Consider the following 113,653-nt stretch of genomic DNA (forward strand, 5'->3'; position numbering starts at 1 on the left):
ATTTCCTAATCACCTCTTATTAACTTTATAATATCATAATTTTGCAGTACACTTCATTTCTCGTTATACTTATGCGTAGTATATTTCGTTTAAAGGGGTTCTACAAATGATTGATATGTATTTATATGATGATGAAGAACAAAGCCAAGTTCAATTTGTTGGATTTGTTGGTGAACATAGTCGATATGACTTAATGCTCGTTCAAACAGACCGACATTATGGTAAAACTTTGGTATTGAATATGCAAACTAATAAATTTGGTATTATTGGATCTGATGATATTGAAGAAGAAGGTTATATCGCTCATATTTTAGGTGTATCTGAAGAAGAAGGCGATGAAATCATTGAATACCTTAATGAAGTGATTCAATAATAATTTTGATATAAATAAAAAGTAAATCTCCCTCCATGTACGTTAATGTATTTGAAGGGAGATTTTTTATATTTGTTATTATAAATTAAAATTGATAAATCACTTTTCAGTATCTTGGATAGTTGGTTGTATTTTGACATCATGTAATTTATCATCTTGATCAATAACGGTTAAGTCTTCTGCTTGTTGTTTCACTTCATTTTCTGATAAATGTTTAACTACAAAATAGGGACATCCAAAATTACAATATTCTAATAAATAATCTTGTATACTAGAGAATCTTTTACTAATTTCTGCTTTTTTATTAGTATCCTTAAAGAAACCTTTTAATCTTAATTGGTCATAACCAAAATCTCCTACTACATAGTCATATTTATCTAAAATATCAGAGTATCTATTTGCGAATATTTCTTCATCGAAACAATCTCTATAATCTTCTATTAATTCAAAATACTGTTGCTCTACTTTTATCATAATTTCACCTAATCTATTTCACGATATATTATATCGCTATTTTAACAACACTATATATTTTCATTTAAATCTTTAAACTATTTAGTAAAAACAAGAACCACTTTATTTATTTTCATAAAAAAGTGGCTCTACAGATTGTATATTATTAACTATTTAATTGCTCTTCACCTTGACGTTGTCTTTCTTTGGCAGCTTCGTTAACTTGTTCATCTGCATGGTAAGAACTACGTACTAACGGTCCAGATTGACAATGTTTGAAGCCTTTATCCATAGCTACTTTTCTCATTTTACCGAATTCTAATGGCGTGTAGTATTTTTCAACTTTTAAATGTTTACGAGATGGTTGTAAATATTGACCAATTGTTAAAATATCTACATCATTGGCACGTAAATCATCCATTGTTTCATAAATTTCTTCCATTGTTTCCCCTAAGCCAACCATTAAACTTGATTTTGTAGGAATATCTGGCTGTAATTCTTTAGAACGACGTAAGAATTCTAATGTTCTATCATAAGTTGCACGAGCACGAACTCTTGGTGTCAAACGACGAACTGTTTCAATATTATGATTTAAGATATCAGGTTTAGAAGCCATTAATGTTTCTAATGCTTCATAATCCCCACCCATGTCTGAAGGTAAAATTTCAATTGTAGTGAATGGGTTTCTTGCTCTAACTTTTCTAACTGTTTCAGCATAAACGTTTGAACCTGCATCACGTAAATCATCACGTGCAACTGCTGTAATAACAACGTGTTTTAAATTCATTAATTCAACTGATTCTGCTACACGTTCTGGTTCATTTAAATCTAATTCATTAGGTAAACCAGTTTTAACTGCACAGAAACGACATGCACGTGTACATACAGCACCTAAAATCATAAATGTAGCTGTACGTCTTTCTCCCCAACACTCATGTATATTTGGACACTTTGCTTCTTCGCAAACAGTGTGTAAATTCTTTTCACGCATCATTTTCTTAAGGCCAGTATAATTCTCGTTCGTGTTCAGCTTAATTTTCAACCAATCCGGTTTTCGTAGTATTTCCTCATTTTTAGTAGCCATAACAACGCATACCCTCCTGTTTAATCTCTCTTTATGTTATTATAACGAAATTAATCATAAATTAAAATCTAATCTACAGTTATTTTAAAATTGTAGTAACTTTTGTTCGAATATATCTCTTAAAAATTCTGGCATTATATATTCTGTTGGAAGCCCTTTTAACATTGGAAAATATCTACCAAACGTGTACATATCAACTGTACCTAATACATATGATTGATTATCTTGAATTTCTTTTCCATTTATAAAGTAGCGACCTTCTGATTCAATAAAACCTATATTATATAATACATATCCTCCAAAGATATCCCCTCGGAATCCAAGTCCCTGTGCATGTTCATGCATGTACTCTTGTTTCTGACTTTTAATAATTACTTTTTTTAATTCTTCACCTGTTAATTTAACTCTAACCACATTAATAGGATGAGGTAACATTTGATGAATATCAAATTCGGTAATTTCGTCAGAATCTAGTCCTTTAACTATTAAACCAGCATTTATAATTGTACAATCTGCATTCGTAAATTCATAGACACTTTCAGCTAATAAATAAGACGTTTTTGTGATAACATCTGTTTTATTTTCTAATTTGATAGGATGGTTGACTACTGGTTTACTCATTAATGCTTTGCCTTCACTATCAAAATCTGTTTCAATATGGGGCAATTGTTCTAATGGATGCAAACAAGCCGTCTTACTAGTTACCTTTTTATCTTCAATATCTAAATTTACTTCACCTAAAAAATGTCCATATTTACCTGCTGCAGCCATTAATACTCCATTATTCATTTCTCCATGTTCAAAATAGTGATGCGTGTGACTTCCAAGTATTAAATCTATTTCAGGTATTTCCTGACATAATTTTTCATCAAAGAACACACCAACATGGCTCATCACTATCAAAATATCATATTGATCTTTATGATCATTAATTTCATCTTTAATAGCTTCTAATGGATCAGTTACTACCCAATCTAATGCTCTATAAAACGGCGTAAATGGAGCTGTAGCAGCAACAAATAAAATTCGTACTCCGTTGATTTCCTTTATATAAGATGAAGACATGTGGTTAGGTAAATGTCCTTCTTCATCAAATAAATTTGCACAAATTACTTTAAATTGAGCATCGGTATATAAATTTTGTAAGGCTTCATGCGAAATAGTCATGCCTTCGTTGTTTCCAATTGTCGCAATATCACATTGCGCCTCATTAAGAAGTTCTATATTCTTTTTACCTAATGTAGCTTGGGTAATCGGTGCTGATAAATCAACATGATCACCTATATCTAAATATAGTGAGGGATGTTGAAGTTGGGAGCGATGATCTGCAATATAAGATTGAATACGTGCATATTCATTAAGATGACTATGAATATCATTTGTATGATAAATAGTTAACTTCACAGTACTTCCCCCTTTTCTATTTGTTTTGATAAGTCTTTACGTAATGTATCGAGTAATAACTTTTATAGTAGATTATGCTATTAACAATTAATTTAAATAATTGATTTGATGATTAAGTAAGCACCTATTAATAACATCACTGTACGTAATAATGTTACCACTGTATCAGACTTGATTGAATGATTTACTTTAACACCTATTTTAGCACCTATATAACTTGAAATAATTAATACTATTGAATAATCCCAAGCAACATGTCCTTGTATAATATGTCCGATTGAACTCATGACACTTGAGAAAAATATCATCATCATACTTGTACCAACAGCAACATGTGGTGGAAATCTAAAAACAATTAACATTAACGGAGTCATTAATGCACCACCACCAATACCAAATAGTCCAGTAAGGATACCTATGAATAAAGTTGCGACAAATGCTATTAAAGGTGGAACACTATAATGATAGGTTTTACCTTCTGCATCAATATAGGTCTTTTCATATTGTGGCTTATTAAAAACTTTAAAAGGTTTAATTTTGTTTCTTACTATTAATAAAATAGCAACCAAAATCATAAATATCCCAAAATAAAGGTTAAATGATTTTAATGTTAAAAACTGACTCAAAAAAGAACCTAATAATGAACCTGGTAATAAACCAAATAAAAAAATAGAGCCATTTTTAATATCTACTTGTTTAGTTTTTAAATAGCCTAAAGAAGATGATAAACCTGTAACAATAAGTATAACCGAAGAAGTACCTATTGCTATTTGAGTAGTAATACCGTGTAAAATATTATGATCTACTCCTAAATAGACAAGTGTAGGAACAATAATGATTCCGCCACCAATACCTACAATTGAACCAATAATAGCAGATAGACCACCAATAATAATTAATAAAATAATTGTCAATAACATACTTGTTTCGCCTCTTAAAATAGTTTTAATTGTTGTGGTGCTAAACCTTCATAGTCAATGTCAAGCATATCTTGATATGTTTTTGCATTTTGTGCGGCATGACCACCTGAATTGTTATTAAAAACAACATAAACCTTTTTAGCTTTTTGTTCTAAAATTTTAACCTTTTGTGCTAAGTCATATAATTCTTGGTCATTATAATTATATAAGTATCTTACATCTCGCCATTCTTGATCTGTCATATCTTTTTTAGTCCAACCATGTACGTTCCTACCATGATATCTTACAAAAGCAATATCGCTAGTTATTCTATTTACTAATGGGATACTTCCATCTTTGACTTGTGGTTCATCAACAACAGCATGAATAATTTGATGTTCAGTCAAAAATGTTAATGTCTCTTCTTTAAATCTTTCATTAAACCAAGATTGATGTCTAAATTCAACACATATAGGAAAATCTTTTAACTGTTGTTTCACATATAAAATATATTTAATGTTTTGACTTGAACAATCGAACCAAGGTGGAAATTGCACCAAAACCATAGCTAATTTTTCATTTTCTTGTAATGGCTTTAACATTTCTTTAAACTTATCAAACAATTCTTGACGTGTTTCTGCAAAATCTCTAAAATCTGCATGCAATGTTAATGCTTGATGAATTTTAACTACAAATTGAAATCGTTTTGGTGTTTCATTTATCCATTTTTGAATATTTCTTTCTGGTTGAATTGCATAATAAGATGCATCTAGTTCAACTATTGGAAAGTGACTTGCATATGTTTTAAGTTTATCGGTTTTTCTCTCTAAATCTTCGTATAACGTATCATGATCTCCCCAACCAGTTAGACCTATATTTATCATTTATATCACCAAACTTATGATACCACAGAATAAATTCGCAATTCACTTTATCAATACGAAATTTACAGATTCTTATTAATTGGTGTACCATAATAAAATTACAATCGAAAATTAAATAGCCTGCGACAATGATGTATGTCTCAGGCTATAATCGGTAGAACAACCTAGCTTAACTTAACGTGTATATGTCACTAGACTTATAAAATCGTAGTGATATTTTATTTTAAGTTCTTTGCTATTAGGTTTATTTGATTAATTATACGATCCATTAATTCTTCTGCTTTTTGTTTTTTAGCTAGACGTGGTGATTGTCCACTCCATATATGAGTTAATTCACTTTCGCCTTGCTGTACTGCAGTTTTACGAATTTGATTTGTCAGTTGATTTTGTATTGGATATTCAGGAATTTCACCTTGATATTGACTCATTTCTTTAACGAATTGATTATTAATACCACGTGCATTTTTACCGCTAAACACATTGGTTACGATGGTATCTGTTTCTTTACTATTTAATATGGCTTCTTTTAGTAAATCATTAGCTCCGCTTTCATTAGAAGTTAAGAAGGCCGTACCCATTTGTGCACCTTGAGCACCTAACATAATACTTGCTAATAGACCTCTTTCATCCATTATACCTCCTGCAGCAACTACAGGTATCGACACGTGATCAACAACTTGAGGTACCAATGACATCGTTCCAATCATTGGCTCTTCACTATCCCCTAAACGTAAAAATGATCCTCGATGTCCTCCCGCTTCACTACCTTGGGCTATAACAATATCCATACCAGCTTTTTCATTTTCTATAGCTTCTTCTACTGTTGTAGCTGTACCAATTAATATTACATTATTTTCTTTTAGTTTCTCGATAATTTGATGATCAGGAATTCCAAAGGTAAAGCTACATACTGGAACTTTATATTCAATAACTTTATTTACAGCATCTTTAAATTTTTGGCTTTCCTCAATATTAACCACAGGTTCTTCTAAATGAAACGCTCTTCTATATGGTTTCAACCATGCATTCATATGTTCAATTTGGTCTGGGTTGACACCTGTGTTTTCTTTAGGTACAAATAGATTCACACCAAATGGTTGTTTTGTTAATGATTTAACTGTTTGAATTTCACTTTCTAACTTTTCAATACTAAAATAACCCGCACCAATCGTTCCTAATCCACCTTTTTCACTAACAGTTGCTACTAAAGATGGGGTCGTACTACCTGCCATACCAGCTTGAATAATAGGATATTGAATCTGTAATGTTCTCGTTAATTGATTATTATTCCACATTTGATTCACCAACTCTTACTAATTATTTTCTATTTCTATTTGGAAATGTTTGTTTCTTTAACTTTTCTTCTTCCTCTTTATCTAACTCATCTTCTATTTCCATACCTAGCAATGTCTCTATTAAATCTTCATGAGATACTATGCCATCAGTACCACCAAATTCATCTAATACTATAGCTAAATGCTTTCTTGATACTGTCATTTTTCTAAGTACCCATTCAGCTTTATTATGTTCATTCACGAATAATGGTTTTGATGAAAATTTTGTGATTGATTCATATTTTTTCTTACTCCATGCTAATAAGTACTTAGAATGGAATACGCCTACAATATCATCTATATCTTCATCATATATTGGATACCTTGTATATGGTTCATTCATTACCGTTTCATATGCCTCATCAAATGACGTAGTTTTGGGAAATGCAACGACATTCACTCTAGGTGTCGTATCAACATCTTTGACCTTTAAGTTTTCGAAATCTAGTACACCTTTGAGTCGATTTTGTTCTGTTTCATTGAATGCACCCTCACGTCCTGCAATCATTAACATTGTTCTTATTTCTTCTTTAGAATACTTACTTTGTTCCTTTTGTCCTTTTGACAATAATTTATTAATACTATCTGTAATAGCATTTAATATTTTAGTTATTGGTTTAAGTATAATAACTAAAATATTAATAACTGGATAAACCAATCTTGATATTTTATCTGGAAATGTTGCTGCGATTGATTTAGGAATAACTTCAGATACCAAAATAATGACAACAGTAATTACAGCAGATGCTATACCCACATTGACGCCAATGTTAATTGCTAAAATCGTTACTAATGTAGGTAAAATGATATTTGCAACATTATTACCTATCAATATAGTAGTAATAAATTCAGTTGGTTTATCTAATAGTCGGGATAATCCCTGTGATTTTTTATCTCCATTTTTGGCTTCAGCTTGAAATTTTGTTCTATTTGCTGCAGTTAATGCAGTTTCACTTCCTGAAAAGAAAAATGATAATAAAATTAAAAATATGATAGCTATAATCATGAAGCATGCTCCCCGTTCATAATAGTTATATAAATATTGAATTATAAATTTATTCCCCTGAACAAACTTTTGTAAACTATTACAATATGCTGCTTTAATTAATATAATATTCAACTTCTGTGAGTAACCATGAATCATAAAAAGTGGACAATAAATAGAGTTTAGTCAATTTATTATCCACTTCTATTTGCTATTTAATTTCATACTAAATTTAAACAAATCATAAATTAGTAACTAAAAAAACACCAAGCTATTATACCTATACGTAAAATAGCTTGATGTTAGTAGAGGAAGTTAGCCGATACTGCCTTCCATTTCGAATTTAATTAATCTATTCATTTCTACCGCATATTCCATTGGTAGTTCTTTAGTGAATGGTTCAATGAATCCCATAACAATCATTTCAGTCGCTTCTTCTTCTGAGATACCACGACTCATTAAGTAGAATAATTGTTCTTCTGAAACTTTAGATACTTTAGCTTCGTGCTCTAATGAAATATTGTCGTTAAATACTTCATTATAAGGGATTGTATCTGAAGTTGATTCATTATCTAAAATTAATGTGTCACATTCAATGTTTGAACGTGCACCTTTAGCTTTACGTCCAAAATGAACAATACCACGATAGATTACTTTACCACCGTTTTTAGATATAGATTTAGAAACAATTGTTGAAGACGTATTTGGTGCTTTATGAATCATTTTAGCTCCAGCGTCTTGTACTTGTCCTTTACCAGCAAATGCGATAGATAATGTACTACCTTTTGCACCTTCACCTAATAATACACAGTTAGGGTATTTCATAGTTAATTTAGAACCTAAGTTACCATCAACCCATTCCATATTACCATTCTCATGAACAAATGTACGTTTAGTAACTAAGTTATAAACATTGTTTGCCCAGTTTTGAATTGTAGTATAACGGACGTGTGCATCTTTATGGACAATAATTTCAACTACAGCTGAGTGTAATGAACTTGTTGTATAAACTGGTGCAGTACAACCTTCAACGTAGTTTACTGAAGCACCTTCATCAGCAATGATTAAAGTACGTTCGAATTGACCCATATTTTCAGAGTTAATACGGAAGTATGCTTGTAATGGTGTATCTAATTTAACGTTTTTAGGAACGTAAATGAATGATCCACCTGACCATACAGCTGAGTTTAACGCCGCAAATTTATTATCTGCAGCTGGAATAACAGAAGCAAAGTATTCACGGAATAAGTCTTCGTTTTCACGTAATGCACTGTCAGTATCTTTGAAGATAATTCCTTTTTCTTCTAATTCTTTTTCCATATTATGGTAAACAACTTCTGATTCATATTGTGCAGAAACACCTGCTAAATATTTTTGCTCAGCTTCAGGAATACCTAATTTATCAAATGTACGTTTGATTTCTTCAGGTACTTCATCCCATGAACGCTCAGTGTGTTCTGATGGTTTTACATAATAAGTAATATCATCAAAGTTTAATTCTGATAAGTCGCCACCCCATTGAGGCATTGGCATTTTATAGAATAATTTTAAAGCTTTCAGACGGAAATCTAACATCCATTCTGGTTCATCTTTCATTTTAGAAATTTCTCTAACTATATTTTCAGTTAGACCTCGTTCTGATCTGAAAATGGAAACATCTTCGTCGTGGAAACCATATTTATAATCCCCAACATCAGGTGCTTTTTTAGCCATTTCAATCACTCCTTATATATATTTAAACGTCATGCGCGAGATTTTTAATTACAAGTATAAAATTGTCATCATATTATAACAATGATTATCGAAAGTAAAAAGCCAACATCATTGATATCTAGTTATTGTTTACCCGTTATGTCATTAAGAAACATAACTATTAATCTTCTGTTGTCCCTTCTGTCTTACCTTCTTTTTCGACTGTTCCTTTTTCGAGTGCTTTCCAAGCTAAAGTGGCACATTTTATTCTTGCAGGGAATTGAGAAACACCTTGTAATGCTTCAATGTCTCCCATTTCTTCAGTAATTTCGTAATCTTCATCTAGCATCATCTTAGTAAATTCTTGACTCATTTGCATAGCTTCAGCTAACGTATGACCTTTTACTGCTTCAGTCATCATAGAAGCACTAGACATAGAAATTGAACAACCTTCGCCTTCAAATTTAGCATCATTTATAACGCCATCTTCTATATCAAATGTAAGTCGAATACGATCACCACAAGTAGGGTTATTCATATCAACAGTCATCGAGCCATTATCTAATACGCCTTTGTTTCTAGGATTTTTATAATGATCCATAATTACAGATCGATAAAGTTGATCTAAATTATTAAAATTCATATGAGAAAAACTCCTTCGTTTGTTTCAATGCATATACTAATTGGTCGATGTCTTGCTTATTATTATAAATATAAAAACTTGCTCTAGCTGTAGAAGAAACGCCTAACCATTTCATTAATGGTTGTGCACAATGATGTCCAGCTCTCACTGCTACACCTTCAGTATCAACTGCTGTTGCTACATCGTGTGGGTGAATGTCTGTTAGATTAAACGTAATGACACCTGCACGTCGATCTTTAGGTGGCCCATAAATATCTAAGCTTTCAATATTAGACATTTGTTCGTAGGCGTATTCTGTTAATTCTTTTTCATGTTGATGAATTGCTTCGAATCCTAATTGTTGAATATAACGAATTGCTTCAGCTAAACCAATTGCTTGTGCAATTAATGGTGTACCAGCTTCAAATTTTGTTGGTAAATCAGCCCAAGTAGCATCATATTTACTTACAAAATCAATCATATCTCCACCAAACTCGACGGGTTCCATATCTTTTAATAAATCACGTTTGCCATATAAAACACCGATACCTGTAGGCCCTAACATTTTATGCCCACTAAAGCTATAAAAGTCAGCGTCAATATCTTGCATATCTAGAGCCATGTGAGGAGCTGCTTGAGCACCATCTACACTAATCACCGCACCATGTTGGTGAGCAATTTCGGCTATGGTTTTTACATCATTGATTGTACCTAGAACGTTAGATACATGGGCAATAGCTACAATTTTAGTTTTGTCGTTAATTGTGGCTTTAATGTCCTCGATATTTAATTCACCTTGTTCTGTCATAGGGATGAATTTTAATGATGCGTTTTTACGTTTAGCTAACTGTTGCCATGGAACAATATTAGCGTGATGTTCCATCTCAGTAACAACAATTTCATCGCCTTCATCGACATTAGCATCACCATAACTATGTGCAACAATATTAATAGAAGCCGTAGTTCCTCTTGTAAAAATGATTTCCTCAAAATATTTAGCATTAATAAAACGTCTAACTGTTTCACGTGCACTTTCATAACCGTCAGTTGCTAATGAACCCAACGTATGAACACCTCTATGAACGTTAGAGTTATAGCGTTTATAGTAATCATCTAACACATTTAAAACTTGTACTGGTGTTTGGCTTGTCGCTGTTGAATCAAGATATGCTAAACGTTTGCCATTAACTTGTTGTTCTAAAATCGGAAAATCTTTGATTATTTCATTAACGTCAAATGAATGTTCGGCCACTTTATTCACGACCCTTCTTTAATTAAAAATCTCTTACTTTAAATCTATTTAGAAACTTTAAGTTCGATAACTTCTCTTAATTGACGTTTTACGTCTTCAATTGGTAATTCTCTTACTACTGGATCTAAGAAACCATGTATAACTAAACGTTCAGCTTCTCTTCTAGAAATACCACGGCTCATTAAATAGTAAAGTTGTTCTGGATCAACACGTCCAACAGATGCTGCGTGACCTGCTTCTACGTCGTCTTCATCGATTAGTAAAATAGGGTTCGCATCTCCACGAGCATTTTCTGATAACATTAATACACGAGACTCTTGGTTAGCAATTGATTTAGTACCACCATGTTTGATATGACCGATACCATTAAATACTGATGATGCATTTTCTTTCATTACACCATGTTTTAAAATATAACCATCTGTTTCTTTACCATATTGAACAATTTTAGAAGTTAAGTTGATTTTTTGATCACCTGTACCGACTACAACTGATTTTAATTCACTTGTAGAACGATCACCTATTAAGTTAGTTGTATTATCAATAATTTGGCTACCTTCGTTCATTAAACCTAATGCCCAATTGATGGCAGCGTCTGCTTCAGTAGTACCTCTTCTAATGATATGTCCAGTGAAACCTTTATCTAAATAATCTACAGAACCATATGTGATATTAGAATTTGCCCCAGCAATTACTTCTGAAACAATATTAATTTGATTTCCTTCACCACTTGCATTAGATAAATAGTTTTCTACATAAGTTACTTCAGCACTTTGTTCAGTGGCAATAATAACATGATTATAAAAACTTGCATTTTCATCGTCATGTAAAACAACATATTGAACTGGATGTTCAACTACGACATTTTTAGGAACGTATACAAATACGCCACCATTCATTAATGCAGTGTGTAATGCTGTAATACGATGTTCATCTACATTTACAGCATCTTTCATATAATATTTTTGTACTAATTCACTATGATTAACAAGTGCTTCTGATAAACCTTCAATGATGACACCATCATTTTTGGCTTGTTCAGAAACTTGTGTGTATGCTAAATCATTATTATGTTGAATAATTAAATTCTCAGTGTTTTCAACATCGATAATTTTTTTAACTGATTCTGGTAATTCTGATAAACTTTGATAAACATTACCTTCTGTGTGATGTTGTTTAAACGTATCAAAGTCCCATTTTCTTAATTTAGTTTTGTCAGGTTTTGGCATTTCTAAAGTTTCTGTTAATTTCAACGCTTCTTTACGTAGTTCAGTCATCCAAGAAGGTTCATTGTGCGCTTTTGAATAATCAACAAGTTGTTCTTCAGAAATGTTCAAAGTTTCAGTTGTCATAACTCTTATCCTCCCACTTGATGAAATAGTATTAATAATTCAATGTTCAGTTTCATCATTTATACGAACATCTCAACGAGCTTTAAATCGATAGATTAATCTCGACTATTCAGTAGCACCAAATTCTTCTTTAACCCATTCATAACCTTCTTCTTCAAGGCGTTTTGCTAATTCTGGTCCACCAGATTTAACAACTTTACCACCATACATAACATGTACTTTGTCAGGTGTGATGTAGTTTAGTAAACGTTGATAGTGCGTAATCATTAATGCACCGAAGTCTTCTCCGCGCATTTGATTGATACCTTTAGACACTACTTTTAAAGCGTCAATATCTAAACCTGAGTCAATTTCATCTAAAATAGCAAATTTAGGTTCTAACATCATTAATTGTAAGATTTCATTACGTTTTTTCTCTCCGCCTGAGAAACCTTCATTTAAGTAACGTTGAGCCATGTCTTGATCAATGTCTAAGAAATCCATTTCTTTATCTAATTTTTTGATGAATTGCATTAAGTTAATTTCTTGACCTTCTTCACGTTTTGCATTAATTGCTGAACGCATGAAATCGGCGTTTGTTACACCAGTGATTTCTGAAGGATATTGCATTGCTAGGAATAATCCAGCTTTTGCTCTTTCATCAACTTCAAGTTCTAAAATATTAACACCATCAAGTAACACTTCACCTTTTGTTACTTCATAGCTTGGATGACCCATAATTGCAGATGATAATGTTGATTTACCTGTACCATTTGGTCCCATAATGGCATGAATTTCCCCAGTATTAATTGTTAAATTAACGCCTTTTAAAATTTCTTTATCTTCAATAGACACGTGTAGGTCTTTAATTTCTAATGTTGATGACATTTATATTCCCTCCATAAAATATAAAGTTTTCTTAACTAGTTTATAATAATTTTAATCTATAGTCAAAAAGCCTTTGGAATTTTTAATCTACTATATTATAACGTACTTACAGGTTAATATAAACTTTTTAAACCGATAAATTAGAGTAATTCTTTTAAAAAAATTATTTTTATCTATAGTTTAATGTTATTTCAAATGATAACGAAAACCGTTAATTTCTCAATAGCCATTTTTTAGACAAATAGTAGATTTATTTAACTTTAAATCAATAATTATGATATGATTCACTTTAACCTTACAGGTTAAGAAAGGAGTCATTAATGAAAAACTTCAAATGGATAAATTTGATTAAAGGATTTGGCATGGGTACAAGTGATTTAGTGCCAGGAGTCAGTGGTGGAACGATTGCACTTTTGCTAGGTATTTATGATGGCTTTATCAGTTCAATAAGTGGTTTATTTTCGAAAAGATTTTGGCCTAGCTTTAAATTTTTATTACCTATTGTAATTGGTATGCTATTAGCTATAGGTATTTTAAGTAATTTATTCAACTACCTTTTAAGTGCGCACGAAGTTCCTACTATGTTCTTTTTTACTGGTTTAATTATTGGCATCATTCCCTACCTTCTTAAAGTGTCACATTTCAAAACAACTTTTAAAACGAAACATTATATTGTCGTTTTAATAGGCATCGCATTACTAGTCATCATGACCTTATTAAATAGTGGAGACAAACACGCAGGAGAGACATTATCTTTAAATACTAGTCTTATTATTAAATATTATATTGCAGGTATATGTGCTTCTAGTGCAATGCTTCTTCCAGGTATATCAGGGTCATTTATGTTACTTATTTTCGGAGCATACGGGACGGTTATGTTTGCTATATCAGAACTAGTAAAATTTAATTTCGATGCTTTACCAATACTTTTAATAGTAGGTTTAGGTATATTGTCTGGATTTTTAATTTCTAGTAAACTCATCCAGTATTTATTACATCATCATACAACCGTAACATTCGCATTAATAATTGGATTTGTTATCGGATCAATTTATGCTGTATTTCCTGGAATACCAACATCATTGGTAACATGGATAATCTCTATACTAACGTTAATTATAGGTTTTATCGTTAGTTACATTCTTGGTCAGATAACTGCTAAAAACGAAGAAAGTATATAGGCAAAAAAGTATTAAAACAAAAAAGGCTCTCAAACACATCATGTGTAAGAGAGCCTTAATATTATCTATTTATCTTCTTTATTACCTTTAACTTTATCAATAACGTTGTTAACTGTTTCTTTCACTTTACCAGAAGCTTTATCTTCTTTACCTTCTTTTTCAAGGTTTTCATTGTCAGTAACGTTACCTACAGTTTCTTTTACATTACCTTTTGCTTGTTCGAATTTATCTTCAGCCATTTTGAATTCCTCCTTGAAATATTTATCAATTGTTATGATTATTAAATACCACGACCTATAAAAATTAAACATACTTTTATTTTTTATCAACTTATTATATGAGTATATTAAATATATAGTTATGTTACGCTATTGGCGAGGAGGTATCTGTAGTGTTTTCTATTTTCATTTATGGTATTAGTGTTATTTTAATTTTGATCGCTATTATTTTAATTATTAGAGCCCAACTATCTCGCCACTCCAAAAACAAAAGTACATTCGTACCTTCTATTTTATTATTAATTGCTTCATTAATTCTGCTTATCAATGGCTTAATGCGTTTATAGTAAATAAGAGTTTAGGTCTATCTTTAAATTCTTATTCACACAAAAATCCTCAAGTCAAAGTGACTTGAGGATTTATTATTATGCTAATTATTTTGCTGGTACAACCGCACCATCGTACTCTTTATTAATGTAATCTCTAATTTCTTTAGATTGTAATACTTCCATTAAAGCTTTGATTTTCTTATCGTCTTTATGTCCATCTTTAACTGCAATTAAGTTAGCATATGGATTGTCTTTTGCTTTTTCATATGCGATTGAATCCTTTTTAGGATTTAATTTTTGATCAAGTGCATAGTTTGAATTGATGATAACAGCGTCAGCATCTTGTTTTTGATAAATTTTAGGTAAAAATTCTGCTGATTGTTTGTTATTAAATTTAATATCTTTTTTATTTTCAGTTATGTCACTAAATTTAGCATCTTCAATTTTAACGCCTTTTTTAATTTTGATTAAACCTTCATCTACGAAGAATTTTAAGAAACGTCCTTGTTCTGCTGGGTTGTTAGAAACGTAAACTGTTGCCCCTTTTGGTAAATCTTTTAAGCTTTTATATTTTTTAGAATAAACAGCCATTGGTTCTAACTCAACGTTACCTGCTGATTCAATTTTATAGCCTTTTTCTTTACTTTCAGTTTTAAGGTAAGGCGTGTGTTGGAAGAAGTTGGCATCTAATTCGCCTTTATCTAATAATTTGTTTGGAGTTGTATAATCGTTAATTGTTTTGATATCTAATTTATACCCTTTTTTCTCTAATAATGGTTTAGCTTTTTCTAGAATCTCAGCATGTGGTGCTGGTGAAGCTCCAACTTTAATTGTTTTATCGCTTCCTTTTCCACCACAAGCTGCAAGTGCTACAGTCAACGTTAATAATAATAAAATACCTAAGATTTTCTTCATTGATTTCTCCCCTTTTTTAGCGTTTATCTATTTTATTTGTAATCCAATCACCAATAAATTGAATGATGAATACAATAATTAAAATGAATACTGTTGAAACTAAGATGACATCATTTTGATTTCGAGTAAAACCAGTTAAATAAGCTAAGTTACCTAAACCTCCTGCGCCAATTACACCTGCAATTGCAGTAGATCCTACTAAAGCAATCGCTGTGACAGTAAGTCCAGATACTAATGCTGGCATCGCTTCTGGAAGTAATACCTTTCTAACCACAGTCCAAGTATTTGCCCCCATTGACCAAGCCGCTTCAATAACCCCTTTGTCTATTTCTTTGAAAGCTATTTCTACTAATCTTGCATAGAATGGTGCTGAACCAATTATTAATGCAGGTAATGCACCCGTTGGTCCACTAATAGTTCCTAGTACTACACTTGTAAATGGTATTAATAACAAGATTAAGATGATAAATGGAATTGCTCTAAATAAGTTCACTATGAATGAAACAATTGAATAAAAGACTCTTGCTGTTTTAGATTCGCTCTTAGCTGATAAAAATAGTAATACACCTAAAATTAATCCAAAAATAAATGCGAAAATAGTTGATACTACAGTCATATAAAGTGTTTCAACTATGGCTTGCCAAACATCTGGCCATTGCACATTAGGCATTGTGACCATTTCTTTTAAAATATCACTAAATGAATTATCCATGTCTTAACACCTCCACATTTACATGTTGTTCACCAAGATTAGATTTAAAATCTTCGAAATTTTCAGAACTTATATGCGGTATGTGGACGACTAAGAAACCTAAAGTACCATTTCTTGTGTTTTTGATATCAGCTTCTAAAATATTCAAATCTACATTATGTTTTTTAGTAATATATGAAACAATCGGTTGTGTTGTATTCTCGCCATTGAAGTTCAATCTAACTATGTAAGAATCTTCACTAAGTGGTTCTAAATCATCCAATGATTCTTCAAAATCATCGTTTAAATCATCTTTAACAAAACGTTTAGTAACTTCATGTTGTGGGTTTTCAAACACTTGACTTACTTGGCCTTGCTCGATAACACGTCCGTTTTCCATTACTGCAACTTCATCACAAATACGTCGTATTACATGCATTTCATGTGTGATTAAGACGATAGTTAAATTTTGTCGTTCTCGTATTTTTAATAATAAATCAAGTATCTCATCTGTTGTTTGAGGGTCCAATGCACTTGTAGCCTCATCACAAAGTAAAACAGTTGGATCGTTTGCTAATGCTCTAGCGATACCTACTCTTTGCTTTTGACCTCCAGATAATTCAGAAGGATATGCATTTTCTCGGCCTTTTAAACCTACAAGTTCAATAAGTTCGTTAGCCTTCCTTTTTGCTTCGCCTTTTGAAACGCCAGCAATTTCTAAAGGAAATGTGATATTTTTTAGTACGGTTCTTGACCATAATAAATTAAAGTGTTGGAAAATCATGCTCACTTTTTGACGCTTTTTACGTAAATCTGATTTAGTTAATTTACTAATACTGTCGCCATCGATAATAACATCACCTGAGGTTGGAGTTTCTAAATTATTAAACATTCTAATCAATGTACTTTTTCCTGCTCCAGAAAAACCGACAACGCCAAATATCGAACCAGATTCAATATTTAAATCAACGTGATCTACAGCAAGTACGTCTTTGTTTTTCGTATGATATTGTTTAACTAATTGTTTTAACTCAATCACGTTAATGCCTCCTTGTTTAACTTCTACCAATTAAAAAATGCTTTCTCTAAACTTTAAGGTGTTAGAGAAAGCATTGAAAAATATCTTTCCCTCATCTTCTAAAGTTTGACTTTATGTGAATTGGCACCATTTCTATATTAGACGGTTGCCGGGCTTCGTAGGGCACATCCCTCCACCTCTCTCGATAAGAGTGTAAGCATTATTTAATTTGATTTAATCCTACCATCCAGGTAGAAATTCGTCAATCATTATTTTAAATTTTCTAACAAATAAGGAACTGATCTAAAAGCATATATTCTTTTCGATTCTTTATCCTTATTCATTAACATTAATACTGGTACTGACATAATTTGGTGGTCTTCACTAAATTTCGGATGAAAATTCAAATCGATTTTTTTAACTGGAAGATTTAATATTTCATTAGCGATATCCAGAATTCTTTCTGATACTTTACAAGTTCCACAAGTTGGAGTATACCCAAATATCAAATGTTTTTCCTCACCAAAATTTTCAGTTACATCATCTACTTCTATTGTTTTATTCATTTACTAAAACTAACCTTTCAGTTTTTAAATTAGACATGAGGGGCTTTTCTTTTTTACAGTTAAAACCATGTTTAGTAAGTACATTTGCTAAATAATTTTTAGGACAATTAGCTACTTCACAATAGGTTTTATCTACAAATATATGTTCACACTCACTCAAGTATCGCTTAAACCATTTTCTAATACGATCACCTTCATCATCGGAATCGGCTAAAACGAAAACTTGCTTGCCATAAAGTGACTCTATCATATCATCAATTTTATCAATACTCATAGTACCATGCGTACAAATAATGTTAACTGGTTCTGCAATGACTTGTTGTAATCTTTTCTTATCTGATTTACCTTCAACAATAATTACCTTATTCACAATAGTCATAATGATTCACCCTTTGAAAAATCAATAATTAGCTATCACTATATATTTCCACTGTAGTGTTATTTATCAAACATATATCATTAAACTTTAATTTCTCTTAATATTTTCCTTACATAATTAAAACTAACTTTATGTATTACTGTGTTATTAGTTTTTAATTAAGTAACACTTTTACTTTATTTCAAGTTTTAATTTATAGGCATAGATACCAATCATTATTGGGTAGCACTAGTTTTCTCTAGTGCATAAGTGCTTCTAAAATCTAAAGATTTTTCTTTTTTCGGTTCGCACTAGCTTTTGCTAGTGCATAAGTTCCACTAATCTAATTGAAAATTAGAAGTGGAATGCGGGTCGCCCTAGCTTTTGCTAGTGCATAAGTGCTTCTAAAATCTAAAGATTTTTCTTTTTTCGGTTCGCACTAGCTTTTGCTAGTGCATAAGTTCCACTAATCTAATTGAAAATTAGAAGTGGAACTAAAAAAACTCCTTGATACGAGATCGAGGAGTTCATTGTTATTATTCACCAATCATTTCTGAGTATTGGTCTGCTGATAATAATTCATCAAGTTGACTTTCGTCGCTGATTTCAACTTTAACCATCCATGCTTTTTCGTATGGTGATTCATTTACAAATTCAGGACTGTCTTCTAATTCTTCATTTACTTCTAATACTTTACCATTAATTGGAGCGTATAATTCAGATACAGTTTTTACAGATTCAACACTACCGAAAGTGTCGCCTTCATTTAATTCATCATCAGTTTCAGGTAATTCAACGAATACGATATCGCCTAATTCGTTTTGTGCATATTCAGTAATACCGATTGTTGCAACGTTTCCTTCAACTTTAACCCATTCATGTTCTTTAGAGTATTTAAATTCGTTTGGTACTGCCACGATAAATCCCCTCCTAATTTTTAAGTACATTTTAATGATGCCATACCCACTATTATCAATCAACTATTATATAAAAATTTTAAACCTTTTAAAATTCGGCTTTAAATATGTAATTAATATTTTTTAGTCTTTGATAATTATGGATGTTCACTTTCTATAAACTTCAAAAAAGTGTTACAACCAAGTGTTTTTATATTCTTCTTCTTTAAAACCTAATGTGATTTTATTTCCAGATATAGCTAATGGACGTTTAACTAACATACCGTCTGATGAAAGTAATTCAAAACGTTCATCATCTGTTAGGTCGTCTAATTTATTTTTTAAATCTAATTCACGGTATTTAGCACCATGTGTATTAAATAATTTTTTAGTATCAACACCTGTTTTTTCAACAATTTCTTTAAACTCGTTTTTTGTAGGTGTATGTTGAACGATATCGATTGGTTCATAACTAACACCATACTCATCTAAGAATTTTGCTGCTTTTTTACAAGTAGTACAATTTGCATATTGATAAAATTTAATCATAGAGTTTTGCCTCCTTTATCTCTTATCACAAATATATCATGTTATTTTATAAAACGCTCTACTTTTTAAGCTTATTTTTTTATTTAAGAAATTTCATCCGTTATAATAAATTTACTAATTAAATGAAAAGGGGCTTTTGTAATGGAAAGTATTAATACTACAGAACAATTTAATAACACAGTTCAAAATGACAAACCTGTCATCGTTAAATTCGAAGCTGGTTGGTGTCCAGATTGTAAAGCTATGGATATGTGGATTGACCCAATCGTCGAAAAATTTAAAGATTATGATTGGTATACAGTTAACCGTGATGAATTAGAAGACGTTACTGCTGAAAATGACGTAATGGGAATTCCAAGTATTTTAGTATTTAAAAATGGTGATAAATTAGCACATTTACATTCAGCTAATGCTAAATCACCAGAACAAGTTGAATCATTTTTAGACGAAACATTTAGCAAATAATATTAAAAGGTCGAGATACAAGTAAAGAAATTTGAGTACCATTCAATGGCTTATTTCTTATTTGTTACCTCGACCTTATTTAATATCTTTCATTTTGTGATTAATTATTTAGTATTCTGAGATAAGATGTCTATTCTTACGTTTGGCTTTTGTCATTGGCTCTTCTAAATCAGTTAAATATAAGAAACCTGCTAAAATTTCATCATCTTCAATGTTTAAAGCTTTTCGTATTTTAGGTTCAAAAATATATGCTGGAGATTTCCAACATGAACCTATACCTGCTTCATATAATAACAACATTAAATTTTGCGCGAATGCGCCAAATGCAAAGTAATTTTCTCTATTTTGACGTTGTCTTGGATCAGCTTTTAAAACTAATACTAACATGCCACCTAGTTTAGTAACTTTATCATAATGATCTGCTCGCTTTTCAGGACTATCTGGAAAAGCAAATCGTGTAATATCTTCGCTCATATTTCCTAATCTATCTTTAGCAACATGGACAACTCTCCATGGTTCTCTCATGCCATGGTTAGGAGCATCTGTAGCTTTTTCAATAGCTTCATATAAAGCTTTATCATCAATTGTCATATCGTGCTTAAACTTTTTAACACTTCTTCTATTCGAGATTGCTTCTTGTAGTTCCAATCCTATCGCTCCCTTTATTATTCGTTGATAATCTTTATCAATTATAAGACACAATCTACTATTGTTCAAACCTTCTAATCATTTCTCATAAAAGTCAATTTGCTTTTTTAATTCTTCGACATGAATTTGACCAGGTGCTTGGGGTTCACCTAAACATCCATAAGATACTACACCACCAAAAACACTTTGTGCCGTGCGACTAATGACCCCTATTTTAGACATCGAAATTCCAATCACTTTTTGATTTAATGAATTAGCTGATTCATTCATTGCTTCTAATAAATGCAATACATCTTTTATATCATGGGGCATAACTGCTAGCTTTATATAATTCGAGTTAAATTGACTCATTTTATAATAAGTGAATTTCATTTCTTCAAACGTAGGTGTTTCATCAAAATTGTGATGTGATAATACTACTTCTAATCCTTTTTGTTGAGCTAAATTGATTAAATTTAAATAATCATCTTTATTCTTTTGCTCATCCCATTCAATATCTAACATATTATATCCGTCTGTATTAATTAGATGTTCCATCACATTCATATATTCGGATTCATTCACATTACGTTTACCACCTTGAGAAGCAGATCGAAATGTAATTAAAATTTTAAAATCAAACGTTAACTGATTTAATTCTTCAATGACTTGATTGAGTCTATCTAATTTATCCCACTGATCTACTCTAAGCTCTATAATATCAATACTATCTTGATAGAACTCTATGTCTTTAAATAAATCATCTGCTATCGTGTTTTCAGGTGCAATCGTAACAGCTATATTTACATTTGACATACTATCCCTCTTTCCTGTCTCTATTTAAACTATATACGTGTATATTTTCTTTTATTTTAAACTAAAATATACATTACTACCAATCGCCTTTATTGAATCAATAGCCAAAAAATTATTATGAATGATTGAACTAAAAATTTACGGGTACACTTTATATATATGATTAATTAGGAGGTAATAATTATGGCAGTTCAATATGAAACTAAAGCGACAAACGTAGGTGGACGTAAAGGACACGTTCAAACTGACGATAAAGCAATCAATGTAGATGTATTACCACCACAACAAGCGGACGGAAATGCTACTAATCCTGAACAATTATTCGCAGCAGGATATGCTTCATGTTTTAATGGTGCATTTGATTTAATTTTAAAACAAAACAAAGTTAGAGATGCTGAACCAGAAGTAACTTTAACAGTACGTCTTGAAGATGATCCAGACGCTGAAAGTCCAAAATTAAGCGTAGATATCGATGCTAAAGTGAAAAATGTATTATCTCAAGAAGACGCTGAAAAATATTTACAAGATGCACATGACTTCTGTCCATACTCTAAAGCAACTAGAGGAAACATTGATGTTAAATTAAATGTTGAAGTTGTTGACTAAGTTATAAATACAATATTATATATTTATATGACCCATTCTCTATTGAATGGGTCTCTTTTTTTGTTCACATAATTACCTCATATTTCCGACCTTTAAAATCGAGTTTCTGTTATAATGTATATGAAGAGTTATTATATACATACAATTAAATATATATTTTAACTATTTTTTCAAAAACGTTTTTGCTTATTCTTAAATAATCATTGATTATTTTTATTAAATATTTTAATATGTATTTACCCAGCAACGACACACATTTAATGATTTGAATTAGGAGGTCACTATGAACAACATCCGTTTATTAACTCTAGATGATTTAGAAATTTACAAATCACTATTATCAGGGGAACATCATACTTATTCGTGGGATCGTTATTATTTAGACCACGTTTCTGATGACATTTTGACAAAACTTTTATCTTCCGAATTCCCTTTCATCAATGTATATGGTGCCTTTGAAAATGACGTTCTAGTAGCTACTGCAACCTTAAGTCAAATGAGACAAGTAGGTAAACAACATAAAGCTGTCATCAACAATAACTTTGTTAAAGATAATGATGAAGTGATAAATCGTGAATTAATCAATTATATTATTGAAATTGCTAGCCAGAAAGATTTAGAAACCATTCTCACTTCTGTCACTTCAAATAATATTAGTGCAAAAGTATTCTTCACTTCTCTAGGTTTTGAAAATCTAGGTTTCGAGAAAAATGCTACTAAAATCGGTGAAGATTATTTTGATGAACATTGGTTAACTTATAATTTAAAAAATTAAGTTATTATCATATTTAAGTTAGACAAAAAATGGATTAAGATTACATCCAAAGTAATTTTATATATTTCATTAACATCTGACCTCTAATTCAATTTAACGATAAAGCTAATATAATGATAAAAGCTCAACCTTGTATTTATAGCAAGGTTGAGCTTTCTTTTACATAGGGTCAATTAATTCTATGAAAGTAAATTTCCCTTTGTCGTAACTAAATTTTAGTATATTACAATTTCCAATATTAAATGTACTACCCTCTTCATAGCCTAAGCAGTATCTAATAAATAAACCAATTGTACTTCCATGGCTTACAGCTAGTGTTGTATGACGACTATAATTTTCCATAATATCAGTTAATGTTTCTACCATTCTATTTTCTACATCTTCACGTGATTCTCCCCCAAAAGGTACAACATAATCACCGTAAAGCGTTTTAGGTTGTTTAATTTGTTTAAGTAATTCAATACTTTCGCCTTCAAACAAACCAAAACGCCACTCTTTTAATCCTTTTGAGCGAATATATCTATTTTGATGGTTTGGTACTGCATTTTCTAGAGTATCACACGCTCTTTCTTGAGAAGAAGAAAACAAACTATCAAATTCAATTTGATTATGTTCAAAATATCGAGCTGCAGCTTTTGCTTGTTCTACACCTAATAATGTTAAAGGCGAATCACTAGCGCCCTGAATTTTGCCTTTTAAATTAAAAACTGTTTGTCCGTGTCTCATTAAATATAAAGTTTTTGCCATATTTCCACCTCTATTACTTATATAAAGCTCATAACTAACATTAAATCATTAGACATAGTAATAGTAAATCAACAAATCAATGAAAAATAATATAAACAGATGATTAATATATTGTCTTAGTGGGTATAACTTAACACTAAGTTTACATTTGTTAAAGGAGTGTTAATCAATATGGAATCTCATGATCACAGTTATGTGAATCCGAATAATGTAACACTTGAATGGGAATGCTTTGTTGTAAGTAAAAGCGATATGTTATTAGATGGCGTACCAAATGAGTTAATCAATACTTGGTTAGACAAAGATATTATAAAGCCATTTAGTGTTAAAAATAATGATATTAATTTTAGAACAAAAGATGTATGGTATGCGTTGAATCAACAAAATTGGTACTAACTAAGTTAGTTGATATAAACTAATGGCTCTATTGGCACTTTCAATGAGTTGAGAATCATCATAATTCGATAAAACATAAGTACGAATTACAAACTTATTCTTTTCATTTTTTGGGAATTTATGATCTTTATTGATGTAATTAGCTAAATTTCCAAACGGTGTATCGTCATTTATAAAACCTATTATAAAATCATAAAATGTCATCACAATATTCCCCTTATATTTTATCTTTATTTAAGTTGTAATTAATCTTATCAGAAAACTCGAGATTGTAAATGTGCAAAGTGTAAATTTTGCACATTTTTATTGTATTTTTTTAAATTTATTCACAATTTTATTTACTTATTCAAAAAAATGGGATGTTCGCTTAAAATGTCGTTTCTTTTTATTCACAATTTATAGCTATATACTTCTATTTAATTATTTACCAAGTGATAATAAATGATATGATATACATAAGGATTTTTTTACTAAAGAAGCATTTTCCAGAGGTGAATCACCTATGAAATTATATTTTCTACACGTAATTAATATTTTATTAACGATATTGTTTGTAATTTTTAATATCGTCATTACAAATAACACCAACCTAGATGACACCTTATGGTTAGTGCCCGGATTAATAGTATGTGGTTTGATTATTATTATAAGCTTATTTATAGCTATTTCTAATAAGGATTTATTAAGTGAAATTCTCTTTTTTATTAATATCATTCTTACCCTATATTACATTTATCCAATTTTTTACGATTTTCTTTAAAAGATGGGAGGTTAAAAAATGAGCTTACATTTCACTATTCTTTTTTGGTTATCAATTATATTTTTAATTGCAGGTACAATCGTTCTTGTTACTATGCTTAAAACTAAAAAAGAATCTAAAAAAGAATCTTATCTTGGCTTCACAATTGTATTCTTTATATTTGGTTTAGCCATGTTAATTTATACATTAATATTCGGTTTGTAACACATCACAAATACGTTCAGTTGCTTTAGTAGCTGAACGTTTTATTTTAATACTTATATTTATGCTTCTTACATTATTTAAAGGAGTTTTTGATAATTGCGTAAAATTTTATTATACATATTAATAACTATTATGTTCTTTATGATAAGTACTTGTATATTCCCTCCCAACCATTTAAACGCAGAGTCACAGGAACATACATATTCAGCATCTAATAAAGATTTCCAATTACAACCTGGAGATATCATTATTACGAAAGGACCAGTTTTATATGGTTTTTTTGGTCATTCTAGTATTGCCATTGATCATAATACTGTTTTACAAATTGAAGGACCTGGTGATAAACCAATCACAGAATCATTTGAATCATTCAAATCACGATTTGGAGAAGGCCAAGATGACTGGATTAAAATTTATCGCTGCGTAAAACCAGGAGCTGGTAAAAAGGCCGCACAGTGGACAAAAGAAAACTATGAAAATACAGACAATAGATATTTAGTGACTTTAAACTTAAAAAGTAAACGATTTACATACTGTACTAAAATTATCTACCAAGCATATAAGGAAGGCGTAAGCAACAATGCTGTAAGCGACCATGGATTATATATTATTTCACCTTATGCATTGAAAGATAATTTCACAAATGAATACCGTTTAAAACTTATCAAAACTTATTAAACGCCCTACTTCATATAAGTCATATTTAATATGAATAGTAAGGCGTTTTTTAAATTTAATTATACTTCTTTAAAATAATTGATGTACTGATCGTTCTTATCTAATAGATCAAGGTAACTAATCGCATTAAACGGAATGATTCTTGTGCTATTTTTCATAGGATAAATAATAACTTCGTGTTCATAATCAACATAGATATCACTTTCTAAAATAATACGTTTATTCCCAAAAATTACCCCTACTGCTTTAAAACCATCGTCATTTAAATATTTTCTTAATAATTCTTTATCCATATCATTACATCCCTTTAATTACATTTTACCAAAGTAATGTTAAGGAATTGTTAATTTGTAATATTTAAAGTGATTTTCTACTTTTTATTTATACTCATCTTTTCAATCTAACCAAAACTTTTCATTTATTACTTATAATATTTTAAATTAATATACTAAATAAAAGGGAAATGCTTGTTGATAGTATTAATAAATTGATATGATTTATAGATAAAAAAACTTTTAGGAGAATATATGAAAAAGCATACAAGTCTGTATACAAAATTATATTATTTTTCAATTCTATTAATTGTTATCGCCATCATCATTGTGGCTTTAATTTTTTATAATATAAGAAAAAATATGAATCATTCAAATGACCGATATAATAATTTTCAAGAACTTAAAACAAATACCAAAGAAAATAAAGATTGGCGTGTTATTACAAAAAATCGTAATCACCATGATATTTTAGTAACAGCAATTCATGGCGGAGGTATTGAACCTGGCACGACTGAACTTGCTCGCCGTATTTCAAATATTGGAAAATATGATTTTTACACTTTTGAAGGTTTACGCTCCAAAAACAATGATCAACTTCACATTACATCTACCAATTACGATGAACCAAAGTTGCGTAATATGCTTAAAACAACGAAAAAAACTATTTCAATTCATGGTTTTTCAGGTGATGATCCTATTGTCTTTGTCGGAGGTAAAGATAAAAAAATGTCAAAATCAATTGCTAAATCGCTACGTCGAAAAGGCTTTTCCGTTAAAGAAAGCCCAACAGAAATTGATGCTAAATCATCAAAAAACTTTGTTAATGATAACGAAAGCGACTCAGGGGTGCAGTTGGAACTAACTACGCGATTGAGAAAACAATTTTTTAAAGGACGCCAATTTAATCAAAAAATCCGCTCAAATCCAGATAATTATACGAAAACATTCTATAAATTTGCTAAAGCTGTACAAGAAGGTGTGAAAAATACTCAAAAGTCATAGTTTTGTCAGTAATTACTCTAATAAATTGTTTTGCAATTTAAAAATAAAGGGTAATACATATGTAATGTGAATTAGGGAGGAAAGTAAGATGGACGAATTAACTAAAGAACAAAAATATACCGTTGCTAAATTTTACAAATTATATATGGAAAGATCTAATGAAGGTCAATCAGAACAAGAAGCGAATGATTTCAAAGATTCTGTTACTACACAAGATGACTATTTTTGTGATCGTGAGTACGATGACTTTTTAGAAAATTTGAAAGTACTGATTAATAATGATTATATTAACGGTGATATTGAAGATGACAAAGTTAATCATATTAAATTAACTACTAAAGCATTTACAGAAATTGAAAAAAGCTTTGGTTAGAAATGATGAGCAATACCTTAAAACATTCCCCTTATATAGGCATGAATGTATTTAGCGCTTGGGAGGATTATTAATTATGGAAGATTGGAAAATCAATAATCATTCAAATCGTCACTTTGCTATACAACGTAATGCTAATGAAATTTCAATAGTTGAACCACAAAAAAATGGAAGTTTTAAAATACTAGCTGAACTAGACATTCAAAATAATAATTCAGAAGTATTCGATGATGATTTATATATTTCTTTTGATGCAAATAATAAAGAATTAAATATCTTTGATAGATTATAACTTTTCAAAACCTTATGCTACTATAGATTGTCATTTAAAATACTTGATATAGCGAATTATAAAGTATTTCAGCATTAAATGTTTTAAACTATTATATTTTTCATAACCAAAATTCTTGTTTATTTATTTTTCTTTCAACTATAAAAATAATTTAACTTAAACTTTAATTTTCATTTGCTAATTATCAATATAATAAAGTGGTAAAAAACTTAACTTTGTGGTACTCTGAATTTGTTAAACTTTGTGAGTGTTTAACATTACTTCTTGTTAGCGTCAACTTAACTTTAATTTTCGTCATTATTAAAGTTAATGTTGGCGCTTTTTTAATATCCCCTCTTTTTACTTTTAACTACTTTTCTTTTTAAATTACTTTTACTTATTAATATTAATAAAAATATTCACAATTTTTAAAAAGAAATAGATGTAAAATAACATTTATATGTAGTAAACTTAAGATAATGACATATCTTAGGAGAGATAGAATGAAAAAAGTATTTTGGTTGATCTTATCTAGCTTTTTAGTTTTAGGTGCTTGTAGTCATAGTAGTAACGATTCAAAACAAAATGACAGTAAATCAACGCAAAAAGATTCTAAGAGTAATGACAATAAAACTGTCAAAAAAGTAAAAAATAGTGCTAAAAAGAAAGACAATCCTAAGTCACAAGATGACAAAGGAAATAAAGAACGTGTTGACGGCGACAAAGCCAATAAGTAATAAATAATGATTAACAGCTTAGATGTTTCTTACATTTAAGCTGTTTTTTCAAACAGTTAAGCAATGTTCAACAAAATTTCGCTCAATTATATTAAACTCTATTTAATATCAAATTTGCAAACTGATAGATAGACAATTGATATTTTGCGTTAACCATATTGCAACATCTTATTGATAACATTTTTATTTATATACATATCAAATGAAAGGATGTGTGAAACATGAAAAACACAAAATTTAACGAAGAAGAATTAGAAACAATCAAACAATTTTATAATTCAAGAAGACGTTCTGTTTGTTGTTCAAACCCAAAACTAACATTCTTAGAAGATATCGTTCATATTCCAACAGCTGGAAATGAAACAAACGATCTTGAAGGTTTTGCTACTGTTTGTGAGAACTGTGGTCAAACTAAAGTGTTTAATTTAAATGTAATGCAAAACGCAAAATTTTAGTATCAATGTCTATTAGACAGTATTAATTTTTGATAGATTTATGTTTTATATACTAAATATTATATTGATATTGCACTTACGGATTCATATTGAATCTGTAAGTGCTTTTTTTATGTATAAAATATTTAGAAATCTGTTTCTTATCTATCTCATTTATCAAAATAAACTAAATTTAAGCATAAAAAAAAGCAACCATTAAGGTTGCTTTGAAAATGTTATTACATTTTTACGACATTAGCTGCTTGTTCTCCACGATCGCCTTCAACGATGTCGAATTCAACTTTTTGTCCTTCTTCTAATGATTTGTATCCTTCTTCAGCGATTGCTGAGAAATGTACGAATACGTCGCTTCCATCTTCTCTTTCGATGAAACCAAAACCTTTTTCTGAATTAAACCATTTAACTGTACCGTTATTCATATCGAATACCTCCGCGTGCTTTTGCACATAATATTTGTAACAAATCCATAAATCAAAGGGAGAATATTCTTAATAATAACTCGCAATTAACTTCACGTACTTGATTACTTAAATACTACTATACGCTATATTTGAGAAAAGTAAACCCTTTTAGCCAAATTCTTTCAAATTTATTATAATTAACAAAATAAAATTTTCAACTTTTATTGAAATCACCTTTAAAATATCTATTAAATGTAATTATCATAAAAATATACATTATAAATATAGATTAATTGTCTTGAATCCTATACCAATTCATAGCATTTTTATAAAATATCTTTTCACATTCTGTCTCATCAAAATGTTGTTCTATTATTTTAATATCGTCTTTAGTAAATCTTTGAGGCGCTCTTGTAGATGGTAAGTCAGTACCAAACATCAAAGCATTAGGATTTAGTTGATATATTTCTTTCAATGTTTTTGCAATATCTAAATTGCCTCTACTAAACCCTGTAGCTTTAACTCGAACATTTCTATCTACTAATTCTAATAAATCAGATAATCCTTCTTGCGATAAACCTAAATGATCAATAGATACTGCAGGTAATTTTTTAATTGTAGTTGAGATTTCAGGTAAATTTTTCGAATCTATATATAATTCAGTATGCCATCCAACTACTTCATATACTCTTTTAGCCAAATATTCTAGTTTAGATAAATCTTCAGAACCACCACGTTTTACATTGAACCTTAAACCTCTGACGCCACAGTTATTCAACATTATTAATTCATCATCTTTTACAGTATAAGGAAGTTGTGTAACACCTACAAACTTACCATCTAATTTGTCTAGAGCATCAATTAAATAGTTTTGATCATATCCTTGAAATGACCCAGACACAATCGCACCACCTAATATATCTAATTCTTTTACATCTTTTTGATAATCCTCAATACCGTATGATGGTGGTAAGTAACCATTATTTTCTTTTATTTCAAAATCATAGTTGATAATATGCAAATGCGAATCAAACATTTTCATATCAATGTCCCCTTTGTTTAATGATTATTGTTATAAATATTTTCAAATTCATTTTAACTTTTTCTAATGTTAATACCAATATGCAATAGATATAATGTTTTTTTAACATAACTATTGGTTACTTTTCTGATAAAGTTTTACCACCTGTCATTGTTAGCAATAAAATAGCAATAGCTATAATTGTTGCTGCAAAACCAAGTTCATGCACTGCTGTAGTTAAATCAGAACCTTTAAATAATATTCCAATCAGTGTTGAAGAAACAATTGCACCTAAATATCCTGCAGTTCTTAATAAACCAGAAGACATTCCTATCATTGATTTTGGAGTTTGATGATATAGCGCATTTTGATTTGCAAGATTTAATAATCCTTGTGGCAATCCAAATATGGCTGATAAGACGATTAAATAATAAATTGATGTGTCACTTGAAATCATTTGAAATCCTATCATTGTGATTAAAGCACCAATTGTTCCAATATATAACTTAGTTCTTATATTTAATCGTGGGCCCATTAACTGAGCAGAAAAGATACCCACAATAAACTGTGGTAACATCATCATTCCTGAATGCATGGGTGATAAACCTTTCACCTCTTCTAACCACTGCACATAACCATATAGCACACTGTAAGAAATAAGCATTGATAAAAAAGTACGTAGATACGTATTATTCATCGATATATTATGACTCAAAATTTTCAAATCTATAAATGGTTTAGCCGATTTTAATTCATAAAAAATAAATGCGATTAAACTTATAAACCCAATTAAAAATAAATACCAATATGATGGTTTGGCTTCTATAAAGAAAATCATCCAAGAACTTAAACTTATCGAGAATAATATAATTCCTACAAAATCAACTCGTTGTTTTAATAACTGTAATTTATCTTTAGTGGCTTCTTAGGAAAATATAAATAACCAAAAGTAAATGCCAAGATAGACATTGGTAAATTAACTATAAAAATGGATTGCCACCCACCACTAGCGACTAAAATCCCTCCTAAAGTCGGCCCAATAACTGCAATAACTTGATTGCTAATAGATAGAATTGTCAATATTTTACTCGGACTGTCTTCACCTGTACGTTCAGCTTCATAATTAATTAAATACATTGCTGAAGGGTATCCGGCACATGTCCCAATACCTATTAAAAATCTGGCTAAAATTAATCCATAAAACGATGGTGTCACTAACGCAATCATACTAGCCAATCCAACTAAACTCGTAGCAAATAAAAATAATCCTCTTGGACCAAAAATATCAATTAACTTTCCTATTACCGGTTGACCGATACTTGTAGCCAAATATAAAGACGACACAAGCCAAGCAGTTTGATAAAAAGGCACACCAAATGCTTGAGCAATTGGGACAAGCGCTACAGCCAACATTGAAGAATTAATTGGATTTAAAATCGAACCTAAAATCATAGGCGTATATAATTTTTTATTAAAAGTATTGCTAATAGCTTTTTTCGACATAAATGTCACCCTTGACTATTCTATTGTTTTTGCCAATCTGCAATTGTTAATACATCTCCATATCTAGTTAAAATGTGATTTGTTAAAAATTCGTGCGTCTCAGAGGATCTATCAGCCATTGCATCTTGTAAAAATGTTAATTTAAAATCTTTATCAAATGCCTCTACTCCTGTTGATAGTACAACGCCGCTTGTGGCTATACCTGATAAAACTAAGTGATCAATTTGTAAACTTCTTAACAATACTTCTAAATTACTCCCAGTAAATGCGCTAATTCGTTGTTTAGTAACTAATAAGTCATCATCATCCATATGAAGCTCATCTATGATTTGAGTCGATTTATCCTTAACTGTCATTGGTTGTCCACTTTCTTTGATTCTACTAAACATCTTGTTATTAGATGAAATTTCCATAAAATTTTTCGAAAAAGCAACTCTTACAAAGATAATGGGTAGTTCCATTTGTCTAGCTGTAGTAATTGCTGCATTTGTTTTATCAATTAAATCTTTTGTATCAGATAATGAGCTAATAATCCCATTTTGCATATCCATTACTAATAACGCTTTATTATCATTCATATTTATACCTACTTCCAATTTAGTTTTTTACATTCAAAAATCGTACCACATCAAGGTTCTTATTCATAATGATTGGTTTATCAATACTTCATTGGATAAAGTTTACAATTTTTATTTAATAATCTTTAACCGCAAGAATAAAGTTAAAATCATGCTAAACTATATTTTATTTTGAATTTTTAGTTGTATGACAATTTGTTTTGAAAATAACTTTTATAAATTTCATTTTAATTATCATTATTGATAACATAATATGATTACTCATTAGCCTGGCACCACAGTATTATTAATATATATGTAAATTACATTTAAAGGAGATATGTTTAATGGAAGAAAACTTTAATGAGGAACAACAAAGGAAACAATGGGAGCAATTTCAAGAATTTCAAAGACAACAAGCCAAACAAGAACAAGCAAAATCTAATCAATCTAATACTAAGAAATGGTGGCTTTGGGGCTGTAGCGGCTGTTTAGTGTTTTTTATCTTATTTATTATTGGCATTATAGCCCTATCCATGATTTTTAATGGTGGTATCAAAGATAATTTCAAAAGTTATTCTAATGGTACTAAAAACTATAAAATCGGAGATACGATCAAAAATGGAGATTTAGAAGTAAAAGTTAAATCTGTTGAAAATACAACATCAGTTGGCCCGTCTATCGCACCTACAAATGCTAAAGACACTTATGTCGTAGCAGACGTTTCTGTAAAAAATAAAGGCAACAAATCATTAACTATCGACACCCAAATGTTTAAACTTAAATCTGGTAATAAATCATTTGATGCCGATGCTACTGGATCTCTATCTGCTAACCAAAGTGATGATGGCAGTGTTACAAACTCATTCTTTTTAGAACAAATTAATCCCGATAGTACTGCAGAAGGAAAAATTGTATTCGATGTTTCTGAAAAAGTAGCAAATACTAAAGATAAAAAATTAGAAATTACATCAAGCTTGTTTAGCGTAAAAAGTATTACTATAGATTTATCTGATGCTAAAACTTCTAATAAAGATGATGACGAATCAGATAGTGATGATAGTGAATCCTCTACTGACACAAGTTCAAGTGGTTCAACAACACCATCTAATAATGAAAGTACATCTTCTTCAAGTTCAAATGCATCAAATAATTCGAGCCATAGTACTAATAGTAATGGTAATAGTAGTTCAAGTAACAATTCTAGCAATGATTCACAAGCTGAAAAAGCAGACAAATCACCAACTACTACACCAAAAGAAAGTGAACCACAAGAAACGAAGCCAGAAGTAACTAACAATGATAATGCCGCTAAACCAGCTGAAAGTACATCATCAAGTAGCACATCTTCAAATTCATCAAGTGATAGCAGTAATGCAGAAAAATAGAAATTAGATATATATAAAGAAGGAAAGTTTAATATCCGCTTTCCTTCTTTTTTTATTTATATAATCTCATTTTTTAGTTGCTCTTAATAACTTACAAATAAAATTATTTATAACTTCATCAAATCACTTATAAATTCATCTTTAACTTCATATACTGTTGGTCTTTGCTTAACTTTATGTAATTTATCTTCATGTTTCTTGATAATACTATCTAATTTCTTTCGTCCAAAGGGCAAGAATTCAACTAATTCTCGAAGACTAATTCTTGTATATTCATTACCAAATACTTTATCTTGGAGCAATATAAACAACACATTTTTTTCATGCTCTTTCAAGTTTAAATTCTCTAGTCTTCCATACAACGTTTCAATCATCGCAATATTTTCTTTAAATTGTTCAATTGCAGTTTTTTGACCCTCAATGATTAAATCCAACATGACATCTATAAAGTAAGTCATTTCTCCTTTATTAAGAAAATGAGAAGTACTAGCAAATGCTTTATCGTATTTATTTTTATTTCTATTCACAGCATAAGAAAAAGTTAATGCAGTAACATGTTCTAAATTATCTTTCAAAAGTTTTGCTATAATATAACGTCCTAATCTTCCATTACCATCATAAAAAGGATGTAAATACTCAAACATAAAATGACTAGCTACTATTTTCAGAAGTATTGGTGCTTCATAGTGACTAATAAAATTTAACATTTTATTTAAAAAATCAACAATTTCATATTCAGAATACTCATTTCTATGTACCCATTTTTCTTTAGAAGTATCACGAACGCCTACACCTTGTTTTCTAAACATTAAACCATCTGGTAAATCTTCATCTGCTATTTCGTTAGATAACAATAAATCATAAGCCTTTCTAAAATCAGATATTTCATTTAATGTAAAATCTTCATCACTAAGTAATAAACTATATTGATAAACTAATCCGCTAAATCTTTTATTACTTTTTAAGTTATTATTATTTAACGCATCTGCTAATTCTTTTTTAGTACTCCTTACATTTTCTTTTTCATTTGTACTTTGCATTTCGTTAATTAGTAACTTTTTTAGATATGATGTTGTAGCGACTATTGGTTGGCTGTTAATCAATTTATTAATTTCACTTGAATTGATTAATATTTTTTCCGCTTTAATAATTATGGTTTTAGTTGGACAAAAAAATAAAGGGAACATCATACTTTTAATTTGTATCTGCTTTCTAATTGGATTTATTTCAATATCTGTGACATAAGTCGTGAAATTATTTAATCGTTGTTGGTACTCTTTTTCAAAGTTTTGTTCATCACTCATGTGAAAAATTGTTTTTAACGTTTTATAAGCCATCTATAAAATCACCTCTTATTCTCCTTTTCTTCCATTTTGGCGTTTAAGCATATTTAATATGAATTATTATACTATAAAATTATTAAATTAAGGAATTAAAAATAGACCTAATATTTTAGTGTTAATGCTTCTTATTATTACATAATTCAAAATAACTAATGATACTATATCTTTGATGTGATGCAGAAATATTTTATTGAATGTATTAGTGATATAGTGATACAAATAATTTATAGTTTATTTTAAATAATGACCATTGCGTTTTGCTTAATTTAATTGACTATAATATAACTTTTAGGGTACATAGTATAATAATTAAATAAATTTTGCATTTTTAAGGGGGAGATCATTTGAATAAAATTGCATTTATTACTGATAGTTCATCTGGTATCGGTTTACATGAGTATTCAGATGTCTACGTAGTACCTATGGGAACAAGAATTAATAATAAAGATTATACAGATATGGTTGATATCAACTCACAAGAATTTTTTGAATTATTAAAGCAATATGAAAATGGAGCAACTACATTTCAACCTACACCACAATCATTTATAGATACTTATCAAAAAGTCATCGATGATGGTTATACTCACGTTATAGCTATTCATGCAACGAGTGCATTAACTGGAGCGTGTGAACAATCAAAATCTGTAAGTCGTGATTTTGATATTGAATCAACTATTATAGATTCTATGACTGGAGATTACCCGCTCCGAAGAATGGTTGAAGAAGGTATCAAAGCCAAAAATAATAATGAAAGTTATCAAGCCATTATTGATAAAGTGAACGATTTACAAAACGCTTCCACTTTAATTTTTTATCCTAAAAATTTAAATCAAGTTAAAAATAGTGGTCGTTTAAGTCGTTCAAAAGCACTTATTGCGGGAATTCTCAATATACAAATTATTATTGAATTTCAAAAAGGAAAAATTGTATTAGCCGATAAATTACGTACTAAAAAGAAAGCCTTTCATTATTTAATTAATAAGCTAAAAGATGAAATTACAAGAGATAATCCATCAAAAGTTGGTGTTTCATACACAGGAGAACATGAAACTGCTGATTCAATTATCAATTTTTTAAAAGAGAAATTTCCAAATAAAATTATAGAAAAAAATCCACTTATAAATGTTGGAGCAGTTCATACAGGATATGGCACAGTTGCAATAGGATGGATCAATGTATAAAATTTAAAGACACTCTAATAAAGGGTGTCTTTTTATGTGTTGAGGCATATCTGTGATAACAATAACTAAAAGCCCATGACCACGAGGGTTGCAGGCTTACAATGCAGAAAAATGAATTCCAATAAAATATTTATGATTATCTTTTACAATAACTTTTATAACAAAACGTATATACTGTATTGCATAATGTATCCAATTAGATGTTAATTATCGTTCTTTTTCTTAAATAATTTCTTAACATCATCAAATAATGAACTACTACCTAACCAATTTGAAACAGTTTCCATTGTAAAATTTATGATCTTACCTAATAATTCCATATGTTCGTCCTCCATACATATTTAATTAGATAACTTAAGATGTAAAATAGGATAATCTCTTCCTTGTCCATCCTGTTCAGATTCATCATATTTTATAAATCCATTCTTCTTATAAAATTGAATAGCATTTTCATTATCTTTGTTCACATCAACGAATTGTATTTTCTTGTCTTTAATAAGCGTCTGTACAATTTGTGTACCATAACCTTTATTAAAATATTGAGGGTCTATAAATAACATTTCTAAATTTTGATCATTCGTTCCCGAAAAACCTATCAATTCAATGTCATCCCACCACAAATATCCTTCTACATATTTAAAGTAAGTTGGAATTTCATGTTTTAATGCTATTCTATCTTCATCTTTAAGAAAATCATGTGTTTCTATTACTGATCTTTCCCAAATTTCTAAAGCCTTGTCATAATCTTTTTCATTTAATTTAGTTTTCTTTAATATCATAATATTCTCCTAAGTTAACTCAATCAAAATCATCAGCCATTAAAAATAAATATGCAATAACACCGATAGGAACTCCTAATATGGGTGTAGTAAATATACTTCCTAAAAATATGAATAAAGCTAAAAATATTATATCTTCAATATTCCACTTTTTGTTTAATAAATAGTTCCATATTTGTTTTAAGATCATATGATATAGTCCTTTCAAAAAATTCTATTACAGAATAACAAAAGCTATGACTAATAAAATGATAGAGATAATTAACGTTATAGTTCCTATAGGTGAATACTTATTTACCATTTTTTCGTATTCATGATCCGAGGCATTTATTTTCTTCAAATTTCTTATTTTAATCAAAAGGTAAAACGTTTCAAATAACGAAATAATCAGTAATATAGATAGTAAAATAGTCATATAATTCTCCTTTTTCACCTACTATACATATATCATATTTTAATGTTTTGTAAACATAACCACTAAGTTTAAAAGCAATCATTTTTTAATATACTTTTAATTATAGGTATATTTTTTACAATAACAAAACATTATAGCTAACAATAATTTTTAGTTAATATTAATAATTAAAATTTAAATGTATTATTAAATTAAATTGTATATTAAGGAGCCAAATCGAAATGAAATTCAAATTATTAGGAACGGCAATATTATCATCAGCGTTAGTTTTAACTGCATGTGGTCAAAGTGAAGACCATTCTAAAAAGGACGATAACAAAAAATCTGAAAGTAAATCAGATAAAAAATCAAACGATCCAAAGAAAAATAAAGATAAAAAGTCAGATGATAATAAAAAGAAAGACAACAACAAAGATAAGAAGCAATCAAGTGACGATAATCAACAAAATGAGCAGTCTAATGAACAAAATAACGAACAACAAACACAACAAAATAATACACAGAACAATTCAAATCAAAACAACCAACAAGCTCAACAGTCTCAACAAACCCAACAACAACCTGCTCAAAATCAACAAGCAAATTCTCAACAGAAAAATAATCAACAGCCAAACAATAACAACTCTACTCAAGCTCAATCTCAAAATAAGTATATGAACTTGCCAAATCAAGAATGGAGAAATAATACTGGAGGCGGATTATCTTCAGGAGAAATTCAAACACGCAATGAAATTTTAAAAGGTACATATGAAGGTGAAGATGCCCAACAAAAACTTGATGCAATAAATTATTACGAAAAGAAATATGGCAATTAATTTTTACAGGTAATACACATTTTTCTATTTGTTTTAATTATCATAAAAAACAAAAGAAATATCTTTAATATTTTGGTGATTAGCAAGTTACTCTTAATGGTAATAATTTACATAATATTATTGTTAACAAATATACTTTCTTAGTTTTATTAGTTAACAACAAGTTGAAATATTATTAAAAATGGTAAATGATTCTATACAAGAAAATTGTCTAGTTTTTTGAGAACATATATATTAACTCTGCTACAAAAATTATAATTAATGTAATGAGTTAATGGATTGTAATAAGACACTCTAAAATGGGTGTCTTTTTTTGTGTTGTGGCACATCTGTGGCAACAAAAACAAAAAACCCACAACCACATGGGTTGCAGGCTCGATAATGGAGACGGCGGGATTTGAACCCGCGTCCAGAGGTCCTGATACAAATTTTTCTACGTGTGTAGTTTATCATTGAGTTTCGCATAATGAGAGGTGATAAACAACCAACATTATGCTAGTTTGATTAAGTTTCATCTAAACAGACTTCAAACGGCAGTGTTTAGCATATCCTATTAAGGTTGAATCGCGTTAACAGCACATAGGAAATGCTGTTAGGCGATGCAGAGTGCTATTACGCAGCTACTGCGAAATTATTGTTTGATTTGCCAGTTATTATAAACTGAGTGTGTTAGTGACGGAGACAACCCTCCGACACGCTTAATAAGCTCTGGGTACCCCTGTCGAATCCATAAACGTCCCCGTAATAAAAAGTGTACTTTGTAGAATTTAAACACATCCTTCAGTCCATAACATCTCGACCTCAAACAACATCAAGTCATTCAAGTCGCGAACCAAATTTATGAACTAAAATCAATGCGCTTTTCTAACAAAGCACTTATTAATATATCAAATGTAGCCCGTGTAAGCAATAGTATTGCTTAATAACGGGCTTTTACAGCTCGATCCATATCACGTTTAACTGCTTTTTCTTTTAAAGCTTGTCGTTTATCATATTTTTTCTTACCGCGAGCAATGCCTAGTAATACTTTACATTGACCATGCTTCAAATATAATTTTAACGGAATGATAGAATAACCAATTTCACGTGTACGGTCACCTAATTTTAAAATTTCACGTTTATGCAATAGCAACTTACGAGAACGTAATGGATCATGATTGAAACGGTTACCTTCTTCATAAGGTGCAATATGCATATTATTTAAATAGATTTCGCCACGTTTAACTTGAGCATAGCTATCTTTTAAATTGGCACTACCTCTACGTATAGATTTAATTTCTGTACCTTGTAACACAATACCCGCTTCAATCGTATCTTCAATATTATAATCATGTCTTGCTTTGCGATTTTCAGCTAGTGTGCCCGGTGATTTTTTCTTAGCCATTCTGTCTCACCTCTTTGCTGCTTATTTTTTCTTTTTACGTGATTTTTTCTTTACACTTTTGTCTTTGTAAAATGGTTTATGCTTTGTATTTCCTTTTTTATCTTGTTGACGCGCATTTTTACCTTTACGTTGTTTACGTTTATTCTTACCGTTACCTTTATCATCAGTTTTTGATTTATCTAATGATTTACCACGTGTCTTCGCTTGGATTGTTTTACCACGTGCTGGTCTTTGACTTCTATCATTTTTAGGTAATGGCATACCAACGATTTGGAAATCAATCATGCGTTCATCTACATCAACATGAGTGACTTTTACTTTAACAGCATCACCAATACGGAATACTTTAGCTTGACGTTCACCAATTAAAGCCATTTGTCGTTCATCAAAACGATAATAATCATCTGTCATATTAGACATATGAACCATACCTTCAATCGTGTTTGGTAATTCTACAAACATGCCGAAGTTAGCTACTGAACTAATGATACCCTCAAATTCTTCACCAATATGTTGTACCATGTATTCAGATTTTTTCAGATCATCTGTATCACGTTCTGCTTCGATAGCACGACGTTCACGTTGAGACGTATGCTCTGCAAGTTCTGGAAGTTTATCTTCCCATTTGCGTTGTTCTTTCTTATCCATTGAATGTTCAATTAGATACTTACGAATTAAACGGTGAACAGTTAAATCCGGATAACGACGAATTGGTGATGTGAAATGAGTATAGTACTCTGCTGATAAACCAAAGTGACCTAAGTTCACATCATCATAATGTGCTTGTTGCATAGAACGAAGCATCATTGTAGAAATAACCATTTGTTCTGGACGACCTTCAACTTCTTCTTGAATACTTTGAAGCGTTGTTGGATGGATGTCTTCTCCAGTACCTTTAATCATAATGCCAAAGTTCGTAATAAAGTCAAAGAACTGTCTTAATCGGTCTGATTTAGGTTGTTCATGGACACGATATATAAATGGTACTTCCAACTTGTTAAAGTGCTCAGCAACTGTTTCATTAGCTGCTAACATGAATGATTCTATTAGTCGTTCACCTTCACCACGTTCACGAATTTGAACGTCAGTTGGAATACCTTCATTATTAACTAAAACTTTGGCTTCGCTAATATCAAAGTCTATTTCTCCACGACGTCTACGCATATTTACTAAACGGTTAGATAAATCTTGAGCTAAATCTAACATTTCAGTAATTTCACTGTACTGACGACGTACATCTGGATTTTGATCAGTGATGATTTGATTGACCGCATCATAAGTCATTCTGTAATTAGAATGGATAACACTGTCGAAAATTTCATGATTGACTACTTCACCACGAGCGTTGATTTCCATACGACAACTTAGCGTTAAACGATCAACTTCTGGATTTAAAGAACAAATACCGTTACTTAATCTATGCGGTATCATTGGAATGACTCTGTCTACTAAGTACACACTTGTTGCTCTGTCATATGCTTCTTTATCTAATGCAGAATCTTCCGTCACATAATAACTGACATCTGCAATACTTACAGTAAGTTCAGTATTACCGTTTTTTAACTTTTTAACACTGATAGCATCGTCTAAATCTTTAGCATCTGCACCATCAATTGTAATAGTTAATTCATCTCTTAAATCATGACGACCTTCTATTTCTGAAGGTTTAATTTCTTCTGGAACATTTTCAGCTTCTTTAAGTACATTGTCAGGAAATTCTATTTCTATACCATGTTGATAAATGATTGATAGAATATCTACACCTGGATCATTTTTATGACCTAAGATAGCTGAAATATGTCCTTCTGGATTATCTGTACCATCTGCATATTTTGTAATTTGGACTAATACTTTATGTCCATCTACTGCTCCTAAACTTTGACCTTTAGGAATAAAAATATCTTGCATGATACGTTTATCATCTGGAATCACAAAACCAAAATGTTTCGCTTCACTATAAGTTCCTACGACTTGAGTGACAGAATGTTTTTCAATAGATTTTACTTCACCTTCTGTTTTACCTTTAAAGTCGCCTCTACCTTTATGAACTTCTACGATAACTGTATCGCCATCTAATGCTCTATTAATTTTTGTTGGTGGAATAAAGATGTCATCTACACCTTCTTCTTCCGGTCTAAGAAAAGCAAATCCTTTTTTATTCTGGCTTAATGTTCCTCTTACCAATTTTGAATTTGTTTTATTAGATTGCTTTCTTTGATATCTATCTGTCTTAGTACGTTCTATTAAACCAGTTTGCTCTAGTTCAACAAGCACCTTTATTAAATCTCTGAATGAGTCGGCACTATTTAAACCTAATGCATCTTGAAAATCTGATACTGACATGGGTTCATAATCAGGTTGTTTAATCATTTCTTCGATGGATTGTTTTAAATTCATTATGCCCCTCCTTTCTATCTATCTTGTTTATTTTTTATTCTGACCAATCTAATGATTCTAAAAAATCGTATATATCTTCAAAGACTTGTTCTTTTTCTTTATCAATCGTAATCACATGTCCTGAATTCGCATACCATTTGATATCTTTATCATCAGATTCTACAGTTTCATATATATAATTTGCTGACTGAGGATCAATCATTTTATCTTGTTCTGCTTGGACAACAAATATTGGGTCCATCACTTCATCAACTTGATTTTTGACACCTTTCATCGTAGCACTTAATTCTTCAAGTGTTTCTGTAGGATGAAAATGTTCCATTTCATAATCAATCGTTGCTTGGTCTTTACCCTCATATTTCTTAAAATTTCTAGCGTATTCTAAAAATCCTTCATAAATCGTGCTTGATGATTTATCATCCATTGGCGCACACATTGTTATAATACCCTTAACATCTCTGTTTAAGCTTAATTTTAATGCAAAAACACCACCTAATGATAAACCAGCAACTGCTATTTCGTCATATCCTTGGTCTACTAAATATTCATATCCATCTAAAACATCTTTAAACCATACATAAGGACTCGATTTCAAAATTTCTTCTGGTGGCGCAGCATGTCCTTCATATTGTGGCGCATAAGACGTATAGCCTTTTTTCTGTAAGAAACGACCTAATTGTCTTACATCTGAAGAATTACCAGTAAAACCATGTAATAACAATACTGCACGTTTACCTTCTTCAAAAAAGAAAGGCTTAGGTAGTTTGATTTGCATTATGTTCATCCCTCTTCCAAAAATTTATAAGATTTATTTAAATATGAGTTTTAAATTACATTAAGTATTATTTTGAACTCTAAGTGTATTATTTGAACTTCATTGCTTTTTATATCATTTATTTTGCAAGTATAATTATAAATAAAAAAGCCCGACATGAACATCGTCGGACCTTATATACCAAGATAACTTATGCCAATCATAAGTAAAAAGAATATTACAGATAAAATTATTGTTAATCTATGCAAGAATAAATCGACGCCACGTTGTTTTTGTTTACCAAATAACTGTTCTGCGCCGCCACTGATAGCACCTGAAAGTCCATTACTTTTTCCTTCTTGGAGTAATACAACAGTCACTAATGCAATACAATCTATTATTAATAACACGATGAAAAATGTATGCATAAAAATTGTCCTCCATTCATTATATACGAAACGAATTATAACACATCTTCGTATTAATTATCAATCTTCTATCGATTGAATGTACTTTTGCGTTTAATTGAAACGATTAACATATAAGTAGCTAAAATAAGTGACCCAATTACTACAATTAAAATTGGAAATGCAGCAATGACATTTTTAGCTTCTAATATACCTTGTACGACCATATAGAGGTTAACAAGAGTGAAAAATGCATTAGAAATATAAACAGCAAACATAAACCACCATAAATAAGGATGGCGATTCCAATAAGCAATAACGCCTGCTAAATATGCTAATAAATACATAATACCATCAAATCTAAAACTATTTAATACTTGATTCACAGAGTGTGTTGTTGTCTTCTGACCTGCTAATGATAATAGTGATTTCACAGTCGTTGTATCTAACACGAAAAAGTTATGAATGATTAACAGGATAAAAAATATAAGTGAACTGATAGCAATTACATTACCTGTAACAACTTCTCGTCTCGTAGTTTCAGCCATTTTAGTTCTCCTTTTGAAATTGAATACTTCTATTATTATACCAGTTTCAATGTATAAGTTAAATCATGCTAATTTAAATGACATTCTAATATTAAATGTATTTTTAAATATAAAAAACCCGTTACAGCCTCAACTCTGTAACGGGTTATCATCTAGGATGCGCTTCCTAGATATTTAGCGTGAACTTTATTGCGTGAACTCAACATTTAAGTCAAACTTATTTGTCTAAATTGTAGAATGATTTGATTCCATCAAATTTAGCTGTTTCATATAATTCATCTTCAATACGTAATAATTGATTGTATTTAGCAATACGGTCAGTTCTTGATAATGAACCAGTTTTGATTTGACCAGCATTAGTTGCTACAGCAATATCAGAGATTGTAGTATCTTCTGTTTCACCTGAACGGTGAGAAACTACTGCAGTGTAACCAGCTTTTTGAGCCATTTCGATAGCATCAAATGTTTCAGTTAATGTACCGATTTGGTTAACTTTAATTAAGATTGAGTTACCGATACCTTGTTCGATACCTTTATTTAGAATTTCAGTGTTAGTTACGAATAAATCGTCACCTACTAATTGTACTTTATCGCCGATACGATCTGTAAGTTGTTTCCAACCGTCCCAGTCGTTTTCATCCATACCATCTTCAATTGTGATGATTGGATATTTGTTAATTAATTGTTCTAAGTAGTCAACTTGTTCAGCTGCACTACGCTTAGCACCATGTTCACCTTCGAATTTAGTGTAGTCATATACGCCATCTTCGTAGAATTCTGATGAAGCACAGTCAAATCCTAAGAATACTTCTTCGCCTGGTTTATATCCAGCAGCTTCAATAGCTTGAATGATAGTTTCTACAGCATCTTCTGTACCTTCAAATTTAGGAGCGAAACCACCTTCGTCACCTACTGCAGTTTCTAATCCACGTTTACTTAAAATTGATTTTAAGTTGTGGAAGATTTCAGCGCCCCAACGTAATGATTCTTTAAATGATTCAGCACCTACTGGTAAAATCATGAATTCTTGGAATGCGATTGGTGCATCTGAGTGTGAACCACCATTAACGATGTTCATCATAGGTACTGGTAATTGTTTACCATTAAATCCGCCTAAATATTTGTATAAAGGTTGACCTAATAAGTCAGCAGCTGCTCTAGCTACAGCGATTGATACACCTAAAATAGCGTTAGCACCTAATTTACCTTTATTTGAAGTACCGTCTAATTGAATCATCATTTTGTCGATAGATACTTGATCTAATACTGAAAATTCACCTTCAACGATTTCTGGTGCGATAATTTCATTTACGTTTTCAACAGCTTTAGTAACACCTTTACCTAAGTAACGTGATTTATCACCGTCACGTAATTCTACTGCTTCGTGTTCACCTGTAGAAGCACCTGATGGTACTAATGCACGGCCGAAAGCGCCACTTTCAGTTAATACTTCTACCTCAACTGTTGGGTTACCACGTGAGTCTAAGACTTCGCGAGCGTAAACATCTGTAATAATTGGCATGTTTAATTTCTCCTTTAAATATATGATTTAAAGCTATTATAGCTTTATTTATTTGATTAATAAAATAATAATACATGTCGTTAATGAAAAGTTAACAAATAAGGAGTGTTTTCCCCTTATTTGTAACAACTTTCCTAACATTAATGATTAATTAAAGATTCTCCAGTCATATCTTCTGGTTGTTGAACATTTAATAAATCTAATAATGTTGGAGCTAAATCTCCTAAACGTCCTGTTTCTCTTAATGTTACGCCTTCTTTAGTAACAATAACTGGAACTGGGTTAGTTGTATGAGTTGTCATAGGTTGATCATCATCTGTTAGGACTTGGTCAGAGTTGCCATGGTCTGCAGTGATAATCGCATGACCACCCATATCGATAATTTTATCTACAACTTCACCTAAACATTCGTCAACTGCTTCAATCGCTTTGATTGTTGGTTCTAACATACCACTGTGACCAACCATATCAGGATTAGCAAAGTTTAATAAGATTAAATCTAAATCACCTTTGTCTAATTCTTCTAATAAAGCATCTTTGACTTCATATGCACTCATTTCTGGTTTCAAGTCATAAGTTGCAACTTTAGGTGAATCAATTAGTCGTCTACGTTCACCTTCGAATTCAGCATTACGACCCCCACTCATGAAATAAGTAACATGTGGGAATTTTTCAGTTTCAGCTATACGTAATTGTTTAAGATTATTATCTTGAGCTACTTCACCGATAGTATTTTTAAGGTCTACTTTTTCAAATACAACTTCTGCATCAACGTCATCATTGTATTTTGTGAATGTAGCATAGAATAAATCATTCACACGTTCTACTTTGAAACCTTCGAATGCTTTATTAGTGAATATTTCAGATAGTTGAGCTGCTCTATCAGGACGGAAGTTATAGAAAATAACTGCATCTCCGTCATTAACACCTTCATTTTGTCCTTCAACGATAAATGGCTCAACAAATTCGTCAGTTAAGTCTTTAGCATAGTTCGCTTCTACACCTTCTTTAGCTGTAGAGAACGTTGGACCTTCAAAATTACGAATGGCATTATAAGCTTTTTGCTCACGATCCCAACGTTTGTCACGGTCCATTGCATAATAACGACCTGAAACAGAAGCGAATTGACCAACACCTAACTCTTTAAATTTAGCTTCAGCGTCTTCGATATATTTAATTGCAGATTTTTGATCAACGTCACGTCCATCTAAAAATGCATGTACATATACTTTTTCAAGACCTTGTTTTTTAGCTAATTCTAAAATAGCGAACAAGTGTTGATAATGACTGTGAACACCGCCATCAGAAAGTAAACCAAAAACATGTAATGCTGAGTTATTATCTTTAACATGTTTAACTGCATTGTTTAACACATCATTTTCAAAGAAATCTCCATCTTCGATTGATTTGTTAATACGAGTTAAACTTTGATAAACAACACGTCCAGCACCGATGTTCATATGACCTACTTCTGAGTTACCCATTTGGCCTTCAGGAAGACCTACATCTAAACCACTAGCTTCGATTTGTGTAGTTGGATATTTACTATAATAACGATCGAAATTAGGTTTATTAGCTAATTTCACAGCGTTACCGTGTTCACTTTCACGATTTGCAAAACCATCTAAAATGATTAGGGCAGTTGGTTGTTTTGCCATAATTATTTTGCACCTTCTAACAATTGTTCAAAATCTTCTACTTTTAATGAAGCGCCGCCTACTAATGCGCCATCGATGTCTGATTGAGCCATGTATTCTTTAATGTTGTTAGGTTTAACACTACCACCATATTGAATACGAGTTGCATCAGCTACATCTTGACTTGAAACGTCTGCAAGTGTTTTACGTACGTGTGCACACATTTCATTAGCATCTTCAGATGTAGATGATTTTCCTGTACCGATAGCCCAAATTGGTTCATATGCGATAACAACTTGTTTAAGTTGTTCGTCTGATAAACCTTCAACAGCTTTCTTAACTTGGTTACCTACAACTTCATTTGCTTTTCCACTTTCACGTTCTTCATCTGATTCACCAACACAAATGATTGGTGTCATACCATGATTGAAGATAGCATGTGCTTTTTTGTTAACTTCTTCGTCAGTTTCGTGGAATAAATCACGACGTTCAGAGTGTCCGATAACAACATATTTTACGCCTAAATCAGCTAATGCTACAGGAGATGTTTCACCTGTGAAAGCACCATTATCTTCAAAATATGCATTTTGAGCACCGATTTGTAAGCCTTTAGCTTTACCATCTTTCACTGCTGTAATTAATGCGTCTAATTGGATTGTTGGTGCACAAATTACTGATTCAACTTCTTTTGGATCAGGTAATGTTGATAATTCGTTAACGAAATCTTTAGCTTCTTGAACTGTTTTGTTCATTTTCCAGTTACCTGCGATAATTGGTGTTCTCATTCATTACACTCCTTAATAATTTAATGTTTATTAAAATTCTTAAAATGTCTTTCGTGTTTTATTTTCCCAAATATATTCGAGAAAAACACAGAGTTACATTTATATTATTTATCATTGATTGCTTTAATACCTGGTAATTCTTTACCTTCTAGGTATTCTAATGATGCACCGCCACCTGTAGAGATGTGAGAGAAGTCATCTTCGAATCCAAGTGAGATTGCTGCAGCTGCAGAATCACCACCACCGATAATTGTTACAGCATCTTGTAAGTTAGCGATTGATTTACATACACCAATAGTACCTTTAGCAAAATTACTAAATTCGAATACACCCATAGGTCCATTCCATACTACTGTATGCGCACCTTGTAATTCTTTGTTGAATAATTCAACTGTTTTAGGACCAATATCCATTGATTCTTGATCTTTTGGAATTTCATCAATTGATACTTCAGTAATTTCTGCATCATTTGAAAATTCTTTAGCTACTTTAGCATCAATAGGTAATACGATTTGGTCTCCATTGCTTTCTAATAATTCTTTAGCAAAGTCAATTTTATCTTCTTCTAATAGAGATAAACCAATTTCTTTACCTTGTGCTTTAAGGAAAGTATAAGCCATTCCACCACCGATAAGAATTTTATCAGCAATATTTAATAAGTTTTTGATTACACCAATTTTATCAGATACTTTAGCACCACCAAGGATTGCTACTACTGGTTTGTGTGGATCATTAACTACGCCACCGATGAATTTAATTTCTTTTTCCATTAAGAAACCTGCTGCAGTTTCTAAATGAGTAGAAATACCTACGTTAGAAGCATGTTCACGGTGAGCAGTACCGAAAGCATCATTGACAAATACGTCACCTAATGAAGCCCAATATTTACCTAATTCTGGGTCATTTTTAGATTCTTTTTTACCATCTAAATCTTCAAAACGAGTGTTTTGTACTAATAAAACATCGCCAGCTTTTAAATCTTTAATTGAAGATTCTAATTTTTCTCCACGAGTTTCAGGTACGAATACTACGTCTTTGTTTAATTTTTTAGATAAATCATCAGCAACAGGTTTTAAAGTTAATGATTCTTTGTCACTTTCTTCTTTCACTTTACCTAAGTGTGAAAATAATACTACTTTACCACCTTGTTCGATGATGTATTTGATTGTTGGTAATGCTTGAACAATACGGTTGTCGTTTGTAATTTCACCATCTTTTAAAGGTACGTTAAAGTCAGCACGAACTAATACCGTTTTGTCTTTAAGTTCTAAATCAGAAACTATTTTTTTAGCCATTTTCATTTCCTCCTTTAATTAGGAAAACATATATTAAAAAATAAGCGGAGAAGCGTTTGTGCTCCCCGCTTACTCATAAGCTTTATTATAAATTTTAACAGTTAAGAGCACTAGTTAAATTAACTATGCTTTAATTATTTAGATAACTCAGCTAATTTGTTTAAAGTACGTACTAATTGAGAAGTGTAAGACATTTCATTGTCATACCAAGCAGCTACTTTAACTAATTGACGATCGCCAACTGACATTACACGAGTTTGAGTTGCATCGAATAATGAACCGTAAGTCATACCTACAACGTCAGAAGAAACGATTTCATCTTCAGTGTAACCGAATGATTCGTCAGAAGCTTGTTTCATAGCTTTGTTAACGTCTTCTACTGATACGTCTTTTTCTAATACTACTGTTAATTCAGTTAATGAACCAGTTGCAACTGGAACACGTTGTGCACCACCGTCTAATTTTCCGTCGATTTCAGGAATAACTTTACCGATTGCTTTTGCAGCACCAGTTGAGTTAGGGATGATGTTTTCTGCTGCAGCACGAGCACGACGTTTGTCGCCTTTTCTGTGTGGAGCATCTTGTGTATTTTGGTCACCAGTGTATGCGTGGATAGTTGTCATTAAACCTTCAACTAAACCAAATTCATCATTTAATACTTTAGCTACTGGAGCTAATGAGTTTGTAGTACATGAAGCACCAGAAACTACTGTTTCAGAACCGTCTAATTCTTGGTGGTTAGTGTTGTAAACGATTGTTTTTAAATCGCCTGTAGCTGGAGCTGAGATTAATACTTTTTTAGCACCTGCGTCAACGTGAGCTTGTGCTTTATCTTTATCAGTATAGAAACCAGTACATTCTAATACCACGTCGATATCTAAGTCTTTCCAAGGTAATTTGCTTGCATCTGGTTCGTCGAATGATTTAACTTCTTTACCGTTAACGCGGAATCCACCGTCGATAACTTCTACTTCACCAGTGAAGCGTCCTTGCATAGTATCATATTTTAATAAATGAGCTAACATATCGTCATCAGTTAAGTCGTTTACTGCTACTACTTCTAAACCTTCAACGTCTTGAATTCTTCTAAATGCTAAACGACCAATTCTTCCAAAACCATTAATTGCTACTTTTACTGCCATTATAATGGCCTCCTTTAAAATGATATTTAAAAAGCTTTGAACTTTTTATTCCTAATTTAATATTACTTTCGCCGCAGCTTCGTCAGTGATTAACACTGTATTCTCAGGTGCAATTGAAAGATAAGCTTTAATTGCTTCTCCTTTAGATTGACCACCTGCTACTGCAAATATAAAGTCTTTGGACTCAAGATCTTCTAATTGTAATCCAATCGTTTTCACTTTATGGACTACATTGCCTTGAGCATCAAAATAATATCCAAATGCTTCACCTACGGCGTGGTGATGTTGAAGTTTTTCTATCACATCTGTATGTGATTGTCGTCGATACGCCATCTTCAGCGCATCACCGATACCGTGTATGGTTACATTTGCTTGTTTTATTTTATCGAGTGTGTGACTAACTGAAGGTTCTAACATTAATGTATTATATGTAGATTCGCTTACGTTATCTGGTACATACAATGTTGTGTAGTAACCACCTGCTTGTTGCGCCATGCTTGATGCGATAGTGTTTGCTTGATAAACCATGTTCTCACCAAGTCCGCCTCTAGCAGGTACAAAGAATACATTAAATGGTAATAAATGAATGGATTCACTTACATAAGCCATTGTAGAACCACCTGTTACAGAAACAATTGCATCTTCATACAATATGCTTTCTAATAACTGACCAGCTTGTCTACCCATTTCTCTCTTAACTGTTTGTTTCTCGTCAGAATCACCAGGGACAACATGTACTTCTTTTATGTTGTACTTTTCTTTAATAGCTATTGCCATTTTATGGTCATCTGAATAGTGGTTGAAGTAGTCATTCAATTGTTTAATTACTTCTTTACCCTTTTCAGTGATTTCCATACCTGTTGATTTAACATTGATTAGTTCTTGTTTTTTTAATAAATCTGTTTCAGAACGTAGAACTCTTTCCGTCAAATCCATATGTTCACTTAAGCTGCGTCGTCCAACTGGCTCATTTTGAGAAATAGTAGTTAAGATTGAAAAACGACGATACATCTTTTCGACCAAATCTGGAATAAGTTGTTGTTGAGTTTCGATCAAATCTTTCACTACTCGTTCCTCCTCAATATATTTCTAAAGGATGAGTCAATTTTGTTGAATCATAGAGGATTGACGTTTAAAGTCCCACGTGGGACAAAATCTAACCTCTTTACAATTGCAATAGTACTATTATGCGAATTAAAATGCAAGTAAATCCGCTCAAAATTTTCCAAATATTGTGTAAAGCGATTTCATTCGTTGTACCTACAGTTACGTGAATTTAATCACTTGGTTACAATAATTTATCCTTTTTTGAAAGTTTGTTATGTCATTCAGTGGATTTACTTTAATAAACAATATATTTATAATATTACCCTTTATATTGTGTACTAACCATTCGGTGATATTCTACGATATTCGACATTCATTTCTATTTCTAACACTTTAATTTATAATCTAATTAAATCAATTTCTAAACTAGGAAGAAGGCTTGTTCCATAATGAACAATAATGAAGAAAATAATGTTGAGGTCATCGATCCAACTGACCCTCGTTATAAAGATGAAGAACATTTTCATCAAAATATACAAGATGACTCTAAAAAAAGATATCAAACATATTCATATGGATGTACACACACAGGTTGTGGTTGCACAATGGGGTGTGGTACTTTAATGTTTATTTCTTTCATTATTACAATGATAATTTATTGGCTATTTTAATAAGTTCGGTAATTTTCATAATAGTATTTGTTAATAGAAAAAACCGATTAAGTCATAGAGTTGTTTACATATAGTAAATGCTCTACATACTTAATCAGCTTTTTATTTAATCGTCTGATTCACTTTTAGATGAACTGCTTTGACTTTGTGAACTTTGAGAATTACTAGATTGTTGTGTGTTACTACGTTGCGTATTATTGCTTGAATTATTACTCTGTGATGATTGTTGTGTGCTAGGTTTAGCTTGAGTACTTTGTTTCTCCTGAGTACTTGGCTTTTCTTGGGTACTTGGTTTTTCCTGAGTACTTGGCTTTTCTTCAGTACTTTGTTTCTCTTGCGTACTTGGCTTCTCTTCTGTACTTTGTTTTTCTTGTGTGCTTTGTTTTTCTTTTGTTTTATTATCTACTTTTGATTTTTGTTGTGTTTTTTGCTGTTGCGTTCTTTGTTGAGTTGAAGGTTGTTGTGTTGTTTGTTGACGTGTATTTTGTTGAGTTTGCTGAGTTTGTTGAGTCTGTTGTTGAGTATTTTGATATTCTTTAGACTTATCGTCAGAAGATTTTTCTTTTTTATCTTTATCGTCTTTGTCTTTTTTGTCTTTTTTATCTTTCTGCTCTTGCTTTGTCTCGTTATTAAGGCGCTCATTTGCTTTTTTAGAATGATCTACAAATGAAAATATAGCAAATGCTAGTCCAAATAATAGTAATAAAACAATAATAATACTTATTATTTTAGCGATTCCGCTCATACCTTTTTTGCCTCGATTTTCATAATCATTAAAATCTTGCTTTGACATATTCTCCCTCACTTTAAACATGGAATATTCTATAATATTAAATAAATCTTTATCTTAAGTTGATGAATTGATTCAATCGTTAAAAACATAAGTTAAAATGTTCATTAAGTTTAGCAAATAAATTTATACTTAAACTTATCTTACTTATGATAACATCATAATGTATAAGAAACATCAATTTTAACCATTTTAATATAAATTTAATAAGAACGGTTTGTGATAATAATGAAGAAAATACTTGATGATTCACTGGAATTTGATAAAGAAGAAAAACAAAAAATAACATTAAAAAAGATGCTCATATCAAATGATAATAATCAAAATCATGTTCCTAAACTACGTGAAAGCTTTTTTTATATCATTATCCTGTTGCTATTATTTAGCTTTATATGGATTTTTAATTAGTAATTTCAAAATGTCTTTTTATATTGCATAATATATTTTTCGTTTTTAAGTTAATTTCTGTAAAAAGATGTAATTATCATTTAGAATAGGATTGAAGGTAAAAAAAGACCCATACGCTGCTCGCATGGGCCACTACTAAAGGGAGTCAAAATTTACCTTCGCTAGTATATTATGGGGTATACTCATACTAATTAAGAGATGTTTAATTAATTTCCGAAGGTACAAATTTATTATAACTTAACACAAAAATTTTTAAATACGATTATAAAAAAGTCTTTGACATATTGTTGGCTAAAAAATGGATAAATTTTGAATAACTAGAATCACTACTAAGTAATTTATGAATTACAATTTTCAAGTTGAGGTGAAATAATGAAAAATTATTTAATAACTGGTGGAACGGGTATGGTTGGTTCGCATTTAGTAAACGAAATTAAAAAGTCAAATGCCCATATAACAATTTTAACTAGACATGATGAACAATCTAACGATACTAAAGTTTCATATGTAAATTGGGCTAAAGAAGGTTGGGAAAATAACGTTCCAGATATAGATATTGTCATTAACTTAGCAGGCGCTACACTTAATAAACGATGGACTGAAGATTATAAACAGACTTTGATGTTAAGTAGAATTCAATCTACTCAAGCACTAGTTGATTTGTTTAAAGAAAGAACACATAAACCAGAAGTATTATTTAATGCAAGTGCAATGGGTTATTACCCTCCTGACTATCATCATAGTTATACTGAATTATTTAAAACGCTACCTTTCGACTTTTTATCAGATATCGTCTATCAATGGGAAAGATTTGCTCAACAATTTGAATCCTTTGGAACTAGAGTTGTATTAGGTCGATTTGGTATGATTTTATCTAATGATGGTGGCGCACTTCAAACTATGAAATTACCCTATCAATTCTATGTAGGCGGTAAACTTGGTTCTGGATATCAATGGTATTCTTGGATTCATATCGATGATTTAACACGTGCTATTCTATTTACTATTGGTAATGAAAAAGCATATGGACCATTTAATTTAACTGCCCCTATTCCTGAACGTCAAAATCTATTTGGCTATACATTAGGTCGAGCTATGCACAAACCTCATGAAACATGGGTGCCAAGTTTTGCTATGAGATTAGTTTTAGGTGAAATGTCAACTGTAGTATTAGATACACAAAAGGTATTACCAAATAAACTACAAGCACTAGGTTTTAATTTCATGTATAATAATCTTAAAAGTGCACTTGATGATTTAGTTAGTAAATAAGATAAGAGGTACATCTATGAAGAACTCTCAAAACAATCGATTAACATATATTTTACTCATTATAGCAGGCGTTATTTGTTTAATTAACGGCGTACTTGCGTTTGACCATTCGATTATTATGATATCACTCTCTTTACTTTTTATGATTATAGGTATAGGTGTTTTATATTTTTCAATTCGTGGATTGAAAAATGAAATAAAGAAACCCAACAACAAAGCACGTTATAATAAATAAAATTGACACTCAATCAAAGTCGCACTTTGATTGAGTATTTTTTAATTAAAAAAGGTGTCAGAACAATTGAATTTGTCCTGACACCTTTTAGAATATCATTTGTTAAAAAGTTATTGTGTAATGAATTATTGTTTACCTTCTGGTTCCATTACTTCATCAACTAAACCATATTCTTTAGCTTCTTCTGCAGTTAAGAAGTTATCACGATCTGTATCTTGTTGAATTTTTTCAATAGATTGACCAGTTCTTTCAGCTAAAATACGGTTTAATTTTTCACGTGTTTTTAAGATATGGTTAGCAGCGATTTCAATTTCAGTTGCTTGACCTTGTGCGCCACCTAATGGTTGGTGAATCATTACTTCAGCGTTAGGTAAAGCAAAACGTTTACCTTTAGCACCTGCAGCTAATAGGAATGAACCCATTGAAGCAGCCATACCAATACAAATAGTTTGTACATCTGGTTTGATGTGTTGGATTGTATCATAAATCGCAAAACCAGCTGTTACACTACCACCTGGTGAATTGATATATAAGTAAATATCTTTCTCTGAGTCTTGTGCTTGTAAGAATAATAATTGTGACACGATAGAGTTTGCTACATTATCATCAATTTGTGATCCTAACATAATAATTCGGTCTTTTAATAAACGTGAATAAATATCATACGCACGTTCACCGCGGTTTGTTGTTTCAATAACTGTAGGAATTAAATTCATTTATATTTCCTCCTTGTAATAACTGTTAATCCTAATTTTAAACTAAAAGTCAAAAATGGTCAAAAATAAAGCTCTTTAGCTTAGTTTGTTCATTGACGTTAAGTTAAATACTTTTGTACACTAGAAATAACTATTTTTGATTGTACTTATTTTAATTGATTTAGTACAGAAATAAGCTTTATATCTTTACCCCTCGTAGTGTAATGGATAACACATAAGATTCCGGTTCTTAGAATAGGGGTTCGATTCCCTTCGAGGGGGCTAATAACGAAAAATTAAACACTTTTTGAAAATAAGAATCCTATAATGACGGGGTTCTTATTATTTTGTCGTCTAATAACACACTATATAAAACAGATTTTTAGGGACTTTTTAGGGACCCAAGTTCCAAATAAAAAAACCACACCCAAAAAGGGTATGGTTAAAATAAATTAAACAGAAGATCTATTGTGAGAGATGGAGTATTGAAACTCCAAAAATAATTATAACACATTGAGAATAAAAAAACATTTATAATTTAACTAGAAATAGAATATAGTAATCTAAAATTAATATATATAATTGAATATAAAAAAGAGCAGTCCCTTGGACTGCATCTTTAAACGAACAGAATTTTATGAGAACACTTTAAAGTCGAACACTACAATTACATTGGAATGTTCAAATATTAATATACACGATATTTTTACTTTTGACAATACATTATAAAAATACTGTTTTTGGTAAATAATTCGTAAAATAAAATACTCGCACCTTAAAGGCTACGAGTATTTCGCAAATTTTGCATTACTAAAATGCATGGAAAATAACACTCAGTGACATGCTTGAGTTTTACAAAGGGATTATCGTAAGGCTAAGTTCTTTGCATGTAAAAAAATAATAACATAAAAAAAGAGATAATTAAAACAATTATCTCTTTAATGCAAAGTATATGAGGTTATACATGCATATTATATAATACAACAATTAATAATATAATGCAAAAAACAACACGAAGTATATTAGTTGGTTGTTTATACAGTTATATATTCTAAAGAAAACACTATTCCAATATATCGCACAATATTTTTTATGTACACATTAAATTTGTGTATAAAAAATAAGGCGGTCTATTGACCACCTTAAATGCAAATTGAAATAATCCCTACACTCATTATAGCTTATTTTTGAATAAGTACAATAAAAAAGGTAGCCTTTCGGGCTACCCAGCATAAAGAAAAGATAATAATCGTTTAAAATGGTGATTTTATGCGTGTGGATAATTGGGGAATTATACCACAAATTAAATGTATCACTTATTTAACAGTGAAGAAACCCTAAATTGTCTTTTTTTCGATTAAATTCAAAAAAAACCACATTCATTTAGAATGTGGCAATAGAATATAGTACCGTCATAAAGACGTTATCGTTATTAGTTATATTATAGCATATTACTGATTAATTTCCTCTATTTTAATTTGATATTCGTATAGCTTTTCAGTAGTGTTTAAGGTTAAATTATCTACATCACGTTTGCCTTGTCTTAATTGTGATAGTACATATTGTGATACACCAGTAGCTTTATATATTTTATATCCTGTTATATCACTTTCAATCAATTCAATTATTTTTTTCTTGTATTCTGACAAGTTCTTCACCTTCATATCTATACCCTAATTTTTTCATATGTTGGATTCTTGCAAACTTAATTATCTCGGGCAATAATAAAATAAATATTAAAAGCATTACTTTAAAAATGATATTCATTTGAATTCATCACCTATCTGTAATATAATAACCATGAAAAGAGGTAGGGGCTTTTGCCCCTGTTGGATTAATCATTTTTCTGATTATCTTTCTTGGCTTTAAGATAATCTAGATGCCATTTTCTTAGTTGTTTTATAATTGCTGGTGTTCTTTGTACTGTAGCAAGTACGATGAGCATCAGCATTTTTATGATGTCGTCCAAATCAACCACCTCCTCTCATGGTGGTTTGTAAGTCATTAACTAACTTACAAATACAATTATACTGCACAGTTGTTTACGTTACAAGTGTTTTATTTAAATTTTTACATAAAAAAATAGGGCAGTCGCTAGGACTACCCTTGATTGAAAGGAAAAGTGCGTATTTTTATTGGAGTTCTTTGTGATTATATTAATCAAAACTCTTCGTTTATGTTACCATATCATTTCCACTTAATGGAACCCCAATACTTCTCATTTTTAATTTTTTCTTGTTTGTCTGTTATTTTACATAACGCACAATAGAAATATCCTGATGATGGATTAGTAGGATATTTGAATTTCGCCCACCAATAACCGTCTTTTTTAGTAATACTCACAAAGTCTACCCATTGATTGGATAACAACCAATCAGAACTAGGTACGACAGAACCTTTCAAGCTTGGACTACGTCTTACTTTGATTGTTGTATTAGTAGTAAATCTACCTTTCCAATTCCATGTGATCTGTTTTTCTTTCTTTTTCTCTTTCGATTTCTTGAGTAATTTAGATTCTGTTTTCTTTTTACTAAATTTAGGACGTATAAACCACATTTGCGTGTCGTATTCGTGTTTACGACGTGTGACCGTTTCCCAACCGGTTCCATTATTGATTGGTCCACTTGTCCAACCACCACCGAGCCAGTTTTGTTCAAGTACAACGATGTAATCAAGTGTTGCTTCAACGACCCAAGCAACGTGACCCCAACCATTGCCCATTTGTTCTCCCCAAACGACTAAATCGCCTGGTTTAGCTAAAAAGCTAGGTGTATTTTTGAATACTGTAGCCTCATTTTTAAACTTATCTTTATTATAAACATTAAAAGGAATGTCTTTCGCACCATTACCTTTAAGTCCATGACCAAATAATTTATCCCAACCTACATTTGCGTAATCGACACATTGAAAAGCTGCGTATAAATCATAATCATATTGTTTACCTACTGTAGATTTTAACCATTTTACGAATTCATCACGTGTAAATGATGTCGCACCTTTTTCTACTTTCACTGGTGTAGCTTTAACCTCTACATTTTGTTTGTAGTATTTAGCGACTAACTTATCAAGATTTGATGTATTTCTGCCATAACCAGACGCTTCTAATGCGTTTCCTGGATCTTGTTTATCTGCTTGAATATCTTGATGTCCTGGCATTCTAGTTTTGTAATCAATATGCCAATACTCTGCAAGATATGCTAATACTCTAGCACCATTGTCTAACGCTTTTCTACTACGTTCTCTATCACTGAAATAACATATTTCAACACCTATCGCTACATCGTTAGCGTCTTTGTTGTACCAAAGGTTGTCTGTAGGCGCATCATAAAGCACATGCCAAGCTTTCTCTGTTGTCGGTATACAAATGATACATTCTTTATCATCAACGAATATATGCGCACTAGCTACACTGTTCCAAGGTATATTATAATTATTCTCATAGTAAGTCACATTTGATTGTGCAGTTGTGTTGATATTACCTGTATCATGCGCAACGATGAACTGTGGTTTACCACCGTCCATTTTTTCACCATAACGTCGCGTGCCTTTAGTTAATAATTGGTATCTTACTTTAACACCTTTCCAATTTTCTGTAGCCATTGTTAACACTCCTATTTTAAATTATTTTCTTTTAAGTACTCTTCTTGTGCCTTTGAATGTGAGCGAATCACATAAGTGTTTTTATAGACACCGTATACCGCAATTACAAAAGGCACTATTGACGTAGCGAAATTTTGCCATGCGTCTAACTTTTCGGGCATTAAAAAAGGAACTTCTATACCACTCGCTTTTAATGCAAGGTATAAAGCACCTAACATACCACCAAATAAGCCAATATATTGTTTTAATTTATCTGAAGTCATTTGATTATCTCCTTTTGAGTAAAATAAAAAGCCGACGCGATGCGACGACTTTACTTAAATAATATTGGTGCGAGGCCAACTGCTGCAGTGAGTAAACTAAACACACCACCTACAATTGCAGTTGCTATACCTACATTGAATGATTGCTTTTTACTTATAATCTGACCAAAACTTTCTAACTGATCATCATGACCTTTAACTTTGTATTTTAAATCGTTTACTTCTGAAACAAAACCTGTCATTTTATCACTTATTTTTTCTAAATGACTTTCTTGTTTCTTTTGCGATTCATAGGTTTGTTCTTGTATTAACGTTTGCTTATCCACTTTATTATTCAAACTATTAATTGCCTCTGTTTGTTTTTTATCATTCTCATTAATTCGTTCATAAATCTTACCTGTACTACGTTCCCACTCATGGCGCAATACATATTTTTCATCGTTTTCGGACAACGCCAATCACTCCAAGCACAGCAATCATAATGTTAAGCACTGCAAGTGTGGAAAATTGCAGTGCTGTCAGCCAATTAATAGCGTGGAATATACTTGCTGATGTCATTAAAAAGTAAAACAAACCATTTCCTGCACCGCCAATCAAAATTAAATAATTGAATGTATTATTAATTTGATGTTTAGGTAAGAAAAAAGGAGCGATAATTAGCATTAAGCTAAAAACCATACCTAAAACGCCCCATATCCATATAGGCATAATATCGTGAAGCGCTATATAGAATTGTGAGTCATCTAGTACGTCTTCTTGTTCTTTTGTCCAAAAGAAACCTCTTTCGAACATGAGTAGTCCAACACCCATATAAAGAATAACTTTATGGATATAATCAAAGTATGTTTTTTTCATAAATTCACTCCTATTCTGTGTCAGTATAAGTAATGTCAACAATTTGTTTAGCTACTTTAATAGTTAACAATTCTTTTGCGATACCAAATTCATAATTTAATTCATTCAAACTGTTAAGACGTTGAGCGAGCTTTTCCGCTTTCTCTTGTTCGTCAATCTTATATGCTGCAGATGTGTTAGTGCTTGGGAAGAATTGTCCACGATAATCAATACTAAGTGCATTCTCTACACCTTCACTGTCTACTTGTACCAAAATATAATTTTCTTTTTTGTTTACTACTTCATTTGCCATAACTGATTCCTCCTAAATTTGTGTATAAAAATAGTGCTAAGGATTACTCTTCCTCAGCACTTTTATTTGTTTGATTTTGTTCTTGTATGATTGCTTTAAGCATTGCATTCTCTTTTGTTAGGTTTGCTACTTCCTGCGTAAGATAATTAATTGTAAGTTGTGGATTAGCTTGTAATCCTTGATTTTTATTTTCCATTGATTTGTTCCTCCAAGTTTTGTAATTTTTCATTTAACTGTTGTATAGCTTTTATTGAATAAGATAGCATTTCATTAGTGTTAATACCATTTCCTATAATAAATTCTTCAGGTGTATTATAGCCATCACCTATAACTGGTCCATGATGAGTTGTTTTATCTAAGTCTTCTTTATATTTATAGCTATATAAATCGAGGTTATTCACAATAATACTCAATGCATCGAAATGCCAATATTCTATGTCTTCTTTATATTCAACTCTTGACGCTTTTATAAAATCACTTGCTTCAATAGGTCTGTACCCAATATTACCTCCGTTATATAACAAATTATTTGTTACTCTTAATTTATCAGTCGAAACACCAATATAGAGATTACCACTTAAAGTTCTGATTGACCCCGCACGTATCTCGTTTGCGGCAAGTCCCTGATAGTTTGGGTTACCATTGTTATAACCTGAACGATCAGTTATACGTAGTTCTCCGCCATTATTTACTAGACCATATAAATTTGTGTTTTTAGCCCACCAATCACCTAAGAAATTACGTGCATAAAAATCACCAGTACCGATGTTACCGTCTTTATCAGTAGCATATACATAGTTAGATTTTGGTGACTTATCAAAACGTATACCCGAACCGAAGTCATAAGGACTGTTATTCCTATCTGTAATCAAACCATAAGATAGAACACCATCAGTATCTGCACCAGTATCATTGTTTTTAACCCAAAATCTAAATTCATTTGTACCAATACGATTATCTTTCATAGGTCTGATATAAACTGAACTTGTTTGACTTTCTATGTTAACGGTTAAATTGGAATCTAAAATAACACGACTTTTATCACTTGCTAATGCAACTGCACCGTATGTTGAATGTAATGTCACACCACGAGACGTTTCATTGTATCGTTGCGAATGGAACTCTAAAGTACCAGCTGTTTCATCTCCTGCACCTGCAAGCATAGTAGAAAGGCCTTTTTCCGTTAAATACAAGTTATAGCCTGTAGTGGTATTAGATACTTGTATAGTTCCTTTATTCATACCTAATTTCAGTTTTGCAGTATCTGTGATGTTTGCCCACGTACGAGTGAATGAACCATAAGATAATATAGAAGTATTACGAATATCTATATATTCAGAGTTGTTTCCACCTCGAATACCTAAATTATTTACATTGATATCTAATCCTTCTTTAGATAGGTTTAATCGGTTTACAACTTCATCTTTACCAACTTTATTATTTAAAGTTTGAGTAACCAAATTAAAGTCTTTATTAACTGTGATGTCGACTTTATCGCCTTTCAGATTAATACCGTTTGGACCAATAGAACTTGACTGGATATTACCGTTATCATCATAAGAAAGTGAGATACCTGTGGTTGTATTATTAATAATTTGTGAAACAACACTATTTAAAGTTTTACTACTTTCATCAAATACATCTTTAGAAACACGTTGAGATATTTGTTCACTTTCAGTTAAGGTTTCAGCTTTAGTAGTCGATAGTCTTTTAGTCGTCTCGTTGTCATACTCTTCTTTTGTGACTCTATCTAAAATTTGATCACTTAATTGTTGTCTTTCTGTTTCTGACGTATCTAAACGTTCTACAATACCTTCTTGGTCTGTTTCATACTCAACACTTCTAACATAAGACTTTAACTGTTCTTCTGTATCTTCACGTGAAGCTTGAACGGCTTTTTCTATAACATCTGGTGTGCCGACCATATTGTTATTTTCATCAATAGTTAACCCAAATTTAGCAGCCACTTTATTCAATGCGTCATTAAACTTCTCATCAGTATATTGGGATTGAAGTAACTGCAATCGTTTATCTGCCGAAACTTGAGCGTCACGCATAGCTTTATATAAATCTTGTAATTTTTGTCTATAGGAACTAAATTGACTTTGAACATCTATTAAAGCACCAATAGTAGCAGTATCTGGAGTCATAGCGTTTAAATCACTTTGAATACTTAGATAGATTTCATCAATATTATTAATTTCAGTTTGAAGTTTGTTTTTAAGATCTGTATCAACCAAGTATTCACTGTTTAATACTTCGTTTGTATCATTCAATATCTTACTATGTTGAATTGAAAGGTTGGCAAATGTGTTTTGTAATTCACTTAGTAGAGCTTTCTCTCTCGTAATACCTCCGATTTTCTCAACGTCATCAACAGTTTCATTTAACCATTCTCCATTCCAGTATCTTCTTAATACTGCAACATTAGGATTGCTCGTATCATACCAAAGCATATCGTTAACCGGATTTTCTGGTGGCGTATCTTGTTTAATTATCTTACGTTCAAAGTATTCTAATTGGCCTGCAACTACATCATTAACAATTGTATTCATATTCGTTACGTTATCATTCAATTTCTTACTTATATCGGCAAGTTTTTTATTGAATATATCTCGTAAACTACTTTCTTCATATTCAACCACATTCCCGAATTTATAACTACTTTCATCTTGAAGTAAATCATAATCAACACCAATGACTTCTGCTTCAATATAAAGTGGTGGTCTGAAATCTCTATCTTTAATACGCACAGTGTCGTGTAGCGAAACGACCATTTCAGGATAATGTTTATGAATGTCTGTGGAAGTAATTTCATAACTGATTGCCGATTTATTACGTTTATTTAATTCTGTTTTAGCGAGTGTGGTTAAACGCTCATCAGTCATATTACTATCGTCTGATTCAGGCTCATATACACTCCATAAATAACGCCCAGGCAATCCAAACTGTGCCTGAGCGTCATCATCTATAACTATTTTTTCTAATCGTTGTCCAGTGTCGTTTTCAGGACCAATCGCATATAATGCAGTCCGTACTTCTGACATATCAACGGTACGTGTCATTCCTGTTAAGTCTTTACCTTTAGTGATTTCTTTGCCTTTAAATAAGTTCTTTGGTTGCTTAAGTGATACATATCTATGCTCAACTGTATGTGAACCGAGTTCAATATAATAATCTGCTACCATATTATACGTTGTGCATAACATGTTGATAACTTCATACGGTGTTGAATAAGATGTCCATGATGTTGTTCTCATACCACCATGTTCAGTGTCATCTGACATTTCCCAACCAGTATTACGCAGCGTCTCATTCAAGGCTTGAGACGTGCTATACGAACTATATTTTCCGGGTTTAATTGGACGTGATTTGTCGATATCTTCTAAATATGATGCATTACTTTCTACATCAGTCGTTCCGTCAAAGTTATCTACCACATGAGAAATGATGAACTCACGATAAACACCATTATTATTTTGTACAATAATACGATTACGTTCACGCAAATGTTCAGCACGATCATTTAACATTGTGAAATCGAATGTTTCTGATTTTTCTTCGGCGTTGGTACTCATCACTGCATTTAATAATGCGCCGTCATCACGACTAATATAATCAATGATTTTGTCATTGAAATCTAAAATATGAATGCCTGTATGTTTCATTTTGTCACCTCCTTATAAATATCTATCTTGCCAATAAACGGTAGTATCAAAAGTTTTTTCTGGATAGATGATACATTCGTTATAACCACTATTGATATTAAAAAAATCACTACCAAACGTTTTTAAATCAAGTGATGGCTCTTCATTAATCGTCACAGTTTTATCTTGTGTATTAATGTTAATCACATCACCTTTTTTAATTATCATGTCACGTGCTTTAGGCGGTTTAGGTAACTTCTCATGAGTGTAACTACCTAAAATATATGTTGGCATATGATAATTCGTACCGTTTTTTGCAGTATAAACACTTACGGCCGCGATAGGACGTTGATAAAATTTACCACTGTCTTCCCATTGTTTCTCATTTACATCAACTGGAATAACACGTTTAGGGTATTCGAGCTCTTTATATTTCCATGTTTTGATTTTAAAGGTTGTACCTGCACGTTCTAATCGCATGTATATGACAATGTCATCCCATTTATAAAACATAGGTGAGTTCGTATATTCGTAAATCTTTTTCTGTTGACCTAACTGATCAAATAATGTAATTACAATACCACCAATCGCTTGGCTTGCTCTAGCATTTCGGTAGCCGATACTTGCAATTAAGCGATTATCTGTATCGTATAAGTATTGAGCAAAATGTGTAGAACCTTTATTCTTTTGATTCGCATGAATTTTACAAGTAGAAACAAAATCTTGTGCAGACTTACCAAAGCTATGCTTATACTCTGCGCCATTCCAACCTGATGTAGCCGTAATTGTTTCTTGTTTCAACATAAACGAATCATTCGAACTGCTTAACATCATTCCACCACCAGTTGTCCCACCAGTATAACCATCTATATTAGTGCTTGCTGTTTGCTTAGTCCAACCTGTAAAATTACGCATTTCATTATCCCAAAGTGTCGGTGTATAGTCCTCTACTGGTTTATCTAAATCATCATCGCCAATCATGAAATAATCTTCATCGTTTTTAGTGATCATATAATAACTTGCGTTTTGTAATGCAGTAGCTTGTACAATAACTGGACTATCTGCTGTCCCTGTGCTTACCACACTAACTTGGTCAGAAATTGCCGTGTTCTTTGTACCTTCAACTGCATATTTGTAAGGGTCTGCTAATACAACGTTAACCTTGAATGACCAAAAACCAATACGGTCTTTGTCTAATTCGATGGGTCCTTCTATATATGCATTCCAATACCAATCTTGAGATGTGAACTGTAACTTAACTGGTTCATCATAATTGAAAAATCGTACGACTTCATTTAATACATCGTCTAACTTTTTCATACCGCCATGTGATAAATAATCATTACGTATGATAAGAGGTAATTCAAAACGATATTCTTTTAAATTTCTACTTTTTACAATGCTTCCTGGTCTCCCAGCTATTTCTTCACTTTCAATAGCAAAATTAAAAGAGGGTATTTCAAACCCTCTTTCGACAATCAACCATGGAAGTGTTTTATCATTTACTTTTATTGTATCAAGCATTATCTAACCTCCCACTGGTTTAAAATTTGCTTTTCTTGATTTCTGTCTTTCGTATTTATCTATACCTTTAAAAATTTGTTTTTCGTTTGCAAACTGATCAATGACAGGTTCAAAATCTTTATCTGCAATGTCTTGATTGCTACGTGCAAGTTGCATCAATAATGAAATCTGTTGTTGTTGTCCCTCAATCATTTTAAGCAACAATTCAGTATCGTTGTTATTAGTTGATACACTCTTACTACTGAATGCACTTGGTCGTTTATTACCTTTTGATTTAGAACCTTGAATGTCTTTAGCAGCAAGTGCTAGTAATTTTATAGCGTCAGTACGACGGTTTGGATCAGTTGGTATTACCCACTCTGGGTATCCACCTTCTGCGATGTTATACCAACCTGCATTTTTGATTAAGCCTCCTGTAGCAAATCTACGATGTCCACTAGGCCCCCAACCTGAACGTCCGTAAGGTAAATCTCTACGCCAATTTGAGTTATTGAAGAATGCTAATAATTGATCGTAACCATTTTTAATATTTTTATGACCTCTTACTGCATAACTTCTGAATGTACTAGGCACATATTGAAGTAATCCTTGTGCAGGTGTACCACGTAAGTTGTTTATATCACCAATATTACCTTGAGTAACACCTGCATTACCATTTGACTCACGTTGAATTTGAGCGATGATACCATTCAATTCTCTTCCTGAAAGGTTTACTTTCATGCGTTTAGCGGCACGTCGAATATCACCTCTCCATTTGGAAGCAGCCTTATTTTGACCTCCACCGCCGCCACCATTATGTTTTTTCAACCAACTTGTAGGGTCAAATGCTACACCGTTTCGTTGCATTTCATAGTGTAAATGAAGTCCAGTGGAACTACCTGCACCTGCTCCATCTTCGCCAGGATTACCACCAGAAATACCCAAATAGGTACCTGGTCGCACTTTTTTAGTTCCATTAAACGCTAGTTTATGTAGATGTCCATAAATAGATTTTAAACTACCGTTCGTTATTTCTACGTGGTTTCCAAAACCACCACTCCAACCTCTAAAGGTTTTAGCTGTACCTGACATCGTTGAGTAGACTTTGTCATGTTTATAGTTAATATCTAAACCGTGATGCGGTCGAGGGAATGGATATCCAGCTTTTGCGGCTTCAGCAGCAGTTCTTGCAAATCCAAAGTTGATACCTTTGGATAAGTCAATGTAACCACCGTCACCACCACCACTATCTTCTAGCCATTCTCCAATTTTTTTAGTAGCAGCTTCTTTAAGTTTTTTAAACATACCAGTCATCATATTGTATGGTAGTTCGGCGGTCTTACTTATACCGAAACTATCCTTACTAATACCAAAACCTTGAAGGACTTTATTAAGTAATTTTCCTGGATGTTCAATGTAGTCCAACACATCACCAACAGATTTTTTAAGCCAGTCTTTACCTTTACCTGCAGTTTCTAGTGTTTTATCTACAATAGCTTTCCCACTTTTTACAACCTTACCTGTGATAGCACTGGCTTGTTTACCAACGTTACCCGCAGTTTTTTTAGCATTCCCTATAACATCACCAACTACATTTTCTCCGTGCTTGTGTTTTTTAGGCTTCTTGCCTCCACCAAGCAAATTGAAACCTGTACCATTTGCAAAACGCGGTAATGTTCCAGTTGAGAATTGAGGATTATTTTTTAATATAGAGTGTGTCTGTTTACCATTTAATACTGAACTACCTTTAGGTAAATAAGTTGTAGTATCTCGATTAGGTGTGATTGCAGTTTTTCCATTAGGATAACGAATCATTTCATGACGGAAACCACCTGGACCATTTCCACGTCCTTTGTCTCCAACAGTAGCAAGAGTATCTCTGTTTATTTTCCCGTTAGTTACAACATTTTGTGTATGAATTGAAGTCGTACCAGTGTGTAACTTGATATAAGGTAATTTATCCATACTCAATTTACCGGCTACCCAGTTAACACCTTTGATTAATTTATTTAATCCGCCTTTAACTCCACTGACCATACCACCGATATGACCTTTGATTCTACCAATCAATGTTTTTAATCCACTGGCCATATTTCTAAATGTATTTCTAACACTGCTCCATAAACTTTTTGCAAGACCAGTAACAGAGTTTTTTATACCTTTCCATTTAGAAATCGTATCACTTTTCACTCTACTGAATGTGCTACTTGTACCGCTTTTTAAACGGTTCCATGTATTTTTTACGCCACTCCAAAGATTTTTAGCGTAATTCACCACAGAATTTTTGATATTTTTCCAAGTCTTAGTAAGCCAGCCACGTAGTTTACCAAAGATTGCTTTAGTGATATTCCATGTTGATGTAAAGTTGCGTTTAACTCCGTTATATAAACTTTTAGCAAAACTAATCACTTTGTTTTTAATATAACTCCATACTTTAACAGAGAAATTTTTAATATTATTAAATACACGTTTCACAAAGTTCCATGTACCTGTAAACGCAAGTTTTACACCATTATAAAGACCTTTAGCTAAAGCAATAACCTTATTCTTAATATAAGTCCATACTTTGACTGTAAAGTTTCGAATACCAGTAAATATCTTTTTAACTATACCTGATAAACTTATAAAAGCTCTTTTTACTCCTGCACCTAAAGCTTTTGCTAATGCAACGACTTTATTCTTAATGTAATTCCACGCTGCTATAATCCAACTTCTTAAAGCGCCAATGATTTTACGAACACCATTTGAAAGTGCTCGAATTGCTCCAATCACACTGTTTTTTATAACATTCCATACACGTATAGAAACGCTTTTTATAACGTTCCAAACGCTTGTAACAAATGCTTTTAAACCACCAATAATGGCTTTTGCTCTTGCAATGAAAGCACGAATGATAGCCAATACACTGTTCTTAATAGAGTTCCATATTGCTATCGAAACAGTTTTAATTGCATTCCATACCGCAGTAATTACGGCTTTCCACATTGCAAAGGACGCTTTCATCATAGTAAACCAAACTCTAATAATCGCCATTACACCATTTTTTATGGCATTCCAAATAGCAATTGATACATACTTAATACCATTCCACACTGCAGTAATGACTGTCTTCCACATGCCGAAATAAATTTTAACGGCAGTAAGCCAACCTTGAATTATTAACATAACCGCAGTCTTGATACTAGTCCATGCAAGCACTGCACCTATTTTAATCGCATTCCATACTGCAGTGATAACTAGTTTTAATGATTGAATTGGATGTAGTACGGCCATTTTAATAGCATTCCATGCTAATGTGGCTGATGTTTTCATTAATCCCCATATAACCATTGATGCCGTTTTTATACCGTTCCAAATACCGATGATGTAAGGTTTAAGGAATCCAAACACAGATATAGCAGTATTTTTTATGGCATTCCAAGCAGAGATAACAAAATTACGGAAAGTTTCATTATTTTTCCATAGATATATAATACCTGCAACTAAAGCACTAATAGCAGTAATAACTATACCGATTGGACCTGTCATAAACCTAATAGCTAGACCCAAACCTCGAGTAGTTAACGCTGCCATTTTTGTAGCAATAGAATATTTACCTGTCATTATGGTTGCTAATGAAGTGTTTCTAGCATTTAATATTTGTGCTAATGCAAGAGCTCGTGTAACACCTGTCCAAATAGCCATCGAAGTTTTAGTTACATTTACTATAGCATTATATGCACCTGTTACTAACGAGGCACCACCAACTACTGTTCTATATACTCCCCACATTGGAAGAATTGCAGCCAGTGAACCACCCACTGCTGTTAAGATACCTGTCATTAGTCCCATTGTGTTATTAGCCGTAGCACCTTTAGCGACAAAGCCTGTCAATGCAGTAGTTATTCTTAACATTATTGCACCAACTGGTGCCATACCTTTAATTAATCCTACAATAATGGATCCAATATTCTTAAGTAATTGCCATACAATAGGTCCGTTCGTCTCTAAGTATTTTAAGAAGTTTTTAAAACCTTCTGTGTTTTTTAAGTTCGCTGCCCAATCTTTAAACGATTGTGTCACACCTTGCATGCCTACTAGCACATTATGTGAATGACCACTAAAAGCACTAAATAAACTGATAATCCCACTAAACACATTACCAAAAATTTGACCAACAATTGGCAAGTTCGTTTTAGTGTATTGAATGAATTGAGCTATACCTTTATCTGTACTTGTGCTATTTGCCCAAGTATTAAATTTATTAGCTAGACTTTCAATACCTTTACCTGTCCATGTAAATAATGGCCCAAACTGTGTAAACATGTGGGTGATACCGTCTCCAACTTTCATTGCTGCATTTAATAAGTTTTGGAATATCGGCGGACCTATATTATTAATGAGTTTGAATGCATTGTTTGCATTATTAGATGAGTTAACCCAATCACGCATTCTAGCAGATGCTTGAGCTATTTGACTTGTGGTTTTTGAAATGAATGGTGTAAGTCTTGTTAACGCAATCTTAGCGATATTAATACCATTAGCCATAGTATTAAAGATATCTGCTTGATTAGCTTGCACTAAACCTTTCCATTGATTTTGCAAACTATTTAAAACTGACTGGTAATTTCTAACTTCTGCAGTTGCTCTCAATTCACCATCTTCAAGCATTTTCAACGCAGTTGTAGCCTGGCCACTAAATGCAGTTATTGCACCTAGCGCAACACCATAAGCACCACCAAGCCCAATAGCACCACCTGCAGCAGCAGTTGCAGCGCCACCAATACCAGACAACGCACTTACAGCACTTCCCGCTATTGGAATGATGGTACTAATATTTGATATTAAACCACCAAAGCCTATACCATTCACAACATAACCGACGTTTCTAAAGCTATTACCTATTTTATTTATTTTAGCGTTGACTTCTTCCCAACGTTGACCCATAGCTGTTAATGCAGGTCCCATGCCAAAGAACTTTGTTTGTTCTCTATGAAATTCTCGCATTTCTGATGTTGTTTCATCTATTCTATCTTGTAGAACGTTGTAAGCCAATGCTTGTTGATAAACTTCTTTTTCAGCTCTGTCTAATTTCGCGGGTAGTTGACCAACTTCACGATTTAAACTAGCATAAGATTGTTCTGCTGCGTTTGCTTCTTTCTTAGCCGTATCCATTGCAGATTTTGCACTTGCCATCGCTTGTTGATTTGCTTTACTAAAATTTTGTAATTCATTCTTAGCGTTGGCCGTTGCTATTTTAGACTCATTTAAATCACGTTTAGCACTATCTACAGATTTTGAAAGACTTACATATTGTGTTTTAGCTTTAGTTAACTGATTGCCTAATGCCGTTAGCTCTTGTTTGCTTGCTTTACCTGACTTACTTAATTCATTGAATTCATTTTGCAAATTGTCGACAGAGCTTTTAGCATTTTTCATTTTGGCACTTAATGCTGTAACAGTATTTTGCATTTCTTTCTGTGATACTTGAGCAGACTGAACATTTGCTTTATGTTCTTTCAACTCATTGTTCAACTTGTCATAAGAATCAGCTAGAGTATCATAACTTTTTTTAGCTTTTTGAGCGTTACGTGCCGATTCTTCAAGTTTATCTGACATGGTTTCTTGTGCACGTCTTAACTGATCTAACTTCTTCTGTGCTTGTTCACTCGCTCTACCTTGTTGAGTAAGTGTTTTGTTAAGTCCTTCAATTTCAGTTTCGTATTTTTCTACTGATTTTTCGGCTTTATCGAAACTTGAAAGGTTCTTTTTCATTTCTGCATCAGTAGTTTGTAACTTACGCTTTAAATTGGCCATACCGCGATCAATATCTGATGTATCTAGGCCTAAATCAATCGTAAAACCTTTAATTTCATCTGCCATTCAACTCACTCTCCTTTCTTTAGAAATAAAAAAAGAGAGCCTAGCTTGAAGCTCTAGGGTCTTTACCTGTTATAGCTCCAATTAGGCTCTCGTTTTTACCAACTTTCTTCGTTTTAGATTTCTTCTTATTATTCATAATGCGAAGTAACTGATAAATATCTGTGTTGTCAATCTCAGGCATTTTCCAACCATTTTCCATCAACTCTTTATAAAGCGTATCAAGATATTCTGATTGTTTTTCATAAGTGAAATCTTCGGGCTTTAAACGAGAGTCATCTATTTCGTTGTCTTTCCCTCGTCACCTAAGATACCGCCTAATTGTTCCATTGCAACCGTGATAACTTCACGTGCATCAATTCCATCTTCAAACTCTTCTGCAGTGAATTGACCATCATATAAGTCATTTGCAATAAAGCTATATAATTTGTCTAGTAAGTTATCGTCAAATTCGCCGCCATCTTGTTCTAATTTTTGGAATTCTTTACCTAAGTTGAAACCTTTACGTGCAACACTACCTTTAATAAAAGCAGGTGCATGATATTTTTTTACTTCTCCATTTTCATCGTATAATTCAATAAATTTTTTAACTGCCATAATTTATATTCTCCTTTTCATCGGGTTTTCTTTTAGACCGAATAATTAGTTTTTATTTTTGTATACAAAAATAGACGACCGAAGTCGTCTATAAATCAATTATGCTGTTGGTTCAGTTGCTTCTGCATCTGTAGTAGATTCACTTGCAGTACTATCAGAAGATGTTGATGTACTTAAAGGTTCAGCTGTTGTTTGAACCGTATCAAACGTTTTACCGAATATTGAATTAAAAATCGTGTCACGACCTTCAGTTTTGCCTTGGTCATCGTAAGCCATAACCACTGCTAACTCTTCATCGAATCCATCAACTTTACGTTCCATGAATTGACCTTCGATTTCATCTGAACCGAATTCAACACCATCTTCTTTAGTTTGTCCTTCTTTGTTTGGTCGTGTGAATACACCTTTTGATAATCCAAACCACTCTTGAGAGCCATCTTCCATTGTACGTGGGATAGCTACGGCTGTATAAGTAATACCAGTTGATTTACCAAAGCCATAAACTGATTTATTTGTTTCGTGTTCAATTAATCCTAATAAGTCTTTTTGAACATCAATTGGTAACTTATGGAAAGTTAAAGATAATTGTGTTTCACCTGCTGATTTTGCAATTTCAGCAACCTTGTTAGAACCATAAGCTTTTTCTAATTCTTCACCAAATTCAATAGAAAGCTCTTGAACATAATCAACTTCTTTAATACCTGAAGTTTTAACTGTTCCATCACTTTCTTCTTGTAATACTGCATAGTACATTTTTCCTAAACCTGTAGCGGCATTATATCTACCCATTTAAATATCCTCCTTAAATTTTTGCATTAAAACAGCCCTTCGTTTCTCACGAAAGGCTAATCAATTAAATATTTTTATCTATATGTCTTAAACCATCTATCGTATAAGGATTTCCACGGTAGCGTCGTGCATCCATATACAGTTTTAAATCTGTGTCATATTCATCAGTTCCATCCACTTGTTTAAATCCTATTGACCATAAGGTTTGACGGATCTCTTCTTGTAGAAGTTTAACCATATCATAATTAGGACCACGAACATCAATTTGATATAGATATTCGGTTGTTAAATTAGTATCACTTGCGTAGGTTTCGGGTTGTGGGGTGACAAGAGGGTCAATCAATATATAATGATTCGACCTATCTGCCGTCTCGTCATATGTGTAAGCTCGAATTCGACCTGTACAATGTTGAGCAATTGTTGCGTTGTTCAATAGATATTTTTTTAAAGTTTTCAACATATCAAACATTTACAAGTCTCCTTCCAATGATTGCTTTATAATTTCTCTGAATGGTCGTTCAGTCATAAACATTGTTCTAGCAATTGCACCTTTACCTCTTGGGTTTGGGTTTTTAATTGTTCCCCATTCGTTTAAATGTATAATCGCATAGCGGTTCATTGAACCATGCCAGTGAACTTTAACCATTCTTGTTTTCCCGTGAACATAATAAGGGTCAGTAACTGAAACTTCATGAATACTTGCACCTGTATCACGGAACACTTCAAAATTCGTTTTCAACACATTTACAAAGTATTTAGAACCTTTGTTCAATGCTTTATCTTGAGCTTTAAGCATTTGGGCTTCTCCGTACTTTTCGCCAATCTGCCTAAGCATTTGGTGAACACCTTTAACGTCTACGCTCATTCTGAAATCTTCCCAATAATCTTAATGTTCCTATGGTTATCTGTATCATCAAAGACTTGTTGAATATTGTATTTTTTATTCCTATATTGCGGTAGTTGAATTTCAAAATACATATCATCAGTAATTTCTATATTAATAGGATGATACGTAACCATAGTTAAACTAGCTTGATTGTTCGTCATGTCCAAATCTTTCTGTGATGGTTGATAAACATTAGCAAAACACTTAAAAACGACCTCTTCCACAGTTTCACCAGGAAAAAAGTCGTCTGTCGGTGTTGCTTTATAAAATGCAACTGGCGTTCTCATGTCGCCACCAGTCACAAATTCATTACGTTGTAGTGCCATCATCTGACACCTCCATGTTCATGATTTGAAATTGAACAATACTAGATAAAAAATTATTGTGGAATTCCTCTAGTTTATCGTTGAATACATATCTTGTACGTTCATAAACTAATTCACGACCTAATGAGGATTGTTCCATATCGAAGTCCCCACATTTTGCTTTAATATCTTCATAAGACATCCCTAAATCGTTTTTAATACGATCATCTTCGATATCATAAAAAATTCTATTACGATTTTTGAATTCTTCCACATGCGTATCAGTAATCATTTAAATCACTTCGATTCTCTAACTCGTTCTAAGAAAGGTCCTTTAAAACCATTCGCAGACAAAGTTTTTTCAACTTCATCTGCACGTTTCACTGTCATTTCTACTTTGTCTCCTGCTTTAAGAGACTTTGCTAATTGCTTATCGTTGTAGTTTTTTAACACTTTATAATTGGCCATTATATACACCTCCTATGCTGTCGGCTCAGTTGCTGCAGCGTCAGTTGATGTAGGCGCGCCGAATGAACTGAAATCAACATCATATACAAATGAAGTTTTGTTATCATCGGGTTCTGCATATAAGAACTGTTTCGCCGTATACAAGTCCATATCTTCTAATGCTAATGTTTGGTCGAACTCACGAACGATTACTTCACTACCAGCATAGAAGTTATAACGTGTTTTATCGAATGCTACTGCTTTACCTTGAGGTACAAATTCAGATTGCTCGAACGTCACGTTAAATGGTACCGGACTTACAAATTGGCCATTGTGTAATTGCATGAATGCAATACCAGTGTAGATATAGTCTGCAGGGTTTAACGCAATAACAACGTTATTTAATACGCTAGCACCTTTAGAACGTTTAACATTACCGTCTTTATCATAGTATTCTTTAATTGATAAGTTTTTGATAATGTTACCAATTTCTTTAATTGATGTTTCTGCATCAGCTAATGTTAATGTTCCTGCAGAAGTTTTTTCTGATACCGCACCGTTTGTACGATTAATTTCATTCATTAATCCTACTGGTTGGTTTTTAGCAGCACCTAAACCTTGAATAGCAGTTTTTTCAATTGCTACTGCGAAAGCTTCTTTGATTTGTGCACGTACATAACGGTCAACCCATTGCACACCTGCATCTTTTAAATCTTTTGGTACTACAACAAATGCAGTTGCTTTACCTAATGTAACGTCTTGTTCAAAGAATGAATCCTCTAATTGACCTTTAATTTCTGAGAACACTGGACCCCAAACAACTTGACCTTCTGGTACTGAACGAATCACACGTGCACGTAATCCAGTACGTTGAATTGTGATATGTTTCAATAATGGGTGTTCAGTTTCAATATCTTTGAAGATACGGTCAATAACCGTTTCAGGTAATAATTCGCCATCTTTCCAGTTAGTATCAGTGTTGACATGGTCTTCTGAAACTAATGCGTTGTAGAATTTCTTTTCTTCGTTAGTTAAACGGTTCACATTACGCGCATTTAATACCGCATTGTCACCTTGTTCTTGTTTCATGTCTTTACGAATCGCATTTGCTAATTCTTCAGAATAAGCATTCATATATTCTGTGTATTTTTCTTTCACTTCTTCATCAGAAGCTTTAGAACTCATATTCGAAAACTCTTTTAAAAGCTTTTGAGAGTTTTGAAACTCTTGTTTGTTTTCTAGATCAATTGCCATAATTAAATTCTCCTTTATTATTTAATATTCATATTGAATAAACGTGCAAAACTGTTTTCTGCAGGTTTACTTTCCGTTTGTTTTTCAGTTTCTTCCGAACCTTTGTTATTACCTTTTTTAACTTCTGCTAAAATTTCTTCAAGTTTATCCATTACATCTTCAGCTGTGATGTCACTTGTTTCTTTTGGTTGTTGATTAGGATCTTCGTTATGGTATCTAGCCATGAATTTGTCACCTCCCAAGATTGTTGATGTGGTTGCAGCTGCAACTCTTGAGTTCTCAGTAATATTGTCGATTAAACCTAATTTTTTAGCCTCTTTAGCAGTTAGCCATGTTTCTTCATCCATATAGTCTTGAAGAATCGCATGGTCTATGTCAGGGTTTTTATCGACATAACTGTTAAATACAACACTGTTAATGCGTTCTAAATCTTCCGCTTGCTTTTTAAAACTTCTTGAATCACCTTCACCAATCGTCCAAGCATTATGTACCATTAACATGGCGTTACCCGGCATATTAATGGTGTCGCCTGCCATTGCAATCACAGAAGCAATACTTGCAGCAAGGCCATCAACATTAACTGTGATGTGAGCATCAAAACGTTTTAACATGTTGTAAATCGTTACACCACTGAAAACATCGCCACCATTACTATTAATATTCACAATGACTTCATCAACATCTCCCATAGCTTTTAATTGATCACGCACATATTGTGGACTAATTGTCATACCTTCAATTGTTGCGCTATCAATCAATCCGTAGATGTCGATTTCGTTATTCGCCATTTATATCACCTCCTTCATTACCTGTAGATTCTTCATCTACAGTTTGATAGTTTTTAGTGATAATAAACTTCTGCATATCTTCACTTCCGATAGGCTCAAAACCTGTAAGCACTCGAATTTCATCTCTATTGAAAGAACCACTTGCAATGAGTTTGTCTACTGCTTCACTCACTTCAAGTGGTCCTTTTTGGTCGATACTTATAGCTTTAATTCTTTTACCTTCTTTATATCCTCGTTCGCTAAACAATTTAGCATTCAATTCATCGGTTATTTTTTCAATAATCGGTTTGATACAGAACTTCATATAATTATCAGTCATTGCTTCTATATCTGCCGTATCTCCATTAATCAATCCAACTGGTATTCCTAAGTTTCTAGCAACATAACTTAGTAACTGGTTAGGTACTTTAGCCATATCATCGATTTGTGATGTGTTTTTTGTATTACTAGATGTATGTTCTTCATACTTATAACCTTTTTGAACTGGAACAATAGCTATGTCATTATTTTCAAATGCTTTATATGCATTATTAATAAATCTCTGCATGTCCTCGTTGCTTGCATTGGTTAATGGTGTATTAGCCTCCATTCCTAAGGTAGCTCTAATTTGGTTACTCATTAAATTAGACTTAATCATTCGACCAAAGATATCACCATAATCATTAAACAAGCCATATAACATATTTATAATTGCTTCATTGTTGTATTCAAGGTATATCACTTCACTCATTCTAAATGAACGTTCAAACTCGAACTCACGTACTATGACGTGGTCAAATATATCATCATAGAGTGCGTATTCCTCTCTCACAAAGTCATCTGCAATAACTAAATCCTTTGAATCAGTAACAACAATTAACACTTCATTATCATAAATCAACTTTCGTATTACCTTTTGCCAAAATGTTGCAGCACTTTCATCAGTATTTGGCCTAACATTCAATTTATAGTGCGTTGTCGAAGATGTATCTTTACTTTCACTATCAATAATTTCAAATTTAGTTTGACTAATTGTTCTAGCTATATGATTTATACACGTATCTAATGCCCACTTTTTTATGTAAGCTTTGTGTGACGTCTCATGTAACAATTCAAAATCATAACTAAATTCGATTGCTTCATTCCTGCCCATAATTCTGTCGAATATACTCAAAATCCCACCTCCTAAAAGCTAATATCTGCCATGATAAACGGTTGATCATACTCTAATATCTCATCTGCACGATAAAGTGCGTGTAACATGGCATGGAAACCATCAGTTTTACGTCTAACTTCATCTTTTTTGATATATTTCTTACTACCATCTGGCTGCATTTTGACTGCCACATTGTTTGTGAACCATCTCATCAATGGATTGTCCCCAAAGGTAATTTGTTTCTTAGCAAACATGGTGTCAATTCTAGGTGCGAGCAAACCATGTATAGCAGTTGGATTTTTAATCACTTCTAATGGAATCCCTGCCTCTTCAAATGGTCGTCTAACAATATCTGTTCTGAAGTTATCTGATATGACTTTCGTTAAATTGTATTTACTTTGTTGTTGTAAAAACCAATTAACAATGTATGAAATATCAATGACGTCATCATCAACGATTGTTAATAAACCATCATCTGCCCATTGCTCAATCGGAGGCTCAAGATGTGTTGTTTCTAAAAATTCACGTCTGATAAACGAATGTGTTAACCAGTAATACTCGCCATTATCTCTAAACAATAAGCCCACACTGGCAAAATCTCGAACTAACGCGTAGTCGAGACCTCCAATGCAGGCTTTATTTTCGAGATTAGGTAAAGGTTTATTCGTAGCTTTGATTTCTTCCCATGGCGCAACAACTTTTTCTTCATCGACTTCAGGTAAGTTCATACGTTTTGTCATGAATTCTGGTTTATTTGAGCGATTGATATGCAAAACATTATATTCTTCTTTAATTTTTCTTTTTAAATTCTTTGCATATCCTGTTAATGGTGGGTGTAGCATTGGGTTAGCTTTTTCCCACATCGTTTCATCATCAACTTCTTTAGGATCATCAAGTTTACAATAAAATGGGAAAATCCTATCTTCCGTATTCTTGCCTTCCAACACTTCTAAGATTCTATCTTTCATGTCATCCATAAAGCCTTCACGGACAAAACCGTCAGTTGAAATGTAAAACGTTCTGTCATGCGGCACTTTTCCTAAACCACCACGTTTGACGTTTACCATATCCGCTGTTTCATAAATAGCAATCTCATCAAAGATTACACAACCTTCACGACCACCATCTTTAGTTTTCGTATTTGAAGTATTGTATTTGATTATCGATTGAGTAGCCCTATTTTTAATTTCTGTTTTACTGACTTCATAAGGTGCTTTCGGTCTTTCTGCTACTTTATTTCGTTTATGTTCAAGCAAAGTATCATATATTTCATTAAACGATGTTTTCGCTTGGTCCTCACTGTTTGCAACAATTGAAATGTCATATTTCTTAATACCATGTATTGGTGTAGTGAAGAAATCACTAATTGCGCTTATGAAACCATTTTTACCTGCACCACGCCCCATGAATAAAGCGAATTCTGTGAAATATGGAGTGTTTAACTCTTCATCCATTAAGAATAAAAAAGCAATGATGAATTTCTGAAACGGTTGTACTGGAAAGTACCATTTATTGATAAATTTGGTGCACTTATCTATCTTTTCATCATCAAAGGAGATGTTATCTTTCACTAAAACATGATTTTCTAAATAGTTAATTAGATCAATACGTTCTTGATTTAAAATGATTTTACCGTCACGCCATTGTTGAATGTACTCATCTACATATTTGTTATAAATCATACATAATCATCTACTGGTTCATCAGTTTCAACTGGTTTAGCATCTTTAGGTAATAAATCGGTTAATTGTTTCATCACACGTTGATAAGATTGGTCACGCGTATTGTACAAACGAGCAATTGGTCGTTCACGCTCATAGGCAGGTACATTTTGAGATTGTTGGAACATATCATATTCGCCATTCTCTTGTATATCTTCCCACATATAGTTGAGCATCACTCGCATACGTGCTGCTTGAATGATAAGACCTTGAACTACATTCTGTTTTTCTTGTGGGATATCTTTGAAGATGGCATGTAACCTTTTTTCTTCTTTATCGACTAACTTTTCACGCTCTTTGCGTTGTTTTGCAGTTAATTGCATTTAATTCACTCCTTTCTACTTTATTGGGCGGGGTTAGGGTTACATATGAAAGAATTATGAAAACTTGAGAAGTCGAGCCCTCACGCCGTTCTCCCTATCGGGAAATAATCGGGAAATGATTTTACCCGGGGTGTGTTCTTTTACCATTTTTCATCTCGCCACTTTTGTTCTTTTGGTTTAAATTGATTTCCACCATATTGAAATCGAGTGTGTCTTTTATTATGACAAGCTTTACAAAGTGTTCTAAGATTATCTGGTTCAAGTTTCAAATCTGGTCTGTCTTGTAACTCTTGAATGTGATCTATTTCTAATCCAGTTGTTGTGACCTTACCTTCCTCACGACACCAACTGCATTCATAGTTATCGCGCTTTAAAACTTGTTGTCTAACATCTTCCCAAGATTTACTATTGTAGAATCGTTTACGTTCTTTGTATTCATTGTAATCTTCCATAGTTAAACCTCTTATATAACAAAGAAAGACACACCACTATGTGATGTGCCTCATGTATTCGTATCGTATGACTCTAGTATAATGTTATTGATATGACTAATGCACACATGGTTCGATTAGTTCGATGTGTTCGATTGGTTCGATTAATCATATGTGGTACGCACTTTTAGTGTACCTCTTAATCATATAAGGATACTACCTTTTGTAGAACCCTTTAATCATAGTAACCTTGTTGTGCATCCATGTATACATTGACTATCTCATTAACACATCCATAGAATGTAGACTTACTCTTTATCTCCATAAGCTCCATGATAGTCTTGTGCTTGATGCCTATCTTAATTAATTGAAGTATGTGATAGTTCATCTCATTAGTTACATACTCCTCATACTTATCTATGAACTGTAGTTTATTGAGTAGCTTAACATTACGTCGATACTCTCTATTTCTATCTAACACTTTGACTAATACTTTATCACCTGTTCCACCTTTAGCTTTAGGCATTACTGCTTCTATACCATATTGTGCAGTAGATGTACTGTCTGCATCATATACCTGTGCTTCAATAATATTACGCATCCACTTATAATTGTCTATCATGTTTCTTACTTCGTCACGTGTATACATGTACTACCTCCGTTACCTACATTTAGTACCAGGTACTAATAATAGTATAAATTATAAAGGTACTAGAGTAAATTAGTACCTTTACCTTAAATATATATATAATTAATTTTAAACTCTTTGCATTCTTCCATAGCAATCCTTTTTCAGTTTGACAAAAGAATTGTTATCCATTTGATTTTGTACATACACTGAACGCCCATGTAATTGTCTTACTTTATATAGCCATGGTTTCTTTAGAGTATTTCGTGTGTCGTTACTTTTATCGTTTTTATTAGCAATTTCTAAATTTTTTAAAGATTTATACTCAGCATATTGAGTACGGCTCATACCTTTAGGTACGTTAAACACTTCTTCTTCAGTCCAATTATCCCTTATTCTGTTACTAACAATACCATGATCTAAAGCATTATCTTGCATCTTTTGTAGTTCCAAGTTAGTTAGCTCTCTTTTTTCATTTTTAACTTTAATGGTAGTCTTTAACATTTAAAACATCTCCAGATTGTTTGTATAGTGTTTTTCATTTTATATCAAATCATGGTATTGAGCTACCCTACTTTTTAAAAAATTATTAATTTTTATTAAACTTGTTAGCTACCTTTTCCATTTCCTCTTGTAACTCTCTAATCCCTTCTTCACCATTATCTTTAACAAAACGAGTAAATAAGTATACGTTAGTGTATCTCAAACCGTTGTTTTCATTACGTAACATACCATTATTTCCAACAAGGAATAATATAATAACTGCAAGTATGATTGATATGATTATCCACATTAGTTACTCACCTCAGCGTTTAAATGGATATGATCATGTTGGTTAAAGTCTTGTGGTGGTTTATCAACTTCATCTTCTCTATATCTGTAGTGTTCAATTACTGCATTAGTAACGTACTTACCTAGCTCATACATTGCTAATGTGAATAGTAATTTTAAAATATGTTTAATCATTGTCTGCCTCCTCATATTTTTTCAACGCCTCTTCCTTACTCTCTGCCTCAACCACCGTAAATGTTTGATTATCTCTCGACTGTGTAACGTGGTTGTGTTTGCGTCCTGTTGAATCTGTGAATGTTGTGATTAGGTATTGTGTCATTAATGTTCAACCACTGGATAATGAACGTCTTTAATTTTTAATGAGCAAACACTGTAATAAAAGTCACCATTACCTGCATCCGCATAACATTCACCTTGTGCAATCGGATTTTGATTATGATACAGAACTACAGTAGCAAGACTTTCACTTTCTTCATATGGATAATCCTCAATTTGAGGACGTGTAATTTCGTCTTCTATTTTCACGTTAGTAATAACTGCGTCTAGCTTTACATTCGTCCATGTTCCCCCAGCGTGTGCACAGCAGTCTTGTTCACTTTCAACTATTTCAATTACTGTTCCATCATCTAGCGTTAATGTTTCATCGGTCCAAGCAGTTACTTTTTTATATAATATTTGTTCTTTTATTTCTTAAAAGCTTTTGTAATTAATACCATACATTCCCACTCACTCCTTAAAATGTTTATCTAATTCTTTATTAACATGGGATATTACTCTTGATTGATTCATTTCTTTACGTTGTTCTTCCATTCTCTTATAAGCCATAGCTTCAAATTCACGGCGTTCTTTATTTACTTTATCTCTGAATTCTTCATACTCTTTTTTATTTTTGTTATATAACGCTAGAGCTACAATAATTGTTAATACATACAACACAGCGAATACACCTATCGCTAATAAACCTAATAAGAATAAGTCGTTCACTTCCCCAACACCTCCCGAATTTTAGTCAGAATATCTTTATCTTTCGATGTCTTCTGATTTGATGAAGCTCCCGTCTTTTGACATGACTCCTGTTCTGTCTTTAATCTCTCCATAAGCTTGTTCTAAACACTCCCGTAACGTCATATTATTTTGTTGGGCCAAAATCACTAAAGTAACAACAACGTCTCCTATACCGTCTCTGAGAGCGTCTGTGTTGTCTCTGCATAGTGCAGCAGCAACCTCACCCATTTCTTCGCTTGATTTAGCATACTGTGTAAAGCTATTACCTTTATCAAGTCCTTTATCGATACTCCACTCTTCTACTGCTTTTACTAATTGATCTAATTGATTAGTCATTATCGTTGTCCTCCGAATTGATTATTTTGATTCATTCCATTTCGAATTAGGTTTAATTAATTGATTAATGTGCAGATCATCATTCAACGAACGTATCTCATCACCTGTATCATAAAAGACATTGGCTAAATATCTGCCGAAAGCATCATCTTTATACGTCTGAACATATATTTTCTTATTCTCTACACATTGCTTAGTAAAGTTAGTAGCTTTACTATAATTTTCTTGACCTCTCTCTGGCGTATCAACATTGAGTAACCTGACACGCCTTTTAGCAAATGTTTCAAACCCTAAATCTAAATCAATGTCTAACGTGTCCCCGTCAACAACATTGGTACATGTTGCTTTAAATGTGTATAGTTGTTTTTTGATGTTCATCTCATACACTCCCTATTACTTTTAATGTGTTCTTCTAATACTTTCATCGTGACTTTACTTCCAGCCACCTTAACCACAAAACCTTGTACGCCTTTTTTACGCAATTCACTTTGTATCTGAGTTGGTGTCTTGCCTGCTGTATCGTATTTATAACGTTGGTTGATCGTTGATGAGAGTTCTAATGTGTTAGTTGTCATTGTGCTGCCTCTTTGTAATCAGTTACCCACATGAACATTAATCCATCTTCAACGTGGTTTCTATTACATTTCCTTGATACATTCGTTCTATCTAAATTCATATGCTTACTAGCCTCTCTAGTGCTTGAATACTCTTCAACAATGTTGTTATTAGAATCGATTAGATATACCGCTTTAGAACAACCTTTATTTATTCTGTACAATCTATATTTCTTGAATGACGTTGCAAATAAATTATCTGCGGTGATGTCGTTGTAAATTCTATTTTTAGGATACGCGTGCATACCATTCTGAATACCTGCAATAAAAGTTTTAAATACTATGTCGCTAGCTCGATGATGTTTATTTTTGTAAATGATGTTCAATGAACCTTTGTTGTTATTAGCAAATTTAAATTGTCCGTCTAATGTCTTAAATCTACCTAGATTACTTACATACAATTGATAATGTTCATTGAACTTCCAAACTTCATCACTTACTTTTATAAGCTCATTGATTTCTTGTTTCTTTTTTATACGTGGTAGTTTGTCTGTAAAGAAACAATTTAGTTTATAGTTAAACTGACCTTTGTGTTTCTGTTGGTATATTGTCATTTCTGGAATACCAGTAATATAACTTAAATGCTTAACAGTTGTTTTAGTGATAGTATGTACAAATGGTTCATACATATAGATCATGATTAATCACTCCATTTTTTCAAGTAATCTTCCTGCATAGTCATACGCTTTTTTGATATCTTCTTTTTCATTGTCTTTTCTGCCACTACGCACAGGGTATTTAATCATATTGCCCTTCATATAGCCTTTGAATTCTTCAAATGAAAGTTGTTGATATAAGAATTCAATCACGTCTATCCCGTCACTACCTTGATAATGTTTCGGTGTTCTATTAGATACGCCCACTACTTCATCTAGCTTTTGTGTAAACGGTAAGTCTACCACAACAAAATCATCATTATCAGTTAGTCTGTAGGTTTGTCCATTATGCATAATCAAGTCGGTAAAATCCTCACCAGTCACTAAATTTTTGCAACGTTGAGTATACTTACCATATTGCGACTGTCCATTATCTCCTATAAATTGCACCCAATCTCCAGCATTTAAATCTTTTATCCTCATCTCTCTATCCCCTTTGCACTCTGCCGTATGAATCAGTTTTGATTGTTGCGATTAAATTATTTCTTTCTAGATTTCTAAAATAACTACTATCAACTCTGTTCTTTTTCAATAATTCCAATGAACGTTTGGCTCTAGCTAATCTTTCTTCTCTACGTTTACGTTTTAATTCTTTTTCGTGTCTCATCTCTGCTCTTTGGATTTCGTACAATTGCTTTGAATTCAACCCATCGCCTTTATAGAATTCTGGAACTTGTTCAATCATCTTAATTAACCACCTTTAAATTTATTTTTTTGCCACTAATTAACAATTCTTTACTACCTGTTTCAACTAATTCATTTATTTCTTTCTTAGTTAAAATCAATTCTGGGATTTGTTTGTAACCATTAGATTTATTTATTTCGACTTGTTCGAATAAATCGTCAAACTCTACTTTCAAATAATTTTGTATATTTCGTCTTACATTATCCGAGATATATCTTTCTCCGTTTACTAATCTAGATAGATAGGTTTGATCAATGTATATTTCACTTGCGAACTGTGTATATGTCATATTTCTTTCATTTAAAATCCTATCTAATTCTTCTCGCTTTATTGCACATTTGATTACTTTCATTTACTCCACTCCTAAAATTCTTCTATAGATACCCCAGTTACTCTGTGATAGCCCTGAAATACATCTGACGGACTATCTTTTATATCTTTGATTAATTGTTCTTTATTATTTGTTTCTTCTTGTATAATCACCTTGATTGTGACTTCCGCGTTTACTGTTTCTTCTGGCATTTAATCCACTTCCTTTATGACCATGACGATTTTCGATTCTTCGGCATACATCTTGTAACTATCTATATGCACTACTTGATTATCGTCTTGCCACACATGTTTATTTGCAGCGTCTAATACTGTCTTAATCAAATTATCTACATCTGGCTTAGTACGTTTATATGTGCCTATTGCAATTAACTTTCGTTTCTTGGACCAACTTTTCGGTGGTTCAAAATAAAAGTACAACGACACTTTCAAATTCTTATCTGTTAATAATTTCGGCATTTGTCCCTGTATATACGTCTTGTGCTTTGTGTATGATGTTGGCATATAAGTTTGAACAAATTTACCTGCATTACGAAACCTTGGGCGAGGTGATCCAATAGGTGCTTTATATGTTTCATTAAATTTAATTTCTATTTCCATGTGCCACCTCTACAAAAATTCAAATAAGTTTGCTTGTAACCCTAGTTCTTTTTCGTATCTGAGGTCATACACGCCCTTAAATCGTTTTAGCTCACTATCTGTCATGATTTTCTTTTCGTCGCTAAAATGAGCTCCTGTGAGCGAATAAACCTCATTTGTATCATCTTCATACTTGATGACTTTAATATCTTCCGTGCCATCTTCTCTATATAGGTAGTACCTTTCGATAATTCCCATCTTTATCTCTCCATTTCGTCTCGTTCATGATTAACTCCTGGACGTCTTCGTACTGATTAAATGGTGTTATTGTGCCAGCTTTTAACAATCTATCTAACGCCCAACCAACCTCTAATAGTGTTTTAGCGATGAGTGAGTCGTTTTGATAATCTTCTCGATACATAATGCCTAGTAATTTTTGATATTCGTATACTTTCATCCAATAAACCTCTGCGTTTTTTTATAAAATTCTATATGTGCCACGCCAGTTTCTCCGTCTTTATTTTTCGATATGATAAACTCAATATCAGACTTACCAGTATCCACATCAACTTGATCTTTATCGTAATAATCATCACGATAAAGAAAGAAAATCATGTTAGCGTCTTGTTCAATACCGCCTGCCTCTCGTAAATCAGACATCATAGGGCGTTTATCATTACGAGATTCAACACCACGACTTAACTGCGATAATGCGATGATGATACAACCTGTTTCTTTTGCGATGATTTTTAAATCACGAGATATCTTTTCGACTTCTAACCTTCTATCTCTTTGAGGTACGTCTGATTGCATAAGTGTTAGGTAATCAATAAAGATGACATGAGGTTTATCTGACTTTTGAGACGCTACTTCCCTAACGTCTTGTGGTGTCATTTGTGCTTGGTCTTCAATCTTTAATGACTTGCACTTCTTGATTTGGTCAATTGCTTTCATAACATTTGAAACTTCATTGTCATCAAGTCCATTACCTTGTTTAATTTTGGTAAGTGGTATGTTTGTAATAGACGCTACTAATCTCTCGACAATGTTGTTGCCACCTGTCTCTAAACTGAAAAACGTTGTTGGATAACCTCGTCTTGCAATATTCCACATCATTGTTAAAGCAAGTGCCGTTTTACCTAACGACGGTCTAGCACCTAACACATTGAGTTGACCTGGTTCAAAACCAATAATTTTATTGTCTATAGATGAAACCCCTGTTTTAATAAATTGTTTCGGTTCATCAGATAATATGTTTTCGACAACCTCAGCTAAAAAACTATCAGTAGCGTCAGCTTTTTTAATCGTCATGCCCTTTAATTTTTCTAATTCCTCGACCAAATAATTAAAATTATTCTTAGTTGGCATTGATTGATACTCTGAGACTTTCTCACGAGCCTGTGACAAGACGTATTCTTGTAATAGGTTCAATTGGTCATCCATAAAAAATACCTTGTCAGTTCCCTCTGAGTTGTATATTCGACCTAGTCTCTCAGTAGATATAAATTCGTTGTCATCACGACTTTTAAAATAAATTTGATTAACATCAACTTTGCCTTGTTCGAGTACATATTCCAGAAACCCTTTTAACTTCTTGTCAGTAAACATCTCTGGTTTTAATCTGAATTTGCCTAGTAACTCTGGGTTACGCATAAGATTAGAAATTATCGACTCTTCGGTGTTCAATACATCAATAGTCATCATCTAACCCCCAATCTTCTTTCATCTTTTGCCATTGTTCTCTTAACTGTTGTCGGTTCTTTCTGAATTCTTTATCATGCTGCATTCTATATTTATCAGTTTGTTCTTCTGGTATCACTGCACTTTCCATTTCTGGTGGTTTACGATCAATAATTTGTGCAATTGTAGGTTTATAACGGCTTTCCCTAATGTATTTCTTAGTTTTGTGTAAGGTTCTGTCGTAGTCGCCATAATTCATGATTTGTTCTAACCACAAGTCAAACTTGGTATCATTAAACTTCATATCGTAGACATTATTAACTAGCTCTATGATTTCGAATGCTTCAGCCTTAGTCATTGGCATAATGTCTAACCTCCTAATATTTCTTGTTTCTTCCTAGCTAAGTAATCATCTTCTTTAGGTTGTTTAGGTGTAACCTTAGCTATTGCTTTTTCTTTAGTATCGACACCGTCTTTATTCCAGTTCTCTAATACTTTGATAAGGTAGTTAATACCTTTGTTGTTTTCTTTACAGTAATCAGTAGCTACAGTAACGATGTCTAGTTTGTTATCTTTAAAGTCATTTATAGTCTCTTCTAGTTGTTGTGCTTTTAATGGACTTTGTATAATTTCTAAATTATTACTAATGTATTGAAATACATGTGACACGACGTCCTTGTCTCTCTCTGAAGAAGTCTCTGTGTAGTCTCTGGTATTGGTCGGGTCATTTTGACCCATTCCATCGTGCCAATTTGACCTCATCGTCGGGTCATTTTGTCCCGATGGTCGTTCCACTAGTTTGTTTAACGTTTCATAATTAACTGAATACCATTTTGTACGGTCAAAGCCAGCTTTGTTATAGTTGCCAACATGTAATAAATTTTGTTTTTCTAAACTTCCAAATGTACGCTTGATAGTCCTTTCACTCCAAAACGTAAATTGCTTTTGCCATTCAGGGTAAGAATTGTAAATCCATTTTTTACCATTATGATGGTGCTTGCTGGTATTTAACCAGTAATGAATTTGTTGTAATATGATTGCCTCGTTAAGTCCTATCTCAGTTGCTAACTTAGGCAGTACGAGTATTGGATAATCGTCAATCAACAAGTTGTTCATCCACTCAACTCCTTTTTGATATAATATTTTTGAGGTGTTAAAAAATGAATTGGATTTCTTTAATTGCGTTAATAGTTTCAATAATTTCTTTATGTTTAACAGCTTATAAGTACTGGCATGACTACAAAGAAAATCAATTGAAAATTTCAGTAGATTTAAAAAATCATTTTGTCTCTTATGAAAGGAATGTATTTGAATTGAATGTAATAAATGAAACTAAAAATCCAGTTTCTATCACTAAAATAGTCTTAATAGATGAAGATAAAAGCTCAAAATTTGAATGTATTCAAAACAAAGTGTTATTAACTAAAACTAAACACATTAGAAATGAAAGCAGTTTGTTACCAATTAACCTAAATGCCTATGCTTCTCATAAGATATTTATTGTTTTTGATTTAGAAAAAATTTTGAATGCTTACAATTTTGAAATTTACACTAGTAAAGGTGTTTATATTACTAAATACAAAGAGAAACAATTGAAAGAACAATCGCTATTAAACTTAGGATCAGTATCGATAGATAAATGATATGATCACGTTTTTTCATACATTCACCTTCCTTTAAGCATTCTATTGAGTCGTTCATCTACGTCCACTCAACTGTCATGTAATTTGTATTTCTCATTAAAACTGTCCATGCCTATGTTGTGCTGTTCTCGATGATGACTTGAACACAAAGCTAATACTTTGTTGTCTATATGATTAATCTTGCGTCTGTTACGTCCTCGTCCTACTGCTTGATAATGTGCAAGTTCTGCATGTGGTTTGCCACATATGACACAGTTACGATTGACCGTCGACCAGTAAAGAAATGATCTATCATTTTTTAGTAGGTCGCTTGTTTTATAGTTAAGTGGTATATCGTTGTGGAATATCCAGTCCAACGTTACTTCTATAACTTGGCCTGCTTGTGTACGTGTACAGTCACTTAATGAAATGCGGTTGTCGTAGCCGTAGTAAGTCCTTACGTATTCGATGAATAAATGCCTCATGTAATCCATTGGCGAGCCTGTATGAGCCTCTATGTCCTTTACAAGTGCAAATATCTTTCTACGTTGTTTACCAGTGATTTTGAACGGATCTACGACCTGCACATCGACCTCGACTTCTAAACCGTTATCGAGTAGTAACGTTTCTTTGTTTCCTAATTCAACACCAGAGATGACGACGGTTGTTGTGCCATCATCTTCAGTGATGTAATTTTTGATTAAAGCCATTTAATCAGTCCAATCAGAATGGTAAATCGTCATTATCTATATTTACGTTGTTGTCATTATTGAATGGATTATTACCACTTTGCTGTTGTGGTTGGTTGTTAGATTGATTGTTATTCTTTCGTTCAATAAAAGTTACGTTGTTAACTGCAACGTCTGTAGTGAACACTTTCTGACCCTGCTTATTCTCATAACTACCAGTTTGAATAGAACCAGTAACGCCGATTTTATTACCTTTTGTAAAGTTATTAGCGATAATTTCTGCAGTCTTACCAAACGCAACACAATTGATGAAGTCTGTTTCGTATTCATTCGTTTGTTTATTCTTAAATTGTCGTTGGACTGCAATTCTGAAATTAACCACATTACTGTTTTGACCTTTTAGTTCTGGATTAGCTACTATATTTCCGATTAGATTTACTGTGTTCATTATTCAGTCTCCTTTTTATCTAACTGTTTTAGTCCTGCATCTAATTTTTGATATACTTGTGCGATTTCTTTTTGATTCACTTTGTTTATGTTACTAATGCCTAGCCAACGCATTGTTTTATCTAATGTTGCGTCTCTACCTTTTTCTTGTGATAAAGTTACAAATTGATTTATTTTATCTTCTAACTCAGTAATTGCATTGTCGCTTGCACTTGGTACTTCTTCGCCGTTATAGATATAAAGACCTAATCCATGAAGTGCTGCAGCTTTCACGAAACAACGCTTTTGAGCTTTGTTTATATCAAATGTTGTTGCGTTACCTTTAGGTAGTGACTTATTTTTGAAGTCCAATACTGGTAACCACTCTGTTTCAGTCTGACCTTTAACAGTCACTGACACTTGTACAAAATAACCCTCTGGTGTAGCTAAATATGGTACAAAATAGTTTTCTAAAGGTATATCTGGGTGTGGGAATTCATGTGTTTTAACTGTGTAATTGCTATCTATTTTCTTTAGTTCTTGATGTGCATAAGACCACGCAAGATAAGTTAAACCGTTTTTCTTTTCTACATGTTCATTTACATCTTTACTGTTTAATTGATTGAATAATGTTTGTTCAGTCATACTCAACCTCCTCATATTCAGTTGTTTCTTTAACGATTTTTTTAATAGCTTTGTGTTTAGTCATGTCAATTACTGAGTTATCCATACCGTCGAAGTCTTTTGCGTCTCGTCTATTAGTTGAGTATTTGATATCTGGAAAGTTTTCACTAGGGCGATTAGTAATATATAATTCATCGTCAATGTCTTTACGTTTAATGAGATAAGTCACTGTTTCTTTCATCTGCACATTCTCCTTTTAAAATTTTGAATGCTCTTTTGTACATTTCTTTTTGTTCTTTATACATATTGATTTCTGATTGCATAATTCGTCGTTGACGCTCTAATTCTTCATCACGTTCAGCTAGTTGAGATTTAAGTCGCCATTCGTTCTGCCATGCGATTTTGAGTAATTCCAATAATTGCTCTTGCATAATACCTCTCCTAGTTTTATAATTTATTTGTGCCTTTTTTCTAAACTTTTACTTTTTTTACTGAATGCTATCCGACTAGCATTCAGTCTTTTTTTTGTTGTCGAAGTAGATGTATTCGAAGAATATAAACACTCCAATACTAATAACATTTGCAACTCCTACTGCAGTGATGAAGTTTATTCCTGCAAAAGTGAAGAACAGCGAGAACACTACCCATGCTAATAATGCGATTAAGAATGATTTGTTCATTGGTAACACTCCTTTCTGTTGTATACTTGTATATCTTTACTGCAATTAATTTTCGCTCCATATTTTCGTGCTATAATCCTTTTATCTAACGTGAAAGGATGGTGAGAAATATGGAGAACGAAGTAAAAATAGATTTAGTACGTCAATATCTATCGAATGCTTTAGATAACAATTTCAAAATGATGATTGTACTCGATGGTAATTTGGTTATTGGGAAACCTTATACTTCTGAAAATAAAGATGATAATTTTATAAGCCAACTCCAAAATTTAAGTGATGACGCACAAAATTATCATGATTTGGAAATTGGTTTTAACTTAAAAGAAGTAATGTTATATTCAGGTAATACTCAAATTAATTTGACTCATCTTTTTGTTTGTTACGAAAAGATTTCTGCGGTTAGTTTGGCACCCGAAGATCAATAACTCTTAATTTCGTTATTTCAGAATCTAAGTAATTTAATCTATTCTTAATTCTCTTAGCATTCCTAACTTCCTCTACCAAAATTGCTGTTAGGAGTGCTATTTTAATGAGTTGTAGTATCTTCATATTCATCTCCCCTTTCTGTGTATTTCTTCGAAATGTTCATCAATGAATTTATTCATCTTTCTTGCGTTGAATCTCCAACGATTTAAACTTTCATCTGGATAATGTGCGATTCCTTGTTGTTTAAGTAACTTTTCAAATTTAGGATTGAATAATAATCTGTCTTTGATAGTGTCATCAGATGACATTTTCAATTTGCGTTTTAACTCTTTTAAGTCCCAAACTGGATCAAGTGAGTAATTTAACAATTCATCGTATTCATCTTTTGCGATGAGTACATGTGTGTCGGGAATTGGGACGGTTACGCTAAGTGTTTGCGTCATCTTAGGTGCTCCTTTCGTGTATAATGTTGTTATCCCTTTGTGAAGGGAGGTGTTGCCTATGGCTAAGGATCATATGACCATCGAGACATCTTGTCCTAATTGTGGTAAACGTATGAAAATTACAACCAAGAAGAAACACAATAAATGTCCAAGATGTAAACTCGATTTTGTTAGAAAGTAGTCTCGAATGGTATACCTTCATCAATTAATTCATCAATCGTGTTTTTAGATTTTTCTAATTCTCTAATAGCTTTGTTTATTTTTAATTTTTTAATTTCTAAATCTTTTCCGTTAATGTTTAATTGATGAATAAGTTTAGGTCTTTTTCTATCAAGCACCTTTTTAGTAACTATTGCAGTAGTTGCTATTAAGAGTGCTTTTTTGATTAGATTTAAATATTTCATTCCATTTCCTCCTTTAAATTGTTTGTTCGATTGTTTGGTATAATCACCGTTGGTAGAAAAGCTTTCTGGAAAACGACTTTTAAAGTCTTGATCCCTTCTATAACAGGAGTATTTGGAATGCTTCTAGCACTATTAAAATTATTAGTAAGTAATTAAAGAAGTTTAGTTTTCTGTTAATATCAACTATTTCCCAACCAGTAATCTTGATGTGGTTGTCACTACATCGAGATTTTTTATTTTCTTCTCGCATTCCATTCACTCCTTTAAGTTGTTTGTTCGATTGTGGGTATTAATCATTTTTGGGTTCTGGTAATAGTTCGAAGTGTTTTTCTAATTCTTGTGCTGCCCAACGCATTACTTCTTCTAAGTGTTGTTCTCTGCTTACTTCTATTGTTTCTATCTTGCCTGCTTCTTCTATAGTGTGTTCGTATGTTTCTGATTCATCGTTACTATCCATTTGTAAGTAATAATGAACAATCGTAAGTATGTTTCTTTGTTCTGGTGTCATCATGATTCCTCCTATATTTCAATCGCAGATGGTCTAACATCTTTGATGAATTGAATTATTAGGTCTACGTCTTTACGTTTGATGTGGTTGTTAGGTGCGTTACCTTTCATACCAAGATTTTTTTTAGACTTAACTAATAATTTAGATTTAACTTTTCCTAATTGATGACGATACTCTTCTTTAGCTTTCCTGTTTGCTAATGCTTGTTCATATACATCTCCGATTAGGAATTCATCTATCGTTACTTGAATACCAGCTTTACCTAGAATTTGTTCAGCTTTAGACTTGATAGCAAATTTGATAGCGTCAATGTCTTGTGGCGTTACATATTCGCCTTCGAATTTTTCGTTTAATTCTTCTAATTTCTGATTACTTACTTTTCCTGTTGAAATTAAGTAATCGAGTTTGTCACTAACTAATTGTTCAATAAGTTGGTTCATATCATCTAATGAAGTAATTCCGTATGCACTCGCTAACTCATTATGTTGTCTTTCTACTTTGATGAAGTAACCTCTGATTTTTCTTCCAATTTCACTACGTTGTATCATTGAAATTTCTTTCGCCATGTCTAGTGTCATGATGTGGTCGAGTTGTTCATAAGTACGTAGTCTTTTTTGACTTTGTACTTTTACACTTTGAATGATATAGTCGATATTTTCTTCAAAACCGTATGCAATCATCCGTTCCATCCATTTATCATATTGAGTTCCGATTTCTAATCCTTTGTGTAATTCACGACCACTTACTGCAACTGTTCCATCTTCATTACGTTTTAAATTGAATAGCTGTTGAATTTCATTCATTAACTTTTCACCTCTTCTTTGATTTCTAAGATTTTCGCAATTCGTTTCTTTTGTTCAAATGCATCTCTACGTCCACGTAAGATATCTGATAAGTAAGCACTTGAAATACCTAACATATCTGCTAGTTGCTTATTCGTGATGTTACGTTTAAGTAATTCCATTCTTACTTTCATGCCGAATTCTGTTGTTGCCATGATTACACCTCCATTAACTTTTTTACTAAGCATATAAATTATCCATTGAATTAAAATAACTTTTGTGCTAATATTTAAGCATAGCTTAATAAACCTATAACAACGCAATTAAGCACTGTTAAATCGGTTGCTGTCACTCGTTCCCTAACGAATATTTGTTATTTGTTTAATGGCTAAATTTAAAGCTTAAATACAGTATAATAACTTATATGCTATTTGTCAAACTAAAATAACAAATAAGTTAACTGTGATAGGAGAATTTTATGAATTTAGTACAAAGAATACGCAACTTATGTAACTCACAAAGCTTGACTTTTGCTGAATTAGAGAGGATTTTAGGTTTTTCTAACGGACAAATAAGAAGATGGAAAAAAACTAAACCAGGAATTGATAAAATTCAAAAAGTAGCCGACTACTTCGACGTATCTGTTGACTACTTATTAGGAAGAGAAAAAGATGAATACGCTGGCGAGCAAGAAGATGAAGAAATTCGTATTATGCATCGTGGCGTAAAAAACATGACTAAAGAAGATAGAGAAAAAGCATTAAAAATGTTTGAAACTTTCTTCGATAATTGGGACGAATACACTAAAGACAAATAAAGGGGATTTTATTTTGCATTTTGTATATCAAAATTCATTTTTAAAAGCAGCACGAGCTGTAAGTGCATTAATTGAAACTAATTATATAGATAGATTCCCTTTACCTATTAAAGAAATAATAGAGAATGATAGTAATGTGGAATTATTTACGTTTGAAGATTTTTGTAATATGACTGGATACACTTTAAATGAATTACAAACATACGGTGGTTCTGATGAGGCTTTTCATATTAAAAAGGGAAATAAATTCGCCATTATTTATAACGACAATATATATAATAGAAGATTACGTTTTACTCTAGCTCATGAATATGGTCACTATATCATGGAACATGATGGTATGAGCTACGAGAAAACACCTATATTCCAAGATTCTCAACGTACTCATTTAGAGGAATATGAAGCTAACTCGTTTGCCTCATGCCTCCTATTCCCTCTTAATGTTAGATACAAATATCGTAATGTATTGAGTGTAGGTGATGCGGCAGATCTATTCAAAATTAGTTATCAAGCTGCAAAAGTTGCATTAGATATCTTTGATGAACACATGGACAGTGGATTAGAATATCATATTTCAATGTTTGAACATAGGCACATGGAAACTTATATGTCATTTCTTGAAGAAATGTTAGGAGAGCAGTTGGCAGAATATAATCACATAATGAGAACTGAATACGGTTATTAAAACTCACTACGGTAATTACTCTATTACGTTTGAGCCGTTGAAAGTGTACAAATTGCATAGAGTTGATTAACTCCGTCCTACTGACGCTATAATATAAATTTATAAAGGAGAAATATAATGAAAATAATTAATTATCAAGTTAAACTGAGGAAAATTTTTTATACCGTGAGAACTAACAGAGGTAATGTTTTTAGGAAGTCACGTCCTAAAAAGGAAAGTATTATAAAAACACGCAGAAAATTACAAAAATACGCCAGAGAAATTGATAAAAAAAGACAGTAAGTCCAAAGGAGGCGTAGATGATGACATTCGTTATTGAATGCCTATTAATTTTACTAATTGTAAATGTTATTTTGTTAATCATCAATATTTATAAACTTATAAAAGCGAACGAACAAATTTCTAAAAGAGCTTATACCATGTGGACGGTATTAACTATAGTTTTTATCTCTATTATCGTGATAATACTATATAATTTTATTTTTTTATAATTATATAATTCACATTTAGTTACTGCATATGATCAAGATGAAATAAACTTAATCTAAGGGGATGAATACATTGATCTATGTGATTATCGGTTTGTTTTTAATTAGTATTTTTTTATTTATTTTCAGTTTCTTTTTATCGCAGACGGAAGGGCTTACCTATAAAAGGACTTGCAGGACTATAGCCTTAGCTTTTTTGTTATTAGGTTTCTTTTCTTTCATAGGTCACTTGGTTATTTTATTATCTGAATAGATTTAAAGGAGGAAATATCATGTTCGAAAATTTATTAACTTCTATAGGTATTAATTCTCTTAAAGTAGACACTTTAGTCAAATCTGAATACATTTCACCTAACGATTCATTGTCAGGAATAATAAACTTATATGGTGGAAATACAACTCAAATTGTTAATAAAATTGAACTATCTTTAATAGAAAGGTATGACAACCCTGATGAACGCAGTCAGATACCTGTATTAGAAAACGAATTAGAAACCCTTATTTTACACAAAAACATAAATATTAATAAAGAGGAACAAAGAAGTGAAGAATTTAAATTCAATCTTCCTGAAGTTAGTTTTAAAAGAAATCAAGATTATTTAATTTTAAAAACACGAGTATACATTGCAAATTCTGTAGATGCTTACGATGAAGATAAGATATTTTTTAAATAAAGGTGATAATAAGAAGTCTGAAAGCAAATCAAACAAGAAACCTAATGATTCAAAGAAAGATAAAAAAGCAGATAGCAAAGAAAAATCAAACGACACTTTTAGCGACGATAAACAACAAGCTAGTTCAGATGATAGTTATAATGATACTGCTAACAATGAATCTGAAAGCACATCTAAAAACGACAATGGCAAAGCACAAGACAACAACGGTAATAATGAACGCACAGAAGGTAAACAAGCTCAAGTAACACAACAAAATAATCAGCAACAAAGTAACAACAATCAAAATCCACAAAACAATAAAGGTTATATGACACAAGCTGAAATTGATGAATGGAATAGAGCAAAACCTACTACGCATAACGAGTCACAAATGGAACAAGTGCCACAAAACCATTCTGGTGGTCACCCATCAGCGTTTGGTAAAAGTGATGTTCCAGTGGGTACACAAAAAAACTGATTCAAATGGAGATACTTATATAGACGCAACAGGCAAATAATTTATTGGGTACTTAGTACCCTTTTATTTTACTCTATTACGTTTGAGCCGTTAAGAGTATATGAACTACATCAAATTGATTAACAGCGTCCTAGCGGCGCTTTAATATAAATATAATAAAGGAGAAATATAAGATGAACACTTTATATAATTTACGTAAAAAGAATAATTTAGAAATCGATGAATTAACAAACAAACTCAATAAAATTTACGGTACTGATTATGAACCACATCATTTATGGGAGTGGGAAAATCATCAAAAAGACCCTAAAATGAAGGACGCACTAATTCTTGCTGATTTCTTTAATTCTTCATACGAAGAATTCTTAGATAGTAAAATGAGACAAAGATACAAAGAATTATATGATGTTGAAATAAGAGGGATTAATAAGTAAAGATAATGTAATGCTTCCAAAGGAAGTTGAGGGATGGAGAAAGAAAACTTGAAAGAGCGTTTATTACTTAAATGTCAAGAAGCATTTATCATGGGGATAGATAACATTAAAAAAGCAAATAAAAAAAAGATAACCCCAGGGTCATAGGAATTCTCAGCTTACGCCTACCCCCATTCGGGGACCCAGAGCTAATCCTTCTCGAGTTATCTTAAATATATTATAAGTTACATTGATTACTATTTCAAGAATAAATAACCGGGTAGTTCACCTACCCCTATTATTTATTCTGTATCTAGTGATGGTTTTATATATAAACAAAAGTAATTCAGTATAGCAGTATAGTTTCGAGGTGTAGAAATGACTCTAGTTATAAATTGGCTTTTTATTTTATGTGGTATATGTATACTATTATTTGTATACAATGCATATATGTTTCTTAAAATAAAAATGGGAATTTTAAAAAGAACTTACGCTATATGGACTATATTATATGCATTGTGCATCTTTATTATTGCAATTATGCTTTATGACTTTTTGTACTAAATTAAGATTCTATTGGTAAGGAGACTAATTTTGAAAATTTTAAATTGTAAAATAAAATTAAGTGAAGTAATTTATGAAGTACAAACAAATAAAAATAAATATTTTAAATACGCTTTACCTAAAAATATTTCTAATTATAAAGTACGAAAAGTGCTTAAAAATGTCGAAAGTAAATTAGATCATAACTCAAATAATTGATACATTAAAGAGATGTAAATCACAACAACGACAAAATCAACAACAGCTAATATTTCTTATGTGAGAAAGGACTATTTCTTATTATGTTTTATTTCCTTTTTAGTACTATCATCATAATCGTTATGTTGTTTTTACATTCTTTTTATCTAATTCTACGTATTCAAGAAAAGAAAATGACAATAAAAGGGTATTTAATATACATATTAATTTATTTTGTAATTCTAATAATATTATTACTTATTTTTAAAGGTTTAATTTGAGAATATTTTAAAAGGGTAATATACTTACCCTTATTATTTTTACCTTTTTGAGGAGAGATAGTATGCAAACACGACGTTATGATGGTGAAAAGTGGCAATATGAGTTTAAATATGAAGGTAAACGATATCGCAAAAAAGGTTTTAGGACAAAACGAGAGGCAAATTCTGCAGGAATGGATAAACTTAATGAGTTGCGAAATGGCTTTAATACAGACCACAATATTACATTAAAAGCATACTTTGAGAACTGGATTAAAACATATAAACAACCAGTTGTTAATGAAAACACTTATCGTCATTATCGTTTTACTTTAAAGCATATTCAGGATCATAAAATTGGTAACACGGAATTATCAAAAATTAACAAACAAGTCTATCAAAAGTTTATAAATGACTTTTCTAAAGAACACGCTAAAGAAACGATAAGAAAAACAAACGGTGCTATTCGTTCTGCTTTAGAAGACGCAGTTTATGATGGGTTAATACACAAAAATCCAACTTACAAAGTGAATTATAAAGCTGGCAATCCGACTAAGCCAGAAAAAGAAAAATATATATCTTTAAACGATTATGAAAAGTTAAAAGCATATTTAAAAACTATAAATAGTAGATCAGCATTAGCTTTATTTATCATGATTTGTACTGGTTGTCGAATCAGCGGTGTTAGATATATGAAATTAGAATATATAAACCAGTTGAAAAATCAAATATATATTAACGAACATAAAACAGATACTTCTCCTAGATATGTAAGTGTAGCCAAATCAGATATGAAACATATTTTAGATATGATAAATAATTTAATCATCAGTTATGATGGTTACATTTTTAAAGATACTGGTAGTATTATTACTGTGAATGCAATAAACAAAACATTAAAAAAAGCATGTGAAGTAAATGAAATACCTATCATTACATCACATGCTATTAGACATACACATTGTTCATATTTATTAGCCAAAGGTATTTCTATTTACTATATTTCAAAACGGTTAGGTCATAAAAATATAGCAATTACTACATCTGTTTACTCACATTTATTAGAAGAAAAATACAGTGAAGAAGAAACAAAAACGACTAATATTTTAGAAAAGATGTAGTTTAGGGACTCTGTAGGGACTTCAAATGCTTTAATCACCATAGTTATAGCATTTATAAATCTCCTTCGAGGGGGCTAAAATAAGCAACTATTATATATTTACAAAAAAGAATCCCACGTTAATGGGGTTCTTTTTTACAATTCTATTTTCTCACCATTTCGAATTTTGTCAGCTAATTCATTTAATTTTCTTAAACGATGGTTCATACCTGATTTTGATATGGGGCCAGTTGATATCATTTCCCCTAATTCCTTTAAGGAAATTTCTTGGTGCTCAACTCTTAACTTGGCAACCTCTCTTAATCGATCTGGTAAATTATCTAAACCTATTTCTTGATCTATTAATTGAATGCTTTCAACCTGTTTCATTGCAGCGCTTACTGTTTTATTTAAATTTGCTGTTTCACAATTCACTAATCGGTTTACTGAATTTCTCATATCCCGGACGATTCTTACATCTTCAAATTTCAACAGTGCTTGGTAGCCACCAATTAAACTAAGGAAGTCGGAAATTTTTTCTGCTTCTTTTAAATAAACAATGCTACCTTTTTTACGCTCAAGATGTTTCGCATTTAATTCGTAACTATTCATCAACTTCGTTAAACCTTCAGAATGATTTTCAAATTGGGAAAATATTTCTAAATGGTATGATGATGTTTCCGGGTTATTGACTGATCCACCTGCTAAAAATGCGCCGCGTAAATAACTACGTCTCATTTCATCATCTTGAATCATGTCTGGGTCTATTTCATGTGTAAATACACCATTTTTTAAGATACCTAGCTCATCAAGAATTTCTCTTGCTCGCATTTTTGTACGACAAATATAAATATTATTTTTCTTTAATTTCATTTTTTTACGTACTAATATTTCTACTTCTACATTAAAAATACGTTTGATCAGGGAATATATCCTTCTTGCGGTAGTTGCATTCTCAGTTTGAACATTAATCACAAACTGTTGATTGGATAGACTTAATGCCCCATTCATACGAATTAATGCACTGAGCTCTGCTTTTGCATTAGCTTCATCTACATCTATACGAGTTAATTCATTTTTCATATCTGATGCAAAGCTCATAGAACATTCATTCCTTTCTAACATTACCCTTTAGATTTATAAGATAATAACTACATTTTTTAATTTTATTTCAAAATGGATTAAATATCTTCATCTCAATATTTTTTCTTTCAATAAAAAACAAGTTTCATCTGTATCCAATAACTAAAATATTATTTACGATTATCATTTGGATCAAATTGAATTGTACTAATAAGATCTAATGCTTTTTCATAAATTAATGTTGATAACACTTTTGTATTATGTCTTACAAAATGTTCATCAGATATTTCGACTAGATTTGAAGCCGTAATGACTTCTATTCCATCTTGCTTTAATTCTTCAACATTTACATCAACAGGATCAGAATTTTTCTCTTTATATTTTCTTAAAACATTCTCATTGAATTGATCGGTACAGCAAATAACATAATCTACAAATGATTGACCTGTTTGGCGATGCAATGCATTAATATGTTCTTTCACAGTATAGCCGTCTGTTTCACCAGGTTGAGTCATAACATTAGCTACATATAATTTAGGTGCAGATGAATTAATTAAGGCTTTAGAAATCCCTTTGACACAAAGATTAGAAATAACACTCGTGTATAGTGATCCAGGACCTAATACAATCAAGTCAGCTTCTTCTAACGCTTCAACCGCTTCTTCCATAGGTTCTACATCATCTGGCTCTAAAAAGACTTTTTCTATTTTTTCTTGTTTCTTCGGAATTTTTGATTCGCCATATACGATTTCACCATTTTCCATAATAGCATTTAACTGAACGCTTGTATTGGTAGATGGAATTACTTTACCTTTAATATTTAAAACTTTACTTAGTTCTCTAATAGCATGTCCAAAATCATTAGTAATATTTGTCATCCCCGCAATCAATAAATTTCCTAAAGAATGACCACTAATTTGATTTTCTTCAAATCTATATTGGAATAATTGAGTTAGTACAGACTCCGAGTCGCTCAGTGCAGCAATCACATTTCTTATATCACCAGGTGCTGGGATATCCATTTCATTACGAATTTTACCCGTACTTCCACCATCATCAGCAACAGTAACTATGGCAGTAATATCTATAGGAAACTCTCTTAGACCCCTTGCCAATACAGATAAACCAGTCCCTCCGCCAATTAAAACTACTTTCATTCTTCTCATCGTTGTTCTCCACTTTCAATATGTGCATCTCTATGATGAACATATACTTTATAATCGAAAACGTCGTTAAGATATTCTCCTAAACGTTTAGTTAATGCTACTGAGCGATGTTGACCTCCAGTACAGCCAATTGCTATGACTAACTGTGACTTGCCTTCTTTTTTATAACCAGGAATCATAAATTTCAATAAGTCAGTTAATTTATCAAAGAAGATTTCGGTTTCTTTCCATTTCATAACGTACGTATAAACTTCTTCATCCATGCCTGTTAATGGACGTAGTTCTTCAACATAGTATGGGTTTGGTAAAAATCGAACATCAAATACTAAATCTGCATCCATTTGTATACCGTGTTTAAAACCAAAGCTAGTGACGTTTATTGTAAATGTTTCAAAGTTTTCATCTTCATAGTAATTAACTACTCTAGCTTTTAATTCTTTAGGTTTAAGTTGACTTGTGTCTATGACATAATTTGCAATACTTCTAATTTGTGAAAGATGTTGACGTTCTTCATTAATAGCATCAATAAGTGAACGTTGTCCCTTTTCATTTAATGGATGTGCTCTTCTAGATTCTTTATATCTTGAAATTAATTTTTCAGTTGTTGCTTCTAAAAACATGACATCTACAATAACGTCATTTCTACTTTTAATTAAATCAATTTCCTTAACCAATGATTTAAAAAGTTCTTTACCTCTTAAGTCTATTGCAATAGCCACTTTTTGTAATGATGGATTACCTTGTTCCATCAATTCAACAAATTTAGGTAATAGTACGGGTGGTAAGTTATCTACACAAAAATAACCTATATCTTCCAGACTTTGAATCACTAAAGATTTACCTGCACCAGATAATCCAGTGACAACAAGTAATTCACTTTTCCCAATTTCTTTTTCAGAATTTACCATTTTATCGGTTCACCGCCAGTTCAGTTGATATTCATATATTAATAGGTTCATCATACCACACTCATTTTCACAAAGGAATGTAATCAATACTTATAAAAAAGCTAGAACAACAAATGGATTATCATTGTTATAATCCTCCTATTGCTCTAGCTTTATTTCTTGTTATAAAAGATATTTAAGCTTCTAATTTATCTTTAATACTTTCAATATAATCAGCCGCACTTTGAGCAGCAATACTACCGTCACCTGTTGCTGTTACAATTTGACGTAAACCTTTATCTCTTACGTCGCCTGCAGCATAGATACCAGGTACATCTGTACTCATATCAGCTTGAGTTACAATATAACCATTTTCATTTGTAATACCTAAATCAGTGAATGGTGCAGTTAATGGTTTCATACCAATATAAATAAATACGCCATCTGCATCGTATGTTACTTCTGAACCATCTTTAGTTGACTCTAAAGTTACTGATCCTACTTTGCCATCTTTGTCATTTATTGTTTTTAATGTATAGCTCCAAATAAAATCAACTTTATCATTTTTAAATGCACGATCTTGTAAAATACTTTGTGCGCGTAATTCGTCTCTTCTGTGGACAATCGTCACTTTATCAGCAAATTTTGTTAAGAATGTACCTTCTTCAACTGCTGAGTCACCACCGCCGATAACAAATAAACGTTTATTTTTGAAGAATGCACCATCACATACTGCACAATAACTTACGCCACGTCCGCCTAATTCTTGTTCACCTGGTACGCCTATTTTTTTATATTCAGCACCAGTTGAAATAATAACTGCATGTGCAGTAATTTCTTTGTTTCCTAAATTAACTACTTTATAGTCGCCTTTATCTTCTATTGATTTAATATCACCATATTGATAAGTAGCGCCAAATTTTTTCGCATGTTCAAACATTTTTGTAGATAAATCTGGTCCAGTAATCATTTCAAATCCTGGAAAGTTTTCTACCTCTTCTGTATTTGCCATTTGGCCACCTGGCATACCACGTTCAATCATAACAGTGTTTAAATTTGCACGTGATGCATAAACTGCAGCCGTCATACCAGCAGGGCCTGCACCTATAATTGCTACATCAAAATCTACTTCAGTCATTTACTTGCCCTCCTACTTAATAATCATTAAACGCATTATATATCAAAATAAGTATTTCATAAATTTATATGCTCAGAATATAAGTTATCGTTTTATCAAGTTTATAATTACTTATATCAAACCATTCTTTTATTTGCTTTTTAGTCAATTTTTGGTTGGTATGTTGATAATACAAATATAAGAACGCACCTAAATATCTATCTAATTCTGTTAAATCAGCTTGATCTGCAATAATTGATTCAGCTTGATCTATCCATTGAACAAATAAAGATGTATCATTTCTAAATTCATCAAATTGATATAATTTGACCATGCCACGATGTATGAAATCTAATTTATTTAGTGTCAAACCTTGAACTAAGTATGTTAAATATAGTTTCTCATAATCATTCATCGTTTCTAATACGGCCCAAATTTCTTCTGTAATCAATATTTCTTTACCATTCAATTGATTCAACAAGAATATACCATATAATCTATAATGACTATCGTCGTCCATTAATAAAGGTAAAATACGTTGATCAAATACATGTTTACTTTCTTCAATTACCCATGGTGGAAAACCTACATCAACTTTAGAAATTTGTAATAACTTGTTCCAAAATTGAATACTTTCATCTTTATTTCCTAGGTAATAATAATTGTAGCTTAAGGCATTAAACATTTGAATAGAAGCAAATTTCCCTTTTTTATATAAAGGAAGCAATAATTTTTGAGAAGCATGATATTGTTTCAAATAACTTAAGACAATACCTAATTTAAAACTTTCATCGTCATTCATTGGCATGACTTTGTTTAAAATATTTAAGTAACGCTTATATTTATCCATATCATTTGTATTGTAAAGTAGTAACGTATAATGACACAGTGCATGAACATCTGAATTATCTTCATTTAGTAACTCTTCAAACATGTCCTTTGCTATATCATATTCGCCTAAATATAAATAACACATCGCTAATAAATTTTTTATCACTCGATGATTTTGAATATCTTCATCTTGATTTAAAATATAAGTTCTCGCTTCTTCTAAACGTCCCTGTGAAAATAAAAATTGAAATAATAGTTGTACTGCAAATAGTTGTGCTTCGATTTCTATTTGATGTTCGTTTGAATACGACACATCGAATGTTTGTTCAAGCTCATCTCGGAAATCTTGATCATCTGTAATTAATACATAATTAATACCAAACAAGAATGCCTTGTTTGGTTCATTTAATTCAATGTTTAACTGACTCAACTCATAAAAACTATCTGCCTTACGTCTATCATTTATAATATTTTCATAAAATACCTTTTCAGCTTGGCTTCCAAAACCTAGTTTTACTAAACATTGAGCATAGTTTAATTGAATATCAAAATCCTCAGGTGACAATTCTAGCACTTTACCGTAATAATCGACTGCTTTTTTATAATCTTGTTGCTTCCACTTCTGATGAGCCATTTTACGATAAAACGGTTCATCAAAAGCCATTGAAATAATTTTATTGTTTTTATCTGCCAAAGATTGTCACCTCCATCTTTAATTTATTTTTATAGGATTACCAATCGCATATGCGCAATCTGCCACATCTTTTGAGACAACTGTTCCTGCACCAATGGTGACATGACTTCCAATAGTTACTCCAGGAATATTGTCACATTAGCACCTATTAATGTATTATGACCTATTTGAACTTTACCATATTTAAATTCATCCACTAAAATTTCGTGCGTTAATATTGTAGTATTATAACCAATCACACTATTGTTGCCAACAGTTATTAATTCGGGATAAAACAAATCTGGTACTACTTTATATGCGAATACAGTTTGTTTGCCAATATTCATTTTTAAATACTTACGATAGATAACATTTTTTAATTTTAAATTTGGCATTACTCGACAAATTTCAATTATTAATGTTTGTTTAAACACTTTTGGAAAACGTATTAGTCGATATATTTGCCATAATGGATTAATCGACGATTTTTGATATCTATCATGTGTTTGGAGTTTTCTCATTGAAAATCTACACCTTTTGCTTTGGCCAACTTAATGGACCAGCATTTTTATAAACAGGTGGTTGAAATTTATATCGTCTATAAATAATTAAAATAATACTAATAATGATAAGTATAACCGATACTAATTGTGCCACTCTTATATGACTTGTCAACATCAAGCTGTCTGTTCTAAGTCCTTCAACAAAGAAACGACCTATTGAATACCAAATTAGATATAAGAAGAATGTTTCTCCTAGTTTCAAATGCTTTCTAATCGAAATTAATAAGATAAATCCTAACACATCCCATACTGATTCGTATAAAAATGTTGGATGATAATAATGACCATCAATATACATATTATTAATAATAAATCGAGGTATATGAAGTTGTTCCAAGAATGTTTTAGATACTATACCGCCGTGTGCTTCATGGTTCATGAAATTGCCCCATCGTCCGATACCTTGAGCTAAAATAATACTCGGTGCGACAATGTCTCCAATTTGGAATGGGTTTAAATTTTTTAATTTACATACGATAACTCCTGTAATAAAGCCACCTATTAATCCTCCATGGATAGCTATACCGCCATGCCATATTTTAGGTATTTCTCCTGGATTTTGCATGTAATATGGCCATTGGAATATTACAAAATATATACGAGCTACAATAAAACCAAATATGGCACAATAAAAGATAACATCTACTAATGAGTCTTTATGTAGACCAATTCTCTTCAAAGCTTCTTGTGCTACAAAATACCCTATTAAGATACCACAAGCAATTATAATTCCATACCATCGTATTTGTAATGGACCTAGGTGAAATGCGACAGGATCAATATAACTCAAAGTTAAATCCATAAACTTATTACTCCTCACTTTTATGACTGTTACGAACAATTTCATCATTAAGTCGTTCGCTAAATTCTTCTGCTGTATTTATTCCCATAATATTTAAACGATAGTTCATAGCAGCAACTTCAATAATAACTGCAACGTTTCGTCCAGGTCTTACAGGAATTGTTTTTTTCGTGATTTCAGTATCTAAAATACGTAAAGTCTCTTCGTTTAAGCCGACTCTATCGTATAACTTTTCTTTATCCCAGTTTTCTAAATTAATATTTAAACGGATTTGTTTTTCAGTTAAAATTGAGCCCGCCCCAAATAATGTCATCACATTAATGATTCCTAAACCACGTATTTCTAATAAATGTTCTATTAATTTTGGTGGTTTACCTATTAATTCATCTTTAGTAATTTCTTTGATCTCAACATTGTCATCAGCAACTAATCTATGTCCTCTTTTAACTAATTCTAATGCTGTTTCACTTTTACCGATACCAGAGTCACCAGTTATGAGAACACCTACACCATAAACATCAACTAGTACGCCATGTAATGATGTTGTTTTTGCTAGTTCATGTTCTAAAAATGTTGTTAATCTACTCATTAAACTTGTCGTTGCATCTTTAGCAACAATAAGTGGTGTATTTAATTCTTTTGCTGCTTCAACTAATTCTTCAGGAGGCTCTAATCCTCTTGTTACTATAATTGCAGGTGTATCTGGTCGACATAATTTTCTCATTCTTCCTTGACGTTCATCATCTGGAAGTAAATTATAAAATGATAACTCAGTCGTACCTAATAATTGTATTCTGTCTGAAGCGTAATGTGAGAAGTAACCAGCCATTTCTAAACCAGGTCTAGAGATATCTGTGTTTTTAATAGGTTTATTTAATCCTTCTTCCCCAGCTATTAATTCTAATTTTAATAATTCAACTAATCTTTCAGTTGTTAACATGTGTTCACCTCTATTTGAAATGTTACTACAATTTCGCTTTCTTTAATCATATCAAAAATCAAACTACTTTCTATATCAAAAAGTTACGCTTATTTAATATTTAGAAAATACGCTCTATAAATTAAGCCTTATTGAATACTTTATTATGTATATTGTTTTTGAAAAATGTGTATTCTTTTTAATTTGGATGATAAATATCTACATTTAAAAAAGATGATTCCAGTATACTCTGAAATCACCTTAATATAAATTATAACATCATTCTTTTATGATTAATCTTTATTTCTATCTCTTTCTAATACAGTTTTTAAATATTGTCCTGTATAAGAGTTTTCTACATTCGCAATGTCTTCAGGCGTACCAGTAGCAACGATCGTTCCACCACCATCGCCACCTTCTGGGCCTAAATCAATAATATGATCTGCAGTTTTAATGACATCTAAGTTATGTTCAATAATCACAACAGTATCACCATTTTCAACAAGACGATTTAATACCTTTAATAATCTGCTAATATCATCTACATGTAAACCAGTTGTTGGTTCGTCTAAAATGTAAATGGAACGTCCTGTAGAGCGTTTATGCAATTCTGATGCGAGTTTAACACGTTGTGCTTCCCCACCAGATAAAGTTGTTGCTTGCTGTCCTAATGTGACATATCCTAAACCAACATCTACTAATGTCTGTAGTTTACGTTTAATCTTAGGTATATTTTCAAAGAAATGAGTTGCATCTTCAGCAGTCATTTCTAAAACATCAGCAATATTTTTACCTTTATATGTGACTTCAAGTGTTTCTCTATTATAGCGTTTACCGTCACATACCTCACAAGGAACATAAACATCTGGTAAGAAATGCATTTCTATTTTAATAATACCGTCACCTTTACAAGCTTCACAACGTCCGCCTTTAACATTAAAACTAAAACGACCTTTTTGATAGCCACGTATTTTAGCTTCATTGGTTTGAGCAAAAACATCTCTTATATCATCAAACACGCCTGTATAAGTTGCTGGATTTGAACGTGGTGTTCTACCAATCGGTGATTGATCAATATCGATAATTTTATCTAATTGATCTATGCCTTTAATAGAATCATATTCTCCAGGTTTCACCTTAGATTTATTAATTTTTTGTGCTAGTGATTTATATAACACTTCATTAACTAATGAACTTTTACCTGAGCCTGATACACCTGTCACTACAGTCATTACTGATAGAGGGAAATCAACATCTACATTTTTTAAGTTATTGCTTTTAGCACCTTTAATACTAATTTTCTTTTTCGTAACTTCCCGACGATATTCAGGTACATCAATTTTCTTCTTACCACTTAAATATTGTCCAGTTAATGAGTTTTTATCTTTCATCACTTGTTTTGGTGTACCTTGTGCAACAATTTCACCACCGTGACTACCAGCACCTGGACCTACATCCACTAAATAATCTGCAGAACGCATCGTATCATCATCATGTTCTACAACAATCAATGTATTGCCTAAATCCCGCATTTCTTTAAGTGTGTTAATTAGACGATCATTATCACGCTGATGTAAACCTATTGAAGGTTCGTCTAAAACATAAAGTACACCTGTTAAACGAGACCCAATTTGTGTTGCTAATCGAATTCGTTGTGCTTCACCACCAGATAATGTTCCAGAAGCACGGTTTAATGTAAGGTATTCAAGCCCAACATTATTTAAGAAAGCTAGACGTGAAATAATTTCCTTAAGAATTTGATTTGCTATTGCTTGGTCTTGTTCTGATAGTTCAATGTTTTGATAATATTTCAATGCTTCTTTAATCGAATCTTGAACAACTTCGCCTATATTATATCCACCAACATAAACAGACAATGCTTCTTTACTTAAACGCTTGCCATGACAAGTCTCACAAGGTAACTCGGTCATGTATCTACTCATCATTTCACGAGTATATTCTGATGGTGATTCATGATATCGACGATCAATATTATTAAGAACACCTTCAAAGACCATTTTTCTTTTACGTTTGCCGCCACCAAATCGTTGGTTAAATGTAAATTCAATTTCTTTATCGCCTGAGCCATGCATTAATATATTTTTCTGTCTATCGGTAAGTTTTTTATAAGGTTTATCCATATTAATTTTATAAACTTCACAGACACGTTTTAGTAAAGTTGGATAAAAATCTGAACTTGTTGGCTCCCAAGGTTCAATGGCACCTTCGTTTAGTGTTTTGTTTGGGTCAGGTATAACTAAATCCATATCGACTGTTAATCTTTGACCTAACCCATCACAAGTAGGACAAGCACCAAATGGGCTGTTAAAACTAAACATTCGTGGTTCTAATTCGCCAATTGAGAATCCACAAATAGGACATGCATGATTTTCAGAGAACTTTAGGTCTTCTCCATCAATTACATCAACTGTTAAACTTCCTTCAGATAATTCAAGTGCTGTTTCTATAGAATCTGCTAGTCTTGTTTCAATTCCTTCTTTAATGACTAGTCTATCAACAACAACTTCTATAGTATGGTTTTTGTTTTTATCTAAATCTGGCACTTCATTAACATCAACAATTTCTCCGTCTACTCGTAAACGTACATAACCTTTTTTGCCAATATCTTCGATTAGCTTTTCATGACTTCCTTTACGATGTGAAACCACAGGAGCTAACAATTGAATTTTTGTTCGCGTTTCTAATTCTAATATTCTATCTACCATTTGTTGAACAGTCTGTGACTCTATTTCAATATTATGGTTTGGACAATAAGGTTTACCCACTCGAGCATATAATAATCTGATATAATCGTAAATTTCAGTTACGGTTGCAACTGTAGATCGTGGGTTCTTACTTGTTGTCTTTTGATCAATGGAAATAGCCGGTGATAATCCTTCAATAGTATCTACATCTGGTTTATCCATTTGACCTAAAAATTGTCGTGCGTATGCACTTAATGATTCTACATATCTTCTTTGGCCTTCTGCATAAATAGTGTCAAAGGCTAATGAAGACTTACCTGAACCTGAAATACCTGTCATTACAATTAATTTGTCTTTAGGTAATTCAATATCGACACCTTTTAAATTATGCGCTCTTGCACCTTTCACTACTATGGATGGTTCTCTCATTTAATTGTCACCCTTCTGATTTTAATTCAAATAACATATCTCTTAGTTCTGTTGCTTTTTCAAAGTCTAAATCTTTAGCTGCTTTTTTCATTTCTTTTTCTATATTTTCTATCGTTTTTTGTCGTTCTTTTTTAGTCATTTTCTTAGGTAGTTCAGTTTGTTTATTTTCATTTGTTTCGTCATTTTCAACAGTAGCACTAATAACGTCATGAATTTTCTTATTAATTGTTTTAGGCGTAATACCATATTTTTCGTTATGCGCTGTTTGTATTTCACGACGTCTTTGTGTTTCATCAATGGCGTATCTCATTGAATCTGTAATTTTATCAGCATACATGATTACTTCGCCTCGATCATTACGTGCTGCTCGTCCAATTGTTTGAATTAATGAGCGATTAGAACGTAAAAATCCTTCTTTATCCGCGTCTAAAATGACTACTAAAGAAACTTCAGGAATATCTATACCCTCTCTTAGTAAATTAATACCAACGATGGCATCATATGTACCCATTCTTAAATCTCGAATAATTTCTATTCTTTCAAGCGTTTTAATTTCTGAATGAAGATAATTTACTTTAATACCCGCTTCTTTCATATAGGTAGTTAAGTCCTCACTCATTTTTTTCGTCAACGTTGTAACAAGTACTCTTTCATTCTTATCAATTCTATCTTGAATTTCACTTAACAAATCATCAATTTGGTTTTCTGTTGGACGTACATCAATTTTCGGATCTAGTAATCCTGTAGGTCTAATAATTTGTTCGACCATTTCATCAGTATGTTCTAATTCGTATGGTCCTGGCGTTGCTGATACATATACTAATTGATTTGTTTTTTCTTCAAATTCTTCAAATTTTAGTGGTCTGTTATCTAAAGCACTTGGCAATCTGAAACCATGATCAACTAAAACTTGTTTACGCGCTCTGTCACCATTATACATCCCTCTAACCTGAGGCAATGTTACGTGAGATTCATCGATCATAATTAACCAATCATCACCAAAGTAATCTAATAATGTATAAGGTGTAGAACCTAATGGTCGTAATGTTAAATGAACTGAATAGTTTTCGATACCTGAACAGAAGCCCATTTCCCGCATCATTTCTAAATCATAATTTGTACGTTGTTCTAATCTTTGGGCTTCAAGTAGTTTATTTTCATCTCTTAATTCTTTTAATCGTTCTTCCAATTCTTTTTCAATACGTTCGATTGCTACTTTCATTTTTTCTTCACGAGTAACGAAGTGAGATGCTGGGAATATAGCAAAATGCTCACGTTCTCTAATAACTTCGCCAGTTAAATAGTTAACCTCTCTAATTCGATCTACTTCATCTCCGAAAAATTCCACTCGAATACACATTTCTTCTCTAGATGCTGGGAAAATTTCTACCACATCACCGCGGACTCTAAATGTACCCCTTTGGAAATCTATATCATTTCTAGTATATTGTACATCTACTAATTTTCTTAGTAATTCGCTGCGTTCCATTTCCATACCAACGCGGACGCTAACAACTAAATCTTTATATTCTTCTGGGTTACCTAAACCATAAATACAACTTACACTAGCAATGATGATAACATCGTCTCTCTCAAACAATGCACTTGTCGCAGAGTGTCTTAATTGATCAATTTCATCATTAATAGAAGCATCTTTTTCTATAAAGGTATCCGTAGATGGTACATATGCTTCAGGTTGATAGTAATCATAATAACTAACGAAATATTCCACTCTATTTTCAGGGAAAAATTCTTTGAATTCACTATATAATTGGCCAGCTAATGTTTTGTTATGTGCGATTATCAATGTAGGTTTACCCACTTGTTGAATCACATTACTCATTGTAAATGTTTTACCCGTACCAGTTGCACCAAGTAATGTTTGATGTCTTTTACCTTCTTCAACACCCTTTACAATTTTCTTTATAGCTTCAGGTTGGTCACCTTGTGGATCAAACTCTGAATTTAATTTGAATGGATAATGTTCGACCATTACGACATACGCCTCCTAAGTTGTTTGCATCTAAAATCTATTACTTATTATTAATTGAGTATCTTTGAAAGAGTGTTACTCCTACTATACGAATTTATTAATCTATTTCCCTTATTATTTATTAGTCATGCATCAGTCTGTTCTTATAAGTATACATGGGATTATTTATTCATAATTTATTATCTATTTTAACAAATTTTCACCACGAAATACAAACATTTGTTCGCTAAAATTTTTATATTATATGATAAACAAAAAACAAACATAGTTAACGAACTATGCTTGCTTTCTAAACTAATATTTATTTATCATGATGGTTAATTCAGTGTATTGTTTCTGTTATTCTTCTCTTTTGTGAAATTCTAATTGATCTATGATTAAATATCCGGCTAGCAATGATACAACATCTATAAAGATAATCCATTCATTGTGGAAAAAGCCTTTATAAATTGACGTAGCTATTAATATTAAAGTTACGGAAGTACCAATCCATTTATTTTTAGTAACTACACTAAAGAGAACGATTAATATACAAGGAAAAAATGCAGCACATGCATACCAAATCATTTATTTCACCTGTTTCTTTTATTAAGTATTGTCATTGTCGTTTCACGTAATTCTGTTCTTGGGATAAAGTTTTCAGTTAACATTTCAGGAATTACATTATCAATAAAATCTTGAACAGAAGCTAAATGATCGAATTGCATAATCGTTTCTAAACTCATTTCATATATTTCGAA

At 31.9% G+C, this 113,653-nt stretch carries 145 protein-coding genes, 1 tRNA gene, 1 other RNA gene, 1 pseudogene and 1 riboswitch (2 of these 149 cut by a window edge); of the genes and pseudogenes, 31 read left to right on the plus strand and 117 right to left on the minus strand.

Annotated features, from left to right (window positions below; translation table 11 throughout):
• Positions 1 to 2, minus strand: a 2-nt sliver of a protein-coding gene (locus LFT63_RS04430; RefSeq protein ID WP_029055605.1) for a DUF86 domain-containing protein. Its footprint begins 433 nt before the window's first position; just 2 of its 435 coding nucleotides fall inside the window; its start codon straddles the left edge of the window (only 2 of its three bases are visible, at positions 1 to 2); its stop codon lies beyond the left edge, outside the window.
• Positions 3 to 106: 104 nt separating this feature from the next.
• Between LFT63_RS04430 and LFT63_RS04435 the strand changes: the two genes are divergently transcribed.
• A complete protein-coding gene (locus LFT63_RS04435) occupies positions 107 to 373 on the plus strand; it encodes a DUF3055 domain-containing protein (protein ID WP_017637459.1) in 267 nt (88 codons plus the stop codon).
• Positions 374 to 472: 99 nt separating this feature from the next.
• Here LFT63_RS04435 and LFT63_RS04440 read toward each other — a convergent pair whose 3' ends face one another.
• From LFT63_RS04440 to sufC, 12 genes are all read right to left on the minus strand, one after another.
• Entirely contained in the window at positions 473 to 847 is a 375-nt protein-coding gene (locus tag LFT63_RS04440) for a YutD family protein (protein ID WP_017637460.1), read from the minus strand.
• Positions 848 to 992: 145 nt separating this feature from the next.
• Positions 993 to 1,910: a lipoyl synthase gene (lipA, locus tag LFT63_RS04445; RefSeq protein WP_340768091.1), complete on the minus strand. Its 918-nt coding sequence runs from the start codon at positions 1,908 to 1,910 to the stop codon at positions 993 to 995.
• 84 nt (positions 1,911 to 1,994) lie between these two features.
• On the minus strand, positions 1,995 to 3,314 hold the full coding sequence (locus LFT63_RS04450; protein ID WP_029055606.1) for a bifunctional metallophosphatase/5'-nucleotidase: 1,320 nt from the start codon (positions 3,312 to 3,314) through the stop codon (positions 1,995 to 1,997).
• A gap of 92 nt (positions 3,315 to 3,406) precedes the next feature.
• Entirely contained in the window at positions 3,407 to 4,234 is an 828-nt protein-coding gene (locus tag LFT63_RS04455) for a sulfite exporter TauE/SafE family protein (RefSeq protein ID WP_017637462.1), read from the minus strand.
• A gap of 14 nt (positions 4,235 to 4,248) precedes the next feature.
• Positions 4,249 to 5,097: a DUF72 domain-containing protein gene (locus tag LFT63_RS04460; protein ID WP_029055607.1), complete on the minus strand. Its 849-nt coding sequence runs from the start codon at positions 5,095 to 5,097 to the stop codon at positions 4,249 to 4,251.
• A gap of 218 nt (positions 5,098 to 5,315) precedes the next feature.
• Complete coding sequence (locus LFT63_RS04465) at positions 5,316 to 6,392, minus strand: NAD(P)H-dependent flavin oxidoreductase (RefSeq protein ID WP_108000395.1); 1,077 nt, start codon at positions 6,390 to 6,392, stop codon at positions 5,316 to 5,318.
• Between the two features lie 22 nt (positions 6,393 to 6,414).
• Complete coding sequence (locus LFT63_RS04470; RefSeq protein ID WP_017637465.1) at positions 6,415 to 7,437, minus strand: hemolysin family protein; 1,023 nt, start codon at positions 7,435 to 7,437, stop codon at positions 6,415 to 6,417.
• A 294-nt stretch (positions 7,438 to 7,731) separates the two neighbouring features.
• Positions 7,732 to 9,129 (minus strand): Fe-S cluster assembly protein SufB, encoded by a 1,398-nt coding sequence (gene sufB / locus LFT63_RS04475; RefSeq protein ID WP_017637466.1) that lies wholly within the window; start codon positions 9,127 to 9,129, stop codon positions 7,732 to 7,734.
• Between the two features lie 160 nt (positions 9,130 to 9,289).
• Positions 9,290 to 9,751, minus strand: a complete 462-nt coding sequence (gene sufU / locus LFT63_RS04480; RefSeq protein ID WP_340768096.1) for a Fe-S cluster assembly sulfur transfer protein SufU — start codon at positions 9,749 to 9,751, stop codon at positions 9,290 to 9,292.
• Positions 9,741 to 10,991 (minus strand): cysteine desulfurase, encoded by a 1,251-nt coding sequence (locus tag LFT63_RS04485; RefSeq protein WP_340768098.1) that lies wholly within the window; start codon positions 10,989 to 10,991, stop codon positions 9,741 to 9,743. Before LFT63_RS04485 ends, sufU begins: the two co-directional genes overlap by 11 nt.
• Before the next feature lie 35 nt (positions 10,992 to 11,026).
• Positions 11,027 to 12,334: a Fe-S cluster assembly protein SufD gene (gene sufD / locus LFT63_RS04490; RefSeq protein ID WP_017637469.1), complete on the minus strand. Its 1,308-nt coding sequence runs from the start codon at positions 12,332 to 12,334 to the stop codon at positions 11,027 to 11,029.
• A 105-nt stretch (positions 12,335 to 12,439) separates the two neighbouring features.
• Positions 12,440 to 13,201 (minus strand): Fe-S cluster assembly ATPase SufC, encoded by a 762-nt coding sequence (gene sufC, locus LFT63_RS04495; protein ID WP_017637470.1) that lies wholly within the window; start codon positions 13,199 to 13,201, stop codon positions 12,440 to 12,442.
• A gap of 320 nt (positions 13,202 to 13,521) precedes the next feature.
• Between sufC and LFT63_RS04500 the strand changes: the two genes are divergently transcribed.
• Positions 13,522 to 14,382 carry a DUF368 domain-containing protein gene (locus LFT63_RS04500; protein ID WP_017637471.1) on the plus strand — a complete coding sequence of 287 codons (861 nt, stop codon included), beginning with the start codon at positions 13,522 to 13,524 and terminating at the stop codon, positions 14,380 to 14,382.
• A gap of 65 nt (positions 14,383 to 14,447) precedes the next feature.
• Here the strand turns inward: LFT63_RS04500 and LFT63_RS04505 are convergent, their stop codons facing one another.
• Positions 14,448 to 14,621, minus strand: a complete 174-nt coding sequence (locus LFT63_RS04505) for a CsbD family protein (RefSeq protein WP_017637472.1) — start codon at positions 14,619 to 14,621, stop codon at positions 14,448 to 14,450.
• A gap of 152 nt (positions 14,622 to 14,773) precedes the next feature.
• Here LFT63_RS04505 and LFT63_RS04510 point away from each other — a divergent pair, with 152 nt between their 5' ends.
• Entirely contained in the window at positions 14,774 to 14,947 is a 174-nt protein-coding gene (locus tag LFT63_RS04510) for a hypothetical protein (protein WP_017637473.1), read from the plus strand.
• 87 nt (positions 14,948 to 15,034) lie between these two features.
• Here the strand turns inward: LFT63_RS04510 and LFT63_RS04515 are convergent, their stop codons facing one another.
• The 7 genes from LFT63_RS04515 to LFT63_RS04545 form a co-directional block, all read right to left on the minus strand.
• Positions 15,035 to 15,844 carry a MetQ/NlpA family ABC transporter substrate-binding protein gene (locus tag LFT63_RS04515; protein ID WP_029055610.1) on the minus strand — a complete coding sequence of 270 codons (810 nt, stop codon included), beginning with the start codon at positions 15,842 to 15,844 and terminating at the stop codon, positions 15,035 to 15,037.
• Between the two features lie 16 nt (positions 15,845 to 15,860).
• Positions 15,861 to 16,556 carry a methionine ABC transporter permease gene (locus LFT63_RS04520; RefSeq protein WP_029055611.1) on the minus strand — a complete coding sequence of 232 codons (696 nt, stop codon included), beginning with the start codon at positions 16,554 to 16,556 and terminating at the stop codon, positions 15,861 to 15,863.
• Positions 16,549 to 17,574: a methionine ABC transporter ATP-binding protein gene (locus tag LFT63_RS04525; RefSeq protein WP_029055612.1), complete on the minus strand. Its 1,026-nt coding sequence runs from the start codon at positions 17,572 to 17,574 to the stop codon at positions 16,549 to 16,551. The genes LFT63_RS04520 and LFT63_RS04525 overlap by 8 nt, the downstream gene beginning before the upstream one ends.
• Before the next feature lie 88 nt (positions 17,575 to 17,662).
• A riboswitch (SAM riboswitch) is annotated at positions 17,663 to 17,765 on the minus strand.
• Positions 17,766 to 17,822: 57 nt separating this feature from the next.
• Positions 17,823 to 18,119: a thioredoxin family protein gene (locus LFT63_RS04530; protein WP_340768102.1), complete on the minus strand. Its 297-nt coding sequence runs from the start codon at positions 18,117 to 18,119 to the stop codon at positions 17,823 to 17,825.
• Positions 18,112 to 18,498, minus strand: a complete 387-nt coding sequence (locus LFT63_RS04535) for a toprim domain-containing protein (RefSeq protein ID WP_017637478.1) — start codon at positions 18,496 to 18,498, stop codon at positions 18,112 to 18,114. Before LFT63_RS04535 ends, LFT63_RS04530 begins: the two co-directional genes overlap by 8 nt.
• A gap of 515 nt (positions 18,499 to 19,013) precedes the next feature.
• A complete protein-coding gene (gene gcvH, locus LFT63_RS04540; protein ID WP_017637479.1) occupies positions 19,014 to 19,394 on the minus strand; it encodes a glycine cleavage system protein GcvH in 381 nt (126 codons plus the stop codon).
• 174 nt (positions 19,395 to 19,568) lie between these two features.
• Positions 19,569 to 19,922, minus strand: a complete 354-nt coding sequence (locus tag LFT63_RS04545; protein WP_017637480.1) for an arsenate reductase family protein — start codon at positions 19,920 to 19,922, stop codon at positions 19,569 to 19,571.
• 141 nt (positions 19,923 to 20,063) lie between these two features.
• On the opposite strand from LFT63_RS04545, the gene LFT63_RS04550 reads away from it, so the two are divergent.
• Positions 20,064 to 20,387 (plus strand): thioredoxin family protein, encoded by a 324-nt coding sequence (locus tag LFT63_RS04550; protein WP_029055615.1) that lies wholly within the window; start codon positions 20,064 to 20,066, stop codon positions 20,385 to 20,387.
• 108 nt (positions 20,388 to 20,495) lie between these two features.
• Here LFT63_RS04550 and LFT63_RS04555 read toward each other — a convergent pair whose 3' ends face one another.
• Both LFT63_RS04555 and aroD read right to left on the minus strand, forming a co-directional pair.
• Complete coding sequence (locus LFT63_RS04555; RefSeq protein WP_017637482.1) at positions 20,496 to 21,035, minus strand: nitroreductase family protein; 540 nt, start codon at positions 21,033 to 21,035, stop codon at positions 20,496 to 20,498.
• Between the two features lie 78 nt (positions 21,036 to 21,113).
• Positions 21,114 to 21,830 carry a type I 3-dehydroquinate dehydratase gene (gene aroD, locus LFT63_RS04560; protein ID WP_340768107.1) on the minus strand — a complete coding sequence of 239 codons (717 nt, stop codon included), beginning with the start codon at positions 21,828 to 21,830 and terminating at the stop codon, positions 21,114 to 21,116.
• 183 nt (positions 21,831 to 22,013) lie between these two features.
• Here aroD and LFT63_RS04565 point away from each other — a divergent pair, with 183 nt between their 5' ends.
• Positions 22,014 to 22,436: an organic hydroperoxide resistance protein gene (locus LFT63_RS04565; protein WP_017637484.1), complete on the plus strand. Its 423-nt coding sequence runs from the start codon at positions 22,014 to 22,016 to the stop codon at positions 22,434 to 22,436.
• Positions 22,437 to 22,719: 283 nt separating this feature from the next.
• The gene (locus LFT63_RS04570; RefSeq protein ID WP_017637485.1) at positions 22,720 to 23,211 is read left to right on the plus strand and encodes a GNAT family N-acetyltransferase; all 492 of its coding nucleotides are present in this window, start codon (positions 22,720 to 22,722) and stop codon (positions 23,209 to 23,211) included.
• Between the two features lie 159 nt (positions 23,212 to 23,370).
• On the opposite strand, the gene LFT63_RS04575 is transcribed toward LFT63_RS04570, so the two are convergent.
• Entirely contained in the window at positions 23,371 to 23,958 is a 588-nt protein-coding gene (locus LFT63_RS04575) for a histidine phosphatase family protein (protein ID WP_017637486.1), read from the minus strand.
• Positions 23,959 to 24,129: 171 nt separating this feature from the next.
• Between LFT63_RS04575 and LFT63_RS04580 the strand changes: the two genes are divergently transcribed.
• The gene (locus tag LFT63_RS04580; RefSeq protein WP_017637487.1) at positions 24,130 to 24,354 is read left to right on the plus strand and encodes a hypothetical protein; all 225 of its coding nucleotides are present in this window, start codon (positions 24,130 to 24,132) and stop codon (positions 24,352 to 24,354) included.
• On the opposite strand, the gene LFT63_RS04585 is transcribed toward LFT63_RS04580, so the two are convergent.
• Positions 24,355 to 24,558 carry a sterile alpha motif-like domain-containing protein gene (locus tag LFT63_RS04585; protein WP_029055617.1) on the minus strand — a complete coding sequence of 68 codons (204 nt, stop codon included), beginning with the start codon at positions 24,556 to 24,558 and terminating at the stop codon, positions 24,355 to 24,357.
• A gap of 298 nt (positions 24,559 to 24,856) precedes the next feature.
• Between LFT63_RS04585 and tsaA the strand changes: the two genes are divergently transcribed.
• The 3 genes from tsaA (at position 24,857) to lnsA (ending at position 25,996) form a co-directional block, all read left to right on the plus strand.
• Entirely contained in the window at positions 24,857 to 25,114 is a 258-nt protein-coding gene (tsaA, locus tag LFT63_RS04590; protein ID WP_072291797.1) for a type II toxin-antitoxin system antitoxin TsaA, read from the plus strand.
• A gap of 18 nt (positions 25,115 to 25,132) precedes the next feature.
• Complete coding sequence (tsaT, locus tag LFT63_RS04595) at positions 25,133 to 25,318, plus strand: type II toxin-antitoxin system toxin TsaT (RefSeq protein WP_029055618.1); 186 nt, start codon at positions 25,133 to 25,135, stop codon at positions 25,316 to 25,318.
• Between the two features lie 96 nt (positions 25,319 to 25,414).
• A complete protein-coding gene (gene lnsA / locus LFT63_RS04600) occupies positions 25,415 to 25,996 on the plus strand; it encodes a lipoprotein N-acylation protein LnsA (protein WP_445684200.1) in 582 nt (193 codons plus the stop codon).
• A 59-nt stretch (positions 25,997 to 26,055) separates the two neighbouring features.
• Here lnsA and LFT63_RS04605 read toward each other — a convergent pair whose 3' ends face one another.
• A complete protein-coding gene (locus LFT63_RS04605; protein WP_340768110.1) occupies positions 26,056 to 26,289 on the minus strand; it encodes a hypothetical protein in 234 nt (77 codons plus the stop codon).
• A gap of 234 nt (positions 26,290 to 26,523) precedes the next feature.
• On the opposite strand from LFT63_RS04605, the gene LFT63_RS04610 reads away from it, so the two are divergent.
• The 5 genes from LFT63_RS04610 to LFT63_RS04630 all read left to right on the plus strand — a co-directional run bounded on the left by LFT63_RS04610 (position 26,524) and on the right by LFT63_RS04630 (position 29,109).
• A complete protein-coding gene (locus LFT63_RS04610) occupies positions 26,524 to 27,273 on the plus strand; it encodes a poly-gamma-glutamate hydrolase family protein (protein WP_029056557.1) in 750 nt (249 codons plus the stop codon).
• 88 nt (positions 27,274 to 27,361) lie between these two features.
• On the plus strand, positions 27,362 to 27,646 hold the full coding sequence (locus LFT63_RS04615) for a hypothetical protein (protein WP_029056556.1): 285 nt from the start codon (positions 27,362 to 27,364) through the stop codon (positions 27,644 to 27,646).
• Positions 27,647 to 27,722: 76 nt separating this feature from the next.
• The gene (locus LFT63_RS04620; protein WP_340768112.1) at positions 27,723 to 27,938 is read left to right on the plus strand and encodes a hypothetical protein; all 216 of its coding nucleotides are present in this window, start codon (positions 27,723 to 27,725) and stop codon (positions 27,936 to 27,938) included.
• Between the two features lie 482 nt (positions 27,939 to 28,420).
• A complete protein-coding gene (locus LFT63_RS04625; RefSeq protein ID WP_340768113.1) occupies positions 28,421 to 28,654 on the plus strand; it encodes a hypothetical protein in 234 nt (77 codons plus the stop codon).
• Positions 28,655 to 28,875: 221 nt separating this feature from the next.
• Entirely contained in the window at positions 28,876 to 29,109 is a 234-nt protein-coding gene (locus LFT63_RS04630) for a hypothetical protein (protein WP_029056555.1), read from the plus strand.
• A 218-nt stretch (positions 29,110 to 29,327) separates the two neighbouring features.
• Here LFT63_RS04630 and LFT63_RS04635 read toward each other — a convergent pair whose 3' ends face one another.
• The 5 genes from LFT63_RS04635 to LFT63_RS04655 form a co-directional block, all read right to left on the minus strand.
• The gene (locus LFT63_RS04635; protein WP_002450876.1) at positions 29,328 to 29,528 is read right to left on the minus strand and encodes a cold-shock protein; all 201 of its coding nucleotides are present in this window, start codon (positions 29,526 to 29,528) and stop codon (positions 29,328 to 29,330) included.
• Between the two features lie 271 nt (positions 29,529 to 29,799).
• Positions 29,800 to 30,552 (minus strand): amidohydrolase family protein, encoded by a 753-nt coding sequence (locus LFT63_RS04640; RefSeq protein WP_017637832.1) that lies wholly within the window; start codon positions 30,550 to 30,552, stop codon positions 29,800 to 29,802.
• 118 nt (positions 30,553 to 30,670) lie between these two features.
• The gene (locus LFT63_RS04645; protein ID WP_445684201.1) at positions 30,671 to 31,228 is read right to left on the minus strand and encodes an MFS transporter; all 558 of its coding nucleotides are present in this window, start codon (positions 31,226 to 31,228) and stop codon (positions 30,671 to 30,673) included.
• A gap of 197 nt (positions 31,229 to 31,425) precedes the next feature.
• Complete coding sequence (locus LFT63_RS04650) at positions 31,426 to 32,034, minus strand: MFS transporter (RefSeq protein ID WP_340768116.1); 609 nt, start codon at positions 32,032 to 32,034, stop codon at positions 31,426 to 31,428.
• Positions 32,035 to 32,054: 20 nt separating this feature from the next.
• A complete protein-coding gene (locus LFT63_RS04655) occupies positions 32,055 to 32,612 on the minus strand; it encodes a cysteine hydrolase family protein (protein ID WP_029056553.1) in 558 nt (185 codons plus the stop codon).
• A gap of 326 nt (positions 32,613 to 32,938) precedes the next feature.
• Here LFT63_RS04655 and LFT63_RS04660 point away from each other — a divergent pair, with 326 nt between their 5' ends.
• Complete coding sequence (locus tag LFT63_RS04660) at positions 32,939 to 33,979, plus strand: DUF4352 domain-containing protein (RefSeq protein ID WP_340768118.1); 1,041 nt, start codon at positions 32,939 to 32,941, stop codon at positions 33,977 to 33,979.
• A 107-nt stretch (positions 33,980 to 34,086) separates the two neighbouring features.
• Here LFT63_RS04660 and LFT63_RS04665 read toward each other — a convergent pair whose 3' ends face one another.
• The gene (locus LFT63_RS04665; RefSeq protein ID WP_029056551.1) at positions 34,087 to 35,316 is read right to left on the minus strand and encodes a Fic family protein; all 1,230 of its coding nucleotides are present in this window, start codon (positions 35,314 to 35,316) and stop codon (positions 34,087 to 34,089) included.
• A 350-nt stretch (positions 35,317 to 35,666) separates the two neighbouring features.
• Here LFT63_RS04665 and LFT63_RS04670 point away from each other — a divergent pair, with 350 nt between their 5' ends.
• The gene (locus tag LFT63_RS04670; protein WP_017637626.1) at positions 35,667 to 36,506 is read left to right on the plus strand and encodes a DegV family protein; all 840 of its coding nucleotides are present in this window, start codon (positions 35,667 to 35,669) and stop codon (positions 36,504 to 36,506) included.
• A gap of 341 nt (positions 36,507 to 36,847) precedes the next feature.
• On the opposite strand, the gene LFT63_RS04675 is transcribed toward LFT63_RS04670, so the two are convergent.
• Both LFT63_RS04675 and LFT63_RS04680 read right to left on the minus strand, forming a co-directional pair.
• Entirely contained in the window at positions 36,848 to 37,285 is a 438-nt protein-coding gene (locus tag LFT63_RS04675) for a GNAT family N-acetyltransferase (protein ID WP_029056549.1), read from the minus strand.
• A gap of 19 nt (positions 37,286 to 37,304) precedes the next feature.
• Positions 37,305 to 37,475 carry a VraH family peptide resistance protein gene (locus LFT63_RS04680; protein ID WP_029056548.1) on the minus strand — a complete coding sequence of 57 codons (171 nt, stop codon included), beginning with the start codon at positions 37,473 to 37,475 and terminating at the stop codon, positions 37,305 to 37,307.
• 446 nt (positions 37,476 to 37,921) lie between these two features.
• On the opposite strand from LFT63_RS04680, the gene LFT63_RS04685 reads away from it, so the two are divergent.
• Entirely contained in the window at positions 37,922 to 38,515 is a 594-nt protein-coding gene (locus LFT63_RS04685; RefSeq protein WP_029056546.1) for a hypothetical protein, read from the plus strand.
• A gap of 379 nt (positions 38,516 to 38,894) precedes the next feature.
• On the opposite strand, the gene ssrA is transcribed toward LFT63_RS04685, so the two are convergent.
• The 12 genes from ssrA to LFT63_RS04745 all read right to left on the minus strand — a co-directional run bounded on the left by ssrA (position 38,895) and on the right by LFT63_RS04745 (position 51,451).
• Positions 38,895 to 39,256: a transfer-messenger RNA gene (gene ssrA / locus LFT63_RS04690) on the minus strand.
• Positions 39,257 to 39,434: 178 nt separating this feature from the next.
• Positions 39,435 to 39,899, minus strand: coding sequence for an SsrA-binding protein SmpB (gene smpB, locus LFT63_RS04695; protein ID WP_017636860.1), 465 nt, complete (start codon positions 39,897 to 39,899; stop codon positions 39,435 to 39,437).
• 21 nt (positions 39,900 to 39,920) lie between these two features.
• Entirely contained in the window at positions 39,921 to 42,296 is a 2,376-nt protein-coding gene (gene rnr, locus LFT63_RS04700) for a ribonuclease R (RefSeq protein WP_046466472.1), read from the minus strand.
• A gap of 34 nt (positions 42,297 to 42,330) precedes the next feature.
• The gene (locus LFT63_RS04705; RefSeq protein ID WP_017636862.1) at positions 42,331 to 43,071 is read right to left on the minus strand and encodes an alpha/beta hydrolase; all 741 of its coding nucleotides are present in this window, start codon (positions 43,069 to 43,071) and stop codon (positions 42,331 to 42,333) included.
• A gap of 173 nt (positions 43,072 to 43,244) precedes the next feature.
• Positions 43,245 to 43,478, minus strand: coding sequence for a preprotein translocase subunit SecG (gene secG, locus LFT63_RS04710; protein ID WP_017636863.1), 234 nt, complete (start codon positions 43,476 to 43,478; stop codon positions 43,245 to 43,247).
• Positions 43,479 to 43,546: 68 nt separating this feature from the next.
• The gene (locus LFT63_RS04715) at positions 43,547 to 44,005 is read right to left on the minus strand and encodes a hypothetical protein (protein WP_029056544.1); all 459 of its coding nucleotides are present in this window, start codon (positions 44,003 to 44,005) and stop codon (positions 43,547 to 43,549) included.
• 217 nt (positions 44,006 to 44,222) lie between these two features.
• On the minus strand, positions 44,223 to 45,527 hold the full coding sequence (gene eno, locus LFT63_RS04720) for a surface-displayed alpha-enolase (RefSeq protein ID WP_017636865.1): 1,305 nt from the start codon (positions 45,525 to 45,527) through the stop codon (positions 44,223 to 44,225).
• Positions 45,528 to 45,667: 140 nt separating this feature from the next.
• Entirely contained in the window at positions 45,668 to 47,185 is a 1,518-nt protein-coding gene (gpmI, locus tag LFT63_RS04725; protein ID WP_029056543.1) for a 2,3-bisphosphoglycerate-independent phosphoglycerate mutase, read from the minus strand.
• Positions 47,186 to 47,187: 2 nt separating this feature from the next.
• The gene (gene tpiA, locus LFT63_RS04730) at positions 47,188 to 47,949 is read right to left on the minus strand and encodes a triose-phosphate isomerase (protein WP_017636867.1); all 762 of its coding nucleotides are present in this window, start codon (positions 47,947 to 47,949) and stop codon (positions 47,188 to 47,190) included.
• Between the two features lie 104 nt (positions 47,950 to 48,053).
• Complete coding sequence (locus LFT63_RS04735; RefSeq protein WP_029056542.1) at positions 48,054 to 49,244, minus strand: phosphoglycerate kinase; 1,191 nt, start codon at positions 49,242 to 49,244, stop codon at positions 48,054 to 48,056.
• Positions 49,245 to 49,378: 134 nt separating this feature from the next.
• Positions 49,379 to 50,386, minus strand: coding sequence for a type I glyceraldehyde-3-phosphate dehydrogenase (gene gap / locus LFT63_RS04740; RefSeq protein ID WP_017636869.1), 1,008 nt, complete (start codon positions 50,384 to 50,386; stop codon positions 49,379 to 49,381).
• Positions 50,387 to 50,437: 51 nt separating this feature from the next.
• Positions 50,438 to 51,451 carry a sugar-binding transcriptional regulator gene (locus LFT63_RS04745; RefSeq protein ID WP_029056541.1) on the minus strand — a complete coding sequence of 338 codons (1,014 nt, stop codon included), beginning with the start codon at positions 51,449 to 51,451 and terminating at the stop codon, positions 50,438 to 50,440.
• 431 nt (positions 51,452 to 51,882) lie between these two features.
• Here LFT63_RS04745 and LFT63_RS04750 point away from each other — a divergent pair, with 431 nt between their 5' ends.
• Positions 51,883 to 52,104, plus strand: a complete 222-nt coding sequence (locus LFT63_RS04750) for a hypothetical protein (RefSeq protein ID WP_017636871.1) — start codon at positions 51,883 to 51,885, stop codon at positions 52,102 to 52,104.
• A 106-nt stretch (positions 52,105 to 52,210) separates the two neighbouring features.
• Here LFT63_RS04750 and LFT63_RS04755 read toward each other — a convergent pair whose 3' ends face one another.
• A complete protein-coding gene (locus tag LFT63_RS04755; protein ID WP_029056540.1) occupies positions 52,211 to 52,897 on the minus strand; it encodes a DUF4887 domain-containing protein in 687 nt (228 codons plus the stop codon).
• A 777-nt stretch (positions 52,898 to 53,674) separates the two neighbouring features.
• Here LFT63_RS04755 and LFT63_RS04760 point away from each other — a divergent pair.
• Together LFT63_RS04760 and LFT63_RS04765 are read left to right on the plus strand one after the other, a co-directional pair.
• On the plus strand, positions 53,675 to 54,574 hold the full coding sequence (locus tag LFT63_RS04760; RefSeq protein ID WP_029056538.1) for a TIGR01777 family oxidoreductase: 900 nt from the start codon (positions 53,675 to 53,677) through the stop codon (positions 54,572 to 54,574).
• A 16-nt stretch (positions 54,575 to 54,590) separates the two neighbouring features.
• Complete coding sequence (locus tag LFT63_RS04765; RefSeq protein WP_029056537.1) at positions 54,591 to 54,809, plus strand: hypothetical protein; 219 nt, start codon at positions 54,591 to 54,593, stop codon at positions 54,807 to 54,809.
• A 125-nt stretch (positions 54,810 to 54,934) separates the two neighbouring features.
• Here the strand turns inward: LFT63_RS04765 and clpP are convergent, their stop codons facing one another.
• A complete protein-coding gene (clpP, locus tag LFT63_RS04770; protein ID WP_017636876.1) occupies positions 54,935 to 55,525 on the minus strand; it encodes an ATP-dependent Clp endopeptidase proteolytic subunit ClpP in 591 nt (196 codons plus the stop codon).
• Positions 55,526 to 55,714: 189 nt separating this feature from the next.
• On the opposite strand from clpP, the gene LFT63_RS04775 reads away from it, so the two are divergent.
• Positions 55,715 to 55,786 (plus strand) — tRNA-Arg (locus LFT63_RS04775).
• A 1,169-nt stretch (positions 55,787 to 56,955) separates the two neighbouring features.
• Here the strand turns inward: LFT63_RS04775 and LFT63_RS04780 are convergent.
• The 46 genes from LFT63_RS04780 to LFT63_RS05005 form a co-directional block, all read right to left on the minus strand.
• Positions 56,956 to 57,153, minus strand: a complete 198-nt coding sequence (locus LFT63_RS04780) for a hypothetical protein (protein WP_154836070.1) — start codon at positions 57,151 to 57,153, stop codon at positions 56,956 to 56,958.
• Between the two features lie 185 nt (positions 57,154 to 57,338).
• The gene (locus LFT63_RS04785) at positions 57,339 to 57,473 is read right to left on the minus strand and encodes a hypothetical protein (RefSeq protein ID WP_259677265.1); all 135 of its coding nucleotides are present in this window, start codon (positions 57,471 to 57,473) and stop codon (positions 57,339 to 57,341) included.
• A 218-nt stretch (positions 57,474 to 57,691) separates the two neighbouring features.
• A complete protein-coding gene (locus tag LFT63_RS04790; RefSeq protein WP_340768133.1) occupies positions 57,692 to 59,104 on the minus strand; it encodes an N-acetylmuramoyl-L-alanine amidase in 1,413 nt (470 codons plus the stop codon).
• Between the two features lie 11 nt (positions 59,105 to 59,115).
• Positions 59,116 to 59,367: a phage holin gene (locus LFT63_RS04795; protein ID WP_154836074.1), complete on the minus strand. Its 252-nt coding sequence runs from the start codon at positions 59,365 to 59,367 to the stop codon at positions 59,116 to 59,118.
• A 50-nt stretch (positions 59,368 to 59,417) separates the two neighbouring features.
• Entirely contained in the window at positions 59,418 to 59,819 is a 402-nt protein-coding gene (locus tag LFT63_RS04800; protein ID WP_029056534.1) for a hypothetical protein, read from the minus strand.
• Positions 59,803 to 60,222: a hypothetical protein gene (locus tag LFT63_RS04805; RefSeq protein ID WP_340768137.1), complete on the minus strand. Its 420-nt coding sequence runs from the start codon at positions 60,220 to 60,222 to the stop codon at positions 59,803 to 59,805. The genes LFT63_RS04800 and LFT63_RS04805 overlap by 17 nt, the downstream gene beginning before the upstream one ends.
• A 10-nt stretch (positions 60,223 to 60,232) precedes the next feature.
• Positions 60,233 to 60,514, minus strand: a complete 282-nt coding sequence (locus tag LFT63_RS04810; protein WP_154836078.1) for a hypothetical protein — start codon at positions 60,512 to 60,514, stop codon at positions 60,233 to 60,235.
• 43 nt (positions 60,515 to 60,557) lie between these two features.
• Positions 60,558 to 60,710: a hypothetical protein gene (locus LFT63_RS04815; protein ID WP_186802304.1), complete on the minus strand. Its 153-nt coding sequence runs from the start codon at positions 60,708 to 60,710 to the stop codon at positions 60,558 to 60,560.
• Positions 60,700 to 64,182, minus strand: coding sequence for a phage tail spike protein (locus tag LFT63_RS04820; RefSeq protein WP_340768140.1), 3,483 nt, complete (start codon positions 64,180 to 64,182; stop codon positions 60,700 to 60,702). The genes LFT63_RS04815 and LFT63_RS04820 overlap by 11 nt, the downstream gene beginning before the upstream one ends.
• 12 nt (positions 64,183 to 64,194) lie before the next feature.
• Entirely contained in the window at positions 64,195 to 65,685 is a 1,491-nt protein-coding gene (locus LFT63_RS04825; RefSeq protein WP_154836123.1) for a phage distal tail protein, read from the minus strand.
• A 3-nt stretch (positions 65,686 to 65,688) separates the two neighbouring features.
• Entirely contained in the window at positions 65,689 to 71,526 is a 5,838-nt protein-coding gene (locus LFT63_RS04830; protein WP_340768144.1) for a peptidoglycan DD-metalloendopeptidase family protein, read from the minus strand.
• A 40-nt stretch (positions 71,527 to 71,566) separates the two neighbouring features.
• Positions 71,567 to 71,806: a UPF0158 family protein gene (locus LFT63_RS04835; RefSeq protein WP_201454198.1), complete on the minus strand. Its 240-nt coding sequence runs from the start codon at positions 71,804 to 71,806 to the stop codon at positions 71,567 to 71,569.
• On the minus strand, positions 71,803 to 72,120 hold the full coding sequence (gene gpG / locus LFT63_RS04840) for a phage tail assembly chaperone G (RefSeq protein WP_029056527.1): 318 nt from the start codon (positions 72,118 to 72,120) through the stop codon (positions 71,803 to 71,805). The genes LFT63_RS04835 and gpG overlap by 4 nt, the downstream gene beginning before the upstream one ends.
• Positions 72,121 to 72,219: 99 nt before the next feature.
• Positions 72,220 to 72,909 carry a major tail protein gene (locus LFT63_RS04845; RefSeq protein WP_154836119.1) on the minus strand — a complete coding sequence of 230 codons (690 nt, stop codon included), beginning with the start codon at positions 72,907 to 72,909 and terminating at the stop codon, positions 72,220 to 72,222.
• Positions 72,910 to 72,973: 64 nt separating this feature from the next.
• Positions 72,974 to 73,378: a hypothetical protein gene (locus LFT63_RS04850; protein WP_154836117.1), complete on the minus strand. Its 405-nt coding sequence runs from the start codon at positions 73,376 to 73,378 to the stop codon at positions 72,974 to 72,976.
• Positions 73,379 to 73,774 carry a hypothetical protein gene (locus tag LFT63_RS04855; RefSeq protein ID WP_154836115.1) on the minus strand — a complete coding sequence of 132 codons (396 nt, stop codon included), beginning with the start codon at positions 73,772 to 73,774 and terminating at the stop codon, positions 73,379 to 73,381.
• The gene (locus LFT63_RS04860; protein WP_228065464.1) at positions 73,771 to 74,124 is read right to left on the minus strand and encodes a phage head-tail adapter protein; all 354 of its coding nucleotides are present in this window, start codon (positions 74,122 to 74,124) and stop codon (positions 73,771 to 73,773) included. Before LFT63_RS04860 ends, LFT63_RS04855 begins: the two co-directional genes overlap by 4 nt.
• Positions 74,105 to 74,392, minus strand: a complete 288-nt coding sequence (locus LFT63_RS04865; RefSeq protein ID WP_002452336.1) for a hypothetical protein — start codon at positions 74,390 to 74,392, stop codon at positions 74,105 to 74,107. The genes LFT63_RS04860 and LFT63_RS04865 overlap by 20 nt, the downstream gene beginning before the upstream one ends.
• 5 nt (positions 74,393 to 74,397) lie before the next feature.
• Positions 74,398 to 74,568 (minus strand): hypothetical protein, encoded by a 171-nt coding sequence (locus LFT63_RS04870; RefSeq protein ID WP_177244129.1) that lies wholly within the window; start codon positions 74,566 to 74,568, stop codon positions 74,398 to 74,400.
• A gap of 12 nt (positions 74,569 to 74,580) precedes the next feature.
• Positions 74,581 to 75,801, minus strand: a complete 1,221-nt coding sequence (locus tag LFT63_RS04875; RefSeq protein WP_340768153.1) for a phage major capsid protein — start codon at positions 75,799 to 75,801, stop codon at positions 74,581 to 74,583.
• A gap of 17 nt (positions 75,802 to 75,818) precedes the next feature.
• A complete protein-coding gene (locus tag LFT63_RS04880) occupies positions 75,819 to 76,589 on the minus strand; it encodes a head maturation protease, ClpP-related (protein ID WP_340768155.1) in 771 nt (256 codons plus the stop codon).
• The gene (locus LFT63_RS04885; RefSeq protein ID WP_340768156.1) at positions 76,579 to 77,742 is read right to left on the minus strand and encodes a phage portal protein; all 1,164 of its coding nucleotides are present in this window, start codon (positions 77,740 to 77,742) and stop codon (positions 76,579 to 76,581) included. Before LFT63_RS04885 ends, LFT63_RS04880 begins: the two co-directional genes overlap by 11 nt.
• Positions 77,743 to 77,753: 11 nt before the next feature.
• On the minus strand, positions 77,754 to 79,406 hold the full coding sequence (locus LFT63_RS04890) for a terminase TerL endonuclease subunit (protein ID WP_154836111.1): 1,653 nt from the start codon (positions 79,404 to 79,406) through the stop codon (positions 77,754 to 77,756).
• The gene (locus tag LFT63_RS04895; protein WP_072291780.1) at positions 79,403 to 79,768 is read right to left on the minus strand and encodes a hypothetical protein; all 366 of its coding nucleotides are present in this window, start codon (positions 79,766 to 79,768) and stop codon (positions 79,403 to 79,405) included. The genes LFT63_RS04890 and LFT63_RS04895 overlap by 4 nt, the downstream gene beginning before the upstream one ends.
• Positions 79,769 to 79,908: 140 nt before the next feature.
• Positions 79,909 to 80,220 (minus strand): HNH endonuclease, encoded by a 312-nt coding sequence (locus LFT63_RS04900; protein WP_154836109.1) that lies wholly within the window; start codon positions 80,218 to 80,220, stop codon positions 79,909 to 79,911.
• 214 nt (positions 80,221 to 80,434) lie between these two features.
• Positions 80,435 to 80,848: a hypothetical protein gene (locus LFT63_RS04905; RefSeq protein WP_208969818.1), complete on the minus strand. Its 414-nt coding sequence runs from the start codon at positions 80,846 to 80,848 to the stop codon at positions 80,435 to 80,437.
• Positions 80,849 to 80,956: 108 nt separating this feature from the next.
• Positions 80,957 to 81,331: an SA1788 family PVL leukocidin-associated protein gene (locus tag LFT63_RS04910; RefSeq protein WP_154836106.1), complete on the minus strand. Its 375-nt coding sequence runs from the start codon at positions 81,329 to 81,331 to the stop codon at positions 80,957 to 80,959.
• Between the two features lie 85 nt (positions 81,332 to 81,416).
• On the minus strand, positions 81,417 to 81,620 hold the full coding sequence (locus LFT63_RS04915) for a DUF1514 family protein (protein ID WP_017636904.1): 204 nt from the start codon (positions 81,618 to 81,620) through the stop codon (positions 81,417 to 81,419).
• Entirely contained in the window at positions 81,620 to 81,793 is a 174-nt protein-coding gene (gene rinB / locus LFT63_RS04920; RefSeq protein ID WP_017636905.1) for a transcriptional activator RinB, read from the minus strand. Before rinB ends, LFT63_RS04915 begins: the two co-directional genes overlap by 1 nt.
• A complete protein-coding gene (locus tag LFT63_RS04925) occupies positions 81,786 to 81,938 on the minus strand; it encodes a DUF1381 domain-containing protein (RefSeq protein WP_017636906.1) in 153 nt (50 codons plus the stop codon). Before LFT63_RS04925 ends, rinB begins: the two co-directional genes overlap by 8 nt.
• Positions 81,938 to 82,306: a DUF7448 domain-containing protein gene (locus LFT63_RS12645; RefSeq protein ID WP_026083462.1), complete on the minus strand. Its 369-nt coding sequence runs from the start codon at positions 82,304 to 82,306 to the stop codon at positions 81,938 to 81,940. Before LFT63_RS12645 ends, LFT63_RS04925 begins: the two co-directional genes overlap by 1 nt.
• A 39-nt stretch (positions 82,307 to 82,345) precedes the next feature.
• Positions 82,346 to 82,603 (minus strand): hypothetical protein, encoded by a 258-nt coding sequence (locus LFT63_RS04935; protein ID WP_017636908.1) that lies wholly within the window; start codon positions 82,601 to 82,603, stop codon positions 82,346 to 82,348.
• Between the two features lie 36 nt (positions 82,604 to 82,639).
• A complete protein-coding gene (locus tag LFT63_RS04940) occupies positions 82,640 to 82,960 on the minus strand; it encodes a MazG-like family protein (protein ID WP_017636909.1) in 321 nt (106 codons plus the stop codon).
• 21 nt (positions 82,961 to 82,981) lie between these two features.
• Complete coding sequence (locus tag LFT63_RS04945; protein WP_017636910.1) at positions 82,982 to 83,338, minus strand: thermonuclease family protein; 357 nt, start codon at positions 83,336 to 83,338, stop codon at positions 82,982 to 82,984.
• Positions 83,335 to 83,535, minus strand: a complete 201-nt coding sequence (locus tag LFT63_RS04950; protein ID WP_017636911.1) for a hypothetical protein — start codon at positions 83,533 to 83,535, stop codon at positions 83,335 to 83,337. Before LFT63_RS04950 ends, LFT63_RS04945 begins: the two co-directional genes overlap by 4 nt.
• Entirely contained in the window at positions 83,532 to 84,212 is a 681-nt protein-coding gene (locus LFT63_RS04955) for a hypothetical protein (protein WP_340768163.1), read from the minus strand. Before LFT63_RS04955 ends, LFT63_RS04950 begins: the two co-directional genes overlap by 4 nt.
• A 6-nt stretch (positions 84,213 to 84,218) precedes the next feature.
• Positions 84,219 to 84,653, minus strand: a complete 435-nt coding sequence (locus LFT63_RS04960) for a DUF3310 domain-containing protein (RefSeq protein ID WP_017636913.1) — start codon at positions 84,651 to 84,653, stop codon at positions 84,219 to 84,221.
• Between the two features lie 4 nt (positions 84,654 to 84,657).
• Positions 84,658 to 84,915, minus strand: coding sequence for a hypothetical protein (locus tag LFT63_RS04965; protein ID WP_017636914.1), 258 nt, complete (start codon positions 84,913 to 84,915; stop codon positions 84,658 to 84,660).
• 1 nt (position 84,916) lies between these two features.
• Complete coding sequence (locus LFT63_RS04970) at positions 84,917 to 85,267, minus strand: helix-turn-helix domain-containing protein (RefSeq protein ID WP_017636915.1); 351 nt, start codon at positions 85,265 to 85,267, stop codon at positions 84,917 to 84,919.
• A gap of 11 nt (positions 85,268 to 85,278) precedes the next feature.
• Positions 85,279 to 85,437 (minus strand): hypothetical protein, encoded by a 159-nt coding sequence (locus LFT63_RS04975; protein ID WP_017636916.1) that lies wholly within the window; start codon positions 85,435 to 85,437, stop codon positions 85,279 to 85,281.
• The gene (locus tag LFT63_RS04980) at positions 85,438 to 85,845 is read right to left on the minus strand and encodes a RusA family crossover junction endodeoxyribonuclease (RefSeq protein WP_017636917.1); all 408 of its coding nucleotides are present in this window, start codon (positions 85,843 to 85,845) and stop codon (positions 85,438 to 85,440) included.
• A gap of 9 nt (positions 85,846 to 85,854) precedes the next feature.
• Positions 85,855 to 86,082, minus strand: a complete 228-nt coding sequence (locus LFT63_RS04985; protein WP_017636918.1) for a DUF3269 family protein — start codon at positions 86,080 to 86,082, stop codon at positions 85,855 to 85,857.
• A complete protein-coding gene (locus tag LFT63_RS04990; protein ID WP_017636919.1) occupies positions 86,051 to 86,281 on the minus strand; it encodes a hypothetical protein in 231 nt (76 codons plus the stop codon). Before LFT63_RS04990 ends, LFT63_RS04985 begins: the two co-directional genes overlap by 32 nt.
• Positions 86,278 to 87,525: a DnaB helicase C-terminal domain-containing protein gene (locus LFT63_RS04995; RefSeq protein WP_017636920.1), complete on the minus strand. Its 1,248-nt coding sequence runs from the start codon at positions 87,523 to 87,525 to the stop codon at positions 86,278 to 86,280. The genes LFT63_RS04990 and LFT63_RS04995 overlap by 4 nt, the downstream gene beginning before the upstream one ends.
• A complete protein-coding gene (locus LFT63_RS05000; protein WP_017636921.1) occupies positions 87,515 to 87,868 on the minus strand; it encodes a hypothetical protein in 354 nt (117 codons plus the stop codon). The genes LFT63_RS04995 and LFT63_RS05000 overlap by 11 nt, the downstream gene beginning before the upstream one ends.
• Positions 87,869 to 87,873: 5 nt before the next feature.
• Complete coding sequence (locus LFT63_RS05005) at positions 87,874 to 88,620, minus strand: DnaD domain protein (RefSeq protein ID WP_026083463.1); 747 nt, start codon at positions 88,618 to 88,620, stop codon at positions 87,874 to 87,876.
• Positions 88,621 to 88,664: 44 nt separating this feature from the next.
• On the opposite strand from LFT63_RS05005, the gene LFT63_RS05010 reads away from it, so the two are divergent.
• Positions 88,665 to 89,147, plus strand: coding sequence for a hypothetical protein (locus tag LFT63_RS05010; protein ID WP_017636923.1), 483 nt, complete (start codon positions 88,665 to 88,667; stop codon positions 89,145 to 89,147).
• A gap of 68 nt (positions 89,148 to 89,215) precedes the next feature.
• On the opposite strand, the gene LFT63_RS05015 is transcribed toward LFT63_RS05010, so the two are convergent.
• The 6 genes from LFT63_RS05015 to LFT63_RS05040 form a co-directional block, all read right to left on the minus strand.
• Positions 89,216 to 89,836, minus strand: coding sequence for a putative HNHc nuclease (locus tag LFT63_RS05015; RefSeq protein ID WP_340768165.1), 621 nt, complete (start codon positions 89,834 to 89,836; stop codon positions 89,216 to 89,218).
• 13 nt (positions 89,837 to 89,849) lie between these two features.
• Complete coding sequence (locus LFT63_RS05020) at positions 89,850 to 90,263, minus strand: single-stranded DNA-binding protein (RefSeq protein ID WP_017636925.1); 414 nt, start codon at positions 90,261 to 90,263, stop codon at positions 89,850 to 89,852.
• Positions 90,263 to 90,886 (minus strand): Sak single strand annealing protein, encoded by a 624-nt coding sequence (locus LFT63_RS05025; RefSeq protein WP_017636926.1) that lies wholly within the window; start codon positions 90,884 to 90,886, stop codon positions 90,263 to 90,265. Before LFT63_RS05025 ends, LFT63_RS05020 begins: the two co-directional genes overlap by 1 nt.
• Positions 90,879 to 91,106 carry a DUF2483 family protein gene (locus LFT63_RS05030; RefSeq protein ID WP_017636927.1) on the minus strand — a complete coding sequence of 76 codons (228 nt, stop codon included), beginning with the start codon at positions 91,104 to 91,106 and terminating at the stop codon, positions 90,879 to 90,881. The genes LFT63_RS05025 and LFT63_RS05030 overlap by 8 nt, the downstream gene beginning before the upstream one ends.
• Positions 91,078 to 91,296, minus strand: a complete 219-nt coding sequence (locus tag LFT63_RS05035; RefSeq protein WP_017636928.1) for a hypothetical protein — start codon at positions 91,294 to 91,296, stop codon at positions 91,078 to 91,080. Before LFT63_RS05035 ends, LFT63_RS05030 begins: the two co-directional genes overlap by 29 nt.
• Positions 91,297 to 91,371: 75 nt before the next feature.
• The gene (locus LFT63_RS05040; protein WP_017636929.1) at positions 91,372 to 91,545 is read right to left on the minus strand and encodes a hypothetical protein; all 174 of its coding nucleotides are present in this window, start codon (positions 91,543 to 91,545) and stop codon (positions 91,372 to 91,374) included.
• Positions 91,546 to 91,655: 110 nt separating this feature from the next.
• Between LFT63_RS05040 and LFT63_RS05045 the strand changes: the two genes are divergently transcribed.
• On the plus strand, positions 91,656 to 91,970 hold the full coding sequence (locus LFT63_RS05045) for a hypothetical protein (protein WP_017636930.1): 315 nt from the start codon (positions 91,656 to 91,658) through the stop codon (positions 91,968 to 91,970).
• 126 nt (positions 91,971 to 92,096) lie between these two features.
• Here the strand turns inward: LFT63_RS05045 and LFT63_RS05050 are convergent, their stop codons facing one another.
• Positions 92,097 to 92,414, minus strand: a complete 318-nt coding sequence (locus tag LFT63_RS05050; RefSeq protein ID WP_017636932.1) for a DUF771 domain-containing protein — start codon at positions 92,412 to 92,414, stop codon at positions 92,097 to 92,099.
• 58 nt (positions 92,415 to 92,472) lie between these two features.
• On the opposite strand from LFT63_RS05050, the gene LFT63_RS05055 reads away from it, so the two are divergent.
• Positions 92,473 to 92,595 carry a hypothetical protein gene (locus LFT63_RS05055; protein WP_017636933.1) on the plus strand — a complete coding sequence of 41 codons (123 nt, stop codon included), beginning with the start codon at positions 92,473 to 92,475 and terminating at the stop codon, positions 92,593 to 92,595.
• Here the strand turns inward: LFT63_RS05055 and LFT63_RS05060 are convergent.
• From LFT63_RS05060 to LFT63_RS05075, 4 genes are all read right to left on the minus strand, one after another.
• Entirely contained in the window at positions 92,585 to 92,818 is a 234-nt protein-coding gene (locus LFT63_RS05060) for a hypothetical protein (RefSeq protein WP_017636934.1), read from the minus strand. The genes LFT63_RS05055 and LFT63_RS05060 overlap by 11 nt on opposite strands.
• Positions 92,819 to 93,107: 289 nt before the next feature.
• On the minus strand, positions 93,108 to 93,326 hold the full coding sequence (gene tscA / locus LFT63_RS05065; RefSeq protein WP_017636936.1) for a type II toxin-antitoxin system antitoxin TscA: 219 nt from the start codon (positions 93,324 to 93,326) through the stop codon (positions 93,108 to 93,110).
• A gap of 11 nt (positions 93,327 to 93,337) precedes the next feature.
• On the minus strand, positions 93,338 to 94,129 hold the full coding sequence (locus tag LFT63_RS05070) for a phage antirepressor Ant (protein ID WP_017636937.1): 792 nt from the start codon (positions 94,127 to 94,129) through the stop codon (positions 93,338 to 93,340).
• A complete protein-coding gene (locus LFT63_RS05075; protein WP_009382133.1) occupies positions 94,129 to 94,323 on the minus strand; it encodes a helix-turn-helix domain-containing protein in 195 nt (64 codons plus the stop codon). The genes LFT63_RS05070 and LFT63_RS05075 overlap by 1 nt, the downstream gene beginning before the upstream one ends.
• 263 nt (positions 94,324 to 94,586) lie before the next feature.
• Between LFT63_RS05075 and LFT63_RS05080 the strand changes: the two genes are divergently transcribed.
• From LFT63_RS05080 to LFT63_RS05105, 6 genes are all read left to right on the plus strand, one after another.
• Positions 94,587 to 94,925 carry a helix-turn-helix domain-containing protein gene (locus tag LFT63_RS05080; RefSeq protein ID WP_017636938.1) on the plus strand — a complete coding sequence of 113 codons (339 nt, stop codon included), beginning with the start codon at positions 94,587 to 94,589 and terminating at the stop codon, positions 94,923 to 94,925.
• A 13-nt stretch (positions 94,926 to 94,938) separates the two neighbouring features.
• A complete protein-coding gene (locus LFT63_RS05085) occupies positions 94,939 to 95,610 on the plus strand; it encodes an ImmA/IrrE family metallo-endopeptidase (RefSeq protein WP_017636939.1) in 672 nt (223 codons plus the stop codon).
• Positions 95,611 to 96,370: 760 nt separating this feature from the next.
• The gene (locus LFT63_RS05090; RefSeq protein ID WP_017636942.1) at positions 96,371 to 96,772 is read left to right on the plus strand and encodes a sporulation protein; all 402 of its coding nucleotides are present in this window, start codon (positions 96,371 to 96,373) and stop codon (positions 96,770 to 96,772) included.
• Entirely contained in the window at positions 96,747 to 97,232 is a 486-nt protein-coding gene (locus tag LFT63_RS05095) for a hypothetical protein (RefSeq protein WP_029056498.1), read from the plus strand. The genes LFT63_RS05090 and LFT63_RS05095 overlap by 26 nt, the downstream gene beginning before the upstream one ends.
• 173 nt (positions 97,233 to 97,405) lie before the next feature.
• Positions 97,406 to 97,666, plus strand: a complete 261-nt coding sequence (locus LFT63_RS05100; RefSeq protein WP_017636944.1) for a transcriptional regulator — start codon at positions 97,406 to 97,408, stop codon at positions 97,664 to 97,666.
• 1,063 nt (positions 97,667 to 98,729) lie between these two features.
• A complete protein-coding gene (locus LFT63_RS05105; protein ID WP_017636947.1) occupies positions 98,730 to 99,767 on the plus strand; it encodes a tyrosine-type recombinase/integrase in 1,038 nt (345 codons plus the stop codon).
• A 134-nt stretch (positions 99,768 to 99,901) separates the two neighbouring features.
• On the opposite strand, the gene whiA is transcribed toward LFT63_RS05105, so the two are convergent.
• The 12 genes and pseudogenes from whiA to LFT63_RS05165 all read right to left on the minus strand — a co-directional run.
• Positions 99,902 to 100,846, minus strand: coding sequence for a DNA-binding protein WhiA (gene whiA / locus LFT63_RS05110; protein WP_017636948.1), 945 nt, complete (start codon positions 100,844 to 100,846; stop codon positions 99,902 to 99,904).
• Positions 100,847 to 100,998: 152 nt separating this feature from the next.
• Positions 100,999 to 101,994 carry a YvcK family protein gene (locus LFT63_RS05115; protein WP_046466468.1) on the minus strand — a complete coding sequence of 332 codons (996 nt, stop codon included), beginning with the start codon at positions 101,992 to 101,994 and terminating at the stop codon, positions 100,999 to 101,001.
• Positions 101,991 to 102,902 carry an RNase adapter RapZ gene (gene rapZ, locus LFT63_RS05120; RefSeq protein WP_029056495.1) on the minus strand — a complete coding sequence of 304 codons (912 nt, stop codon included), beginning with the start codon at positions 102,900 to 102,902 and terminating at the stop codon, positions 101,991 to 101,993. Before rapZ ends, LFT63_RS05115 begins: the two co-directional genes overlap by 4 nt.
• A gap of 175 nt (positions 102,903 to 103,077) precedes the next feature.
• The gene (gene trxB / locus LFT63_RS05125) at positions 103,078 to 104,019 is read right to left on the minus strand and encodes a thioredoxin-disulfide reductase (protein WP_340768169.1); all 942 of its coding nucleotides are present in this window, start codon (positions 104,017 to 104,019) and stop codon (positions 103,078 to 103,080) included.
• Positions 104,020 to 104,083: 64 nt separating this feature from the next.
• Complete coding sequence (locus LFT63_RS05130) at positions 104,084 to 105,523, minus strand: tetratricopeptide repeat protein (RefSeq protein WP_029056493.1); 1,440 nt, start codon at positions 105,521 to 105,523, stop codon at positions 104,084 to 104,086.
• Positions 105,493 to 106,023: pseudogene (locus LFT63_RS05135) on the minus strand (acyltransferase); the annotation flags it as partial. The pseudogene LFT63_RS05135 and the gene LFT63_RS05130, both read right to left, overlap by 31 nt.
• Positions 106,024 to 106,030: 7 nt before the next feature.
• Positions 106,031 to 106,867 (minus strand): prolipoprotein diacylglyceryl transferase, encoded by an 837-nt coding sequence (gene lgt / locus LFT63_RS05140; protein ID WP_029056492.1) that lies wholly within the window; start codon positions 106,865 to 106,867, stop codon positions 106,031 to 106,033.
• Positions 106,868 to 106,874: 7 nt separating this feature from the next.
• Positions 106,875 to 107,807: an HPr(Ser) kinase/phosphatase gene (hprK, locus tag LFT63_RS05145; RefSeq protein WP_029056491.1), complete on the minus strand. Its 933-nt coding sequence runs from the start codon at positions 107,805 to 107,807 to the stop codon at positions 106,875 to 106,877.
• 272 nt (positions 107,808 to 108,079) lie between these two features.
• Positions 108,080 to 110,920: an excinuclease ABC subunit UvrA gene (gene uvrA, locus LFT63_RS05150; RefSeq protein ID WP_046466466.1), complete on the minus strand. Its 2,841-nt coding sequence runs from the start codon at positions 110,918 to 110,920 to the stop codon at positions 108,080 to 108,082.
• A gap of 7 nt (positions 110,921 to 110,927) precedes the next feature.
• Positions 110,928 to 112,913 carry an excinuclease ABC subunit UvrB gene (gene uvrB / locus LFT63_RS05155; protein WP_029056489.1) on the minus strand — a complete coding sequence of 662 codons (1,986 nt, stop codon included), beginning with the start codon at positions 112,911 to 112,913 and terminating at the stop codon, positions 110,928 to 110,930.
• A gap of 339 nt (positions 112,914 to 113,252) precedes the next feature.
• On the minus strand, positions 113,253 to 113,480 hold the full coding sequence (locus tag LFT63_RS05160; protein ID WP_017638175.1) for a CsbA family protein: 228 nt from the start codon (positions 113,478 to 113,480) through the stop codon (positions 113,253 to 113,255).
• Between the two features lie 5 nt (positions 113,481 to 113,485).
• Positions 113,486 to 113,653, minus strand: the 3' end of a protein-coding gene (locus LFT63_RS05165) for a YfbR-like 5'-deoxynucleotidase (protein WP_017638176.1). Its footprint extends 474 nt past the window's final position; only the last 168 of its 642 coding nucleotides appear in the window; the start codon falls outside the window, past its right edge; the stop codon is at positions 113,486 to 113,488.

Source organism: Staphylococcus sp. FSL H8-0121 (assembly GCF_038008425.1).
Taxonomy (GTDB): domain Bacteria; phylum Bacillota; class Bacilli; order Staphylococcales; family Staphylococcaceae; genus Staphylococcus; species Staphylococcus pasteuri.

Bases quoted from the DNA above. Each gene is read 5' to 3' on its own strand.
- LFT63_RS04435 (WP_017637459.1), top strand. From the start codon at position 107: ATGATTGATATGTATTTATATGATGATGAAGAACAAAGCCAAGTTCAA.
- LFT63_RS04440 (WP_017637460.1), bottom strand. From the start codon at position 847: ATGATAAAAGTAGAGCAACAGTATTTTGAATTAATAGAAGATTATAGA.
- lipA (WP_340768091.1), bottom strand. From the start codon at position 1,910: ATGGCTACTAAAAATGAGGAAATACTACGAAAACCGGATTGGTTGAAA.
- LFT63_RS04455 (WP_017637462.1), bottom strand. From the start codon at position 4,234: ATGTTATTGACAATTATTTTATTAATTATTATTGGTGGTCTATCTGCT.
- LFT63_RS04460 (WP_029055607.1), bottom strand. From the start codon at position 5,097: ATGATAAATATAGGTCTAACTGGTTGGGGAGATCATGATACGTTATAC.
- LFT63_RS04465 (WP_108000395.1), bottom strand. From the start codon at position 6,392: ATGTGGAATAATAATCAATTAACGAGAACATTACAGATTCAATATCCT.
- LFT63_RS04470 (WP_017637465.1), bottom strand. From the start codon at position 7,437: ATGATTATAGCTATCATATTTTTAATTTTATTATCATTTTTCTTTTCA.
- sufB (WP_017637466.1), bottom strand. From the start codon at position 9,129: ATGGCTAAAAAAGCACCTGATGTTGGGGATTATAAATATGGTTTCCAC.
- sufU (WP_340768096.1), bottom strand. From the start codon at position 9,751: ATGAATTTTAATAATTTAGATCAACTTTATCGATCTGTAATTATGGAT.
- sufD (WP_017637469.1), bottom strand. From the start codon at position 12,334: ATGACAACTGAAACTTTGAACATTTCTGAAGAACAACTTGTTGATTAT.
- sufC (WP_017637470.1), bottom strand. From the start codon at position 13,201: ATGTCATCAACATTAGAAATTAAAGACCTACACGTGTCTATTGAAGAT.
- LFT63_RS04500 (WP_017637471.1), top strand. From the start codon at position 13,522: ATGAAAAACTTCAAATGGATAAATTTGATTAAAGGATTTGGCATGGGT.
- LFT63_RS04505 (WP_017637472.1), bottom strand. From the start codon at position 14,621: ATGGCTGAAGATAAATTCGAACAAGCAAAAGGTAATGTAAAAGAAACT.
- LFT63_RS04515 (WP_029055610.1), bottom strand. From the start codon at position 15,844: ATGAAGAAAATCTTAGGTATTTTATTATTATTAACGTTGACTGTAGCA.
- LFT63_RS04520 (WP_029055611.1), bottom strand. From the start codon at position 16,556: ATGGATAATTCATTTAGTGATATTTTAAAAGAAATGGTCACAATGCCT.
- LFT63_RS04530 (WP_340768102.1), bottom strand. From the start codon at position 18,119: ATGAATAAAACAATAGAAGTAGATGATGTAACTGAAAATTTTGGTGAG.
- LFT63_RS04535 (WP_017637478.1), bottom strand. From the start codon at position 18,498: ATGACTATTGTGAATAAGGTAATTATTGTTGAAGGTAAATCAGATAAG.
- LFT63_RS04545 (WP_017637480.1), bottom strand. From the start codon at position 19,922: ATGATTAAATTTTATCAATATGCAAATTGTACTACTTGTAAAAAAGCA.
- LFT63_RS04550 (WP_029055615.1), top strand. From the start codon at position 20,064: ATGGAAAGTATTAATACTACAGAACAATTTAATAACACAGTTCAAAAT.
- aroD (WP_340768107.1), bottom strand. From the start codon at position 21,830: ATGTCAAATGTAAATATAGCTGTTACGATTGCACCTGAAAACACGATA.
- LFT63_RS04565 (WP_017637484.1), top strand. From the start codon at position 22,014: ATGGCAGTTCAATATGAAACTAAAGCGACAAACGTAGGTGGACGTAAA.
- LFT63_RS04570 (WP_017637485.1), top strand. From the start codon at position 22,720: ATGAACAACATCCGTTTATTAACTCTAGATGATTTAGAAATTTACAAA.
- LFT63_RS04575 (WP_017637486.1), bottom strand. From the start codon at position 23,958: ATGGCAAAAACTTTATATTTAATGAGACACGGACAAACAGTTTTTAAT.
- LFT63_RS04580 (WP_017637487.1), top strand. From the start codon at position 24,130: ATGGAATCTCATGATCACAGTTATGTGAATCCGAATAATGTAACACTT.
- LFT63_RS04585 (WP_029055617.1), bottom strand. From the start codon at position 24,558: ATGACATTTTATGATTTTATAATAGGTTTTATAAATGACGATACACCG.
- tsaA (WP_072291797.1), top strand. From the start codon at position 24,857: ATGAAATTATATTTTCTACACGTAATTAATATTTTATTAACGATATTG.
- tsaT (WP_029055618.1), top strand. From the start codon at position 25,133: ATGAGCTTACATTTCACTATTCTTTTTTGGTTATCAATTATATTTTTA.
- LFT63_RS04605 (WP_340768110.1), bottom strand. From the start codon at position 26,289: ATGGATAAAGAATTATTAAGAAAATATTTAAATGACGATGGTTTTAAA.
- LFT63_RS04610 (WP_029056557.1), top strand. From the start codon at position 26,524: ATGAAAAAGCATACAAGTCTGTATACAAAATTATATTATTTTTCAATT.
- LFT63_RS04615 (WP_029056556.1), top strand. From the start codon at position 27,362: ATGGACGAATTAACTAAAGAACAAAAATATACCGTTGCTAAATTTTAC.
- LFT63_RS04620 (WP_340768112.1), top strand. From the start codon at position 27,723: ATGGAAGATTGGAAAATCAATAATCATTCAAATCGTCACTTTGCTATA.
- LFT63_RS04625 (WP_340768113.1), top strand. From the start codon at position 28,421: ATGAAAAAAGTATTTTGGTTGATCTTATCTAGCTTTTTAGTTTTAGGT.
- LFT63_RS04630 (WP_029056555.1), top strand. From the start codon at position 28,876: ATGAAAAACACAAAATTTAACGAAGAAGAATTAGAAACAATCAAACAA.
- LFT63_RS04635 (WP_002450876.1), bottom strand. From the start codon at position 29,528: ATGAATAACGGTACAGTTAAATGGTTTAATTCAGAAAAAGGTTTTGGT.
- LFT63_RS04640 (WP_017637832.1), bottom strand. From the start codon at position 30,552: ATGAAAATGTTTGATTCGCATTTGCATATTATCAACTATGATTTTGAA.
- LFT63_RS04645 (WP_445684201.1), bottom strand. From the start codon at position 31,228: ATGAATAATACGTATCTACGTACTTTTTTATCAATGCTTATTTCTTAC.
- LFT63_RS04650 (WP_340768116.1), bottom strand. From the start codon at position 32,034: ATGTCGAAAAAAGCTATTAGCAATACTTTTAATAAAAAATTATATACG.
- LFT63_RS04655 (WP_029056553.1), bottom strand. From the start codon at position 32,612: ATGAATGATAATAAAGCGTTATTAGTAATGGATATGCAAAATGGGATT.
- LFT63_RS04660 (WP_340768118.1), top strand. From the start codon at position 32,939: ATGGAAGAAAACTTTAATGAGGAACAACAAAGGAAACAATGGGAGCAA.
- LFT63_RS04665 (WP_029056551.1), bottom strand. From the start codon at position 35,316: ATGGCTTATAAAACGTTAAAAACAATTTTTCACATGAGTGATGAACAA.
- LFT63_RS04675 (WP_029056549.1), bottom strand. From the start codon at position 37,285: ATGATATTAAAGAAAACTAAATTAAATGAAAAAGATTATGACAAGGCT.
- LFT63_RS04680 (WP_029056548.1), bottom strand. From the start codon at position 37,475: ATGATCTTAAAACAAATATGGAACTATTTATTAAACAAAAAGTGGAAT.
- LFT63_RS04685 (WP_029056546.1), top strand. From the start codon at position 37,922: ATGAAATTCAAATTATTAGGAACGGCAATATTATCATCAGCGTTAGTT.
- smpB (WP_017636860.1), bottom strand. From the start codon at position 39,899: ATGGCTAAGAAAAAATCACCGGGCACACTAGCTGAAAATCGCAAAGCA.
- rnr (WP_046466472.1), bottom strand. From the start codon at position 42,296: ATGAATTTAAAACAATCCATCGAAGAAATGATTAAACAACCTGATTAT.
- LFT63_RS04705 (WP_017636862.1), bottom strand. From the start codon at position 43,071: ATGCAAATCAAACTACCTAAGCCTTTCTTTTTTGAAGAAGGTAAACGT.
- secG (WP_017636863.1), bottom strand. From the start codon at position 43,478: ATGCATACATTTTTCATCGTGTTATTAATAATAGATTGTATTGCATTA.
- LFT63_RS04715 (WP_029056544.1), bottom strand. From the start codon at position 44,005: ATGGCTGAAACTACGAGACGAGAAGTTGTTACAGGTAATGTAATTGCT.
- eno (WP_017636865.1), bottom strand. From the start codon at position 45,527: ATGCCAATTATTACAGATGTTTACGCTCGCGAAGTCTTAGACTCACGT.
- gpmI (WP_029056543.1), bottom strand. From the start codon at position 47,185: ATGGCAAAACAACCAACTGCCCTAATCATTTTAGATGGTTTTGCAAAT.
- tpiA (WP_017636867.1), bottom strand. From the start codon at position 47,949: ATGAGAACACCAATTATCGCAGGTAACTGGAAAATGAACAAAACAGTT.
- LFT63_RS04735 (WP_029056542.1), bottom strand. From the start codon at position 49,244: ATGGCTAAAAAAATAGTTTCTGATTTAGAACTTAAAGACAAAACGGTA.
- gap (WP_017636869.1), bottom strand. From the start codon at position 50,386: ATGGCAGTAAAAGTAGCAATTAATGGTTTTGGAAGAATTGGTCGTTTA.
- LFT63_RS04750 (WP_017636871.1), top strand. From the start codon at position 51,883: ATGAACAATAATGAAGAAAATAATGTTGAGGTCATCGATCCAACTGAC.
- LFT63_RS04755 (WP_029056540.1), bottom strand. From the start codon at position 52,897: ATGTCAAAGCAAGATTTTAATGATTATGAAAATCGAGGCAAAAAAGGT.
- LFT63_RS04760 (WP_029056538.1), top strand. From the start codon at position 53,675: ATGAAAAATTATTTAATAACTGGTGGAACGGGTATGGTTGGTTCGCAT.
- LFT63_RS04765 (WP_029056537.1), top strand. From the start codon at position 54,591: ATGAAGAACTCTCAAAACAATCGATTAACATATATTTTACTCATTATA.
- clpP (WP_017636876.1), bottom strand. From the start codon at position 55,525: ATGAATTTAATTCCTACAGTTATTGAAACAACAAACCGCGGTGAACGT.
- LFT63_RS04790 (WP_340768133.1), bottom strand. From the start codon at position 59,104: ATGGCTACAGAAAATTGGAAAGGTGTTAAAGTAAGATACCAATTATTA.
- LFT63_RS04795 (WP_154836074.1), bottom strand. From the start codon at position 59,367: ATGACTTCAGATAAATTAAAACAATATATTGGCTTATTTGGTGGTATG.
- LFT63_RS04805 (WP_340768137.1), bottom strand. From the start codon at position 60,222: ATGAAAAAAACATACTTTGATTATATCCATAAAGTTATTCTTTATATG.
- LFT63_RS04810 (WP_154836078.1), bottom strand. From the start codon at position 60,514: ATGGCAAATGAAGTAGTAAACAAAAAAGAAAATTATATTTTGGTACAA.
- LFT63_RS04815 (WP_186802304.1), bottom strand. From the start codon at position 60,710: ATGGAAAATAAAAATCAAGGATTACAAGCTAATCCACAACTTACAATT.
- LFT63_RS04820 (WP_340768140.1), bottom strand. From the start codon at position 64,182: ATGAAACATACAGGCATTCATATTTTAGATTTCAATGACAAAATCATT.
- LFT63_RS04825 (WP_154836123.1), bottom strand. From the start codon at position 65,685: ATGCTTGATACAATAAAAGTAAATGATAAAACACTTCCATGGTTGATT.
- LFT63_RS04830 (WP_340768144.1), bottom strand. From the start codon at position 71,526: ATGGCAGATGAAATTAAAGGTTTTACGATTGATTTAGGCCTAGATACA.
- gpG (WP_029056527.1), bottom strand. From the start codon at position 72,120: ATGGCAGTTAAAAAATTTATTGAATTATACGATGAAAATGGAGAAGTA.
- LFT63_RS04845 (WP_154836119.1), bottom strand. From the start codon at position 72,909: ATGGGTAGATATAATGCCGCTACAGGTTTAGGAAAAATGTACTATGCA.
- LFT63_RS04850 (WP_154836117.1), bottom strand. From the start codon at position 73,378: ATGTTTGATATGTTGAAAACTTTAAAAAAATATCTATTGAACAACGCA.
- LFT63_RS04855 (WP_154836115.1), bottom strand. From the start codon at position 73,774: ATGAGCGTAGACGTTAAAGGTGTTCACCAAATGCTTAGGCAGATTGGC.
- LFT63_RS04860 (WP_228065464.1), bottom strand. From the start codon at position 74,124: ATGATGGCACTACAACGTAATGAATTTGTGACTGGTGGCGACATGAGA.
- LFT63_RS04865 (WP_002452336.1), bottom strand. From the start codon at position 74,392: ATGATTACTGATACGCATGTGGAAGAATTCAAAAATCGTAATAGAATT.
- LFT63_RS04870 (WP_177244129.1), bottom strand. From the start codon at position 74,568: ATGGCCAATTATAAAGTGTTAAAAAACTACAACGATAAGCAATTAGCA.
- LFT63_RS04875 (WP_340768153.1), bottom strand. From the start codon at position 75,801: ATGGCAATTGATCTAGAAAACAAACAAGAGTTTCAAAACTCTCAAAAG.
- LFT63_RS04880 (WP_340768155.1), bottom strand. From the start codon at position 76,589: ATGGCGAATAACGAAATCGACATCTACGGATTGATTGATAGCGCAACA.
- LFT63_RS04890 (WP_154836111.1), bottom strand. From the start codon at position 79,406: ATGATTTATAACAAATATGTAGATGAGTACATTCAACAATGGCGTGAC.
- LFT63_RS04895 (WP_072291780.1), bottom strand. From the start codon at position 79,768: ATGCAATTAACTGCAAAACAACGCAAAGAGCGTGAAAAGTTAGTCGAT.
- LFT63_RS04900 (WP_154836109.1), bottom strand. From the start codon at position 80,220: ATGGAAGATTACAATGAATACAAAGAACGTAAACGATTCTACAATAGT.
- LFT63_RS04905 (WP_208969818.1), bottom strand. From the start codon at position 80,848: ATGTATACACGTGACGAAGTAAGAAACATGATAGACAATTATAAGTGG.
- LFT63_RS04910 (WP_154836106.1), bottom strand. From the start codon at position 81,331: ATGTTAAAGACTACCATTAAAGTTAAAAATGAAAAAAGAGAGCTAACT.
- LFT63_RS04915 (WP_017636904.1), bottom strand. From the start codon at position 81,620: ATGTGGATAATCATATCAATCATACTTGCAGTTATTATATTATTCCTT.
- rinB (WP_017636905.1), bottom strand. From the start codon at position 81,793: ATGATTAAACATATTTTAAAATTACTATTCACATTAGCAATGTATGAG.
- LFT63_RS04925 (WP_017636906.1), bottom strand. From the start codon at position 81,938: ATGACACAATACCTAATCACAACATTCACAGATTCAACAGGACGCAAA.
- LFT63_RS04940 (WP_017636909.1), bottom strand. From the start codon at position 82,960: ATGACTAATCAATTAGATCAATTAGTAAAAGCAGTAGAAGAGTGGAGT.
- LFT63_RS04945 (WP_017636910.1), bottom strand. From the start codon at position 83,338: ATGAACATCAAAAAACAACTATACACATTTAAAGCAACATGTACCAAT.
- LFT63_RS04950 (WP_017636911.1), bottom strand. From the start codon at position 83,535: ATGACAACTAACACATTAGAACTCTCATCAACGATCAACCAACGTTAT.
- LFT63_RS04955 (WP_340768163.1), bottom strand. From the start codon at position 84,212: ATGATCTATATGTATGAACCATTTGTACATACTATCACTAAAACAACT.
- LFT63_RS04960 (WP_017636913.1), bottom strand. From the start codon at position 84,653: ATGAGGATAAAAGATTTAAATGCTGGAGATTGGGTGCAATTTATAGGA.
- LFT63_RS04965 (WP_017636914.1), bottom strand. From the start codon at position 84,915: ATGATTGAACAAGTTCCAGAATTCTATAAAGGCGATGGGTTGAATTCA.
- LFT63_RS04970 (WP_017636915.1), bottom strand. From the start codon at position 85,267: ATGAAAGTAATCAAATGTGCAATAAAGCGAGAAGAATTAGATAGGATT.
- LFT63_RS04975 (WP_017636916.1), bottom strand. From the start codon at position 85,437: ATGCCAGAAGAAACAGTAAACGCGGAAGTCACAATCAAGGTGATTATA.
- LFT63_RS04980 (WP_017636917.1), bottom strand. From the start codon at position 85,845: ATGGAAATAGAAATTAAATTTAATGAAACATATAAAGCACCTATTGGA.
- LFT63_RS04985 (WP_017636918.1), bottom strand. From the start codon at position 86,082: ATGGGAATTATCGAAAGGTACTACCTATATAGAGAAGATGGCACGGAA.
- LFT63_RS04990 (WP_017636919.1), bottom strand. From the start codon at position 86,281: ATGAAAGTATACGAATATCAAAAATTACTAGGCATTATGTATCGAGAA.
- LFT63_RS04995 (WP_017636920.1), bottom strand. From the start codon at position 87,525: ATGACTATTGATGTATTGAACACCGAAGAGTCGATAATTTCTAATCTT.
- LFT63_RS05000 (WP_017636921.1), bottom strand. From the start codon at position 87,868: ATGCCAATGACTAAGGCTGAAGCATTCGAAATCATAGAGCTAGTTAAT.
- LFT63_RS05005 (WP_026083463.1), bottom strand. From the start codon at position 88,620: ATGAACAACTTGTTGATTGACGATTATCCAATACTCGTACTGCCTAAG.
- LFT63_RS05010 (WP_017636923.1), top strand. From the start codon at position 88,665: ATGAATTGGATTTCTTTAATTGCGTTAATAGTTTCAATAATTTCTTTA.
- LFT63_RS05015 (WP_340768165.1), bottom strand. From the start codon at position 89,836: ATGGCTTTAATCAAAAATTACATCACTGAAGATGATGGCACAACAACC.
- LFT63_RS05020 (WP_017636925.1), bottom strand. From the start codon at position 90,263: ATGAACACAGTAAATCTAATCGGAAATATAGTAGCTAATCCAGAACTA.
- LFT63_RS05025 (WP_017636926.1), bottom strand. From the start codon at position 90,886: ATGACTGAACAAACATTATTCAATCAATTAAACAGTAAAGATGTAAAT.
- LFT63_RS05030 (WP_017636927.1), bottom strand. From the start codon at position 91,106: ATGAAAGAAACAGTGACTTATCTCATTAAACGTAAAGACATTGACGAT.
- LFT63_RS05035 (WP_017636928.1), bottom strand. From the start codon at position 91,296: ATGCAAGAGCAATTATTGGAATTACTCAAAATCGCATGGCAGAACGAA.
- LFT63_RS05040 (WP_017636929.1), bottom strand. From the start codon at position 91,545: ATGAACAAATCATTCTTAATCGCATTATTAGCATGGGTAGTGTTCTCG.
- LFT63_RS05045 (WP_017636930.1), top strand. From the start codon at position 91,656: ATGGAGAACGAAGTAAAAATAGATTTAGTACGTCAATATCTATCGAAT.
- LFT63_RS05050 (WP_017636932.1), bottom strand. From the start codon at position 92,414: ATGACGCAAACACTTAGCGTAACCGTCCCAATTCCCGACACACATGTA.
- LFT63_RS05055 (WP_017636933.1), top strand. From the start codon at position 92,473: ATGGCTAAGGATCATATGACCATCGAGACATCTTGTCCTAATTGTGGT.
- LFT63_RS05060 (WP_017636934.1), bottom strand. From the start codon at position 92,818: ATGAAATATTTAAATCTAATCAAAAAAGCACTCTTAATAGCAACTACT.
- tscA (WP_017636936.1), bottom strand. From the start codon at position 93,326: ATGACACCAGAACAAAGAAACATACTTACGATTGTTCATTATTACTTA.
- LFT63_RS05070 (WP_017636937.1), bottom strand. From the start codon at position 94,129: ATGAATGAAATTCAACAGCTATTCAATTTAAAACGTAATGAAGATGGA.
- LFT63_RS05075 (WP_009382133.1), bottom strand. From the start codon at position 94,323: ATGGCAACAACAGAATTCGGCATGAAAGTAAGAATGGAATTACTTAAA.
- LFT63_RS05080 (WP_017636938.1), top strand. From the start codon at position 94,587: ATGAATTTAGTACAAAGAATACGCAACTTATGTAACTCACAAAGCTTG.
- LFT63_RS05090 (WP_017636942.1), top strand. From the start codon at position 96,371: ATGTTCGAAAATTTATTAACTTCTATAGGTATTAATTCTCTTAAAGTA.
- LFT63_RS05095 (WP_029056498.1), top strand. From the start codon at position 96,747: ATGAAGATAAGATATTTTTTAAATAAAGGTGATAATAAGAAGTCTGAA.
- LFT63_RS05100 (WP_017636944.1), top strand. From the start codon at position 97,406: ATGAACACTTTATATAATTTACGTAAAAAGAATAATTTAGAAATCGAT.
- LFT63_RS05105 (WP_017636947.1), top strand. From the start codon at position 98,730: ATGCAAACACGACGTTATGATGGTGAAAAGTGGCAATATGAGTTTAAA.
- whiA (WP_017636948.1), bottom strand. From the start codon at position 100,846: ATGAGCTTTGCATCAGATATGAAAAATGAATTAACTCGTATAGATGTA.
- LFT63_RS05115 (WP_046466468.1), bottom strand. From the start codon at position 101,994: ATGAGAAGAATGAAAGTAGTTTTAATTGGCGGAGGGACTGGTTTATCT.
- rapZ (WP_029056495.1), bottom strand. From the start codon at position 102,902: ATGGTAAATTCTGAAAAAGAAATTGGGAAAAGTGAATTACTTGTTGTC.
- trxB (WP_340768169.1), bottom strand. From the start codon at position 104,019: ATGACTGAAGTAGATTTTGATGTAGCAATTATAGGTGCAGGCCCTGCT.
- lgt (WP_029056492.1), bottom strand. From the start codon at position 106,867: ATGGATTTAACTTTGAGTTATATTGATCCTGTCGCATTTCACCTAGGT.
- hprK (WP_029056491.1), bottom strand. From the start codon at position 107,807: ATGTTAACAACTGAAAGATTAGTTGAATTATTAAAATTAGAATTAATA.
- uvrA (WP_046466466.1), bottom strand. From the start codon at position 110,920: ATGAGAGAACCATCCATAGTAGTGAAAGGTGCAAGAGCGCATAATTTA.
- uvrB (WP_029056489.1), bottom strand. From the start codon at position 112,913: ATGGTCGAACATTATCCATTCAAATTAAATTCAGAGTTTGATCCACAA.
- LFT63_RS05160 (WP_017638175.1), bottom strand. From the start codon at position 113,480: ATGATTTGGTATGCATGTGCTGCATTTTTTCCTTGTATATTAATCGTT.